The sequence below is a fragment of the Hymenobacter sp. 102 genome (assembly GCF_049949205.1).
Taxonomy (GTDB): domain Bacteria; phylum Bacteroidota; class Bacteroidia; order Cytophagales; family Hymenobacteraceae; genus Hymenobacter.
Window position 1 is genome coordinate 1,572,501 of the sequence record NZ_CP188172.1, and the last position, 115,343, is coordinate 1,687,843.

Sequence of the window (115,343 nt, forward strand, 5' to 3'; positions counted from 1 at the left end):
GTCGGGCAGGTGGTCAGTTTGCTCGCCGTTGGGAAGCTGATAGTGGGTACAAATCTGAATTTCGTCAAACTCATCTAGCACGTCGGCTTTCATGAGGTGGATTTCGGTGACGCCGTTTAGCATGATGCTGTAGCGCAGTGCAGGTAAGTCAATCCAGCCACAGCGGCGGGGGCGGCCGGTGGTAGAACCGAACTCCCGGCCAGCCTGGCGAATCTGCTCCCCTACCGCGTCGTGCAACTCGGTGGGGAACGGGCCGCTGCCGACGCGGGTGCAGTAGGCTTTGCTGATGCCGTACACCTTATCTATGTGGCGGGGCGCAATGCCGAGGCCGGTGCAGGCCCCAGCGACGATGGTGCTGGAGGACGTAACGTAGGGATAGGTACCAAAGTCAATATCCAGCATGGAGCCCTGGGCACCTTCGGCCAGCACGTTTTTTCCCTGACGCAGCAAATCGTTCAGCAGATACTCGGTATCAGTGAGCTTGAGGGTGCGCAGGAACTCGACGGCGGAAAAGAAATCGGCCTCGAATTCTTCAATTTCGAGGCCGCGGCCGTGGAATTCAGCGAGGGTGGTGTGACGGGATACAGCTTGCTGGTACCGTTCCTGAAAATCGGGAAGCAGGATATCGCCGACGCGGAGGCCGGTGCGGCCGATTTTATCCTGGTACGTGGGCCCAATGCCTTTCAGGGTAGAACCGATTTTGCTGCCGCCGCGAGCTTCTTCGTTGATCCGGTCGAGGGCGCGGTGCGAGGGCAGGATCAGCTGAGCCTTACGGGAAATGTAGAGGTTTTTGCCCCAATCAATGCCTCGGTCGGTGAGCTTCTGGAGTTCCTGGCGGAATACCACGGGGTCAAGAACCACCCCATTGCCGACTACATTGATGATGTGCGGGTGGAAGATGCCGGAGGGAACCTGGTGCAGCACATGCTTGGTGCCATCGAAAGTGAGGGTGTGGCCGGCATTCGGGCCGCCCTGGAAGCGGGCTACTACATCGTAGGTGGGGGCCAGCACATCGACGATCTTGCCTTTGCCTTCATCCCCCCACTGCAATCCTACTAGTACGTCAACGGGCATTAGTTTACAGCTTTCAATTGTTGAGCAGCCGACTGTTCATCGTCTGCGATGGAAAAAATGGCGTTCAGCTTGGTTAGTGCCAGCATTTTGCGGGGATGGTCGGCGGGATTGATGAGCAGTAGCTCACCGCCACGGCTGCGGAATTTGGTAAGCAGCGATACTAACACCCCAATGCCGGTGCTATTAATGTAGCGGATGCCGGACAGATCAACGGCACAATTGCGCACTTCTTCGCCCAGATGCTGATCGACGCTTTGCAGGAGCTGCTGGGTATCGGGGCTACCGATCAGGTCGCCGGAAAGGCGCACGAAGAGGATACCATCCTGGATGGTAGAATCAGTTTTCATTCGGCTTGAGAGCGGGCGGCTTTGGCGCGGCAGTCGCCGCACACGCCATAAAGGTTCAAAGAGTGATGCAAGATATGGAAGTTGAGTAACTCCCCGACCATCGTCTGGATGCCGTGGATGCGTGGGTCGCAGAACTCTACCACTTTGTGGCACTCAGTGCAGATAACATGGTCGTGCTGGCGGTACCCGTAGCTTTTCTCGTACTGCGCCAAGTTGCGGCCGAACTGGTGCTTGCTCACCAAGCCGTGCTCCACCAGCAAGTCGAGAGTGTTATATACAGTGGCGCGGCTCACCTGCAGGCCCTGCTCCTTCATACCGGCGTAGAGTTCCTCCACATCGAAGTGGCCGGTACGGGAGTAGATTTCCTCTAGGATGGCGTACCGCTCAGAGGTTTTGCGGAGGCCTTTGTTTTCAAGGTAGGCGGTGAAAATCTTCTTTACCTCCTCGTATTTTTCTTTATCAAGATGCTTCTCAGGAAGGGACATTAGCTGGTGCCTTATTATAAGGAGTGAAAACCGCAGAAATAGTAGAAGGTTAGCGTTGATCCGCCCATCCTGGAATGGCAGATCCGGAACTTCTTATACTCTTTTATACTGCGTCTTTCGAGGAAAACTTTTTAGGGCCAAATCAGGAGTCAAACCGCTCCACTTGGAGCACCCCGTTCACTTTCACGAGGCGCTGGATCAATTTATCCAAGTGGGCTGTATCGTTGACGAACACCATAATCTGGCCTTCGAACATACCGTCGTCGGAGTCGATGGTGATGGAGCGCATGTTTACCTTGAGGCTGTTGCTGATAATGCGCGTCACGTCGTTCACCAGCCCTACCCTATCGGACCCCTTGATGCGAATGCCGGCCAGGAATGCCAGCTCCGATTGATCCGTCCACTTGGCGCGCACGATGCGGTTGCCGAAGTTGGACATCATCTGCACGGCTTTGGGGCAGGACGTGCGGTGAATAACAATGCCCTGGTCGGTTTCAAAACCGAACACGTCGTCGCCGGGGATGGGGTTGCAGCAGGGGGCAATGGTGTAGTCGAACTTATCGGTCCGCTCCCCAATTACCAGCATGTTGGCATTCACGCCGCGCACTTTCTGCACCTCGTGGTCGAAGGCCTTGGGTTCCAGCATGGAGGGCAGCCGGGGCGCTTCCACGCTGGGGTCGAATAAATCCTTCTGGATTTCGCGGCCATCAATCTGTCCGATGGCAATGCGGTAAAAGAAATCGTGCGCGTTGCTGGTGTTGAAGTGAGCCAGCAGGCGGTTGAGGTTATCAGGGTTGTACTCTACACCTAACAGTTCCAACCGCTTCTCCACCAAGTAGCGACCATCCTCCGATTTACTGCGCTTATCGTCGCGGAGCCAGTCTTTGATGCGGGTGCGGGCCTTGGAGGTAGTTACGTACTGCAACCATTCTTCGGTGGGCTTCTGCTTCTGGGAAGTCAGGATTTCGACCTGGTCACCGTTGCGGAGCTGGTAGCTGAGCGGCTGCAGCTTCTGGTTGACTTTCGCGCCCAGGCACTGCAGGCCGATGTGCGAGTGAATCTCGAAGGCGAAATCCAGGGCTGTGGCCTTATCCGGCAGGATAATGAGCTTGCCTTTGGGCGTAAAGGCGTACACTTCTTTCACGAAGAGGTTCTGGCGGAACTCGTCCATGAATTCCAGGGCACTGGAGTTGTTGGACTCCAGCATCTCGCGCACCTTGTTGATCCAGGACTCCAGCGTGGACTCGGACTGCGCCGTGGCGGCATCCTTATACTTCCAGTGGGCGGCGTAGCCTTTTTCGGCAATGTCGTCCATGCGGCGGCTGCGGATCTGCACTTCTACCCATTGGCCGGTACGCGACATAACAGTGGTGTGCAGGCTCTCGTAGCCGTTGGCTTTAGGCGTACTCACCCAGTCGCGCAAACGGTCAGGGTTGGGCTGGTAGAAATCGGTAACCACGCTGTACACCTGCCAGCAGGCGGCTTTTTCCTGCTCCGGCGGCACGTCCAGGATGATGCGGATGGCAAACAGGTCATACACCTCATCGAAGGTGATATTCTGCTTGCGCATTTTGCGCAGGATGGAATAAATGCTTTTGGGCCGTCCTTTTACCTCGTAGTGGAAACCCTGGGCCTTGAGTTCTTCATCAATGGGCTGCACGAACTCCTTGATAAAGCGGTTACGGGCGGCTCGGCTCTGCCGCACCCGGTTCACCAGCTCCGTGTAGATTTCGGTGTCGGTATACTTCAGGTAGAGGTCCTCCAGCTCGGTTTTGATGCTGTAGAGGCCCAGGCGGTGGGCCAGCGGAGCGTAGAGGTAGATGGTTTCGGAGGCAATTTTGAGCTGCTTGTGCCGGGGCATCGAATCCAGCGTGCGCATGTTGTGCAGGCGGTCGGCCAGCTTGATGAGAATTACGCGCACGTCATCCGACAGGGTGAGCAGCATCTTGCGGAAGTTCTCGGCCTGCTCGGAGGTGCCGTAGTCGAACACGCCCGAAATCTTGGTAAGGCCATCCACAATGCGCGCCACTTTGGGCCCGAACTCCCGCTCCACGTCGGCCACTTCCCAGGGCGTATCCTCCACCACATCGTGCAGCAAGGCGGCAATGATGCTGGTAGTGCCGAGGCCGATTTCCTCCACCACAATCTGGGCTACGGCCAACGGGTGCAGAATATAGGGTTCCCCGGATTTGCGGCGCATTTCCTTATGCGCTTCCAGGGAGGTATTGAATGCCTTTTTGATCAGCTTGGCGTCGCCTTCTTTCAGGTAGGGTTTGGCGGTGCGAAGCAGGCGGCGGTAGTGGCGCAGAATTTCCTGGCGTTCTACCTCGGGGTCGATGACAATAGACATGGTACGCGGGCGGCACCGGGTGGCACCGGAATAAGGAATGGCTAAGGTACGGCTTACGCAGGAAGCACGCGTCAGGTATCGGGCAAGAATGCATCACTCCCCGTCTGTAAAACACGGGCATTGGCCGGATAGTGCAGAGTTACATGGTTTCAGCGAAAACCACGGCTACTTTCGGCCACGGGTGCTTCCGGCTCTGTAAGTGGGGCGCTTACGGGGGCGGAGTGACAGGAATAAACCAGCAGAGTTTGGGTAAGCATTTGTTTTTCCGACAGGCTTCCGTAGTTTTGCGCCCCCGAGGCAGTTGGCCCCGAGACGCGGATGTGGCGAAATTGGTAGACGTGCCAGACTTAGGATCTGGTGCCGTAAGGCGTGTGGGTTCGAGTCCCTCCATCCGCACTTTAGGTTTTTGTTGTAAAAACCGCATTTAAACCCTCAACCCACCCGTTGGGGGTTTCTTTTTACCCGGGTTTTGGCCCACTGTTTACCCCAACGTAGTACCCTTAACCGACCCTTAGTTTTGGACATTACCCTCAACAAGAAAGACGACCAGCTCCATGCCATCCTGACAGTGAATCTCACGGAGGCCGATTATGCTCCCGCCGTGGAGAGCAAGCTGAAGGAATACAGCAAACAGGCGCAGATCAAGGGTTTCCGCCCGGGCAAGGTGCCGGTTACGCTGGTGCGCAAAATGTACGGCAAAGGCATTCTGGTGGAGGAAATCAACCAGTTGCTGGGCAAATCGGTGGATGGCTACATCAAGGAGAACAACCTGAAAATCCTGGGTGAGCCCCTGCCCGTGGCTACCGATATCGACTTCGACAACCAGAAGGACTACTCCTTCCAGTTTGAGCTGGGCCTGCTGCCCGAGTTTGACCTGCCCGCCGATCAGGCCGTTAGCGTTGACCGTCATAAGGTTGACCTCGACGAGAACACCCTGAGCGAAACCTACGAGCAGCTGGGCCGCCAGTTCGGCGAAACCACCGAGCCCGAGACGTCGGAAGCCAACGACTTCATCTACGGCAAGCTCAAGAAAGCCGGTGAGGAAGGCGAAGGCCGCGTAGTATTGCTGCCCACCAACAAGCTGAAAGCCGATGCTGACAAGTTTGTAGGCGTGAAGAACGGCGACGAAATCTCCTTTGACCTGAAAAAAGCATTCGGCGACGACCTGCAGGCCATCCGTAACTTCACGGGTCTGAGCAAGGAAGAAGCAGAGAAAATTGAGGGCGAGTACACGCTGGCCGTGGAGAAAATCCAGCGCTCTACCCCCGCTGAGTTCAACCAGGAGCTGTTCGACAAAGTATTCGGCAAAGACGAAATCACCTCGAAAGAAGCTTTCGAGGAGAAAGTACGCTCGACGGTACAGGAGAACTACGACCGGGAGGCTGACAACCTGGTGAACCGCCAGATCATCGACAAGATGCTTGCCACCACCACCATCGAAGTTCCCAAGGAGTTCTTCAAGAAGTGGCTGGAGCGCGCCAACCAGGGCAAGCTGACGCCCGAGCAGATTGAGGAGCACTACGAAGACTACGAGAAGGAGCTGAAGTGGTCGATGATCCGCAACAAAGTGGTAGAAGCCAACGAGTTGAAGGTATCGAACGAAGAAATTGTGGACCGTACCATCCAGAAAATCCTGGGCCAATTCAACATGGAGCTGACGCCGGAGCTGGAAGAGTCGGTACGTGGCTTTGCTGACAACTACCTGCGCCAGGAGAACGGCAAAAACTACGTGGATGAGTACGAAGCCATTCTGGCAGAGAAAGTGCTGGAAAACCTGCGCGGCAAAGTTGTTGTTAATGACAACCCGATTACGGCCGAGGACTTCCGCAATCAAAATGCCGGCTAATTGCTGACATTTTCGGTTCTTGAACCAACAAAAAAGCCCTTACTTGCCGTGAGGGCTTTTTTGTTGCCGGCCCTCCAGAGTTTGAACTCGGCTACGCGGTTTGCCCGTATAGGCTGGCTTGAGGCTCTTACTTCTTACCTCTACATTCCAACTCCTTTTTCTTCCCATGCTGAATAAACAAGAGTTCCGCAAATTTGCCGTGAAAGGCCAAGGCCTGAGCGGTTTGGGCGTTGACCAATACATCCAGCACGTTGAGGGCCAGACCCGCAACGGCCTGATTATGCCTACCGGCATGACCCGCTCGGTAATTGAGGAACGCCCCACGCGCTTCGCCGAAATTGACGTGTTTTCGCGCCTGATCATGGACCGCATTGTGTTCCTGGGCACGGCCGTGGATGACTACATTGCCAACATCCTAACGGCGCAGATGCTGTTCCTGGAATCGGTTGATGCCAAGAAGGACATCCTGCTCTACATCAACTCGCCCGGTGGCTCGGTGTACGCCGGCTTGGGTATCTACGACACCATGCAGTACGTGAACCCCGATGTGGCCACCATCTGCACCGGCCTGGCGGCCTCGATGGGTGCCGTACTGCTGGCGGGTGGTGCCAAGGACAAACGTTCGGCTCTGCCCCACGCCCGTGTGATGATTCACCAGCCCTCGGGTGGTGCCCAAGGCCAGTCGACGGATATCGAAATTACGGCCCGCGAGATTCTGAAGCTCAAGAAAGAGCTGTATGACATTCTGGCGAAGCACACTGGCAAAACCTACCAGGAAATCTACGACAACTCGGAGCGTGACTACTGGATGCGCGCCGATGAGGCCAAAGAGTACGGCCTGATTGACGAGGTTCTGGAGAAAAAATCGGCCTAAGCCATTGTTCTCTGTCATTCCGAACGAAGTGAGAAATCTGGGTCAAAGCTCAGAACATCAACTCAGATTCCTCACTTCGCTCGGAATGACAAACAAAAAAGCCCGCTTTGGCGGGCTTTTTTGTTAAGTTAGAAGGCAACTGTGGGGGCACTTTTTCTCTCCTACAGGGCGTTGGCCTTTTCGTACCTTTGCGGTAGGCCGGCGCAGGCTGCCTACCTCCTCCCCTTTTTCAGCGAGTTACTTTAGCAATGGCGGATATTACGTGCTCCTTCTGCGGCAAGAGCAAAAAAGACGTTTCGGTGATGATTTCGGGCATCAACGCCCACATCTGCGAGCGGTGTGTGGGCCAGGCTCAGCAAATCCTGAACGAGGAGAATAAGATTCGGGCCAATTCCAAGGCGCCGAAGTTCAACCTCGTGAAACCCCGCGAGATGAAGGAGTACCTCGACCAGTACGTGGTGGGCCAAGACGAAGCCAAGAAGGTGATGTCGGTGGCCGTGTACAACCACTACAAGCGCCTAATGCAGAAACCGCAGAAGGACGACGTGGTGATTGAGAAGTCAAACATCATCATGGTGGGCGAAACCGGCACGGGCAAGACCTTCCTCACGCGCATGCTGGCCAACATCCTGCAGGTGCCCTTCTGCATTGCCGACGCTACCGTGCTGACGGAGGCCGGCTATGTGGGCGAGGACGTGGAAAGCATCCTGACGCGCCTGCTGCAGGCGGCCGACTACAACGTGGAAGCGGCAGAGCGCGGCATTGTGTACATCGACGAAATCGACAAGATTGCCCGCAAGAGCGACAATCCCAGCATCACGCGCGACGTGAGCGGCGAGGGCGTGCAGCAGGCCATGCTGAAGCTGCTGGAAGGCACCACTGTAAACGTGCCCCCGCACGGCGGCCGCAAGCACCCCGAGCAGAAGATGATTACGGTGAACACCGAGAACATCCTGTTCATCTGCGGCGGCGCGTTTGTGGGCATCGACCGGATTATCAAAAACCGTCTCAACACCAAGCCCATCGGCTTTGCCAAAACGCAGCTGGATGAGAAGGTAGATACCAACAACTTCTTGCGCTACGTCACGGCTCAGGACCTGAAGGCCTTCGGCCTGATTCCGGAGCTGATTGGCCGCCTGCCGGTGCTTACCCACCTCAACCCGCTGGACCACGCTACCCTGCGCAAAATCCTGACGGAGCCCAAGAACTCTATTGTGAAGCAGTACCAGCGCCTCTTCGATATGGAAGGCATTCAGCTGAGCTTCTCGGAAGGTGCCCTGGAGTACATTGTGCAGCGCGCCGACGAATACCGCCTCGGTGCCCGGGGCCTGCGCAGCATCTGCGAAGGCATTATGACCGATGCCATGTTCGATATGCCTTCCGAGGAAGGTGCTACCGAACTGGTAATCGATGAGGAATACGCCCGGAGCAAATTCGAGCAAACGGCTATGAAGCAGTTGCGCGCGGCGTAGTTGGAGTCAGTTATTACCTATCATAATAAAGGGGGCAGAATGTTATTCTGCCCCCTTTATTATTAGCTCTACAACGATGACCAACAAACTCTATCCGTATTTGAGTAGTAATGATGTGGTGCACATCCGCATACCTAATGAGTACTTCTTTCCAGCTTTCGTATTGACAGTAGAGGAATTGATGAAAAGCCCGATTTATCAGACTGCTCACACAATTCTACTTGACTTTACTGAGTGCTATTCTTTACACGGAATTGGGATTGGATTAGAGACACAGTTGTTTTACGAACAAGCCAAAACACATGAAAAATCTGTGTACTGGATTGGTCAACCAGCTATATACAGTATGGTAGCTAAGCTGAATGAAGGTATCAATACAGGTAGCGAGACTCTACCGTATAAGAAATTTTAGTGATGCTATATTCCGGCGTTCTTTCAACTATGCATCACGATTTTTACTCTGATTTTGAGCCTGAACCTGAATTAGTATTTAAAACGTCCGATGATACTTCGTCAATACGCATGTGGAGCGGGTATTTTGACAGCATTATTAGTAGTGATACCCCGGATGAACACGGGTGCTGGCAAGGGCTTGCCGTATTTTATCATACCGATACGGGCTGGTACACTAGCTCTCCTTTTCAGCTAACAGAACTCGGTCATATTGTGGAGCGGCTTAGGCATTGTAATGATCCAACTTGGGACAAAAATATCCGTCGGATTTATACAAGCCTACTATTCTTTTTTGAGCAGGCAGAGAGACAGCATAAGAAAGTGATAGTTGAATACTTCTAGTCTATCCCTTCAAATACTCTACCATCAGCTTCGCTGCTTTATTAGCCGCGCGCTGTTGGCCTAGCTTCTCGCGGATTTGGGCGTAGCCGGCTTTCTGTTGGGCAATGAACTGCTCGTCGGCAGTGACCTTCTTGAGCTCGGTGACGAGGTTGCGGGCGTTGAAGTCGCCCTGGATGAGCTCTTTTACCACCTCGCGGCCGGCAATAAGGTTGACCAGGGAAATGTGGGGCACTTTGATAACGGCCTTGCCAATGGCGTACGACACGGCGCTGGTGCGGTAGCACACTACCTGGGGCACATCGAACAGGGCGGTTTCGAGGGTAGCAGTGCCACTGGTGACGAGGGCGGCGGTGGCGTGGGCCAGCAGGTCGTAGGTCTGATCGAAGAGGATGCGGACGTTGTTGCGCTCGAAGTTGGCGTAGTAGTTCGGGTCGAGGTTGTCGACGCCGGCCACGATGAACTGGTAATCGAGGAAGGGCGGCAGGATGGCCACCATCTCGTAGAGCATTTCCTCGATTTCCTGCTTGCGGGAGCCGGGCAGCACGGCAATAATGGGCCGCTGGGGGTCCAGGTTGTTGCGCTCGTAGAAGTCGGTGGAAGGCTGGAACTCGGCTACGGCGTCGGCGGTGGGGTTGCCGATGTAGTCCACCTTGTAGTCGAAGCGCTGGTAGAATTCCTCCTCGAAAGGCAGAATCACGAACATCTTATCTACCAGCTGCTTCACTTGCTGCACGCGGCCCTGGTTCCAGGCCCAGATTTTGGGCGAAATGTAGTAGAACACCTTCAGGCCGGCGGCTTTGGCAAACTTGGCCACCCGCATGTTGAAGCCGGCGTAGTCCACCAGAATCACCACGTCGGGCTTGTAAGCCAGCAGGTCCTTCTGGCACTCGCGCAGGTAGCCCCGGAACTTGAGGATGCTGGTAGCCGCCTCCCAGAAGCCCATGATAGCCATTTCCTGGTAGTGGTGCACGAGGGTGCCGCCGGCTTCCTGCATCATGTCGCCGCCCCAGCAGCGGAACTCGGCTTCGGGGTCCTGCTCGCGCAAGCTGCGCATGAGGTTGGCCGCGTGAAAATCCCCGGACCGCTCGCCCGCTATCAGGTAATACTTCATGTTGTCAATTAGTAATTAACAATTAGTAATTAATAATTAAGAGTTCGTGTGAAAAGATGAATGCTCGGTGACGAGCAATTCCTCATTACTAATTCTTAATTACTAATTTGCCTCTATTCCTCGCCGAAATACTCCACGAAGTTGCGGGGCGTTTCGTAGAGCTTGATGCTGTGTAGCTTGGCGGAGGAAATTTGCTCGATTTCGGGCTGCAGAATGCGCCAGAAAGCAATTACCAGGTTTTCGGTGCTGGCGAGCTGGCCCTGCATGAAGGGCACGTCGATATTCAGATTCTTGTGGTCTACCTCATCCACGATGTGCGTGCGGATAACCGTGCTGAGCTGCTTGAGGTCGATGACAAAGCCGGTTTCGGGGTCGGGCTTGCCTTTGACGGTGACGATGAGGTCGTAGTTGTGGCCGTGCCAGTTGGCGTTGGCGCAGGGGCCGAAGACTTCCCGGTTCCGCTCCTCGCTCCAGCTGGGGTTGTAGAGCTTGTGGGCCGCGTTGAAGTGTTCCTGTCGGCTGATGTAAACCATTTGGTAAGGGACTTGGGTACTTGGGGACGCCGGGACTTGGCGGCCAGCGCGTGGCTGCAACCGGTACGTAACCCAGTGTGCGGTAACCAAGCGCCCGGGTTTCCAAATCCCTACGTTCCCTGTTTTCGCAGCAAATATACGAAGAACGGTACGCCGAACAGGGCCGTAACCAAGCCCACCGGCAAACCCGCCGGCGGATACAGTAGCCGGGCCAGCAGGTCGCAGAATACCATAAACGTGCCGCCCAGCAGCGCGCAGAACACCACGTTGCCGCGGCGCACCGTGCCCAGCAGCCAGCGCGTAATGTGCGGCACCACCAACCCCACAAACCCAATGGGCCCGCATAATGCCACCGCGCAGCCCGTGAGGCCGGAGGCAATGAGCAGCAGCAGCCAGCGGGTGCGCGCCACCGGCAGGCCCAAAGCCGAGGCCCGCTCCTCCCCTAACAGCAGCAAGTTCAAATCCTTCTGTAGCAGCCACAAGCCCACCAAGCCCAGCACCAGCGCAACAGCCGGATACGGAAGCACCGCCCAACTGGCCCGCTCAAACCCGCCCAGCGCCCAGAAGGTGATGGTCCGCAGCTTTTCCTCAGTGGCGGCCAGAAACGTGAGCAAACCGCCCAGCGCCGTGGTCAGGGAGCTGAGCGCCACCCCCGCCAGCAACAGCTGCGCCGGAATGATGCGCCCTCGGCGGCTTCCAATGACCACCACCAGCAGCGTAATGCCTAAGGCCCCTGCCAAAGCAGCCAGCGGTGGCAGGTATAAGCCCCCCACCAGCAGCGTCGGCAGAAACGCAAACGTGAGGCTAGCGCCCAATGCCCCGCCCGAAGCCGTGCCTAACAGATAAGGGTCGGCCAGGGGGTTATTCACCATCAGCTGCATGAGGTAGCCGCTCACGGCCAGGGCCGCCCCGGCCAGCAGGGCCAACAGCAGGCGGGGCAGACGCAATTCGATTAGTACCAGCTGGGCGGGGTCCTGGGGGTTGTAGTGCAGCAGGGTGCGGCCCAGCAGCGCAAAATCCGTTTCGTAGCTACCCACGCGCAGGCCCAGCACCAGCAGCCCCAGTAGCAGCAGCAGGCAGGCCAGTATCCAGGGCAGCGCGGAACGTGACATCAGCAGCAGACTATTTCTCCGACAGCAACTGCCGCAATTCCCGCACTGACTCCACCACCCGCGGGCTGGGGCGCGACATCAGGTCGTCGGTGGGGTCGTAGATGCGGCGGGTCTGGTAGGCCCGAATGCGCTTCAACTCGGGATAGAGCTTGAAGAAGGTGCTGTCCATCTTCCCGAAAGAGCCGCCCAGCAGTACCTCAGGGTTAAGCTTCAGGATATACTCGCGGGTCAGCGCCGGGTAGGGCTGCTTGAACTGCTCCACTACGGCATTCTGCCCACCGGCCAACCGGATTTTATCGGTAAACAGCGTGTTTTGACCATACACGTAGATAGGGTCCGACCAAGTAATGGCCAGCACGCGGGGCGGCGGCGTGGGCTTCGGCAACGCCGCAATGGTCTGCAACTGCTGGCGCAGAGAATCCACCACGCGGCGGGCGGGCTGTGGGCGGTTCAGCAACCGGCCCAGGTCGGTCAGGCCCCGGAAAATGTCCTCCACTTTCTCATACCGCTGATAGTACACCGGAATACCCAGCTCCTGCAGCCGCTGGGCATCGGCCAGGGAGGTGATGCCCTCGGTGGTAAACACCACGTCCGGTTTCAGGGCTACCAGCCGCTCGAAATCCAGTGGATAGCTGTTTACTACGGGCTTGCGCAGGGCCGCGGCGGGATAGTCGCACACCTGAGTGCGGGCCACAATCGTAGTCGTATCGGCTACGGCGTAGAGCATTTCCGTCATGGAGGCTGCCAGGGCCATTACCCGGCGTGGCTGCGTGGGCAGCGTTAGGGTGCGGCCCAGGTCGTCACGCACCTGGTGGGTAGCGGCGGTTTCCGTGGTAGCAGTGGAAGACGTATCGGGCTGGCAGGCGCTGACAACAGCCGACAGCAGAAGAGGCCCGAGGGCGCGGCGCAGAAAAGCCGGGGAGGCAAGGCGGAACATGAGCGCAAAGGTAAGGGCCGCCAGCAACCAGCCCACGGCCCCTTGGCAACCTCCGGCACCGGAAAGTGGTTATGCCAGATATTGTGGCTTTCCGTAGAAAAGAAAACCACGCTACCCGGCCAATCCGCCTAAACCCGCTTACTTTTGGCCCAAATTTCTGTCCTATGATTGTTGTAACCGGAGCCGCCGGCTTTATTGCCAGCTGTCTTGTCACCCGCCTCAATGCCGCCAACTTCAACGATATCGTGGTGGTGGATAACTTCACCAACGAGCGGAAGCTGGCCAACCTGAAGGGCAAGCACCTGCGAGAGTATGTGGACCGGGAGGAGTTTTTTGAGTGGCTGGAGCAGCACCAGGAGCAGGTAGAATTTATTTTCCACCTGGGAGCCCGCACCGACACCACCGAGCAGAACCGGGACGTGCTGACTACGCTGAACCTGGAATACTCGCAGAAAATGTGGCAGGCCTGCGTGCGGTACCAACTGCCGCTGGTGTATGCCTCCTCGGCTGCCACGTACGGCTCCGGCTCCCTGGGCTACTCCGATGACGACGCCCTGCTGCCCCTGCTCAAACCCCTGAATCCCTACGGCGACTCCAAAAACGACTTCGACAACTGGGCCATGCAGCAGCCCGAAAAGCCGTTCTTCTGGGCGGGCCTGAAGTTTTTCAACGTGTACGGCCCCAACGAGTACCACAAGGGCCGCATGGCCTCCGTGATTCTGCACGCCTTCCGCCAGATTCAGGAAACCGGCTCCATGACGCTGTTCCGCTCCCACAACCCCGATTTTGCCGACGGGGAGCAGCAGCGCGACTTCGTGTACGTGAAGGACGTAGTGGAAGTGTGCATGTTCCTGATGCAGACGCGCCAGCACTCCGGTATTTATAACCTGGGCACCGGTGAGGCCCGCACCTTTCTCGATCTGACGCTCAGCACCTTCGCCGCCCTTGGTCAAACGGCCGATATTCGCTTCCGCGACACGCCGGAGGACATCCGGGACACTTATCAATACTTCACGGAGGCCGACATGAGCAAGCTGCGCGCCATCGGCTATAACCGGCCGTTCACGAAGCTGGAAGAGGGTGTAACCGATTACGTGCGCAATTATCTGGTTCCAGGCCAGTATTACTAGCGCACTCGGAGGCCCTGCTGAGGCAGTATTTATCCTAGATAGTGTTACACGGGGTGTTCGGGAACTACTTAGCTCCCAAACACCCCGTTTATCTTGTCAGTCAATAGCTTATAGTCTGATCCGCTTACCAGGCTCAGCTTCAGGGCAGTTATTATTTTTCATTTATATAGCAAAAATTAATTTTTATATCATTTTTTCCAGAGTAATTTACTCGCCGGTACCTTTATACACTTGGTGGTGCAACGCAGAAGCATAACGATTATAGGCGGCGGATTTTCGGGGTCGATGCTGGCAGTACAACTAGCCCGCCTCTCCGGCGACCTGCCATACGCCTGTGACGTGCACCTGGTAGAACCCCGGCCGGTACCGGGGCCCGGCCTAGCCTATACAGCCCGGCGGCCCGAGTACCTGCTGAATGTACGAAGCCAGTTTCTGAGTGCCTTTCCCGATCAGCCTGACCACTTTCAGAATTGGCTCCGGCTCACGAGTCCCGAAACCTGCGAGCAGGGCTTCTGCTCCCGGCAAAGCTACGGCCGCTACCTGCAGCAACTGGTGAGCCAGGTGCTGGAGTGGCCTTCCACCAATGGCATCCGGTTTCAGTGGCACAACCAAGCGGCCCAAGCCGTAAAGCTGGCAGATAGCAATACACCGACCGTCGTTACGCTGGCTGATGGTACAGCCATTCCCAGCGACTTTGTAGTGCTGGCTCTCGGTAATTTTCCTCCGCCGCCACCCGTCCGGAATACTACCGGGTACCTGAGCCACCCACACTACCACGGCAACCCGTGGGCACAGGGAGCCTTGCGCAATATTGGCACCCACGATTCTGTGCTCTTGATTGGCACTGGATTAACGGCCGTGGATGTGCTGCTGGGCCTGCGGGCCGATGGGCACCAGGGGCCTATTACGACCGTTTCAAGGCACGGACGCTGGCCCGCAGCTCACCAATTCCAGTCCGTTGCCTACCCCGATTTTTACGCCACCGAACTGCGCGATGCGGATTCGGTGCTGCCGGTGCTGCAAACGGTGCGCCGCCACCTCCGGGAGGCGGAGGCCCAGGGCTTGGGCTGGCGCACAGTTCTGGACACGCTGCGGCCTCACCTGGGAGCCATCTGGATGCAGTGGCCGATAGCGGAACAGGCTCGCTTCCTGCGGCATCTTGCGGGCATCTGGTCATCGGTCCGGCACCGCAGCCCCCCTCAAAACATGGCACTGCTGGAGGAGCTGTTTCTATCCGGGCAAGTGCAGAAGGAAACGGGCCGCGTGAAGGACATCCGGCCGCTGTCCGATGAGCTGCAGGTGACCATACAGCGAGGCAGAGGGCCCGCCCGACAGCTTACCGCCCGCCACGTTATCACGTGTACCGGCCCTTTGCTCGATTACAGCCGTATTGAGGAGCCCGTGGTAGCAGGGCTGCGGGCCGATGGGCATTTGCAGCCCGATGCTTTGCGACTGGGAATCAGAACGGATGCACACGGCGCACTTCTGGGAGCAGCAGACCAACCTTCACATACGCTATTCACGCTGGGCCCCAGCCGACGGCCGGCCTTTTTTGAGTCGACGGCCGTGCCGGAGCTGCGGGAACAGGCCGTAGCGTTAGCCCAGGAGTTAGGTAGGCGGCTCCGCCTGGATTGATAACCTCTTTCGAATAGGTACGCAAACACAACTGATCCGGCCATGCTCTGGTAAGCACAGCCGGATCAGTTGTGTACAGCCAGTACTGCGTGCTAGGCAGCCAGCTCGTTAGGCGGATATAGCGGCAGCACGGGCGTTTCAGGCATACCTGACAGCGCAGGGTACTGCTGCCCGGTTCCACTCCGGCGCAGGGCCCGCATCAGCAGGTACTTATACTTCTCGGCATCGGCCAGCGCGGCTTCCACGGCTCTTACGGCATCATCATAAGCCACAACCGGTACCGATTCGGCTACTTCACCGGTAGGATATGTCAACTCAAAAACCGGGCAGGCTAGGTATTCAGCGGGCGTCTTCATAGGGGCAGCAAGTTAGCGTTCTATCGAGTAGTAAACTAACCTTATTAGCACAAATAAAATTCCTGTTTCAAGCAGAACTTTCACCATCAGATAGCCTGTAAACCGCGAAAATCTACTCCCGTATTTTTAGCACCAGCTTACCGAACTGCAACCCATCAGCCATCCGGCGCAGGGCTTGTTCACCGTCGGCTAATGGAAAGATTTCGTCGATAACCGGCTGAATGTGGTGCTGCTCGAACAAGGCCACCATTCCAGCAAAATCCTGGGGAGTGCCCATGGTAGAACCCAGCAGGGAAAGCTGCTTCCAGAACACCTTACGGGCCGCCAGCTCGGGAATGTCGCCGTGGGTGGCGCCGTAGAACACGATGCGCCCGCCGGGGTTGGCAGCATCTATCAGGTCGTTGAAGCCGGGGCCGGCGGCGCTGTCTATCACTACATCAAAGCCCCCGCCGATTTGCTTGGTAAGCGTGGCCGGCCACTTCTCCGTTTTGTAACTGATGCCGCCTTTGGCCCCCAGCTCCACAGCCCGGGCAATTTTCTCCTCCGAGCCGGACGTTACCCACACTTCCGCCCCTATGGCTACAGCCATTTGCAACGCCAACAGGGCTACGCCCCCGCCTACTCCGCTGATGAGTACCCGCTCGCCGGGTTGCAGGTTGGCCCGCGTGAACAGGGCCCGGTAGGCTGTGAGGCCGCCCAATGGCAGGCAGGCGGCTTCCTCGAAGCTCAGATACTCCGGCTTGGCGCGCACGTACTCGGCCGGCACGCACACGTATTCGGCAAACGTGCCGTCCTGGGGCAGCCCCAGAATCCGGAACTCGCAGCCCTGGGCGGCGGGGTTGGTGCCCCAGTTGTGGCTGGGGTTGATGATGACGGCCTGTTCGAGCAGGCTGGCATCTACGCCCGCGCCCAGGGCCGTTACTACGCCAGCTCCGTCAGAACCGAGAATGATGGGAAATTTCAGGCCGGCGTACTGGCCTTTTTGAATCCACACGTCGCGGTGGTTAAGGGCGGCGGCCTGGAGGAGCACCTGTACTTGGCCGGGGCCGGGCTGGGGCGTAGGGACTACCTGTAAAACGACGGGCTGCTCAATACCAGCCAGAACGAGAGCGTGCATAGTAAGGGGAAAGAGTGGGAGAAAAATGGAAAGCTATAGAAACCGGGCCCGGAGCTCAGGTGTGGGCATCCAGCAGGCTTCCTGCCGGCCAAACCACTGGTACCGGTGCCGGGCAATAAGCCGGTAAACGGCATCCCGCAACCGGCGCGGCACCAGCAGCCCCAACCCGGCCAACCACCGCCAGCCGCCAGTCAGCCCGCGCAGAATGCGCAGTGCCGCCGCGGAGTGCATATAGGCCCGGTCGCCCATCACCAGTACCACGGAATCGGGCTCGGTGGGCGTGGGCAGCCGGTGTTGCCGCAGTAGTGCCTGCCCGGCTTCCGACTGCAGGGCGGCAAACCGAAACCGGCCGGCCGCATCATGACGAATGACGAACTGCACAAACCCATTACAGAGGTTGCACACGCCGTCGAAGAGGATAATGGCCGACGCATCGGGCATAAGCGGGCGGGTTGGAGTTAGCATAGGGACTGCCAAACCGCCTTAAAGGTTTCAGGAAGCCGCTTCAGCCACGGGTAGCAGGTCGCAGTACCAGAAGCCGGCAGCAAAGGGGGCGGGCTTGGGTTCGGGGGCGTCATCAGGGTTGCACACGCTGCTGCTGGCGGCCGGGGCGGCGTAGGTCCGGCGCACAATGGCGCCCCGCTCAAACGGGATGGGGCTGCTGAAATAGGGCGCATCGTACACGAAGCTGTGGTACTCCCCGTTTTCGCCACAGCTGTCTACGCCGGGTGGCAGGTCGCGCAGAAACTCGGCATTCAGCTCCCGGCCGCAGAAGCTCCGGTCGAGGTATTTCTCATTCACGCACACCACCACGGCCCGAAAGCCCAGCTCCAGATACTCGTGCAGCAACTCGGCGTTAGGCCGTTGCCAGAGCGGAAACATGGCCGCCAGCCCTGCTTGGGCCAGTTGCTGCTCCCGGTACTGACGCAAATCCTCCAGATAAATATCCCCGAAGATGGCCCGCTGAATTCCTTTAGCCAGCAGCGGGGCTAACGTGGCCCGCATACGGGTTTCGTACTCCGTCATATCGGGCATTTCGGGTAGTTCCAGCTTGGTCAGGGGCAGCGCGATGCGGTGGGCCTGTGCTTCGAGCAGTTCTGTTCGCACGCCGTGCATAGATACACGGCCGTAATGCGCGTTTACGCTGGTGAGCAGGTCGGTGACGGCTAGGGCGGGGTTGCGCAGAGCATGATAAAGGGCCAGAGCGGAGTCTTTGCCCCCGCTCCAGTTCATAACGGCAGATGCAGGCATGGATTCAAAGGTAGCGGGAAACTGCCCGCATCGGCAGACAAGCGTAACCGCAAACCGGCCGGGCACGTTTGTGCCCCAAAGCCTTCTCACTCCTATTCTTTCCCTCATGAAACGTCTTCTCACCTTCGCACTGGCCGCAGTTCTGGCTTCGGCCTTCTCGGCCTGCGACTATAACAACACACCCGGCAAAGACCCGCAAGCCAGCCAGGACTTCACGGAGGCCCCTAAAGCCCGCTCCACCGAAACTAACCTCGACAGCATCAGCGACGAGCAGGTGGTGACGCAACCTCAGGGAACCGGCTCGGCCGCCGACCAGAAAACTTCTACGGATGCGGCCTTGGAAGGTGCTCCCAACAGCCCCAGCTCGCCAACCAGCACCATGCCCTCCAACTCTTCAGAGGGTAATGCCTCGGCCCGGGAGCAGTAGCACCAACTTACGCTGCGGCCCCCAGCAAACAGGCCCCGCTACTGTAGTAGCGGGGCCTGTTTGCTGGGGGCCGCAGCGTAAGCTTACAAAGCCCAGCGTCTGGATTCCGGCTCTCCGGCGTGGGAGCCTTTTGTGAGCAGCAGCCCGGAAGTCAACGTGAGAATGTCTTCGAAACCGCCCACCAGACCGCCCGGCAGCCCCGACTCCTGGGTAGCTTTTTTGCGCAGAAAGAAGCTCAGGTACGTGCCCGCAATGGCCGCTACTCCGCCCAGTAGAGCGCCCTGCCACTGGTTGTCGTGGTTGATTTTGTAGAGCGTGGCACCTACCAGCGCGCCGGCGGCGGCCCGGCCGGCCAAGGCGGTGGGCGAAATCCGGTCGGGCATTTGCGGGAGCTTATCGGCCGTCATTTCGCCGGCCGCCAGCAGCTTCAGACCGTGGGCAACCACCGGCATCTGCAGGTAGCGCAGGGGCGAATTGCGCAGCACGTGCGGGCGGTACGTTAGCAGGTTACTACTCAGCAGGGCCGGGGCCGTCATGCTCCGGAAGCCTGCCAGGGCACCCAGGCCCAGGGTTTGCCATTGATGTCTGGTCATGATAGATAGAAAGAAGAAAGGAAAAGCGGATTGCTCCTGCACATCTAACGCAATTCAGCCTTCCCCGGACACCTCCGCCCCCTATCAGGCCGCGCAACACGCTGATACAGACCCGGTATAATCCTATTTATCAACCAATAACAGCTCGTATGCTTTGCCTGCGAAAAGCCGGGGGCGCGGAATATACACATGCTCAACTGTGTATGGAACATGGCACGCGAAACTTACTATTAAATAAATTTCATATACTTGTTAAGTATCTTTTTATCAGCAAAATAACACCCTATATTTCTAAATAGTTACCAAATTGTTATGCAAGCATAATTCACAATTACTTCATCTACTTTTGCACCGAAATTCCAGGAACACGTCCTGGATAAATAAAAAAGCTCCTCTATGAAAAACAGATTTATACTGTTTTTGCTACTCGGCTTTGTGCTTTTCACGAGTAGAAATCCGGTGCTGGCGCAAGGCGTCACCACTTCCGCCATGAAGGGCCTGGTGCTCGACAGTAAAGGCGAGCCCCTGCCGGGGGCTACCGTAGTAGCCACCCACTTGCCCTCAGGAACCCAGTATGGCACTGCCACCCGCGACAATGGCCAGTACGACCTGCTGAACATGCGGGTAGGTGGCCCATATGAGTTAAAAGTGTCGTTTGTGGGGGCGCAAACGTACTCGGCTACCGGTATTCAGCTGGCACTGGGCAAAACGTTTGAGAGCCGCATCCAGCTTTCCGATGGCTCGCAGGCCCTGGGGGAAGTGGTAGTAAAAGGCAACCGTGACGGGCAGATAAACAAGGACCGCACCGGGGCTTCCACCAACGTGAACAACACGGCCATCCGCACGCTGCCCACCATTAGCCGCTCCCAGGAGGACTTCACCCGCCTCACGCCCCAAAGCAATGGCCTGAGCTTTGGGGGGCGCAACACGCTCTACAACAACTTCTCCCTCGATGGCTCCATCTTCAACAACTCGTTTGGGCTGGACTCCCCCACCCCGGGGGGCCAGACCAACTCCCAGCCGGTTTCGCTGGATGCCATTGAGCAGCTGGAAGTAAGCCTGGCTCCCTACGATGTGCGCCAGGGAGGCTTTACCGGGGCTGGCATTAATGCCGTGACCAAGAGTGGCACGAACTCCTTCAAAGGCTCGGTGTACACGTACCTGCGCAATGAGAAGCTCATTGGCGAGAAGGTGGGGGATGCTACCATCAGGAATCCTGACCTGAAGTTCAACCAGACCGGTTTTGCGCTGGGCGGCCCCATCATCCAGAACAAGCTGTTTTTCTTCACCAACGCCGAAATTACCCGCCGCGACGATCCGGCCCTCACGTTCCGGCCCGCGGCCAGCGCCGCCGAGGCCCAGGCCGCCCTCAACGGCCAGGCCCCAGGCGTGAGCCGGGTACTGGAAAGCGACCTGCTGGCCATCCGCCAGCGCCTACAGGACGTGTACGGCTACGACCCCGGCACCTACCGTGACTATACCTACCGCACCAGCAGCGACAAGTTTCTGGTGAAGCTGGACTGGAACATCAACCCCAAGAACACCTTCTCGCTGCGCTACAACTACCTGAGCAGCTTCCGCGAGCAGGCCCCCCACCCCATTGCCATTGCGCCGTCGTCGCGGGTACAGGGCGTGAACACGCTGCAGTACTCCAACTCGGGCTACACCATCAACAACAACCTGAACTCGGTGGTGGGCGAGCTGAACTCGCGCTTCGGGGAGAAATTCAGCAATAAGGCGCAGCTGAGCTTCTCGGCCTTCCGCGACTTCCGCGAGCTGCCCGACGCCAAGCTGTTCCCGCAGATTGACATCACCAAAAACGGCACTACCTACGTGAGCGTGGGCACGGAACAATTTTCGGCCGAAAACCGCCTCGACCAGAACATCACCCAGTTCACGGACAACCTAAGCTACTTTGCCGGGGCCCACGTGCTCACGGCCGGCCTCACCTACGAGCGGTTTGCCTTCGTGAACGACTTCAACCTGCAGCGCTACGGCTACCCCTTCTTCGGGGGGCTGGATGTGGACCGTTTTTTCCAGGTTACGGACCGCTCGAACCCGGCTTTCGTGGACCTGAACGCCATTGCCACGGCAGGCGCGGCCAAGCGCATCAAGTCGGTGGACGTGAACGTGGCCCAGCTGGGCCTGTACGCCCAGGATGAGTGGACGCTGACGCCGGCCTTCAAGCTGACGCTAGGCGTGCGCGCTGATATGCCCATCTACAATACCGAGGTGACTCAGAACGAGCAGATTGCCAACGCTTCATTCCGGGATGCCAGCGGCCAGCCGGTGAAGGTTGACGTGAAGAAGTTTCCCAGCAGCAAGCCGCTGTGGTCGCCGCGCCTGGGCTTCAACTACTCGGTAGATGGTAGCGAGTACACCACGCAGCTGCGCGGCGGCACCGGCATTTTCACCGGCCGTATCCCGTTTGTGTGGGTTAGCAACCAGGCCTCCAACTCACAGTTCGACCCCGGCTATACCTTCCAGATCAACGCCACGGCCCGCAACTTCAAGTTTCCGCAGGTGTGGCGCTCCAACCTGGCCGTGGACCAGCAGCTGCCCGGCGGCGTAACGGCTACCCTGGAGGCTATCTACTCCAAGGATATCAATGCCGCCATTCACCGCAACTACAACCTGGTAACGCCCACGGAGCGTGCCGCCGGGGCCGATAGCCGCGAATTGTACCCTGCCTCCGGTCCGCGCATTAACCCCGGCTTTACCGGCCCCGACGGCCAGTTCAGCTTCCTGGATGCGGGCGTAATTGTGCTTGAAAACACCAAGAAAGGCTACCAGTACTCGCTTACCGGCCAGTTGAAGAAAGACTTCGCCAACGGCCTGTACCTGACCACGGCATACACCTATTCGCGGGCTAAGGACGTCACCTCGAACCCCGGGGAAATTGCCGCCGATGCTTTCCAGCGCAACCCCGTGGTGGGCAACGCCAACAACCCCCAGCTGGCCTACAGCGACTTTGGCCTGCAGCACCGCATCATCGGGGCGGCCGGCAAGCGGTTCGCCTACGCCAACGACCGGCTGGCCACTACGCTGAGCTTCTTCTTCGAGGCGGCGCAGGGCAACCGCTTTACCTACACCTACGCCGGCGACATGAACCGGGACGGGATTCCCGGCAACGACCTGATCTTTGTACCCGCTTCCCAGGACCAGATCCGGCTGGTGGACATCACCAACGGCCAGGGCGCGGTGCTGGTATCGGCCGCGCAGCAGTGGCAGCAGCTGGACGCCTACATCCGCCAGGATGACTACCTGAATGAGCGCCGCGGCCAGTACGCCGAACGTAACGGCAACCTGAGCCCCTGGTACACCCAGCTCGATGCCAAGCTGCTGCAGGATTTCTCGGTGGCTCTGGGCAAAAACCAGAAGAAGCATACCTTCCAGCTTAGCCTGGACCTGCAGAACCTGGGCAACCTGATCAGCTCCGACTGGGGTGTACGCAAGCTGGTGGCCAACAACCGGCCCATTGAGTTCGTCGGCTACCAGCAGGGCACGACCAACGTGCCCACCTACCAATTCCGGGGCGGGAGCCAGACCTTCGTGAACAACACCGACCTGAACAGCCGCTGGCGCGCCCAGATTGGCCTGCGCTACATCCTCGACTAACCGGTTTTCTCCGGCTGCCCCACCCGCCGGATCTGCCCCAGTGGGTGGCATTACCCAACAAAAACGCCCGAAGCACTGCGCTTCGGGCGTTTTTGTTGATTTCTAACCAGAAGAGTTGCAGGGGGGCTACTTCTGGTTGGCGGCCCAGGTGTCCATTTTGCGCTCCAGTACGGCCAAGGGCATTACGCCATCCTTCAGCAGCTCATCGTGGAAGTCGCTGATGCGGAAATGGCTGCGGTTCTGGCCGGCGTATTTCTCGCGCAGCTTATCGGAGTGGGCACCCAGCTGCTGCTCGTATTTCTGACGCATCTCCCGGATTTTCAGGGCCCCGATTTTGTAGCTCAGGGCCTGGCCCGGAATGGCCATGTACCGCTCAATTTCGGCGGTGGCGCCCTCTTCGCTGATGGCCTCGTTATCGAGCATGTACTGAATGGCCTGCTCGCGGGTCATGTTTTTGGAGTGCATACCCACGTCCACCACCAAGCGCACGGCGCGGTGCATCTCGTCGCCCAGCGCGCCCATGTATTGGTAGGGGTCGGTGTAGAGGCCCAGCTCCTTACCCAGGCTCTCGGTGTAGAGGGCCCAGCCTTCACCCATAGCCCCGTACCAGGCAAAGCGCCGGAACTTGGGCAGCTCGGTGTTTTCCTGCTGCAGGGAAATCTGGTAGTGGTGGCCCGGAATGGCCTCGTGCAGAAACAACGACTCCATGCCCGACGTCACGTTGAACTTGGTGGCGTCCAGAATGGGAATATAGAAAATGCCGGGGCGGGAGCCGTCGGGGCTGCCCTGGTTGTACTCGGCCGAGGCCGAGGCCGCCCGGAAGGCTTCCGTCTGGCGAATCTCGAAGGGAGTTTTAGGCGTGCGCCCGAACATCTTTTTCAGGTTGGGCTGCATTTTGGCCTGAATGGCCCGGAACGCGCCCAGCACTTCTTCGGGCGTTTTGTAGGGCATCAGCTTGGGGTCGGTTTTCAGCGAAGCGAAGAAGGCCTTCAGGTCGCCCTTGAAGCCCACCTGCGCTTTCACTTTCTCCATTTCCTGCCGGATGCGGGCCACTTCCTTCTGGCCGGTCTGGTAGATTTCCTCCGGGGTCTTGTCGGTGGTCGTCCACGTTTTCACGTAGTACTTGTAGATGTCGGCCCCGCCGGGAATGGCGGCAATACCGGTGCTGGGGCGGGCTTTGGGCAGGTATTCCTTCTCCAGGAAGTCGCCGAGCTTTTTGTAGGTGGGCACCAGCTCCTCCAGAATGGCCTTCTGGTAGGCGGCCGTGATGCGCTGCTTCTCGGCGTCGCTCAGGCCCGCGGGCAGCTTGTTGATGGGGCCGTAGAACAGGCTCTTGGTGGCATCCTGGGTTTCCATGGCCCGCATCTGCGGAATCATTTTCACCACCAGCGCCTTGGGCAGCACCACGCCGGCCTTCATGCCCTGGCGGAAGTTACCGATGGCCGTATCGGCCCACACCGAGAAGCCTTTCACGCGGCCCAGCCAGTTGTCGTAGTCCTTGGCCGTTTTGAAGGGCTGCACGCCCTCACCCGAGCCATACTGGCCCATGCTGATGGGCAAACCCCAGAACTGCTGAAACGGAATCATCCAGGTGTTCAGCTTCAGGCCTTCCAGCTTGCTTTGCAGGTCGTACTCGAAGATGTCGTAGCTGATTTTATCGTTGGCCGTCAGCTCCTCCCGGTTGAACTTGTGCAGGCCGTCAAGGTAGCGCTGGTAGAAGCTTTGGAGCTTGTTGCGGAACTCCCGGGTGCCGTCGTTGGGCAGCTGGTCGTTGTAGCGGTTGTCGCCTTGGGTGGTGGCATCCAGCGGGAACAGCCGGGCGTTTTCTTCCCAGTAGGCGTCGAACAGGGTGGGCAGGTCTTTCACGTCGGCCAGGTTGGTTTCGGTGGCCGCGCCGGTTTCGGCGGTGTTTTTTTGCTGGTTGCAGCCGGCCAGCAGTGCCCCGGCCAGCAGACCGGTGAGGGCAAGTTTTTTCATGGGAAAAGGAGAAGTATATCCAGGGGGAGAAAGATAAGCAGGTTTTGCACGTGGCTGTCATTCCGACCGCAGGGAGGAATCTGAGTTTACTATCTGAATACGTTGACCCAGATTCCTCCCTGCGGTCGGAATGACGGCTCTAACCTTTCTCGGGAAATCCGGTTATACCCTCTCTCCTATTCAACTTACCCCAACTCATGGAAAATCTGACTGGCAAAACGGCCCTGGTAACGGGCGCCGGCAAAGGCATTGGCCGGGCCGTGGCCGTGGCTCTGGCCAAAGAAGGCGCGCGCGTAGCCCTGCTGGCCCGTACCGAAACGCAGCTGCAGGACGTAGCCCGCGAAATTGAAGCCCAGGGCGGCCAGGCCGTGGTGGTTACCGCCAACGTAGCCGACCGCGCCGCCGTGGAAGCCGCCGTGCAGCAGGCCCTCGGCCAGCTCGGCACCATCGATATTCTCATCAACAATGCCGGCATCGGCACCTTCGCCAAGGTGGTGGATATGGACCCCGAGGAGTGGGAAAACATCATCCGGGTAAACCTGCTGGGCGCGTACTACGTGACGCGCGCCGTGCTGCCCCAGATGATTGAGCGCCAGACCGGCGACATTATCAACGTAGCCAGCACCGCCGGCCAGCGCGGCGCCGCCACTACCAGCGCCTACAGCGCCTCCAAATTCGGCCTGCTGGGCTTCACCGAGTCCCTGATGCAGGAGGTGCGCAAGCAGAACATCCGCGTTTCGGCCCTCACGCCCAGCACCGTCGCCACCGAGCTGGCCGTGAGCAACAACCTCACCGACGGCAACCCCGACAAAGTGATGCAGCCCGAGGACATTGCCGAAATCATCATCAGCCAGCTCAAGCTCAACCGCCGCATCTTTATTAAAGAGGCTGGCATGTGGAGCACGAACCCGTAGTTGTCATTGCGAGCAGAGCGAAGCAATCTGTCCTTCACTAAGCTCCCGGCCCTAACCTACTCAAAAGCCCCTGGCGCCAGCACGGACGTCAGGGGCTTTCTATTACTTCTGGGTGTAGGGCAGGGTGAAGGAAGGATTGCTTCGTCGTGCCTCCTCGCAATGACGGTTACTGTTTCTTCACCCGCTCCAGCACCAGCTGGTTCATGGGGTTGGGGGTGAGGCCCTGCACGTTGTTCTGGGTGAGGCGCACTACTTCGTCGTAGTACACGGCAATGACCGGGCACTCCTCGGTTACCAGGCGGTCCATTTGCTGGTAGAGGGCGTAACGTTTGTCGGCGTCCTGCTCCAGCTTGGCCTGCTGATAGAGCTGGTCGTAGGCGGGGCGCTTGAAGTGGGTTTTGTTGGGGCCGGCCGGGGCGAAGTTGGGGCTGTAGAACAAGGCCAGATAGTTTTCGGCATCGGGGTAGTCGCCCAGCCAGCTGCGGGTGAAGAAGGCGGCGCGGCCGTTGTCAATCATTTCGCCGTGGGCCGCGCCCTGGTTCACGTCAATTTCCACCTGTACGCCCACTTCGGCCCACTTTTTCTGGTAGTACTCACAGAACTCCTTGCTCTCGGCCACCGTGTTCAGGCGCAGGCGCAGGGGTTTGCCGGGGCCGTAGCCGGCGGCCCGCAGCAGCTGCCGGGCCTTCTCGGGCTGGTAGGTGTAGCCGGGTACCTTTTCGGCGCTGAACGAAGGTAGTGAGGCCGGCACAAAGCCCGAGTTGCCGGGCTTGCCCACGTTGTTGAGGAAGTAGGCCAGAAACTCGGGCTTGTTGAGGGCGTAGTTCAAGGCTTGGCGCACCCGCTTATCCTGCAAAGCCCGGCCGGTCGTGAGGTTGTCGCCGCGCAGATTGGTGAGGTCCTGCTGCATGCCCAGGTACTCGGTGTTCAGGTAGGGCACCTTCTGCAGCCGGAACTTGCCTTTGAAATCCTCCCGCACGGTGCCATCAGGGTACATAATTAGGTCGCGGGAGCCCGAGCGGATGCCGCTCAGGAAATCCAGCTTACCCTGCATGAAGGTCAGGAACTCGGTTTTGCGGTCCTGGATGAAGCTGATCTGCACGGCATCCAGGTAGGGTAGCCGCCGGCCCTGGGCGTCCGTTTTCCAGTAGGTGGGGTTGCGGTGGTAGATGATGGCGTTGCCCTCGTCCCACTCCTTAAACCGGAATGGGCCCGTGCCCACCGGGTGTTCCCGGAAGTCCTTGCCCCACTTCTGCACCGCCTCCCGCGGCACCACGTAAGCGTAGGGCATCGTCAGAATCCCCAGGAACGGGATAAACGGCTCCTGCAGATGAATCCGCAGTGTGGAGTCATTCACCGCCACAAAGCAGGTATCCGAAGGCTCTCCGTCGGCCTTCTCCAGCACCTTGCCCCGGAAAATCCAGCCACCAGGGCTGGCCGTGGCCCCGTCCAGCAGCCGCCGAAACGAGTACACGAAGTCCTGGGCCGTTACGCGCCGCCCCTTGCCCCGGGGGAATACCTCCGAGTCGTGGAAGCGCACATCGGGCCGGAGCGTGAAGGTATAGCGGCGTCCGTCGGGGCTGATGTCGTAGCGCCGGGCCACCGAAGGGCCGGGCTTGAGGCTGTCATCCAGCTCCACCAGGCCGTTGTAGAGCTGGGTCACGGCCCAGGTGTTGGCTTGGTTGCGGGCAAAGGCCGGGTCCAGGGAAGTCAGGCTTTCGGGCTGGTTGTACCGGAATACCCGCCGGGCGTCGGTAGCCGGCTCCTGCTCAGCGCAGGCCGCCAGCAAACCAAGCAATAACGGAGCAAAACCAACAACACGGCGCGAAAACGGGAACATGGGAACGGCGAAACAATGTATATTTGCAAAGGTATCCCATCCGGGGTTTGCAGCCCACTGGCTGCCTGCTCCGCTCTGTTTTCTATGACGCTGACTTACTACGGCCACGCGTGCTTCCTGCTGGAAGCCGGCGGCAGCAAAGTGCTTTTCGACCCCTTCATCCGGCCTAACCCGATGGCAAAAGATGTTGATGTTGACGCCATTGCCGCCGACTATATCCTCCTCACCCACGGCCACGGCGACCATGTGGCCGACGCTGAAGAAATTGGCAAACGCACCGGCGCGCAGGTAGTAGCCATTGCCGAAATAGCCGGCTGGTTTGAGCAGAAAGGCCTGAAAACCGTGGGCATGAACCTGGGTGGCACTTTGCAGCTGCCTTTCGGTAGCGTAACCATGGTAGCCGCCGCCCATTCCAGCTCCCTGCCCGATGGCTCGTACGGCGGTGTAGCCGCTGGCTACATTGTGAAGGCTGAGGGTAAAACCTTCTACTTCGCCGGCGATACAGCCCTCACCTACGATATGAAACTCATCGGGGAGCGGTACAAGCTGGATCTGGCCATCCTGCCCATCGGCGACCATTACACCATGGGCATCGACGATGCGCTGGTAGCCGCCGACTGGACCGGAGCCAGCAAGGTTATCGGCATGCACTTCGATACCTTTCCCCCCATTGCCATCAACCACGACGAAGCCCGCGCCAAGGCCACGGCCGCCGGTAAAGAGCTGGTACTGCTCAGCGTAGGCGAAACGACTTCCATTTAAAAAATTATGAATTATGAATTATGAGAGCTGAATTGGACTGCCTAGGTACCCAATTTTCAACTCATCATTCATAACTCATCTTTCATAATTCCCTCAGAAACATGGGTAAAATCATTGCGGTAGCCAACCAAAAGGGTGGGGTCGGCAAAACCACCTCCTCGATTAACCTCGCGGCCTCCCTGGCGGCGCTGGAGTATCGGACCCTGCTCGTGGACGCCGATCCGCAGGCCAACGCCACCTCCGGCGTCGGCTTCGACCCCAAGGATATTCAGAACAGCATTTACGAGTGCATGGTGGATGGCATCAACGCCCAGGATATCATCCTGCAAACCACCCTGCTCCCCCACCTCGACCTGATGCCCTCCCACATCGATTTGGTAGGTGCCGAGGTGGAGATGATCAACCTGCCCAACCGGGAGGAGAAGATGAAGGACGCGCTCCGGCCCCTGGCCGACCAGTACGACTTCATCATCATCGACTGCTCGCCTTCTCTGGGTTTGATTACGGTGAATGCCCTCACGGCCGCGCACTCGGTTATTATTCCGGTGCAGTGCGAATATTTCGCCCTCGAAGGCTTGGGAAAGCTGCTTAATACCGTCAAAATCATCCAGAGCCGCCTGAATGAGGAGTTGGAAATTGAGGGCATCCTGCTCACGATGTATGACGTGCGCCTGCGCCTGAGCAACCAGGTGGTGGAAGAAGTGAAGCTGCACTTCCAGCAATTGGTATTCGATACCATCATCCCGCGCAACGTGAAGCTGTCGGAGTCGCCGAGCTTCGGTATTCCGGTTATTCTGCACGACGCCGAGAGCAAGGGAAGCCTGAGCTACCTCAACTTGGCCCGCGAGATTGTAGAAAAGAACATTGAGGCTGCCGGGGAGCCGGAAGAAGCTACTGAGGATACCGCAGCGTAAATCAGAGAAAGGCCGGCGAAATTCGCCGGCCTTTTTTATAGCGCGAAGCAGAGTTTCGCGCTACGGGCCTCTGCTCCGCACGTTCCACGATTTTTTATTTCCGTGGAACAAAATGTACCGGCATCCCGGGCGTTTGTGTATTTTTGAATCCGGCTCCCATCCTTTACGGTACTGATGCGAGCTGCTTGCAGGTATGTCTGAGAAAAACGAAGAGAAGAATATCCCGGCCGTTGGCCCGCTGGCAGCCAAGCGCAAAATCGGTGGCCTGGGCCGGGGACTGAATGCCCTTATTGAAGGCAGCTACGAGAAGAAGAGCGAGCGGCTGGGCCTGGTGCCCCACCCGGTAAACTCCGTAGGTCTGATTCCGGTAGGCCACATTCAGGCCAACCCCTACCAGCCCCGCACGCACTTCGACCAGGATGCGCTGCAGGAGCTGGCCGAAAGCATCAAGGTACAGGGCATCATTCAGCCTGTAACGGTGCGCCAGACCGGCACCAACTCCTACCAGCTCATCAGTGGGGAACGGCGTTTGCAGGCGTCCAAACTGGCGGGCCTGGAGTCCATTCCGGCCTACATCCGCAAGGCTGACGACCAGCAGATGCTGGAAATGGCCCTGATTGAGAATATCCAGCGCGAGAACCTCAACGCCATCGAAATTGCCCTCAGCTACCAGCGCCTGGTGAGTGAGTGTAATCTGAAACAGGAAGAGCTGGGCGACCGGGTGGGCAAAAACCGCTCGACGGTGACCAACTACCTGCGCCTGCTCAAGCTCCCGCCCGATATTCAGATTGGCCTGCGCGACAGCGTGATCAGCATGGGCCACGCCCGCGCCCTCATCAACATCGACAGCATGGACCAGCAGCTGGCTCTGTTCCGCCGCATCGTGGCCGAGGAGCTGTCGGTGCGGCGCGTGGAGCAGCTGGTGCGCAACGGCGCTACGGCCGAGGAGGAAAAGAAACCCGCCCAGCCGGCGGTGCCGGTGGTGCCCCCGGCCGAGCTGAAACGCGCCGAGCGGCACCTTTCGGAGCGGTTTGGCAGCCGGGTGATGGTAAAGCCCGGACCTCAGGGCAAAGGCGAAATCAAAATTGCCTTCGACTCGGTAGAAGACATGCAGCGCATCCTGCACATCCTGCAGCCAGCCTAGATACCACTAAAGGGCGGAACCTCGTTCCGCCTCTTTCTTTCTACCGCTATGGCATCTTCTCGCTTTTCTGCCGCTCTGTTACTTCTGGTACCGGCTCTACTGGCAGCAAACCGGCCCCTATATGCCCAAACCGTTACGGCTGGGCCCGACTCTTCGGCGGTAGCTGCCAACCCGGTGGCCGACTCGCTGCGGCGCACGGAAAAGCTGTTCGGGTGGCGCGTAACGCGGCCCAAGAAAGCCGCCCTGCTGGCCCTGGTGTTGCCCGGAGCCGGGCAGATTTACAACCGGCAGTACTGGAAGCTGCCGCTGGTGTACGGAGGCCTGGGGGCCACCGGCTATGGCCTCTACCACTACCAGAGCCGCTACAAAGAGTACATCAAGGGGCGCGACCTATACCTGGCCGCCAATGGCCGGACGCCCATTAACCAACTGCCGGGCGCGGGCGACCAGGTGAAAAAGGAAACCAGCGTGGATAACATCCAGCGCGGTATCGTTTTCTACCGCCGTAACCGGGACACGTTCATTGCCTACAATGCGCTGCTGTACGGCGTAACCATTCTGGATGCGCTGGTAGCCGCCCACCTGCGCGATTTTGACATTAGTGACGACCTTAGCCTCCGGCTGGAGCCGGCTTTGCTGCCTACGGCCACCACGGCCCCCACGGCCGGTCTGGCCCTTTCGCTTCACCTGAAATAACCTGCTTCGGGCCGGCCGCAACCTGCCAGCCCTCGATTACCCGAATTTCCGCCCTTATGAAACTCCTGTTGATTGGCTACGGCAAAATGGGCCGCGCCATCGAAGCCCAGGCCATTGCCCGCGGCCACCAGATTGCCGGCATCGTGGACCCATCCCGGCCCGGTACCCGCATTGCCGATTTCACGGCCGCGGAGGCCGATGCCGCCATCGAATTCACCCATCCTGATGCCGCCTTCCAGAACGTGACGGCCTGCCTGCAACAAGGTATTCCGGTGGTGTGCGGCTCCACGGGCTGGCTGCACCACTTTGCCGAGGCCCAGGCCCTGAGCCAGCAAACCGGCACGCCCCTGTTCTACGCCTCCAACTACAGCGTGGGCGTAAACCTGTTTTTCCACTTCAATGAGTACATAGCTGCCAAAATGCACCAGTTCGGTGGCTACGATGTGCAGGTGCGGGAAATTCACCATACCCAGAAGGTAGACCAGCCCAGCGGTACCGCCCTCACCGCTGCCGAAGGGATTCTGCGTCACTTTCCGGCCAAAACAACCTGGCGCAACGAGGCTACCTCTGCCGCTTCAGAGCTGGCCATTCTCTCGGAGCGGGAGGGCACGGTAGTGGGTACGCACATCGTTACCTACTCCTCCCCCGCCGATTCTATTGAGCTGAAGCACGAAGCTCACACCCGCGACGGGTTTGTGCAGGGCGCCCTGCTGGCGGCTGAGTGGCTGCCCGGCCGCCAAGGCGTATTCGGCATGAAGGACTTGCTGGGGCTGTAGGTGGGTAATTCATGATTAGATGATTAGTGGCGGTTTTGTTTTCAACACCACCCATCTAACCATAAACCACCTAACTACCCAATCAAACCAGCATTATTTCGCATCTTCCGGCGTTTATCCGGAACGAAACCGGTAGCCTCCGGTTTCCTCTACTTTCTGGCCTCTGACTTACTATGGCAGTACAATCCTGGGAGAAATACCTCGAAAAAAATCCGCCGGCCCCGGTAACGCCCGGCCAAGAGCCGAAAAAGCGCAAAAGCGTAGCCTGGGAGTGGGCCGATGCCATTCTGTTTGCGGTAGTGGCGGCCACGCTCATCCGCTGGGCCACCTTTGAGGCGTACACTATCCCAACGCCCTCCATGGAGCACTCCTTGCTGGTGGGCGACTACCTGTTCGTGAGCAAGCTACACTATGGCCCGCGCACCCCGCAAACGCCGTTGCAGGTGCCACTCACGCACCAGACCATCTGGGGTACCAATCTGAAAAGCTATTCCGACCTGATTCAGCTGCCTAGCTACCGGCTGCCGGGTTTTTCGGAGGTAAAGAACAACGATGTGGTGGTGTTCAACGTGCCTACCGAGCAGCAACACCCCGCCGACCTGCGTACCAACTACATCAAGCGGTGCATTGGTATAGCTGGCGACGTACTTAGCATTAAGGACGGGCAGGTATATATCAATGGCAAGCCCGCGAAAACCTACCCGGAGATGCAGAGCAGCTACTTCCTGGAAGTGCCCGAAAACAAGCTGAACGACGATTTGCCAGTAGCCTTCAAGCAGTTTGGAGTAATTAACTACGACTCGCCCGAGGGCATGCCTTTCTACGGCAATCATCCTGACTATGGCCCCGGCTTCACGGTAAGCATGACGCGGGCAGCCTACGACTATTTTAAGAAGCAGCCGTACGTGAAGGGCATCGTGGATCTGAAAACCAAGCCTGGGGTGCCCGAGCCCGTATTCCCAAACAACCCCGACCTTCCCCGTACTCAAGGCGTGGTAGCTGATCCGCCCTTCCCAGGCTGGAACAAGGATAACTACGGCCCCCTGCAGATTCCGAAGGCAGGCCAGACGGTGCAGCTGGACGCCAAAAACGTGCGCACCTACCAGAAGATTATTCAGTACTACGAGCACAACGAAGGCATTACCGTGGCTCCTGACGGCACCATTTCTCAGAACGGCAAGCCACTGACCAGCTACACGTTCAAGCAGAACTACTACTTCATGATGGGCGACAACCGCCACAACTCCGAGGACTCGCGCTTCTGGGGCTTTGTGCCCGAAGACCACATCGTGGGCAAGGCGGTGCTCATCTGGCTGTCGGTTGACCCCTACGGCTCGTTCATGAGCAAAATCCGCTGGAATCGGCTGTTCAATCTGGTCGACTAACACTGCGCATGCAGACGGGTCTTGTACCTACCATCCGCTACCAACAAAGACGGCTTGCCACTTGGCAAGCCGTCTTTGTTGGTAGCGGATAGCCCCTACCGAATTATCAGTTTACACAATTGTGCATAACCGAGAGCAGTATTACCATACAATGGGCTGCTCGCCGTGCTGCTCTAGGTAGGCGTTGGTCTGGCTGAAGGGGCGGCTGCCAAAGAAGCCCCGGTCGGCGGCGTAGGGCGAAGGGTGGGCGGCTTTCAGTACCAGGTGCTTTTTGGCGTCGATGATTTCACCCTTCTTCTGAGCATAGGCTCCCCACAGGATAAAAACGACGTGCTCCTTGCGGTCGGAAATCTGCTGAATAACGGCGTCGGTGAACTGCTCCCAGCCTTTCTTCTGGTGGCTGCCCGGGTCACTGGCCCGTACCGTGAGGGTGGCGTTGAGCAGTAGCACGCCCTGCTGGGCCCAGCGGTCCAGGTTGCCGTCGGGCGGGGCGGGCGTGCCGGGCAGGTCACTCTGCAGCTCTTTGAAAATATTGTGCAGGGAAGGTGGCGTGCGTACGCCGGGGGCCACCGAAAAGCTGAGGCCGTGCGCCTGCCCTTTGCCGTGGTAAGGATCCTGGCCCAGAATCACCACCTTCACTTTATTGAATGGGCAGGCTTCAAACGCGTGAAAAATCTGGGCACCGGCCGGGTACACCGTGGTGGTGGCGTACTCTCCTTTCACGAAGGCAATAAGATGCTGGAAATACGGTTTTTCAAATTCGGGGGCTAGTACCTTGCGCCAGCTTTCTTCTATCTTTACAGACATACGGGGGGAGGATTATTTTTCGGGTGGGTGAGCCATTGGGTACGCCGGCTGCGTAGATAAACCAAAATCCGCAAACGGCTGTTAGCATTTTTCTCTTTCGGAACTCCAGACGTTATGAATACGACCACCACCCAAGGCGTGACTGTAAGCGTTACGACGAACTACCTGCCCGACTATTCCAGTCCGGGTCAGGAGCATTACGTTTTCGCCTACAAAATTGATATCCGCAACAACAGCGAGTTTACCGTAAAGCTGCTGCGCCGTCATTGGTACATCTACGATGCCAACGGCGTGGTGCGCGAGGTGGAGGGTGAAGGCGTAGTGGGCCAGCAGCCCGTGCTGGAGCCCGGTGAGTCGCACCAGTACGTATCGGGCTGCAACCTCAAGTCGGGGCTGGGCAAGATGCGCGGCTCCTACCAGATGGAGCGGCAGATGGACGGCAGCGAGTTTGCCGTGGAGATTCCCGAGTTCACGCTGGTGGTACCCTACCGCCTCAACTAAACAGTCCTGTCTAGGCCTGGCCTAGCTCCTTGGCTTTCTCAAGTACAGAAGCCGCTCTGATTACATCGGGGCGGCTTTTGTATTGCTCGTATCTTCGGGCCGGTTTCCTGGCGTGCAGACCAGGGAGGCGGCCCCACTTCAGTTTAGCCCGTTTTGCTGTTTCAGATTTTCAGTTACTTCCGTTTTCTCGGGCGCTCCGGCAACGCGCATGGGCTCCATTCCCCGTTCGTATTCGGGCTGTACGCGCACGTGGTCAATCACAACGGCCATTTTGGGGCCTATGATACCGTAGAAAACCGCCGAACCGAGCTGCTGCATGACACCACCACTATTCAAATCCAGGATTTCGGAGCCGGCTCCCGCACGGGCGCGGGGCGGCAGCGCCAGCTCCGCGACATTGCCCGCACCGCTGCCAAGCCCCCGAAGCTCGGGCAGTTGCTGTTCCGGCTCGTTAATCATTTTCAGCCCCGCACCGTGGTGGAGCTGGGCACCTCGCTGGGCCTGACTACCAGCTACCTGGCTTTAGCCGATTCCCGGGCCCGGGTGCTCACATTTGAAGGTTGCCCCGCCACGGCCGCGGTGGCCCGCCAGACGTTTGCCGCCGTGGATGCTCACAACATCGAGCTGATTGAGGGCAACCTCGACGAAACCCTCGCCCCTACCCTGCAGGCTTTAGCTGCTCCCGTTGACTTTGCTTTCTTCGATGGCAACCACCGCTACGAGCCCACCCTGCGTTACTTCGAGCAGCTCAACCAGCACCGCACCGAGCACAGCGTATTCGTGCTGGATGATATTCACTGGTCGGAAGAAATGGAGCGGGCCTGGGAGGCCATCCGCCAGCATCCCGATGTAACCTTAACCATCGACCTATTCTATATCGGGCTCGTATTTTTCCGCCGCAACCAGCCCAGGCAGCATTTCACCCTGCGCTTCGATAACACGCTGGATAAGCTACTGGAGCGCACTAAAGTGTTGGCTCCCTAACTAACAGAAAAGGCCGCCATGCAATGCGTGGCGGCCTTTTTATTTGCTGTAGCTCATACGTTACGCCGACATGGGCGCAATACCGGCCGCGGCGTCCTCCCGAATGGCCTCACGTACCCGCGTGAGCTTGCGCAGCAGGGTTTCCAGCCCATCGAGGGCCAGCATGTTGGCCCCGTCCGATTTGGCCGTGGCGGGCGTGGGGTGCGTTTCAATGAACAGACCGTCGGCCCCCACCGCAATGGCGGCCTTGGCAATGGTTTCGATGAGTTGGGGCTTGCCGCCGGTTACGCCGCTGCTCTGGTTGGGCTGCTGCAGCGAGTGGGTCACGTCCATTACCACGGGCACGCCAAACTCGCGCATCACGGGCAGGTTGCGGTAGTCCACCACCAGATCAGAGTAGCCAAACGAGTTGCCCCGGTCCGTCAGAATCACGTGGGGGTTGCCCGACTGGCGGATTTTCTCCACGGCAAACTGCATGGACTCCCCGCTCAGGAACTGGCCTTTCTTCACGTTCACCACTTTGCCGGTTTTGGCAGCGGCCAGCAGCAAATCGGTCTGGCGGCACAGGAAGGCCGGAATCTGCAGCACGTCCACGTACTCGGCCGCCATGGCCGCCTCCTCCGATTCGTGAATGTCCGTCACGGTGGGCACGCCAATTTCCCGGCTCACCTTCTGCAGAATTTTCAGCGCCTTCTCGTCGCCAATGCCGGTGTAGGAATCCAGGCGGCTGCGGTTGGCCTTGCGGTAGGAGCCTTTGAAGATGTAGGGAATCTGGAGCCGGTCGGTGATGGTGCGCACCTGCTCGGCAATGCGCAGGGCCATGTCTTCGCCCTCAATCACGCAGGGCCCGGCCATCAGGAAGAACTGGCCGGAGTTGGTGTTGCGGAAATGCGGCAGGACGTTGGCGAGTTGATCAATCATGTAGCACACGCTTTAGCTTGCGTTGTGGCAATGCAAGCAGATGAAAAATGAGTTAGTGGGAACAAGCCCCGTTAGGCACACGCTACGGCATGTGCTGCTTTTTCTTCAGACAAATAAACAGCTCCCGCCCCTGCCGAGGCTTAAGCGAGTTGGTGGCCGTATTGAAATGCACAAACTCGAAATACGGCTCAAAATACGGACGGTACTCCTCGCGGGAGCCCCCGAAGGGTGGGCCGGGCTGGCTGAATTCGGTATCGAAGAGCAGCCCCATCAGCGTGCCGCCTGGCCGCAGCAGGTGGGCGCACTGCCGGGCGTAGGCCGGGCGCAGGGCCGGGTCGAGGGCACAGAAGAACGTCTGCTCCACGATGAGGTCGAACGGCGGTGTGGGCTCCATCTGAAAAAAGTCGGCCAGCAGCAGGTGCTCCGCCGGGAAGCCGGGCACGCGCTGCTGCAGGTCGTGCAGGGGGGCGGGGGCTACATCGGCCACAACTACGTTGGGCCAGCCGGCAGCGTGCAGGTACTCAGCCTCATAGGCCCGGCCGGCACCCGGAATCAGGATGCGCCGGGCATCGGGCGGGCCCAGTTGCGCAAAATATTCCTGCAAAGGCGGCGTTATCCGGCCCGCATCCCAGGCGGTTTGGCCGGTTGCGTAGCGCTGCTGCCAGTAGGCGGCATCGAGTGACGAATCCGAAAGCATATTGCGACAGGGTTGTATCTTCGGCACTTGCCTGGGTACGGAACTCCGTTATTTTTGCCCTAAAGGTACTACCTGCGCCCGGACTCTCCGGGCTTCACTTAACCCCTCCCGCAATGGAACAAGACCAGAGCCCCGAGCCAAAGAACAACAACCGCGTCCTGCTGATTGTGGCCCTGATTCTGGTGCTGCTGGGCATCAACGGCGTGCTGTTCTACATGAACCAGCAGAAGAGCAAGCAAAACGAGCAGCTGCAGGCCGATGTGGTGACCAAGGATGCCAAGCTGGAAGAGCAAATCAAGCAGTACGAAGCTCTAAAGGCCGATTTTGAACGCCAAAGCCAGGAAGTGCAGGGCATGGGCCTTTCCAACGACTCGCTGGTGGCCAAGCTGGCCCAGATCAACGCCGACCTGCTCAAGCTTCGCTCCTTCCGCGCGGGCAGTTTCAGTATTGCCGAGCAGCAGCGCTTCAAGCAGCGCGCCGCTAACTTTGAGACCCAACTGCGCAAGAAGGACGAGGAAATTGCCCAGCTGAAAGCCGATAACGAGGCCCTGTACACCGAAACTACAACGCTGAAAGAGCGTCAGAACCGCCTCACCGACACTATTTCCACGGTGGTGCGCTCCAACCAGGAGTTGAGTGAGAAAGTAGCCGTAGCCTCCCGCCTGCAGGCTGAAAACATCCGCATCGGCGTGGTGAACAGCCGCGAAAAGGAAAAGGCCGACGATGACAACGAGTTTAAGGCCCGCCGCGTCGAAAAAATCAAGATAACCTTCAACCTGGGCCGCAACGACGTATCACCGAAGGAAACCAAGCAGATCATGCTGCGCCTGATTGAGCCTGATGGAGCAGCCCTGTACAACCTGAGCACTGGCGGCGGCACCTTTATGATTGATGGCGCGGAGGCTTTCTACACGGCCAAACAGGACGTGGTATTCGATAATACTCGCCAGCCCGTGCAATTCCTGTATGCCAAAGGAGCACCCTACAAAACCGGCCTCCACACGGTAGAGCTGTACGAAGGTGGCGTAATGATCGGCAAAACTACTTTCACGCTGAAGTAGGTAGTTGCAGGCCGCTACCCCGCGTTTTCAAAAAGCGCCGGTCCACGGGCCGGCGCTTTTTGTTTGGTAGGCAGTACCCACGGTCGGCGCTTGGGAGCTTGCCGCCCGTGAAACTCAGTCCATCCCTGCAATCTGCTACGTTGCCCTATGCTGCCCTTCCCTCTACCGCCCACGCTGGAAACTGCCACTCTTCGTCTGTTGCCGTTGCAGGAAACAGATTTTGCCGAGCTGCATGCCGTTGCCGCCGACCCCAAGGTGTGGGAGCAGCACCCGAACAAGGACCGCTGGCAGGAACCCGTGTTCCGCAACTTCTTCGAGGGGGCTATCCAGAGTCAGGGGGCTTTTAAAATAGTGGAGAAGGCCACCAAGGCCACTCTGGGCAGCACCCGCCTGTACGACTACAACGCCTCCGACAACAGTATTCTCATCGGCTACACCTTCTACGGAACTCAGTCCTGGGGTAAGGGCATTAATCTGGCCGTTAAAAAGCTGCTCCTGGATTACGCGTTTCAATTTGTGGACACCGTTCGCTTCCATATTGGAGCCCAGAATGTACGCTCCCAGATTGCTATTCAGCGCCTGGGGGCCCGCAAAGTAGCCGAGCAGGAAGTAGCGTATTACGGCGAAGCATCCAAGCTCAACTTCGTATTTGAAATTAAGAAGCAGGATTGGGCAGCACATTAACAACGGTATTTGCCACGGTACGGCCCGCGCGCGTGTAGCCGCCGGGTTTCTTGGGCTCTGCTCCTACCCTATCCCTACAACGTAAAAAAGGAGCGCCGACCAGATGGCCGGCGCTCCTTTTTACCCTATAGCTGCATGAGCCGCAGAGGCTATTGCGCCAGTGAGGCCTCAAAGTCATCAAGCTTTTTCAGCGTGGCTTTGATGTTTTCCGTGAACATCACGATAACCGAGCCGGGCTTGGCCGTGGCCAATACGTGGTCAATGGCATCTATCTCGTTTTCGATGTAGGTAATGGGCAGCTCAGGCTTATCCAAGCGCAGGCCGCGCTCCATAATTTCCTTGAGCTGCTCAGCCGTTTTACCCCGCAGGTCCCGGTCTTGGCGCAGAATCACCTCGTCGAAGATGCTGCCAGCAATGCGGGAGAAACCCAGGGTATCCTCGTCGCGCCGGTCACCCAGGCCCGATACCACGCCCACTTTGTGCGTGGCCTCGGTGGCGTTCAGAAACTGGGCAAATTTCTCGATGCCGTGGGTGTTATGGGCGTAATCCACAATCACGTCAAACTGCGGAAACTTGTACACGTTCATGCGGCCCGGCGTTTTGGCCGCCGAGGGTACAAACGTGCGCAGGGCCAGCTTGATGTCGTCCTTATCGAAACCGTAGCAGTAGCATGCCAAGGCAGCTGCCAGCGAGTTTTCAATGTTGAATGTGGCCCGTCCCCCGAACGTAATCGGGAACTCGGCGGCCCGGTCAATGCGCAGCTTGTAGCTGTTTTTGTAGATGGTAATGTAGCCTTCCTCATATACGGCCGCCAGCCCGCCGTTCTCGGCATGCTCCCGAATGCGGGGGCTGTGCTCATCCATGCTGAATAAAGCCACCCGGCACTCCAGCTTCTCGCGCATGGCGTACACCAGGTCATCATCGGCGTTGAGCACGGCCCAGCCGTCCTTGCGCACGGTGCGCGGTAATACGCCCTTCACGGCGGCCATTTCCTCTACCGTGTAGATGTCGCGCATACCCAGGTGGTCGGCTGCCACGTTGGTTACCACGGCCACGTCGCAGGTATGGAAGCCCAGGCCCGAGCGGAGCATGCCCCCCCGGGCAGTTTCCAGCACCGCAAAGTTTACGGTGGGGTCTTTCAGTACAAATTCGGCGCTCTGGCCACCGGTACAGTCCCCGCTCTGCAGTTGCACTCCCTGAATGTAGATGCCGCTGGTGGTAGTGTAGCCTACTTTATAGCCCTTGCTGGCCACAATATGCGCCAGCAGTTGTGTAGTAGTGGTTTTGCCGTTGGTACCCGTTACGGCGAAAATCGGAATGCGGGCCGTACTGCCTTGCGGAAATAGCATATCGACCACCGGCGCGGCCACGTTGCGCGGCAGGCCTTCAGTGGGCGAAATATGCATGCGGAAACCCGGCGCGGCATTCACCTCGATTACGGCCCCGCGCGTCTCGTTCAACGGAATGGCAATGTCGGAGGTCAGCAGGTCGATGCCGCAGATATCCAAGCCCACAATACCTGCCACCCGCTCCGCCAGCAGCAGGTTGTAAGGGTGCACCAGGTCGGTTACGTCGGTGGCGGTACCGCCGGTACTGATGTTAGCCGTGCTTTTCAGGTACAGCGTCTGGCCAGCCGGCAGCACCGAGTCCAGCGTCAGGTCCTGTTTGGAGAGAATATCCAGCGTGTGTTGGTCGGCCTTGATGCTGGTGAGCACCTTTTCGTGGCCCACGCCCCGGCGCGGGTCTTTGTTTACCTCGTCAATCAGGTGTTGAATGGTGTGCTGCCCGTTGCCGGTAACGGCGGCCGGGGTGCGTTTGGCGGCGGCAATGAGCTTGCCGTTCACCACCAGCATGCGGTAGTCGTCGCCCTCAATGAACTGCTCCACAATAACGGCCCGGGAATACTTCTGGGCAGCTTTCAGCCCCTCCACAGCATCCTCCCAGTTAGTAATGCGGATGGTGGCACCTTTGCCGTGGTTGCCGTCGAGAGGCTTGGTTACGATGGGGAAGCCCAGCTCCTCCACCGCGTCGCGCAGGCCGTCTTCTGAGTACACGGTAGTGCCGTTGGGCACGGGCACGCCCGCATCCTTCAGCATAGCCTTGGTGCGGTTTTTATTGCCGGCTACCTCCACCCCGGCGTGCGAAGTATAGCTGGTGGTCGTGGCCCAGATGCGCTTCTGGTTGACGCCGTAGCCCAGCTGAATAATGCTGCTGTTCTTGAGCTGGATGTACGGGATGTTGCGCGAGGCCGCTTCGGCCACAATGCTGTAGGTGCTGGGTCCGAAGAACTCTTCTTCCCGGATTTCGTGCAACTCGTCGATAATCGGCTTTACACTTACGGCGCGGCCGTGACAGAGGTCATCTACCAGCTGCACGGCGGCCTCAGCGGCCATACGGCCGGCCCGCTCCTCCTGGTAACAGAACACCACAAACTCCACGCCTTCCTGGTGGGCCGGGTACGACTTGCCCCAGTACGTGGGCATACCAGCCGTGCGCTGCAACGCCAGCGCCACCTGCTGAATCACGTGGCCCAGCGGCTCCCCGTCCTGGAGCTGCTCCTCGGTCAGGGGTGGATTTTTGGAGCCGTGCTTCCCAGCTTCCTGGTGGGGCTGGGGCTCCAGTAGCTCGGGCAGCAGCCTGGGAAGCTGCTCCGCCAGCGCCGGCGCACTATTCGACCACGCATCGGCCAGGTCCTGCAAGTCCACTTTCATTACAATCAGCTTGTAATGTTTCACGGACCAGTAGCTGGGGCCGCGCATCGTGCGGAGGTCAAGTATTTTCATATGGGAGAGAGGGTGGAAATGTATGTCGCGTGCGCGCTTCTACGCGGAATTGAAATGTAGGGATTACGCCGCAAGAAACCTTTTATTCGGGTCACAGCCTACTTTTTCCCTAGAAGCATCATTCTCAGCCCTCCAGCTCGTCCGTATTTTTTTCACCGGAACGGCTTAAACGCAAAAAACCCCGGTTGGGGCTAATCAACCGGGGCACTAGGCATCTGAAAACAGGAAGTGTCAGAAGAGGTGACGAGCGGATTCGAACCGCTGTAGGAGGTTTTGCAGACCTCTACCTAGCCACTCGGTCACGTCACCAGGGCTTTGAGGATGCAAACATACGGCTTAATCCCGTGGTGGCAAAGCCGGCAAGCGGTTTTCATGCTTCCCCAACGGTAAGACGCTGGGAGTGTGCGAAAAAAAATCATTCCCGTTGCCTGTAGCGCGCAGCTCTGCTTCGCATACAAACGAAGCGAGTATCCCGGTGCTACACCATCCGCGTAGGAAGTCGCCTGCGGCTCGTGCGCGAAGCGGAGCTGCACGCTACAAAAAAAGGCCCCGGATTGCTCCGGGGCCTTCTTCAAGTGGCTAAAAGCCGAGGACTGATTACTCAGCGCCCTGCTCGTTGCCCAGCATTTTGTCGCGCAGAGCCGACAGAGCGTCCAGGTCGCCGAGGGTCGACTTTTCAGCTTTCTTCAGATCGGCAACTTTGCCTTCACCTTGGGGAGCGGCAGCACCAGCGGCCGGCTTCTTCTTGGTGAATTTCGAAGCGCGGCTGTCTTCTTCAGCCTGCTGGTTGTACACAGCAGAGTGCGACAGCACTACGCGACGGTCATCCTTCGAGAACTCCACCACGCGGAAGTCGAGGGTTTCGCCGTTTTCAGCCTGCGAACCATCTTCCTTGCCCAGCGACTTGGGATAGGCGAAGCCTTCGATGCCGTAGGGCAGCTCGAGCACCGCACCACGGTCGGTTTTCTCGGTGATGGTAGCCTTGTGCACCGAGCCGGGGGTGAATACCGTCTGGAACGTATCCCAGGGGTTTTCTTCCAGCTGCTTGTGGCCCAGGGCCAGACGACGGTTGGCAACGTCCAGTTCGAGAACTACCACGTCCAGACGGTCACCTACCTTCACCACTTCCGAAGGATGCTTGATCTTCTTGGTCCACGACAGGTCGGAAACGTGCACGAGGCCGTCTACACCTTCCTCCAGCTCCACGAACAGGCCGAAGTTGGTCAGGTTGCGCACCAGACCGTTGTGGTTGGTACCAACGGCGTACTTCGTAGCGAAGTCACCACGGGTCCACGGATCCTCGGTCAGTTGCTTGATGCCCAGGCTCATCTTGCGGTCTTCACGGTCGAGGGTCAGGATCTGAGCCTCTACCACGTCGCCCTGCTTGATGAAGTCCTGCGGGTTACGCAGGTGCTGGCTCCAGCTCATTTCTGAAACGTGGATCAGGCCTTCTACGCCGGGGATGATTTCCATGAACGCACCGTAGTCGGCAACATTCACGATACGGCCTTTCACCTTCGAGCCTACGCCCATATCAGCGGGCAGCGAATCCCATGGGTGGGGAGTCAGCTGCTTCAGACCGAGGCTGATACGCTTCTTGGCTTCGTCGAAGTCCAGCACTACGATGTTCAGCTTCTGATCCAGCTGCAGTACTTCGCTCGGGTGAGCGATACGGCCCCACGAGATGTCGGTGATGTGCAGCAGACCGTCTACGCCGCCGAGGTCGATGAACACACCGAAGTTGGTCATGTTCTTGATAACGCCCTCCAGGATCTGGCCTTTCTCCAGGTTGTTGAGGATGGCTTCGCGCTGCTTCTCGAGGTCTTTCTCGATGAGTACTTTGTGCGAAACTACCACGTTGTCGAAAGCGGCGTTGATTTTCACCACTTTCACTTCCATGCGACGACCCACGTAGATGTCGAAGTCACGGATGGGCTTCACGTCGATCTGCGAGCCGGGCAGGAAGGCTTCTACGCCGTCCAGGTCCATGATCAGACCGCCTTTGGTGCGACGCTTCACTACGCCTTCCAGAACGGTGTCGTTCTCCAGAGCGTCGTAAATCGACTTCCAGGCCTGCTTGATCTTGGCCTTCTTACGGGACAGGATCAGCTGACCGTTCTGGTCTTCCTGGTCCTCGATGAATACCTCTACCTCGTCGCCTACTTTCAGCTCGGGCAGGTCACGGAATTCGGAGAGGGGCACCAGACCATCGGATTTGAAGCCGATGTTCAGGATTACGTCACGGTCGGTGATACCAACCACGGTGCCTTTAATTACTTCTTCCTCCTGAACAGTGGTCAGCGTGCTGCTGTACATCTGCTCCATTTCGGCGCGCTGCTCAGCGGTGTAGTTACCACCGAAAGCGTTGGCTGAAACGTTGTCCCAGTCGAAGTTGTCTACTACTTCTGCCATGATATTAGCAATGGCCCTCGTGTACACGTCCGGCGCAGGGCCCGCCTCCGGAACGCGTTTTTGTTTGATACACAGCGCAGTTACGCCGGCCTCGCCACCCTGGCGGGGCCGCAAAGATACGGAGTTTGGGGCAGAGTAAGTACTACCGGTTCCGCAGGATTTAACATCACCGGAACAGTTGTTAACTCAAGCCTTAATGATTCGTCAATAGCACTATCTCATCAGGGTAAGCAGGATGATACTTCAAGACGCAACTATCCCCTTGAGAAAAAGCTGCTCCGGGATTAGAAACTACTTTGTTATAATTCAGCCCCCCAACTTTATAAGATACACGAGCATTGCTGCTATTACTACTTGTAATAAGGCCTCCTACTTGCTGACCATTCCTGATTATATAGTTGCGCCACTGATGTTTGGCGAATTCTAGTCCCGCAAAAAATAGTCCCGCACACATCAACAGCAATACCTCAGTCCTATATCGGTTGACTAGGGCGTGTTAACAGTCACGCAACCAGAGCACGGTTGCGGCGAGGTGAATAAAGGCCAGGAAATGAGCATCCAGCTTGTCGTAGCGCGTGGCCAGGCGGCGAAACTGCTTGAGGCGGCTGAACAGCCGTTCGACCGGGTGCCGTTGGGCGTAGCGCAGCGGGTCATAGGCCCGGGGATACCGACGCTTGCGCCGGGGCGGAATGACGGCTTGCGTGCCGCGGCGGGCCAGGTCGGCCACCAGCGGGTCTGAGTCGTAGCCCCGGTCGGCGATGAGCCAGGTCGGGGCGAACCCGTCGAGCAGCGGCAGGGCTTGCGGCGCGTCGTGGCGCTGGCCCGCTGTGAGCCGGTAGCGCCGCAGGCGGCCCCGAGCGTCGGCCGCCACGTGCAGCTTGGTGGTCAGTCCACCGCGGCTGCGCCCGAGGGCTTGCGGCCCGTTTTTTTGCGCGCCCCGCTCGCGTGCTGGTGCGCCCGTACGGTGGTGGAATCGACCAGCAGCGTATGCAGCGCCGCCTCGTCCTGCACGGCTTCGAACACGCGTTGCCACACGCCCGAGGCCGCCCAGCGCTGGAAACGCGTGTACGTCGTGTGCCAGTTGCCCCGCTCGGCGGGCAGGGCCCGCCACCGCGCCCCGTTACGCGCCAACCACAGCACGGCTTCCACGAACTGCCGGTTGTCCCGGCCCCGCCCACCGCTGGTGCCCGGCCGGCCCGGCAATAACGGCGCCAACCGCCCCCACTGTGCATCTGTCAACATCTGCTCCATAACGCAAGATAACCACTGTTAACACTTCCTAATTGTAAATTCTTCAAACCTCCTTTACTCCTATTTGCCATACTCATGATGGACAGTAATGCCATCTAAAGTTGATTGCTCTGCTATGATAAAAAAAGAAAAGCCTCACATTCCTGTAAGGCTTTTCACTTTGATGAAGTGTTGTTACGCCCGACCCAACTCGCGCAGGTGGGCTACGTGGGAGGCTACGGCGTAGCGCATCTTGGGGTATTCGTTGTACTCGATGTTGAACTCCTCACACATCTGGCGGATGATTTTGTTCAGGGCCGGATAGTGGACGTGGGAGATGTTGGGGAACAGGTGGTGCTCCACCTGGAAGTTGAGGCCGCCCACCAGCCAGCTGATGACTTTGTTATCGGTGGCGAAGTTGGCGGTGGTTTTGATCTGGTGAATGGCCCACTCGTCCTCAATCTTGCGGGTGGTTTCGTGGGGCACCACGAAGCTGGTATGCTCCACAGTGTGTGCCAGCTGGAACACGATGCTCAGGGTGAAGCCGGCCACGGCCATAAATGCGAGGAAACCCACCAGCCAGCCCAGGAAGCCCACGGTGTAGATGGGCAACGCCACGAACAAACCCAGGTGCAAAGCCTTGAATCCCCAGAACACGCCCTGGTCGGAGGCGGTCATCTTCTTGATGGGCATCTCCCCGATTTTGCCTTTGAAATACTTCTGGTAATCCATGAAGAAAATCCAGGCGATGAACAGCAGGGCGTAGAAAAACCAGAAATACAGGTGCTGGAAGCGGTGCAGCTTACGGCGGGGCTGCTCGGGGCTGAGGCGCAGCCAGGGCTGGGCGTCAAGGTCGTCGTCCACGCCTTCCACGTTGGTGTACATGTGGTGGATGAGGTTGTGCTTCATGTTCCACATGAAGGAGTTGCCGCCCATCACGTTGAGGGTGAAGGCCGCAAACTGGTTCATCCACTTCTTCTTGCTGAAGGAGCCGTGGGCGCCGTCGTGCATCACGTTGAAGCCGATGGCGGCCCCAATGAGGCCCAGCAATGCGCATTCGGCAATACCCACCCACACGCCGGGCGTCCAGAACACGAGGTGCAGGTACACGGCCACAAAAGCCCCGGTGAGCAGTACGGCTTTAAAAAACAGGGTTTTGCCGCCGGTGGTAGATTTGCCGGCTTCCTGAAAATAGGCGTTGGTGCGGCGCTTCAGCTCCTGGTGAAAGGAGCGCGAAGCCGCGAATTTGGGTGCGTGCATGCGGGGTGGTGCTTGGAAAAACTGCTGAAAGATACCGCTTCCCAACGGCAAGCCGGGCAACGTAACCGAAATGGCCGGATTTTGTACCAGCCGCCGACTCTGCATAGTAAAGCCCCCTTTCCGCCGACTAGTTCACGGAAAGGGGGCTTTACTGGAAATGAGTGCTGGCCTAGCGACTGGCTACGGTGCCGCCGCTGTTGGGCAAACCGGGCTTCAGCACCGGCTGCAGCGCCGAATACGGCACAAACACGCTGATTTCGCCCTGGGCATACGAGGCCACCTCGTACGGCAGATACACGAACACCGCGCCGCCGCTGGTCAGGTACACGTTGCGGGTAGCGGGCAGCGTATTCTGGAACAGCGCGCTTTTCAGCGGCTCCGAGTCTTTGAGACCCAAAGCCGGACGGGCATAGCGGCCCAGGATGCCTTCCAATTGCGGCTTGGTGCCGGGTTGGAAAATGTCATCGAAGCGGAGGGCGCGGCCGGTACGGGTATCGTAGCTGCGCACGTAGGTGCCGTAGAGGCCGTGGGCTCCGCCCGAATAGTCATAGCCGAAATAGCCAATGCTGAGCAGATTGCCTTCGTTCCAGAGCACGTAGCTGTTGGCTTCCTGCTCATAGGCCAGGGTAGCGCGGGGGCGGTAGTCGGAAGTGTCCTTGGCCATCGTGGCTGCCAGCGGGGCTACTTCCTTGCGATATTCCTTGGTGAAGTAGGCCAGCTGCTCCTTCCACAGCGCGTCCAGGGTTGGGGCCGGTTTAGTTTCAATCGTGTCGCCGCGCAGGCCGCGCACGATGCTGGCAGCGAGCTTCTCGTGGCTGGGGCCGGCGGTGGGCACCAGCGCGTACATGGAGAGGTGAGCGGCTATACTGTCTTCCGGATGGTCGGGACGGGGCAGCACGTCGGCGGAAAAGTTGCGGGCTGAAAACTGCACACCGGTGGGGCTGCTCACCAGCCGTAGCCGCAGGGGCTGGCCATTAAGTGTTCCCGCTAATGCTGTACCATTCTGCTTTAACAGCCATTCGGTGCCCTCAGAGCTACCAGTGGCCTGCTCCCGGCTGATGTCGCGCAGGATCAGACTATCAGTACCGGAGGGCTGGTCGCCGGCCAGTTGATACGGATGCCCATCGGGGGCGGTATAGAAGCCGACCAGGCGGCCCAGCGTAGTCTCGCCGGGCGTTTCGCCCAAGTGCTGCAGGTGCACGGTAATGCTGTCGGAGGAGCCGGGCAGCACCCCGCGGTACTGGTGGTACCAGGGGGGGGTATCGGCCACGGGAGCCGCGGCGGCGGCGGGAGTAGAGGCCGTGTCGGGGGTGGTAGTTTTACCGGCCGAGGAATCGGTGCCGGAATTACAGGCGGCCAGCAGCATACCGGCCGCCACGGGAGCCGACCATGCACGGAGCAGGCGGCCAGCGGGAACAGTGGAAAGGAAGCTCATTGACCAAAGAACGCAGAATTTGGCTAGGCGTTCAAACACGTGCAACATATTGGCATTCTCCTACCCCTACCCAAGCACGGGCGTATGTAGCCACATAGTTTCTTCCTCTCTACTTCTTCAGCCTCTTTCTTATGAGCTACATTAAAGCCGGCCAAGACGCTAACGGCACCGACGTAAAACTGCACTATATCGACCAGGGCAGCGGCAATAACACCATTGTACTGATTCATGGCTGGCCCGCCACCTATGAGATGTGGGAATACCAGCTGGCCGAGTTACCCAAGCATGGCAACCGCGTGGTAGCTTACACCCGCCGCGGCTTCGGTAATTCCAGCAAAACCTGGGATGGCAACGACTACGATACCTTCGCCGACGACCTGAACGCCGTGCTCACGGAACTCGACCTGCAGAACGTGACGCTGGTGGGTTTCTCGATGGGCGGCGGCGAAGTGGCCCGCTACATGAGCAAGTACAACGGAGCCCGCGTGAGCAAAGTAGCCTTTGTAGCGGCCGTAACGCCTTTCCTGCTGCAAACCGACGATAACCCCGACGGCGCGCCGAAGGAGAACTTCGATAAAATGGTGGAAGGTATCAATAAGGACCGGTTCGATTTCCTGGCCACCTTCGGCAAGCAGTTCTTTGGTGTGGGCGTAGTAAGTCACCCCGTCAGCCAGCCCACGCTGGATTGGATGCAGAGCATCTGCCAGCTGGCCTCGCCCCGCGCTACGGAGCAGTGCGTGTACGCCTTCGCCGCCACTGACTTCCGCCAGGACCTGGCCACCATTAAAGTACCCACGCTGGTTATCCACGGCGGCGACGATGCCACGGTGCCCGCCAAAGTAAGCGGCGAGCGGATGACGCAGTTCGTGCCCCACGCCCAGTACGTGGAGTACGCCGGAGCCCCACACGGCTTGTTTATCACCGAAAAAGACCGCCTCAACCGTGACCTGCTGGCCTTCGTGGGCGGCAGCACCGTAGAAGGCACCGCCGACCGATACTAGCAGTTCAGCTTATTGATTCACTGCTGAACTGCATCCTCACGTTACAGCACCGCCCGGCGGCACTTGAAGATCTGCTGACGATTTGCTGGAATCTCGGAACGAAAGAAAAAGCCCCCGCAATGACCGTTGCGGGGGCTTTTTCCGTTTTGCTTGGAGGGCTGACCTCAGGCATTAACTACTTTACCGCCGTTGGGGTGCAGCGTTTGGCCGGTGAAGTAGGAAGCGTCTTCCGAGGCCAGAAATACATAGGCCGGTGCTACTTCCGAAGGCTGTCCGGCCCGGCCCATCGGGGTGTCGCGGCCGAACATTGTGACCTTTAGCGCCCCGGCCGACGACGGAATAAACGGCGTCCAGATAGGGCCCGGGGCCACTGAATTCACCCGGATACCCTTGCCGGCCAGCTGCAGAGCCAGGGCGCGGGTGAAGGCTGTAATGGCTCCCTTCGTGGAGGTGTAATCAATAAGCTGCTCGTTGCCGGCATAGGCATTCACGGAGGAGGTATTGATAATGGAGTCACCTTCGTTCAGGTGCTCCAGCGCCGCCCGCGTTACCCGGAAAAAGGCCTTGATGTTCAGCTCAAAAATGCTGTCCAGCTCTTCATCCTTGATATCCTTGAGCGAGTCGTGCCAGTTCTGCTCGGCTGCATTGTTGACTAAGATATTCAAGCCGCCCAGTTCCTGCACGGTACGCCGCACCACGGTTTCACAAAAAGCCGGTTCCTTCAGGTCGCCAGCCAGCAGTACGCAGCGGCGGCCTTCGGCTTCTACCAGGCGCTGCACTTCTTCGGCGTCTTCCTGTTCGCGGGGCACGTACACGATGGCAACATTGGCACCCTCGCGGGCGAAATGCACCGCTACGGCCCGTCCGATGCCGGAGTCGCCGCCGGTAATGAGGGCTACTTTGCCTTGTAGCTTATTGGCCCCCTGATAACCAGCGCGAATGTATTCCGGCTGAGGGGTCATTTTAGATTCCAGACCAGGCTGCTCACTCTGGTGCTGGGGTGGAAACAAAGAAGGTTTGTCGGACATATTCCAAATAGTAGCAAGTTGAATATGTGCCAACGGAAAGGTATCTAAGCGAGTTATGGTTGCGCTTACCGGCAGCCGCATATACCTCTTGATTACCACGCTAGTTCGTTATCCACCAACTCGCTACAGCGCAACAGCCCAACAAAAAAACCGGTCAGCCACGGAGGCTGCCGGTTTTAGTGCAGATAAGGGTGCCAGTTTTGGTCGAGGGTGCCGGCGCTGAGCTTGAGGAACCCGGTAAGGGTGGGTTTTTTGGGCTGCTGCCGAATAGTGAGGCCGGCTTCCTGGGGGGTGCGGTGCCCTTTGGCATGATTGCACCGGGCGCAGGCCGTAAGCAGATTGGCCCAACTGGAGTCGCCACCCCTACTTCGGGGCAGTACGTGGTCGAGAGTCAGGTTCTTCGTGGAGCCGCAGTACTGGCACTCGAAATGGTCCCGCTTCATAATGTTGTGCCGGCTCAGGGCAATGCCCTTGTAGGGCACCCGCACGTAGCGCTGTAGCCGGATGATGCTGGGCTTGGGAAACGCCTTGCTCACCGTACGCAACACCCCGTTCTCCGATTTGGCAATCAACTCGGCCTTTTCCAGAAACAGAAGCACAAAGGCTTTCTGTACACTACACAGCGTAATGGCCGTGTAGTCACCGTTCAATACAAGAACTTTTTGGTCCATATAACGCTAAGAAAAATGAATCTGCTCTGCCAGAAAGCTAGATGATTCTTAGCGTATTAACAATAGCCAAAGGCTTTAGTTCGGCGGGCACTGAGTTGCCTGTGGCCCGTTGCTAGTTGTCAGTTGATGGTTCGTATTTGGTGACTGGAATCTGGCAACTGGCAACACGTAACCGGCAACACGTAACTCAATCCTCCGGCAGAATGCGCTTGATGAGGCGGAGCTTGTGGGAGTACTTCTGCCAGTCGCGGCGGAAAATGCCGTTATGGTCCAGAGGGTCGATGCGCACTTCCCCGCTGGCATGCAGAATCTGCTGATCTTCCAGCAGCAGGCCCACGTGAATGATGCGCCCCTCGGCATTGTCAAAAAACGCCAGGTCGCCGGGGCGGGTTTGGGCTACAAAGTGCACTGGCTGGCCTAGGTGAATCTGCTGGTGCGCATCGCGGGGGAGTTGCACCCCAATCAGGCCATAGAGCTGTTGCATCAGCCCCGAGCAGTCGATGCCGAACAGGGTTTTGCCGCCCCACAGGTAAGGTGCTTTCAGAAACGATTGGCCCATTTTCTGGAGCAGGCGCAGGCGCACGTCGGCGGGGCCGTGGGGGCCGTGGCCGTTGAGTGGGTTGGTGGCTGCCCCGTTGTAGAACAGCTGCCGCTCCCCCACCCGCAGCGTCATGCCATCAAAAAAAGGCAGGCGCGTACCCAGCGTTACGGGAATGCGCGTGGTTTCGTCGCTTACCATCTGCACCACATCGAGGGTGCGGGGATGATCCTGCTGCTGCCACTGCTGGAAGTACGCAGCCGACACGGGCAAATGCTGCTTCACATCAAACCAACCCTCGTAGCCATCAGCCGCCAGCCGGATCTGCCGCCACTGGTTCTGGGCCCGCAGCACAGAATAGCATTCCCCAAAGACGAGTTGCGTGACAATTTCGGCCTTATCAGAGGCCTCGGCCCGCACCGGCACGGCACTCAGGGCGCATATTCCGTATTCCAAGACGGTGAAATGGTGAAATGGTGAAATGGTGAAATGGTGAGTCTGACGTTCACCTTGCCTAAGTGGGCATAGCTTATTCAAGCACACCACTTAATATTTATGCGAAGCTCCCGCTTAAAATGTAACTCACCAAAAACCAACGTAAAAACTCACCATTTCACCACCTCTCTATTTCACCTAATAGTCCCGGGCGCGGTCCATTTCGCGTTTCTGGTCTTTAGCTTTCAGGTCGTCGCGCTTGTCATAGAGCTTTTTACCTTTGGCCAGTGCTATTTCCAGCTTGGCAAAACCCCGGTCGTTCACAAACATGCGCAGCGGAATGATGGTGAGGCCCTGCTCCTGGGCTTTACCAGCCAGCTGTTTTAGCTCCTTTTTATTGAGCAGCAGCTTGCGGGCCCGAGTGGGCTCGTGGTTGTTGTAGGTACCCTCAGTGTACTGGGCAATGGTGATGTTGTGAGCCCACAGGCTGCCATCCTGGTGGAACGAGCAGAAGCCATCCTGCAGCTGCACGCTGCCCTCCCGGATGCTCTTGATTTCGGTACCCTGCAGCATCAGGCCGGCATTGTACTGCACCAGAAACGCGTACTCGTGGCGGGCCCGGCGGTTCTGGATATTGATGTTCTTGGGTTTATCGTCTTTCTTACTCACGGTGTTGATGCTCGCAGTGGTGCGCGGTGGGTTTCGCAGTGGAGGGTGTACGCGACTCTTAAACGTAAAGCTGCCCTCTGGCCGAAAAATAACAGTTTTCGGCCGCCTAGCTCAGCTTCAGGCGCGGGTCGGAGCTGACGAGCTGATCGGCGAAGTCGCCGGCCTGGTACTGGAAGTGGGCCGTCATGGCTACCATGCCGGCATTATCGGTGCAGAACTGAAAGGCTGGAATGAATACCTGCCAGCCCTGAGCCTCGGCTTCGTCCTGCAGGGCCTGGCGCAGGCCGCTGTTGGCCGCCACCCCGCCGGCCAGCGCCACCTGGGTAAGCCCCTGGTCGTGGGCGGCGCGGCGCAGCTGGCGCAGCAGCGTCTGGATGATGGTATGCTGAATACTGGCGCAGAGGTCGGGCAGGTTTTCCTGGATGAAGTTGGGGTTCTGGGCCGTTTCCTTTTTCAGGAAGTAGAGCACCGCCGTTTTCAGCCCGCTGAACGAGAAGTCGTAGCCGGGCATGGTACCCACCGGCAGCGGAAAACGGGTGGGGTTGCCTTGGCGGGCCAGCTTATCGAGGTGGGGGCCGGCCGGGTACGGCAGGCCCAGCAGCTTACCGGTTTTGTCGAAGGCCTCGCCAGCCGCGTCGTCAGTTGTCTGCCCGATGATTTCCATGTCCATAGCGCTGCGCACCACCACCAGCTGGGTGTGGCCGCCGCTCACGGTCAGGCACAGAAATGGGAACTGCGGCCGGGGCTCCTCAATGAAGTGGGCCAGAATATGGGCCCGCATGTGGTTGACGGCAATAAGCGGCTTATCCAGGGCCAGGGCCAGCGTTTTGGCAAACATGCCGCCCACCAGCAACGAGCCCAGCAGCCCGGGCCCCTGCGTAAAGGCCACGGCATCAAGGTCGGATTTCGTTACACCGGCTTTCTGCAACGCAGCTTCCACTACCGGAATCAGGTGCTGCTGGTGGGCGCGGGAGGCCAATTCAGGCACCACGCCGCCGTACTGCTCGTGCACCTGCTGAGTGGCTACCACGTTGGAGCGGATTTCTCCGTCCACCATCACGGCAGCCGAAGTGTCGTCGCAGGAAGATTCGATGGCGAGAATGGTCATTTGGAATGTAGAATGATGAGGTATGAATTATGAATTGGGATAGGCGTTCTGCAACACCTTACCAGTTATGAAAGCAACAAACGGGCAACATGGCCAATTCATCATTCATACCTTATCATTCATAATTCTCCCCGCAAAGGTCGGGGCAAAATACCGGAATGCCGCGGCGGGGCGTTGCACGCTTAACCTTGACCCTGGCCTGTCCGTTTCTGGGCGCGGGCAGTTCTCCCAGGCAACGGTCGGGGCCAACTGCCTATCTTTGTGGTTGCCCCGCCTTACTCCTCTCCCGTGCCCCGGTTTCTGTCCGTCATCCTGAAGGTATTGCTTGCCCTGCTGCTGGTAGTAGTGCTGGCCGTGGTGGGGGCGCTGGTGGCCCTGCGGATTCCGAGCGTGCAAACCGACGTGGCCCAACGCGCCGCCCGCATCCTCACCAACAAGCTAGGCCAGCAGGTAATAGTGGGGCGGGTGGATATCCGCCCCTTCTCGCGGGTGGTGCTGGAAGGCGTGCGGGTGCTGGATAAGCGCGGACAGGAGCTCTTTAACATCGGGCGGGCCGATGCGGATATCCGGCTGTTTTCGGTATTCGACCCCAGCCATCTGCACGTGGGCAAGCTCACGCTGGAGGAGCCCCGCTTCAACCTGGTTACCTACAAAGACCAGCCCGACTCCACTACGCTTGACCAGTTCATCAGCTCCGTAAAGCGGCTGCTGGGGCCTTCTGACACGACCAAAGTCAGCAAGCCCTTCGATTTCAAGATTGAGGCCCTGGGGCTGCGCAACGGCCGGTTTGTGCTGGAGCGCCAGAATGTGCCGCGCATTCCGGAGTACGGCCGCACCATGGATTACGCCCACATGTACCTGGACAGCATCTACGCCGATGCCGACCAGTTGTGGTTTAAGGGCGACACCATCCACGCCAACATCACGGGCCTGCGCACCGTGGACCGGCCCTCGGGCACCCGCCTGCGCGAGCTGACCTCGAACATGACCTACGCGGGCAAGTTCTGGGAGTTTGACAAGCTGATGCTGCGCGTGCAGAACAGCCAGCTCAGCAACTACGTGCGCTTCGAGTACGACCACTTCCTGAACTTCACCGACTTCAACGACTCGGTGAAAGTCATTGCCCGGCTCCGGCCCAGCCGGGTGTACTCCGACGATATTGCCAAGTTTGCGCCCCAGCCCTTCATGCGCGAGCTGAAGGAAACCGTGCTGATTTCGGGGCAGGCCAAGGGCTACGTGCGCAACTTCACCACCAAAAACCTCGACATCACATACGGCCGCAATACCCGGGTGCGGGGCGACATCAACGTGGAAGGGCTGCCCAACCTGAAGGAAAGCTTCGTGGAGATGCGCCTGCAGCCCTCAGTAGTGGATGGGCGCGACATTCGCAAGTATATTCCGGCTTCGGGCTGGCCCTACGTGCAGCGCCTGGGCACGGTAAAGCTGAAAGGCCAGTTCCTAGGCTTCTACAACGACTTTGTGGCCAACGGCTCGTTTCAAACGGCGCTGGGCTCGGTGGTGAGCGACGTGAACCTGAAATTCAAGGACGACCCCAGCCGCAGCAGCTACGAGGGCACCGTGCGCACCACCGGTTTCCAGCTGGGCAAATTGCTGGGCGACGAAAGCACCGTGCGCGACGTGACCCTGAACGGCAAGGTGGCCGGCGTGGGCTTCGATTTGCGCTCGGCCCGCCTCACGGCCAACGCCACCGTGCAAAGCATCTGGCTCAACGGCTACCGGTACCGCAACATCACCACCAACGGGCAGTTCAGCCGGGAGTCATTCACGGGTAAACTGGCCGCCAACGACCCCAGCCTGCAGTTCGATGCTGATGGTAGCGTGGACCTGAACAAGCAGCGCCAGGCTTTCGACCTGCGGGCCCGCGTGCGCCGCGCCGATTTGCGCGCTCTGGGCCTGACCCGCCAGAGCGTGGTGGTAGCCACCACCGCCGACGTAAAGTTTAAAGGGCTAAAGCTGGACGAGCTGCTGGGCTACGTGCGCCTGCGCAACTCCCGCCTCAGCTACGCCGGCCGCACCGTGCCCATTGATACGCTGGACGTGGTGAGCCAGTACGGCGGGGGCCAGCGCCGCCTCACGGTGCGCTCGGAGGTGCTTAACCTGGCCCTGGCCGGCAACTTCACGCCCACCACCGTTATCCGCGACGTGACCACGCTGGTGGAGGAATACCGCCTCAACTTCGCCAGCAACGACGCGGCCATTGCCGCCTACTACCGCCGCAAGCGCCAGCGCCCCCTCCCCGACTACCAGATTGGCCTCGACCTGTATTTGAAGCGGCCCAACCCGGTGCTGCGCCTGTTCATGCCCCAGCTCAGCATTTCCGACTCCACGCGGATTGAGGGCTCGTTCCGCAACGGGCAGACCTCCATTTTCCAGCTGGGCGGGCGCGTGGCCGATTTCCGCTACGACAGCCTGCAGCTGCACAACAACGAGTTCGACCTGACCACTTCCAAACTACCCTACCAGCCCGAAGTGCTGGCCCAGGCCAGCGTGACCTCGGAGCGGCAGCGGGTGCCGGGACTGGGCGCTACCGAGAAGTTTTACGTGGAAGGCGTGTGGGACCAGGAGCGCATCAACTTCTCTACCTCCCTGGCCCAGACGGGCACCACTAACCGGGCTCAGATCAACGGGGCCTTGGCGTTCCTGGATGATGCGGTGAAGATTACCTTCCGGCAGTCGGGCGTGAATGTGCTGGGCAAGGAGTGGACCATTGCCCCGGATAACTCCCTGGTGATTTCGGGTGGGGGCCGGGAGTTTGACTTCCAGAACGTGACGCTCAGCAACGGCCGGCAGAGCATCAGCGCCCAGGGCTTTTTGTCGCAGAACCCCAACAAGCCCCTGGCCCTCACAGTGAAGGACTTTGAGCTGACCACCCTGAATGGCCTTACGGGCGGGCAGAAATTTGCCGGCCGCGTGAATGCGCTGGGCACCATCAGCGGCGTGTACGGCCCGCTGGTGATTAACTCTACGCTCAAGGTGGATTCGTTGCAGATGGACAACGTGCTGATTGGCGACGTGCAGGGCCGCGGCGACTGGAACAATGCCCTGAAACAACTAGCTGTGAACCTCGACGTGGCCCGGGACCAGCAGCAGGTGCTAACCGTAACCGGCTACATTGCCCCCGGCGACGAAAACCAGCAGCTGAACCTCACCGGCGTACTCGATAATGCCCCCATCAAGCTGGCCGAGCCGTTCCTGAACACGCTGTTCCGCGACCTGCAGGGCACGGGCGTGGGCACTCTGCGCCTGAACGGGCCCTTTAACGCCCCCCGCCTCACCGGCAATATCGACGTAACGGGCGGGCAGCTCACGTTCCTGTACCTGGGCACTACTTACACCTTCTCCGACCGAATCCGGTTTCTGGAAGACCGGATTGCGCTGCAGAACATTACCGTGCGCGACCCGCAGGGCAATACCGGGGTGGTAAACGGCAACATCTACGAGCAGGGCTTCCAGAACATGCGCCTCGACCTGAACGCCTCCTTCCGGAAGCTGCAGGTCCTCAACACCACCCGCAAAGACAACGAGCTGTACTTCGGGCAGGCCTACGCCACCGGCACGGCCGTGGTGCGTGGCCCCGCTGACAATCTGTTCATCAACGTAACGGCCCGCTCGGAAGCCGGCACGCGGGTGTCGTTGCCGTTCGATAATGCGGCCAAGGCCGAGCAGGCCAACTACATCCGCTTCGTGAACCGCAACCTGCCCGACACGGCCCGCACGGCCCCGGTAACGGCCAGCGGCACCACCGATTTGTCGGGCATCCGGCTGAACATGAACCTGGATATTACGCCCGATGCCTACGTGGAGCTGCTGCTCGATGAAAGCACCGGCGACATCATCCGGGGCGCGGCCACCGGGCAGCTGCGCCTGAACATTGACACCCGCGGCGACTTCAATATGTACGGGCAGGTGGAAATTGTGCGCGGGGCCTACAACTTCACGCTGCAAGGCTTGGTGAACAAGGAGTTTGTGGTGCGGCCGGGCGGTACCATCAGCTGGAACGGCGACCCGCTGGCCGGTGAGATGAACGTGACGGCCACCTACACCCAGCGCACCAGCCTGGCCCCCATCGTGTACAACACCAACAACACCAGCAATGGCAGTGCCGCCGTGGTGCCCGTAACGGCCGTGATGAACCTGACCGGCCCGCTGCTGCAACCCATCATCAAGCTGAACCTGGAGTTCAACGATATTCCCTCGTCGCTGGAGGGCGACCTAGCCCCGTTCTTCTCCGCCATTCGCAACGATGAGCAGGAGCTGAACCGGCAGGTATTCAGCCTGATTGTGTTCCGGCAGCTCACGCCCATTGGTTCCCTGGCCGTTACGCGCCTGCAGGGGGAAAACAACGCCATCGGCAACTCGCTGGGGCAGATTATTTCCACTCAACTGGGTCTGCTCACGTCGCAGATTGACCCCAACCTCGAAATCAGCTTCAACCTGAACGGGCTGACGGCCGAAGATTTGCAGGCCCTGCAGCTGCGCCTGAGCTACGCGTTCCTGAACGGCCGCCTGCGCATCACGCGGGAGGGCAGCATCAGCAGCAACACTACCGCCAACGTAGGTGGAACTACCCCTATTGCATCTTCGCAAACCTCTTTTATCGGGGATTTGAGCCTGGAGTATTACCTGCGCCCCGACGGCAAGTTTCGGGCGAAGCTGCGCTACGAAACCACCCCGCGCGACCTGACCAGCTTCACCCAGGGCGTCAACCAGGCCCGGGCCGGGGTGTCGCTCCTGCACACCGAGCAGTTTGATACCTTCCGGGAGCTGTTCTCGCGCAAGCGCCTGCGCCGCCGCGACCAAAACGCCCGCAAAGCCCGCGAACTACAAATCGACGACGACCCGCGTACCAGTATGTGAAATAGTGAGATGGTGAAATGGTGAGTTTAACGCCCTGCTGGCCTAATCTCCCATTACCCGCAAACAGCACCATCGAACAGCAAACTCACCATTTCACCAATTCACCATCTCACCTCCATGAACCGACCCACTCGCAAGAAGAAATTAGGCAGTTACCCGCACCTGATGGTGGTGTTCAGCATTACGCTGGCCCTGCTGGTGATTGGGCTGTTTGGGCTGCTGCTGATTCATGCGCACAAGGTTTCCACGCTGGTGAAGGAGAACCTGGAAATGCAGGTGTACCTGGAGCGGGGCCTACCCGAAACCCAGCTGCTGCAGCTGCAGCAGGATCTGGCCCGCAAGCCCTACGTGGCCCGGAAGGACGGCCAGCCCCAGGTACGGTTTCTCTCCAAAGAGGAAGGCGCCCGGCAGCTTATCGACCAGACTGGGGAAGACTTCCAACAGTTCCTCGGTGACAATCCGCTGCGCGACGCCTACCTGCTCAACATCAACGCCGACTACGCCGATGCCGCCCAGCTGGCCCGCATCAAACAGGAGCTGAAGCAGCAGCCGGGCGTGTTTGAGGTGGAGTACGTGGAAAGCCTGATTACCTCCGTGAACAAAAACCTGCGCAATGTGAGCCTGGTGCTGCTGGGCTTTGCGGCGGTGCTCACGTTTGTGGTGGTGGTGCTCATCAACAATACCATTAAGCTGGCCCTGTTCTCGCAGCGGTTCCTCATCCGCAGTATGCAGCTGGTGGGCGCCACGGCCGGCTTCATCCAGTGGCCGTTTATGCGCCGGGCCGTGTGGCAGGGTCTAGTGAGCGGGCTGCTGGCCGGGCTGCTGCTGCTGGCCCTACTACAATACGCCTACCTGCAGCTGGCCGAGCTGCGCCTGTTGCAGGACGTGCGCCTGTTCGGGGCCCTGGCCGTGGTACTGGTGCTGCTGGGCATGGGCATCGGCTTCCTCAGCTCCTGGCGCGCCGTGCGCAAGTACCTGAGCATGTCGCTGGATGACCTGTATTAGGTGGGTGGTTGGGTGGTTAAATTTGTTATCCTGAGCGGAGCGAAGGACCTTATCACGCTTGAACAGGCTGTTGCCAGGCTATAGGTTCTAGGGTGATAAGGTCCTTCGCTCCGCTCAGGATGACAGCCGCTCACAACTACCCAACCACCCAACCACCCATTCATTCCCCCAAATTCTGGTGTTGGTTGAATTCGCGCGGCATGTTCCCGCGTCCCCGCTACCTTTGCTTTCTATGGAACCGACTACTCCCCGCTTCGCCTTCGGGCCCCGCAACTACCGCCTGATGTTTGTTGGGCTGGCCGTGCTGGCCGCCGGCTTCATCACCATGACGCTTGACACCGAGGATTACGGTGAAGGGTTTCTGGGCATCACGCTCGGGCCTATTCTGCTGGCGGTGGGCTTTGTCATTGAGTTCTGGGCCATTATGGCCCGGCCCGGCGCTACCGCGCCGGTAGCTCAGGATGCGGCCACCGTCAACACGGTGCCTTCCCAGCCGGCTCCGGCCCAGCCGGTTATTACCACGCCTACCTACAAGCGCTAATTCTTTTCGAAGGGACTTGGGGGCCGAGGGACTTAGGCACTTGGTTGATGCTCGAATATTGGATTCGTGGCAGCGTCAACCAAGTGCTTGACTCCCTGGGCTTCCAGGTCCCTAACTACTTTCCCATGTCCTACTGGCACGCGCTGTTACTCGCCATTGTTGAAGGCCTCACCGAGTTTTTACCGGTTTCCAGCACCGGGCACATGATTATCGTAGCCAATTTGCTGGGTATTGGCCAAGCCCCCTTCACCGATACGTTTATTACCTCCATTCAATTCGGAGCCATTCTATCGGTGGTGGTCCTGTACTGGCGGCGGTTTCTGCAGAGCTTCGATTTCTATTTGAAGCTGGCGGCGGCTTTTATTCCGTTCGGGATTCTGGGTTTTCTGCTCAAGGATGTCATCGAAGCCCTGCTCAAAAACGTGGCGGTGGTGGCCTGGTCGCTCATGATTGGCGGAGTCGTGCTTGTATTTATCGACAACCTGTTCACCTCTGAGCGTAAGCAGGTGACCACGCCCAGCTTTGCGCAAGCCATTAAAATCGGGTTGTTTCAGTGCATTGCCCTGATTCCAGGCGTTTCCCGCTCGGCCGCTACCATTGTGGGCGGTCTGGCCCAGGGTTTCGACCGTCGCTCGGCCGCCGACTTCTCCTTTCTGCTGGCCGTGCCCACCATGGCTGTTATTACGGCTTACCAGCTCTACAAGACCTTCAAAGTAGCCGCTCCCGGCACCGCCGACATCAAGCTGCTGCTGTTCGGCAACGTGGTGGCGTTTGTGGTGGCGTTGCTGGCAGTGAAGTCGTTCGTTGATTTCGTGTCGCGCTTCGGGTTCCGGGCGTTCGGGCTCTACCGCATCGTGGTGGGTCTGGTTATTCTGATTATGCTGGCCCTGGGCATTCCGCTGCAGATTATTTAGCCCCCCACCGCTTTGGCTGGGCTGCTCTGGAACGCGCTTCGGCGCGTTCTTTTGCTATAACGGCCAGTTAAAGCACGCAACCCCGTATTTTTGCCACCGCCCGACGCCCCGCCGCCGGCCCCGTTACCTATGGAACAACCCGAAATACCCCAGACTCCGGCCGCCGCTGATTTCGATTTTGAAGCCGGCGAAGTATTGCTGGTAGATAAACCCCTCACCTGGTCGTCGTTCGATGTGGTGCGCAAAGTAAAAAACACGCTGCGCATCAAGAAAATCGGCCACGCCGGCACTCTCGACCCGTTGGCCACCGGCCTGCTGATTTTGTGCACCGGCAAGAAAACCAAGCAGATCGACCAGATTCAGGCCCAGGAAAAGGAATATACCGGCACATTCCGTCTCGGCCAGACCACGCCCAGCTTCGACCTGGAAACGCCCGTGGATGCTGAGCAGCCCTGGCAGCACCTCACCGCGGCCGACCTTCAGACCGCGCTGGTGCAGTTTATCGGCCCCATTGAGCAAACTCCGCCGCTGTTTTCGGCCGTGAAAGTGAACGGAGAGCGGGCGTATGAGGTGGCCCGCCGCGGCGGGGAGGCGGAAATCAAGAGTAAGCAGGTAACTATCCGGGAGTTTGAGCTTACGCGCGTTGAACTGCCCGAAGTGGACTTCCGCGTGACCTGCACGAAAGGCACCTACATCCGCAGCCTGGCCCGCGACTTCGGCGCGGCCCTGGGCTGCGGGGCTCACCTCACCAAGCTGGTACGCACCCGCATTGGCGAGTACCGCCTGGCCGATGCCCTGACGATGGACGCACTGGAAGCTCTGCGCCCACTCCGCCCCGAAGGCGAAGCGGAGCGGCCCCGCCGCCCCCGCCGGGAACGGCAGCCCGAGCGCCGGGCGGGCCTGGAGTATTTCAACGCCACCCAGGCCGGTGCGGCACCCCCCATGCCCGCACCTGAAGCGTAAAGCCCCGATAACCCCGGCGCGCTGCCGTGGTTATCACCGGCCTACGGAACCCCTGCCCAAACCCTGGCCGGCGGCGGCCGTTTTGCTTTCGAAGAAACCTGTTCAGCTACGCACGCACCTGCGCCAATCTGCCCCCTATGCACGTCATTCACGACCCCGCCCAGTTTCCTCACCTTGGTAATGCGGTGGTTACCAGCGGCACGTTTGACGGCGTACACGTGGGACACCAGCAGATTCTGCGGCGACTGCGCGAAACGGCCCGCCAGAGCGGCGGGCCCAGCGTGGTCATTACCTACTGGCCCCACCCTCGCCTGGTGCTGGGCCCGCCGCCCTCCCATGATGAATTGCTGGAATTGCGCCTGCTCAACACCCTGGAGGAGCGCGCCGCCCGGCTGGCTTCTTTCGGGGTCGACTATCTGCTGGTGGTACCTTTCACCCGCGAGTTTGCGGCGTGGTCGTCGGAGGAGTTTATCCAGCAGATTCTGCTCCGGACGGTGGGTACCCGCCAGCTCGTTATTGGCTATGACCACCGGTTTGGCCGCAACCGGGAGGGCGGGTTCGAATACCTGAGCCAGCACGCTCACCGCTACCACCTGAGCGTGGAGGAAATTCCGCGCGAAGACGTGGACGCGGTGGGTGTGAGCAGCACCCGCATTCGCCGGGCCTTGGAAACCGGCGACGTGGTCACCGCCAACCGCTACCTGGGTTACGCCTACCCGCTCACGGGTACGGTGGTACAGGGCCGGCAGCTGGGCCGCACTATTGGCTGGCCCACGGCCAACGTGGTGTGTCCCGAGCCTCTGAAACTGGTGCCTGCCCGGGGCGTGTACGCCGTGCGGGCCACCACCGCCACCGGCGAAACCTGGCCCGCCATGCTCAACATCGGCGTGCGGCCCACCGTGGGCGGCAACCTGGCCCAAACCACAGAAGCCCACCTCCTGGGCTTTGAAGGCGACCTGTACGACCAGCCACTAACGGTGGAGTTTGTGGCCCGTTTGCGCGACGAGCAGAAATTTGACGGCCTGGATGCTCTTAAAGCCCAGCTGGCCCACGACGCCGAAGCCGCGCGGAGCGCGTTGCAGTAACGTTTCGTTAATTCTTTTCATAAATACGTTAAAATCTTAGCTTTACTCCACTGCTTCCAGCTAGCAGTAGTTATTTATTTAACTCACTCCTATGAAGCAGTTATTACTACGTGTGAGCTTTAGCCTGACGCTCTTATTGGCTAGCCAAGTTGTTGTTGCTCAGTCTCCCTGGTCTTGGGAGTACCGTTATGGGGAATTAAACGTGCAGAGCTGTCAGCAAGTATTGCCACTCAAGGCCGGCGGCTATCTGCTGATGGGAAAGATTAACTCGACCAGCAGCATCTCGGCTAACCTATACCTTGTCCGAACGGATGCAGCCGGACAACCGCTCTGGATTCAGACACACACTATTCCGGACTGCAACAACTTATACATTCTGCCGGCCTGCGAAAATGCGGCGGGCCAGGTCCTGATTACGCTTCGGGCAGCAACTGAGAATATTCGAGAAGCGGAGCCGACGGTAGCGGGTCAGTTGTTGCTGTTGCAGCCAGATGGCACTACTGCCTGGCAGAAGCGCACTGCCACGTATCCGCTCCGGCCTGCTGTGACTGGTAGTGTACCGGTTCCCTACAGTCGGGCCGTATTGGATGCCGCTGGCAATTTTCTGCTGGCCCAGAACACGCCCGCAGCAACCACCCTGCTGCGGCTGGATGCCACCGGCCAGCAGCTTCAGCAAATAGCCTTTCCAATGCCAGCAGGTATGCAGTCGCTACCTGCCTTCATTTATGAGTTATTGCCCCTGTCCGGCAGGCTTTATGCGTATCTATCCTCTACCGCTGGCTCACGGCTGGTTGAGCTTTCTGCGCAAGGCATACAAGGGCGGGTTGCCACAGTACCTACCGGGGCTACCGATTTTCTGGCCCTTTCTAACGACGACATACTGATAGTCACTCCCAATGGACTGACACGGATGTCACTTCAATCTAACACAACTACCTGGACCAAAGACACCTATACTCTGCAAATAACACCACAACGGGCCGTGCAATTGCCCGATGGGAAACTGTTGGTTTTTGGTACAGTTTATCAAACCCATTTTTACGGATTGAGGCTGCGCGTATTCGATGAGAATGGCCAAGTCGTTTTAGGTGGCCCTCCTCACCCGATAACGGGTTTAGTTGGGGCCTTGCAGTACTCGTTTGGCTCGGGACCTAAAATCTCCGCCAGTGGCCTGTTCCTCAATTCTACTACCCGGGAATTGGTGGTAGGTGGCAGTCTTCAGGATACTCCCACTCAGGAGCAAGCATTTTTGCTTCGTTCTGCCCCGCTTGCTGCCGTGTTCCCGAGTGTCATAACTGCCACTTCTCCCAGCCTGCCGGCATCCACAGCAGCTTGGCCTAACCCAGTTGGTCAGCACGACCAGCTAACTATTTCGACTGATTTTGCGCAAAATAACCCGCTGGAACTATATGACCTTCAGGGCCGACTCGTGCGTAGCTGGTCACAACCTGCCCAGGCGAGTGAACGGCGGCTTTCCCTTCAGAATCTACCAGCCGGCCTGTACCTGCTTCGTAGCGCAAGTACGAAGGGTGCCTCCGCCACGCTGCGCATTGTAAAAGAGTAATTGAGTACGGCCTTACACTCTACCCCTGCCCGAACTTCTGATTCCCCCAGGTTCCGAGTGGTTTTAGCTGTTCCTTGTTTTCATCCTATAAACTATTCCTCTGATGCACACCTACCTTCTACGCGCTACTGTTATTCTGCTGGGGCTGCTGCTTAGCCTGACAACCCGTGCCCAATCAACCTGGCAACGCCTCTACGGCGGCGAGCGGCACGAAACCTGCAACCGCATTGTGCCCGTGCCGGGCGGGGGCTATGTACTGGCCGGCAGCAGCGAAACCAGCCGTACTCACACCACGAACCTGTACCTGATTCGCACGGACGAGCAGGGCCGGCAACTGTGGACGCGGGAGTACGCCTTTGCCGACGCGGAGCAGCTATCCGTGGTAGCGGCCGATATGAATGCGGCCGGCCAATTGCTGCTGGCCGCGCAAACGCGCAAAAACGTGGAAAACGTTTTCACAGAGTCCACGGGCATTCTGGTCCTGATCAACCCGAATGGCCGCGTGGCGTGGCAGCAGCGTACCCAGCCTACTCGTAGCTGGGTCCCGGCTTTCAGCGGCATCCAACCCGATTCGGCCGGCAATTTCTGGGTAGCCACCAACGATGCCAGCGGCGCGGCCTTGCGGCTGCTGAGCCCTACCAGTGAGGAGCTGCGCACCTTGCCTTTGCCTCAGCCGGGTTCCGTTCAAGGTCTGTTCTCGGTTCCTTCGGGGCTGATGGCTTACGTAGTGCGCCAGAATGTAGAGGCTACACTCGTGCCGGTGTCGGCGGCGGGCAATTGGGGTCCGGCTACTACGCTGCCCATCTTGGCGTACGGCAACTCCGTGAACATGTACGTTCAGAACGTGGTGCCGCTGAGTGCCGACGAGGTGCTGGTAGTATCCAGCGGCCAGCTTGATAAAGTGCAGTTGGGCACGGGAGCCGTGCGCTGGTCGCGGGCGTACTCCAAGAGTAACTTGCTGCTTAACCCCACACACGTGGCACCGCTCGCCAACGGCCACTTTGTGGTGATGGGCACACGCGGGGGAAGCCACGTGTTCAGCCTGGAAGTGTGTGAACTGGCCGCCGATGGCAGCTACTTCACCCGCGAAGTTACCTCGCCCTACAGCCCCCCTTACCTGGAGCCGGTAGTTTACCAGCTGGGCAAAGGCCTGAGCCTTTCGGCAGGCGGCGTACTGGTGCACCCCGTTACCGGGCAAATTGTGGTGGGCGGCAGCCTCCGGAACGACGCTAAAAGCGACGCTAAAGAAGAGGTGTTCCTTAGCGCCGGCAACCTGTTGGGCCTGCAGGTGGCTACGTTGCCCCCGCTCACGGCCTGGCCCAACCCGGCCGTAGCCGGCCAAACCCTCACTGTGCCCGTAGCCTTTGCCCAGAACGGGCAACTGGAGCTGTACTCGATGCAGGGCAACGTGGTGCGCCGCTGGCCGGAGCCGGTGGATGGGGAGGCCACCCTGTCGCTGCACAACGTTCCGGCGGGCCTGTATATTCTGAGTGGGGTGCAGGCCAACGGAGCCCGCTCCTTCCTGCGCGTAGTGGTGCAATAAGTTGGCGGCTTTTGGCGGGCCGGCGGGCCAGGGGTAGCAACGTAATACGGCGCTACTCCTTACCTTTCCACCCCCAAACCCACCCACTCATTCTATGATCAATAAAGTAGTAGCCGGCCCCGAGGCGGCGCTGGAAGGCCTCACCGACGGTATGACGCTCATGCTGGGCGGCTTCGGGCTGTGCGGCATTCCGGAAAACTCCATTCAGGAAATTCTGCGCCGGGGTGTAAAACACCTCACCTGCATCAGCAACAACGCCGGCGTCGATGATTTCGGCATTGGCCTGCTGCTCCAGACCAAGCAGGTGCGCAAGATGATTTCCAGCTACGTGGGCGAAAATGCCGAGTTTGAGCGGCAGCTGCTCTCGGGCGAGCTGGAAGTGGAGCTGATTCCGCAGGGCACACTGGCCGAGCGGTGCCGGGCCGGTGGGGCCGGTATTCCGGCTTTTTACACTCCGGCCGGCTACGGCACCGAGGTAGGCGAAGGCAAGGAAGCCCGCGAGTTCAACGGCAAAATGTACCTGCTGGAAACCGCCCTGCAAGCCGATTTTGCCTTCGTGAAAGCCTGGAAAGGCGACACGGCCGGCAACCTCATCTACAAAGGCACGGCCCGCAACTTCAACCCCATGATGGCTACGGCCGGCAAAATTACGGTGGCCGAAGTAGAAGAGCTGGTGCCCGCCGGCGAGCTGGACCCCAACCAGATTCACACGCCCGGCATCTTCGTGCAGCGCATTTTCGAAGGCAAGAACTACGAGAAGCGCATTGAGCAGCGCACGGTGCGGCCGAACTGATTTTCACGCAGTGGGTTGCAGTGGGCGGCGCAGTGTCTCGCAGTGCCGTTCAACAATCCACTGCGAAACACTGCGGTTTTCCACCGCGAGACACTGCGTGAAATAACTTTATGGCACTTGATAAACACGGCATTGCGAAGCGCATTGCCCAGGAAGTACAGAACAACTCCTACGTCAACCTCGGCATCGGCATTCCCACGCTGGTGGCCAACTACATCCCCGAAGGCATCAACGTAGAGCTGCAGAGCGAAAACGGCCTGCTGGGCATGGGCCCCTTCCCCACCGATGCCGAAGTAGACCCCGACCTCATCAACGCCGGCAAGCAGACAGTAACCACTTTGCCCGGCTCCAGCATTTTCAGCTCCGCCGATTCATTCGGCATGATTCGGGGTGAGCACGTGGACCTCACCATTCTGGGGGCCATGGAAGTATCCGAAACCGGCGACATTGCCAACTGGAAGATTCCGGGCAAGATGGTGAAGGGCATGGGCGGCGCCATGGACTTGGTGGCCTCGGCCAAAAACATCATCGTGGCCATGCAGCACGTGGCCCGCGACGGCAGCAGCAAACTACTGCCGGCCTGCACCCTGCCCATCACCGGCCTGCGCTGCGTGAAGAAGATTGTAACGGAGCTGGCCGTGCTCGACGTAACGCCCGACGGCTTCGTGCTGCGCGAGCGGGCCCCCGGCGTTTCGGTGGAGCAGATTCAGGCTGCCACCGCCGGCAAGCTCATCGTACGCGGCGAAATTCCCGAAATGCAGGGAGTGTAAGGTAGAGTAAAGACAAGAACGCCCGTCTTTCCGAGCGAAAACGGGGAGTCTCGCGTGCTGACGTAAGAGTTGATACCTCACCATCAGCACGCGAAACTCCCCGGTTTCGCTCGGAATGGCGTTTTACAACACCTTTTATTTCCACGTCTTCACCACTTCAGGAATGCCGTAGCCAGAATGTGCTGGGCGGCTTCGAGCGTGAAGTGGGAAAAGCAGCGGCGGAACTGAGCCAAGGCTTCGGGCGGGGGCAGGGTACCGGCCCGCACAGCTTCTACTAAATGCCGCGCCAGCAGCTCGGGGTCGGCGGTGAGGGCTGGAAATTCGGCCTCCTGCTTGTAGCGCCGCAGGGTTTCTACCCGCAGCTCGGGCGTGGCCCCGGGCACCTGCCGCAGCAGGCGCGCCATGAGCAACTGCACCTCATCCAGAAACAGCGTGCGGACGAGGCCCGGTGGGGCCGGTACTGCCTGCCCCGCGGCCGCCGTAAGCACTACGGCGGCGGAGCTGCGAGGCTCCCAACCGGCCACGTTAGGCGGGGCGCACAGCCAGGCCGTGGCCGGAAACTGCTCCGGCATTTGCAGCACAGCGGCCAGGGTTTGCATACGTTGTTCGGGTAAAGCCACGCGGCAAGGTACGCAGGAACTCGGGCAGTCGGCTGGCACGGACCACACGGCTGCTGGTGGCATCTGGCCCGGCGGCAGTGTATCTTTAGAGGCGGATTGCCGTAATTCCCGCCCGTTCGGCTACGTTTGTCAACGCATTTCGCCGCTCCGCTGCCCACTAGCTGGCGAAGCAGGAATGATGGTTTCTGGCTTCCCGAACACGCTCTTTCACCTTTTATCCTGCCCCGCGTATGCCTTACCGTTACTGTGCGTTTTTTAGCGGCCTGCTGATCAGTCTCGGAGCCGCGGCGCAAAGCTCCCCCAGCATCACCCGCGCCGATATGCCGGTGCCTACCGACACGCTGCGCCAGAGCACGGCATCGATAGTATTGCCGGCCAGTGCTCCCCCACTCAGCCAACGGGGTGCCAACCAGACCTGGAACTACGGCGGGCTGGTAGCCACGGCCCAGCAGGTGGCCCGCTTCACGGTGGTACCCAATCAGCCGCTGTACACCATCACGTTCAACTCTCTGCTGAGCGGCAGCAACCGGGCCACGGTGGCGGCCCCGCAGGCGGTGCCGGTGCCGCCCGGTCTCACGCTGCCCATCACTGAGCCCTACCAGTTTTTCAGCGCCTCCGCGGCTGATTTTCGCTCGGTGGGCTACGGGGGTACGCTGGCGGGCACGGCCGTACCGGTTACCTACGCGTCGGCCGCCGAGCAGGACGTTATTTACCGCTTTCCGCTGAGCTACGCCAGTCCGGCCGATTCCAGCCGCTCGTTTTTCAGCATTAGCATTCCGGGCAGCGGCTACCTGAGCCAGCGCCGCAAGCGGGTAAACCGGCCCGATGCCTGGGGTACGCTCACCACACCTTACGGTACCTTCCCGACGGTGCGGGTTGTAACGCGCATTGAAGACCACGACAGCCTCTCGGCCGGGGGTATCAACCAAGGCTTCGATTTGCCGGTGACGCGTGAGTATAAGTGGCTGACTCCGGGCCAGCATGTACCGCTGCTCACCATTACTACTACGCAGGCAGGTGGGCGGGAAGTAGTATCGGGCGTGGAGTACCGGGACGTGTACCGCCGCATTGCCGGGCCGCTGGCCGCTGCCCGCCCGCTGCCCGAACCGGCCGGGACCGTGTACCCCAACCCGGTACCCGCCGGCCAGGGGCTACGGGTGCTGCTGCCAGGACCGGCCACCGTAACGGCTACCGACGTAACGGGCCGGCTGCTGTTTCAGCAGCGGCTGACGCCTCGCAATGGTTTGGCCGAAATTCCGGCCGAAGCGCTGGGTGAGTTCCGGGGTCTGCTGTTGCTGCGGGTGCAAACCGGCGCGGGCGTGGCGGTGCGCCGGGTAGTACGGGAGTAGCCTAGCGCCCCAGGCGGAGTAGCTGTTGGTAGGCTTCTATCTGCGCTGCAACCGCCGGGCTACCCAGCCTGATTTCCACGGCAGCAGTTCCATCGGGGGCGGAGATTATGCTGGTAAAGTAAGTACCCAGCCCAAATACTCCCCGTTTCTCCTCAACCGGCCCCACCGCCGCCCAGGGAATGAGCAGTGGCGGATGCCCCACGCGAAATAGAAACAGCACCGAAAGCCCGAGGCCGGCCGGACCGCAGCTGATACGCAGTACGCCCCGGTAGTTGGCTCCCGGGCCGACAGTTCCCGGCTCCCGCAGCGAGGCCGCCTGCAGCCAGAATGTTTCAGCCGGCGCAGGCGGCGTAGCGGGGGCCCGGTAGTACTGCCCCAGCCGCTGCCAGCCGTTCCGGGAAATCAGCCAGCAGACAAACGCCCAGAACGCCGCAAACCCGAGCGGAAACAACGGAAGGTACAACGCGTTGGGTGCTGCCATGCGTAAGCTGGATGGTTTGAATCTGGCTCAATGTAACTGGTTTCCTAGCTTCAACTCGACACTTTTTACCCCCGAAGTTGTTGTGCAGCCGTACTACCGGGCGGCAAACTGCCAGCGGTGGTACCTTTACCCTGCATTCTTCCGCTACTCCTGATTACCTGATATGGCCAATTCTCATGCAAAAGTAGGCGGTGGCTCCGCCAAGAAGAACAACCTGCCCGGTATGCCCACCGCGCCGGAGCTGCTCACGCCCACCGCCATTCCGGCCCACAAGCTGGTACTGCGCACCCTCAAGCGCACCGATTTCAAGGCCGTGAAGGACATCATGGACAAAGTGTACTCTAACATGGAGGGTGCCTGGGCCCAGGATGAGTACAACAACCTGCTCAAGAAATTCCCGGAAGGGCAGATCTGCATCGAGGACAACGGGCAGGTGGTAGCGGCGGCGCTGGCCATCATCGTGCAGTACTCGGATTTTGGCGACAAGCACACCTACGGCAAAATCACGGGCAACGGCAAGTTCAACACCCACAACCCCGACGGCGACACGCTCTACGGCGTGGATGTATTTGTGCACCCCGAGTACCGCAGCCTGCGCCTGGGCCGCCGCCTCTACGACGCCCGCAAGGAGCTCTGCGAAAACCTGAATCTGCGCGCCATGGTAGCCGGGGGCCGTATTCCGGGCTACGCGGCTTACGCCAACGAGATGACGCCGGCCAAGTACGTGGAAATGGTGCGCAACAAGGAGCTGACGGACCCCATTCTCACTTTCCAGCTGGCCAACGACTTCTACGTGCGCAAGCTTATCCGCGGGTATCTGCCTTACGACTCCGAGAGCAAGGCCTACGCCACGCTGCTGGAGTGGATTAACGTGTACTACGACGAGGAAACCGACAAGCTCATTGGCAACCAGAAAAGCAACGTGCGCATCGGCATTGTGCAGTGGCAGATGCGGGCCACCAAAAACCTAGAGGATTTCTTCCAGCAGATGGAGTTTTTCGTGGATACCGTATCGGGCTATAAGGCCGACTGCGTGCTGTTTCCGGAGTTTTTCAATGCGCCTATGATGGCCCTCACCAACGAGGAGTCACCCTCAGTGGCTATTCGCTCCATGGCCGCTTTTACCGAGCCCATCAAAACCAAGATGATGGAGCTGGCCGTGAGCTACAACATCAACGTCATTGCCGGCTCCATGCCACTCTACGATGAGGGCAAGCTCTACAACGTGAGCTACCTCTGCCGCCGCGACGGCACCGTGGATGAGCAGTACAAGCTGCACGTAACGCCCGATGAGGCCAGCTACTGGGGTATGCGCGGGGGCGACAAGCTTAAGTGCTTCGATACGGACTTTGGTAAAATCGGCATCCTGATCTGCTACGATGCCGAGTTTCCGGAGCTGGCCCGCATGCTGAGCGACGAAGGCATGAAAATCCTGTTCGTACCGTTCTGGACTGACACCAAGAATGCCTACCAGCGCGTGCGCCTCTGTGCCCAGGCCCGGGCCATTGAGAACGAGTGCTACGTGGCCATTACCGGTTCGGTGGGCAACCTGCCCCGCGTGGAGAACATGGATATCCAGTACTCGCAGAGCGCCGTGTTCAGCCCCTCCGACTTCGCCTTCCCCCACGACGCCATTGTGGCCGAAGCCACGCCCAACACCGAAATGACCCTGATTGCCGACCTCGACCTGGACCTGCTGAAGGACCTGAATACCAGCGGGGCGGTGCGCAACCTCCGCGACCGGCGCAAGGACCTCTACTCGGTAAGCTGGGTAAAGAAGACGGAGCGCGACGACGAGCTGCTGGCCCAGGGTGAGGAGCGGGTGCCCAAAACGGGTAGCCGCCGCAAAGCTGTTTCGGCCGGCTAAAGGCCCTACCTCTCCTACTGTGCTTCACCAGAACGACCCGCCAACGCATGTTGGCGGGTCGTTTTTGCGTGTAATGTCGGTACACGTTTTTGGCATTTCTTCTTCGAAAAGGCCCCTCTGAGCATAGCAGCATTAAAATATAATTAAATATCTACCTATTGCAAGCCAGATATAGGGCCGGGCTCGTATCTGAAATGCCCGCTATGGGCACCGTACTACATTCTTCATCCATTCCTCAATTCTACCACTTCCTTCATGTCAACATTCTCTACTCGCCGCAAGGCTCTGCAACGGGGCGGCCTGCTGCTGGGCGCGCTGGGCTTGCTCGGTATTTCGTCGGCCTCGGCCCAAACGGTATATGGCCTCTCAGTTACCGCTACATTCGTACCCAGCCTGGTATCATTTGATGCCGCTACCCCGGGCACGCTATTGTCAACGGTTCCCATCACCGGGGTGGCCTCGGGCCAAACCATCGTCGGTCTTGATTTCCGGCCGAACACGGGTGAACTATTTGCGTTGGGCTACAACACTACCGGTACGCAGGCCCAGTTGTACACGGTGAACCGCACTACCGGAGCTGTTACGGCCATCGGCTCGGCCCTTACGCTGGATTTAGGGTCTAACCTTACCCGCATCGGGTTTGACTTCAACCCCACCGTGGACCGGATTCGGGTGACGGCCGGTAACCGGGCCAACTTCCGCCTGAACCCCAACAACGGAGCCTTGGCGGCTACCGACGGGCAGCTGACGTACGCCACCGGTGACGCCAACGCCGCTCAGACCCCGGGCGTAGGTGCTTCGGCCTACACCAACAGCTACATTGGAGCCACCGGCACCACGCTCTACAACATTGATGAGGCCAACAACCGTCTGGTAAGCCAGATTCCGCCCAACGATGGCACACTCAACAGCCTGGGTACGCTGGGCGTGAGCGTAAACGGAGCCCTCCAGGCATCTGACCTCGACGTGTACTCCAATCCCACTACCGGTGCCAATACGGCCTATCTGACGGTGGCTTCTCCCTCCAGCCTGACGGCCTCTACCACCACGCTGTACACCCTCAACCTCACCAACGGCACTACCACGCAGGTAGGCAACATCGGCGGCGGAGCGTTTGTAGCCGTCACGGACATTGCCGTGCAGATTACGCGTCCGGCTACGCTGCCAGCCGTTACGGGCCAGCTGGCCTACGCACTGGCCGGCACCAACCTGCTTACTTTCGACACCGCCCAGCCCGGCCTGATCCGGACTTCGGTAGGCCTCACGGGAATACCCGCCAACCAGACGGTTGTGGGCATGGATGTGCGCCCGCTCAACAATGCGCTGTACGCGCTGGGCTATAACGCCACTGACCAGACCGGCCAGCTCCACACCATCAACGCCACGACCGGGGTAGTCACGCCCGTGGGTAATGTGCTGTCGATGCCGCTGGGCACGGGTAGCATCGGCTTCGACTTCAACCCCACCGTGGACCGCATCCGGATTGTGGGCGTGAACCGGGGCAACTTCCGCATCAATCCCAATGACGGTACGGCCGCGCCCATCGTGGATGGCACCATTACCTACGCCACCGGCGACGCTAACGCCAGCGCCACCCCGGCCCTGGGCTCAGTGGCTTATACCAACAGCTACGGCGGCCCCGCCGACGCCACCCGCACCACTACGCTCTACGGCTACGATGAAGCCCTGAACCTGCTGGTAACGCAAAACCCACCGAACAACGGAACCCTCAATACCGTGGGCGCTTCCGGCGTAACAGTAACGCCCGGTGCCAACGTGGACGTGGATATCTACAGCCCCGCCGCCGGCACCAACACCGCCTATCTGGTGGCCACGTCCGGTACCTCCGCCAGCTCCAGCCTGTATATGCTGAATCTGACGACGGGGGCGGCTACAATGCCCATGATGATTGGCAGCGGCATTACGGTGCGCGACATTGCTTTGGCTGGCACGGCCGGCGTAACTACGGGCACGCGGCAGCCCGCCGTGGCTACGGGCTTCAGCCTGTTCCCGAACCCGGTGGCCGACCAGGCCCAGCTCACCTTCCGCCTGCCCCAGGCCGGCCAGGCCGAACTGACGCTGACCGACGCGCTGGGCCGCACCGTGGAGCAGCAGCCGCTGGGTAGCCTGCCCGCTGGCAACCACGCCCGCACCTGGCAGCCGGCCAAGCACCGCGCCGGCGTGTACTTCCTGCGCCTGACCGTGGAGGGTCAGTCGGCCGGTACGCAACGGATTATGCTGCAGTAGCCGAGAGAATAGTTAAGTAAAAGCAAAAGCCGCTCCCGGTATCCGGGAGCGGCTTTTGCTTTTGATAAGGGGTATGTTTTTAGGCGTAGGGACTTTCCTGGGCGGCTAAGTGGGCGTGGTCGCGCAGGACGGTGCGCAGGAAAGGTTCGTCAGGCAAATCGGTGCGGATGCCGGTGAGGTCTTTCACTTTCATGGCCAGCTCGTTGAGCAGCACGTAATTGTCGGCGGCGGCAGCTTTTTGCAGCAGCTGCCGGATGGTGGCCACGTCGTGGTCGGCGAGGCGGGCGGCTTCGGGAAACACCACCACGTAGCCGGGCTCGGTGAAAGCCGGGGCCAGTACGCCGGCCGCCTGCCGGGGCCGCACCCGCACCACCGATGTGCCCGCCGCAATATCTCCAATCCGCTGCCCCCGGCCATTAGTTACTACCACCACGACGGCTACCAACCCGCTGAACAGCGTCATATCCACGATGCGCAGCAGCCACCGGATCAGGTAGTCGCCGAAGCGGGGCGGCGTGCCGTCGAGGCGCACAACTTTGATGTCGCGGGCCTTTTTGCCGATGCTTTGGCCATTGAGCAGCACCTCGCTCAGCAAGTCATAGAACACGTAGGGAATCCCGCACAGTAATCCGATGGTAATGCCCAGCGTCACGCCATTAAGTCCTCCGGCCTGCACGGCTATGATGGCCACCAGCGTCGACCAGGCCCACAGCACCACGTAATCGATGATAGTGGCCAGGATTCGGTCACCAACGGTGGCTACCTCGTATTCCAGGCTGACGTTTTGGGTAGTTTGAATGCGGATGGTACTCATACGGATAGCGGCGCGGGGAAAACCAGGCGAGAGAAATAGGGAAAGATGCGGGCCGGAACCGAAATTTTGTCAATCTTCGCAGGGCCGGTCCGCTGTGCAAATTACAGGCTGACCGGCAAACCCGCGAATTCGCTGCTCCCCAATTTTTATCCGGCTGCCAGCAGCCCACCTATCCGAAGTACTTAATCGATGCGCGAAGCCGTTTTTCTGCGTCAGAATGAAGCCCGCTGGAAAGCCTACGAGCAGCGCGCCACCGGCCCTGAGGAACTGGCCGCCCGTTTCATTGCCCTCACCGACGACCTAGCCTACGCCCAGACGTTCTATCCCGGCTCCCCCACCACCCAATACCTCAACGACCTGACCGCCCGCCAGCACCAGGCCCTCTACAAAAACAAGTCCGAATCAACGGGCCGGTTTGGGGAGTTCTGGCTGCGGGAGCTGCCGCTGCTGGTGGCCCGCCACCACCGCACGCTGGGAGTTGCCCTGTTGATTTTCGCGCTGTTCACGGCTATTGGGGCGCTGTCGGCGGCCTACGATGAGTCGTTTGTGCGGGTGGTGCTGGGCGACTCCTACGTGAACCAGACCCTGGAAAACATCGACAAAGGCGACCCAATGGCCGTGTACAAGAGCCACAACGAAACGCTGATGTTCCTGGGCATTACGGCCAATAATATCTACGTGGCCCTGTACACGTTTGCGCTGGGAGCCACGGCCGGGCTGGGCACCGTGTGGGCACTGTTTCGCAACGGCATCATGCTGGGCTCCTTTCAGTATTTCTTCTACCAGAAAGGCGTGCTGCTCCAGTCTTTGCTCACCATCTGGATTCACGGCACCCTGGAAATATCAGCTATTGTGCTGGCGGGCGGGGCCGGGCTGGTCATGGCCCGGGGCCTGCTGTTTCCGGGCACCTACACCCGCGCCCACGCCTTCCGGCAGGCCGCCCGCGACGGGCTGAAGCTGGCCATCGGGCTGGTACCCATTTTTGTGGTAGCCGGGTTTCTGGAGGGCTTCGTAACCCGCCACACCGAAATGCCCATGTGGCTAAGTCTGCTCATTATTGGCGGGTCGGCGGCCTTTATTCTCGGGTATTTTGTGGTGTACCCGCGCCGGCTGGCGGCGCGGCTGGCGTAACTTCTCGCGTTTTCTTTTCTCAACTATATGCAACAGAGATTTACCCAGGAAGCCGATTTTCGGCAGGAGCGGGATTTTGGTCAGAAAATCGGGGCTACGTTTGAGTTTATTGGGGCCCACGCAAAGCCGCTGGGAAAATGCCTGCTGTACTTTGTCGTGCCGTTTGCGCTACTGGCCGGCATCGGGCTCGGTATTACGCAGCGGGAGGTCCTCAGCAGCATCAATAGCGGTACGTTACGCACGGTCAATACCTTTGATATGCTGACACCTATCTATCTGCTGGCTATTGGTGCTTCATCACTAAGCTACGTATTACTAGCCGCCACAGTATACGGCTACATAAGGCTCCGCATAGACACGGATGCTCAGCAGGAAATCACGCCGACTATGGTACGGCACTATCTTTTCCGGTACTGGCTCCCTCTGGTTTTGAGCGGTGTGTGCTCAGTTATTCTTTCTATGACCGGCATGCTCCTGTTTGTCATCCCGGGCATTTATCTGGGCGTTGCTCTAAGCCTAGTGTGGGTGGTGCAGATTTTGGAAGAAGGCGGTATTGGCTACAGCCTGAAACGGAGTGAAGGACTGGTGCGGGGCAAATGGTGGTCTACTTTCGGCCTCTCGCTGGTAATTGGCATCATCATCGGAATACTAGGAATGATTTTCCAGATTCCGCAACTCATTGGCTACGCGGGCAAGGCGCTGCACTGGGACTTCTTCACCTCCGACATAATTGTGATTACGGCAGGTATTATCAACTCGGTGGGTCATACCCTACTCTATGCCCCGCTGATGGTGGCGCTGGCTTTTCAATATTTCAACTTAGTAGAACGCAAGGAAGGCTTTGGCCTGCGCATGCAGGTGATGTCGCTGGGCCAGACGCCCGCGCCCACCGAGGCCAACCACCACCTGCGCCCCGACGACGAGGGCGAGTACTAGCCGAGCCGTTTTCGCATAGTCTATCGTTTACCGTCCAGCCGCGTGCCTGCATCCTGTTCCTTTCACTTGTTACGCCGATACGCCTGTGCGGCCCTGCTCTGGTTGGGCGCCGCGTCCGCCACGCACGGCCAAGCGCCGGTTCCGGCAGCCCCGGTTGTGGCCCCGGCTGCGCCCCGGCCGCTGCCCCCCGATGTGGCCCCGCCTCCCCGGCTGCGCCGGCCCTCAGAGGCGCACCTGCGTGACCTGCGCGGGCAGCGGGACTTCCGGTACGTGGATGTGAAGGCCAAAAGCGCCCCGAATAGCTTCTGGTCGTTTCTGGATCCGTTCTGGCGCTGGCTGTCGGATATGCTGGATACGCCGAGCCATTACATTCCCTGGAAGTACATCTTTTACGGTTTGATGGTGGGGGCGCTGGTGTATGCCGTGCTGCAGCTGCTGCAGGTAGACCTGACCCGCGCCTTTGGGCGGGCACCCCGCGCGGCAGCCCTCAGCTACGATACCGAAACCGAAGACCTCAACACCCTGGATATTGACAAGCTACTGGCTCAGGCCGAAGGTGAGAACAACTACCGCCTGGCCGTGCGCCTGGGCTACCTGCAGGTACTGCGGCAGCTGTCCGACCGGGGCCTCATCCGGTGGCAGCCCGATAAAACCAACCACGACTACCTCTACGAGCTGCCCGCCGGCCCACTGCCGGAGGCTTTCCGGGAGCTGACGCGGCAGTTTGAGTACGTGTGGTACGGGGAACAGGACGACCTCTCGGCCGCCGACTACGAGCGGGCCCGTACCACCCGGCAGGCGTTCCAGCGCCGTGTTACTTCCACCCGGCAGGCCGCCTAACTTAGTTTCAGCATGACGACATTTCGGTGGTATCTGGTGGGACTGGCCGTGCTGTTGGGGGCGTACGTGGCGGTGGAGTACTATCGCCCCAAGCCCCTCGACTGGCGGCCCACGCTGCAGAACAACGACAAGATTCCGTACGGCACCTACGTGCTGTTTCAGGAGCTGCCCGGGCTGCTGGGTACTTCCCGCGCCCAGGTGCAGGCCGTGCGCGTACCCATCTACAGCCAGATTGAAGGCGTAGATGAGGACGCCGAGCCCACGGATGTTTCGCGTCTGAGCGAGGAAATAACGGTGGATACCGCCGTGGTAGCCAACCCGGAAGCAGCAGCGCCGGCGTGGGAAGATACCGTTGCGGCCCAGGCCGGGACTACACCAACTCCTGCCACCAAGCCCGCCACCGACACTGAGGATGATGCCGATTACGCGGCGGGGCTGGAAGCCGGCGACTTCACGCCCGCAACCTATCTGTTCGTAGCCCCCGAATTTCAACTCAGCCGCCTCGACTGCCGCTCCCTGCTGCGCCACGTGGCCCGCGGCAACGACGTGCTGGTGGCCGCTACCGACTTCGACAATTTCTTTGCCGATACGCTGGGTTTCGCTACCCGGCCCATCATTCCCCGCCTCAAAACCAACCCCGATGGCTCCCGCAGCCTGTTGCAGGACTCCGTACGGCTGCGGCTGAACAACCCTGGGCTGGCACGGCAGGCGGGCGCCTCCTTTCGGTTGCCCACCCAGGCCGTGGCTACCCGCCTCCTGGGCCGCCCCAATCTGCCCAACCAGGCCGCCTCCCTGGCTACCGATGAACGGGGCCGCACGGTGATGCTGCGCATACCCCACGGGCGCGGCCATGTATATATCTGCACGGTGCCGCTGGCGTTCAGCAACTACTTTGTGCTTAAGCCCCACACGGGCAACTTTGCTTTTGCGGCCCTCTCCTACCTGCCCACCGGCCGGCGCGTGTGGTGGGATGAATACCAAAAGCAGGGCCGGCGCGGCGAGCAGTCGTTGCTGCGGGTGCTAATGGAGCACGAGGCCCTGCGCTACGCCACCTACCTCGCCTTGGCCGCGGCAGTACTGTTCGTGGCCTTCGAGGCCCGGCGGCGGCAGCGCGTTATTCCGGTGCTGAAGCCGTTGCCCAACACCACCCTGCTGTTCACGCGCACGGTGGCCAGCCTCTACCGCCAAGGCGGTAATCACCAGCTCATTGCTGAGAAGAAAATCGGGCTGTTTCTGGAGCACCTGCGCACCCGCTACCACGAGCCCGGCCTCGACCTCACCGACGAGGCCACCCGGGAGCGGCTGGCCCAGAAAACTGGTGTGCCGCGCGCCGACGTGGATGCTCTCAACCGCCGCATGAACTTCATCCTCACCGCTCGTCAGATTTCCGATGCCGAGCTGCTGGATCTGAATAAAGCCATCAATACCTTCCGCCAGGCAGCCGCTTGAAATTGACTTATTCCACCAATAGCAATTTATCCAGTTTGCACTATTCATATACAGCTATTTTAAACAATATATAGGTTTTATCAGACTACATATATAATCACGAATGTAATTATACTAACCGTCCCTCAGCACTTACTTCCTCGCTTTTCTATGGATTCCTCGTTCGACTCTACCCCAGCTGACGCAACCACCGGGCAACCGGCTGCCCCGGCCCCGGCCTTTGCACCCCGTACCGATTTAAGCCACCTCAGCCGCCACGCCGATGCCATCCGGCAGGAGCTGGGCAAGGTGATTGTGGGCCAGCAGGCCTTGGCCGAGCTGCTGCTGGTGGCCCTGCTGGCCGACGGCCACGTGCTGCTGGAAGGCGTACCGGGCGTGGCCAAAACTCTCACGGCGAAACTGCTGGCCCGCACCCTGAGCGTGCCGTTTAGCCGCCTGCAGTTCACCCCCGACCTGATGCCCTCCGACGTGCTGGGCACCTCCGTATTCCGGCCCCAGCAGGGCGAGTTTGAGTTCCGGCCCGGCCCCATTTTCGCTAGCGTGGTGCTGATTGACGAAATCAACCGGGCCCCGGCCAAAACGCAGTCGGCGCTGTTTGAGGTGATGGAGGAGCGGCAGATTACCCAGGACGGTACCCGCTACCCCATGCCCGCCCCCTTCGTGGTGCTGGCTACCCAGAACCCCGTGGAGCAGGAAGGCACCTACCGCCTGCCCGAAGCCCAGCTCGACCGGTTTCTGTTCAAGCTGAACGTGGGCTACCCGTCGGTTGAGGAAGAAGTAGCCATTCTGCAGGGCCACCACGCTGGCTTTGGCGGCACGCCACTGGAGGCGGTGCGCGCCGTAGTATCAGCCGAGGACCTGCGGCAGCTGCGCGAGCAGGTGCGCCGCCAGCACGTGGAGCCCAAGCTGCTGGAGTACATTGCCCGCCTGGTGGGCCAGACGCGCGCCCACAAGGGCCTGTACCTGGGTGCTTCGCCCCGGGCCTCGCTGGCGTTGCTCAACGGGGCCAAAGCCCTGGCCGCCCTGCGCGGCCGCGACTTTGTGACGCCCGAAGACGTGCAGTACCTAGCCCCCATGGTGCTGCGCCACCGCATCCAGCTCACCCCGGAGCGCGAAATGGAAGGTGGCACCGCGGATGATGTGGTAAAGCAGATTCTGCAGCAGATTGAAGTGCCGCGCTAACAATTTTCGCGCAGGGTTACGCAGTGGAATACGCGGGGGCACGCAGTGGTTTGCCGCCGGAACGACCCTGCGAAACCCTGCGCTTACCACGGCGAGACCCTGCGCGAAATCCACTACCTGATGAAATCCTTTTTTCTCACTTCCCGCTTTTTCCTGCTCGTTACGGCTCTGATTGCGGGGCTGGTGGTGGCGTTTTTTCTGCCGGGCTGGCTCACGCCGCTGCTGCTGGCGCTGGGGCTGCTGCTGGGCCTTGCGGTGGTGGATGCGGGGCTGCTGTACGCGGGCGGGGGCAGCCTGTTCGGGCGGCGGGTGATGGGCGACAAGCTGGCCAACGGCTCCGACAACGACATTGCCATCTACCTCGAAAACCAGTACCGCTTTCCGGTGCAGACCGAAACCATCGACGAGGTACCTCACCAGTTTCAGCGGCGCGACGTGCTGTTCAAAACCAGCATCAAGCCCGGCGAAACCGGCATTATCCGCTACCAGCTGCGGCCCACCAAGCGCGGCGAGTACGAGTTTGGGGCGGTGAACGTGTACGTGGCTTCCCCACTGGGACTGGTGCGGCGGCGCTTCCGGTTCGACGACAGCCGGGTGGTACCCGTGTACCCGTCGTTTCTGCAGATGCGCCAGTACGAGCTGCTGGCCATTCATAACCGCCTCACCGAAGTGGGCGTGAAGCGCATCCGGCGGGTGGGCCAGAGCATGGAATTTGAGCAGATTCGCCCCTACGTAACCGGCGACGACCCGCGCAACATCAACTGGAAAGCCACCGCCCGCCGGGCCGGCACCCCGGGCGCTTCCGATACGCTGGTGGTAAACCACTACCAGGACGAGCGGGCCCAGCAGGTGTACTGCCTCATTGATAAAGGCCGGGTGATGCGCATGCCGTTTGAGGGCCTGAGCCTGCTGGATTACGCCATCAACGCCACGCTGGTGGTCAGCAACATTGCCCTGCTGAAGCACGACAAGGCCGGTTTGCTCACGTTCTCGCACCAGCCCGGGGCAATGCTGCCCGCTGACCGCCGCAGCGGCCACCTGCGCAAGCTGATTGAGGTACTCTACCGCCAGAAAACCAAGTACCTCGAAACTGACTACGAGCGGCTCTACATTTCGGTACGCAGCCACATCCGCCAGCGCAGCCTGCTAATTCTATTCACCAACTTCGAAACCCTGCACGGCATGCAGCGGCAGCTACCCTACCTGCGTCGCATGGCCAAGGACCATTTGCTGCTGGTGGTATTCTTCGAAAACACCGAGCTGCGCACTTTCCTGGAGGCTCCCACCGCTACTACCGAGGAGGTGTACAACCAGACGGTAGCCGAGAAATTTGCGCAGGAGAAGCGTCAGATTGTGCGGGAGCTGAACCGCTACGGCATCCACGCCCTGCTCACCGCCCCCCAGAACCTCACGGTCAACACCATCAACAAATACCTCGAGTTCAAAGCCCGCGGGCTGATTTAAGGCCGTCGTTGTAGGCAGAACCGTCATCGTAGGCAACCCCGTCATTGCGAGCGAAGCGAAGCAATCCTTCCTTCTCAAAGCTCTCAGCCCTGACCTGTTCAGAAGCCCACACTTGGCACTTCCTTAATTCCCCAACTCCTTCCTATTCAAAAGCCCTTGTACCCACGCTGGTAGCAAGGGCTTTTCGTTTAGCAGGGCTTGGTAGAGGGCTCAGGAAGGATTGCTTCGCTCCGCTCGCAATGACGGGTCGTTTCTACGCCGTGCGGCTTCTGGCCCGGGGCTTGCTACCTTCGCCGTATTGCCCGCACTGCCTTTCCTGCCCATGCGTTACGTTTTGTTTCTGATTGCCCTGTTAGCGGCGGCCCCAGCGTTTGCCCAACCCGCCCCGCCCGAAGCCCGGATGCTGCTGCCGGTGCCAACCCAGGCCAACTGGGGCCGCAGCCGCTTCACGGTGAAACCCGATTTTACCTGGCAGGTATTCACGCCCGCCCAAACCGCCGCCACGCCGGCCGCCGATTCGGCGGTGGCGGAGGCCGTGGAGCGGCTGGTGCTGCCGGTGCTGCTGCCGGGCCGCCCCCAGGCTAACCGGCGGCGGGCCTCGCCCCTGCCCACGGCGGCGCTGGTGCTGCAATACGGCCGCCCCGGCAGCCTGCTCACCGTGGGCGAGGACGAGTCGTACACGCTGCGCGTAACGCCCATGGGCGTGGCCCTGAATGCGCCTACTCACCTGGGTATCCTGCGCGGCCTGGCTACGCTGCGGGAGCTGGCATCACCTACCAAGTCGGGAGGCTCTACCCTACCCGAGGTGGACGTGGTGGATGCGCCGCGCTTCCCGTGGCGGGGGCTGCTGATTGATGCGGCCCGCCACTTTATGCCCGTATCGGTAGTGAAGCGCAACCTGGATGGCATGTGGGCCACCAAGCTCAACGTGCTGCACTGGCACCTCTCCGATGACCAGGGCTTCCGGGTGGAGAGCAAGCTGTTTCCGCGCCTGCATCAGGTGGGCGGGCAGGGCCAGTACTACACCCAGCGGCAGATTCGGGAAATAGTGCGCTACGCCGGGCGGCGCGGCATTCGGGTGGTGCCCGAGCTGGACATGCCCGGCCACGCCACGGCCTGGCTGGCCGCCTACCCGCGCCTGGCCTCCAACGACTCCACCTACGGCGTGGCCCCGCGCTGGGGCGTGCTCAACATCGCCATGGACCCCACCCGCGAAACCACCTACAGCTTCATCGATTCGGTGCTGAGCGAGGTGACGCCGCTGTTTCCCGACCCGTACTTCCACATTGGGGGCGACGAAAACGATGGGCGGCAGTGGCGGCGTAACCCGCGCATTGTGGCCTACATGAAGCAGCAGGGCTACGTAACGGAGAAAGGCCTGCCCGACAAGCACGCCCTCCAAACGGCCTTCAACCGGCGGGTGCTGGCGCTGGTGGAGAAGTACCAGAAGCGCATGGTGGGCTGGGACGAAATTCTGGGCCCGGGCCTGCCGGCCAGCGCCGTTATCCAGAGCTGGCGCGGCAAGAAGGGCCTCTACGACGCGGCCAAGGCCGGCCACCAGGCCATCCTGTCCAACGGCTACTACGTCGACCTGAACCTCACGGCCGCCTCCCACTACGCCCCAGACCCGCTACCCCAGGATGCGCCCCTCACGCCCGAGCAGCAAAAGCTGATTCTGGGTGGTGAGGCTACCATGTGGGCCGAATTTGCCGATTCCGTCATCGTGGATGCCCGCATCTGGCCCCGCACGGCGGCCGTGGCCGAGCGCCTCTGGAGCCCCGCCCAGGTGCGCGACGTACCCGATATGTACCGCCGCCTGGCCCTGCTCAGCCCCCAGCTGGAAACCTTGGGCCTGCAGCACCGCAAAGCCCCCAGCCAGCTGCTGCTGCAGCTGGCCGGCAGCCCCGCCGCCGTGTTGCCGCTGCGTACCCTGGCCCAGGTGCTGGAGCCGGTGAAAGAGTACAAGCGCCATTTCCAGGGCTTCAAGTACACCACCCAAACGCCCCTCAACCGCCTCGTGGATGCCGCCCCTGCCGAATCGGACGTGGCCCGGGAATTTGGCGCGGCCGTGGATAAGCTGCTGGACTACGCCCGCTCTGCCCCCGCCGCCACCCGCTTCCGCGACGCCAATGGCAGGCAGCAACTCACCAGCCTGCGGGAACAGCTGCTGCAGTGGCAAACCAACGACGCGCTGGTGCAGCCCATCTTGCAGCAAAACTCGTTACTGCAAGAGTACGCCCCGCTGTCTGTCAACCTGAAAACCGCCGCGGCCCTGGCCCTGGAACGCTTGGCTCTACTGGAAAAAGGCCAGGCCCCCACGGCCGCCTGGCAAACCGCCGCCCTCAAGCAACTGGACGCCCTGAAAGCCCCCGCCGGCCAGACGGAGCTGGCCGTGTTGCCGCATCTGCGCCGGTTGGTAGAGACGAAATAGGCGCTGTCAAATAGACCCGTCATTGCGAGGACGAAGGACGAAGCAATCCTTCCTTTTCAATGCTCCCAGCGCTGATGAATTCAAAAGCCCCTGACGCCAGCACGGACGTCAGGGGCTTTCTGCTTATCAAGGATTGGCACCCTGTGAAGGAAGGATTGCTTCGGCTCCGCCTCGCAATGACGTGCTTCCTCAATTTAGAACAGTACCGCTACCTGCATGCGGCCGGTGTGCACGGCATTGAGGCCGTTGGCTTTGCGGCCGTCGTAGGCCAGCGTGACGTTGAGGCCGTTGCTGAGACGCTGCTCCAGGTTCAGGTTCCAGGTGAAGTTGCTGCCGGGGCGCAGGGCATTCAGAATTTCCAGACCGACGAGGCTGGCTTGGCTGCCCTGGAAGCCCACCCGCACAAAGCGCGTGGTTGCCGACAGCGTGCGTTTGCCCACCTGGCTGACCCGGGTTTCGAGGCCCACATCATCAAACGTACCGTTGGTGTCGCCATCGGGGCCGGCGGTGTTTTGCTTGGTGGTGCGCAGGTAGCTGGTGGTCAGGCGCAGCACCTGGTTGGGCTGGTAGCTGAGCTCCGGGGCCAGCTCGTACTGCAGCACCCGGAAGTTGCGGTTACTATTCGGAATAGTCGACAGGTTTTCGCGGATGTTGCGCGCCGCGGTGAAGCGGGCAGTGAACGTCTGGGCCAGCGTGCGGCGCAGCAACACGCTCTGGGTAGCCAGGTTGCGCGTATCGGAGCCCTGGGTCAGGAGCACCTTTTGCTGGGTTTGCTGCACCGTGAATTCGGCCCCGAAGATGGGGTTGGAGCGGTTGAAGTAAAGTGTGTTGCGCAGCAGCTTATTCAGGCTCAACAGCAAGGAGTCAGCCGTTTGGAAGGCAAACGGGTTCAGGCGCGACGACAACGAGTTATCGGTGCTGCGGCGGTCCAGCGTGACGGTGGTAAGGGTGGAGAACCGCCCGGCCAGGCCCCGCCAACCCGGCTGCTCGCGCCAGCTGCGCGGGGCGGTGGTAGTGAGGCGGTAGCTGAAGCGGTTGGAGTAAGCCGGCACGTACACGTCGGTGGGCAGAAACAGCTTGATGTAGGTGCGGTACTGGGCATCGGGCGTCTGGGCTTCGAAGAATTCATTACGCTCCTGCTGCCCGTTCCGGTTCAGATCGTCCCAGTAGTGGGTGCCCTGGCCGGCCGGCACGCTCAGAAACGTGTAGTCGCGGCGGGCTTCGCGGCCGGTGGCCACGGCGTAGCTCAGCTCCGAGCGGAACACGTTCTGCAGGAAGCTGGCGTTGTAATCGAGCTTGCCCAGCACAGTGCGCTGCCGGGCCGAGTCGCGCACGGCCAGGTCGCGGTAGGTGGCCAGGATGTTCAGGTCCTGGGTGGGGCTGATACGGGAAGCCAGCGTGCCCTGCCAGGTCTGGGCCCGACCCCGCTCGCGCAAAGCGGTTTGCTCGGGGTTGGGCGTTTGGTCGCGGCGGTAGCTGTAATCCAGCCGGAAGCGGGTGCGGGCCGAGTCGCGGCTCTGCACGAACAGGGCGTGCTCATCGTAGTAGTTGGCTGAGGTGAGCGAGTCACCGGCGGCCTTGGCTACCCGGTTTTTATCGAAGCGGTACACGTAGCCCGGCACCACCGGCCCGGCCACGTAGCGGGCGGCCGCCTCGCCCCTCGCCCACCGGGACTCACGCCGACCGGCCTCCGAGTTTAGCAGAAACAGGTTGCCCCGCAGCTGCACCGGGCCCAGCTGCCGGGCCACGTCCAGCCAGTGCTGCACCCCGTTCACCTCCCCGGCCCGGTAGCGCCGGCTCAGGCGGTAGCCAATGGCGTTGTCGGCATCCTTCACCAGGCCCACGGCGGCGTTCAGGATATTCTCTTCCCGGGGCCGCTGGTTGTTGGTGATGAGCGTATTGGCGGTGCTCCAGTTCCGGTCAAACTCAATGTCCCGGTACCGGTCAATGGGCGCAAACTGGTGGCTGGTGTACTCATAATCCAGGGCGCTGCGCAGCTTGTAGCCCGTGAGGCCCGGCAGGCGCACCGGCCGGTCCTGCACGGCGTAGCCCACCCGCATGGCCCGTCCCTGCGCCGACTCGGGCGAAAACCGGTTCAGATCCAGGTCGGAAGCAGCCAGATCCACAAACACGGTGGCCGTGGAATCAACCTGGTAGCTGGTGCCCACGGTTATCAGCTGCTTCTGCAGGGGCGTAGGCAGCAGGCGCAGGGGGGCGTAGTCGCCGCGGCCCTCGCCCACGAACTCATACACCCGCCCGTTGGCCGTGCCGTTGGTGGTGCTGATGCGGTAGTTGCCCTGGCCTGCGCCCACGTTGGTAAACCGCACCAGGTACGCGCCCTGCAGCGTATCGCGCAGCGGAAACACAAACACCGGCACCCGCTGGCCCGTTACGGGGTCCAGCTGCGTCACCCGGCTGTATTGCAGTTGGGTCCGGTCGTACTTCACTGAGTCGGCCCCGGGCAGGCGGGCTACGCTTTCGTTGCCGCGCAGGCGGCGCAGGCGGGCTTTAGTGGAGTCGTCGAGGGTGAGGTTGGGCGAGTTGTCGGGGTTGTCGGCTTCGCGGTAAAAGTTGGCGTGCACCTGCAGGCGGCCCAGCTGCTGGTAGTGGCTGGCCTGCAGCAAAGAGCGGGTGTAGTTGAAATCGGAGTACTCGAAATCAACCTTGATGCGGGAGTTGCGGGTAATCAGGTGGCGGGGCGAAAACGTCAGCTCGGCCTGGTTGTAGTCGATAACGTAGTCGAAATCGAAGCCCCGCACCATCAGCCGCCCATCCAGGTACACCCTTTCGGAGTTGGCCAGGATGATGATGAACTGCTCGCCGTTGGGTCCGCGCAGGCGGTACGGGCCCTGCACGTTTTCCAGCGGAGCAATATCCAGGCTGGCAAACTTGCCCTTGGCCACGCCCGCCGCCACCGAGGTAGTGGCAAACGCCTCCCCGGTTTTGGTGGACAGCAGCGGCCCGTTGCGCCGCCCGGCGCGCGTGGTGACGGTCTGGCTCAGCCCATTCGGCCCTACCCCGTTGGGCGTGGCGCTGGCCGGCGCGGCGGCCGTGCCGTTCTGCACCTGCCCCGAGCCGGCCGGCACCGGCACCGTGGGCGGAGCGGTTACAAAAGTGCCCGTGCTGGTGCCCGCCGCATTGGGGTACTGAAACAGCTGGGGCGTGGTAGCGCCCGGCCCAATGCCGCCGCCGAACCCGCCCACCGGCAGCTGCCCAAAATTGGTTTCCAGCGCCCCACCCTGAATGTTCTTGTAATAGCGCAAAAAGTAATCGGGCTTGTTGCGCAGCACCACGTCGCCGGCCGTCAGGTTCCAGCGCGGGTGCGTGAGGGTGATATAAATCCGGTCGAACTCCTGCAGCTGCTGGGTGTTGCCCTCGGGCTGAAAGGGCACATTCTGGTCGCTGATGGCGGCCGTGAGGTTGATCTGGTCGGTGAGTTTCCCTTCCAGCTGCAGGTTCAGGGAGGAATTCACAAACACGTTCTGGGCGTTGCCAAACGACACGCCCCGCGACAGATTCCCGGTTTTGTTGATGCCCGGCGTGCTCAGAATCTGCTCCTTGACGGCAAAATCCTCGGCCCCAAACGTGGGCCGGCGGAAGAAATCCAGGCTGTCCATCAGCCGACGGGGCCGCAGGTACCGCGCAGCCGAGAGCTGCAGCGGCAGCACCCGGTAGCACACCAGCACCGAATCGGGCCCGCCGGGCAGCACCACGTCGGGGCGACCGGGCTCGGGGCTGGGCACCCGCCGCCCCGGCAGCACCAGCCGGTACCGGTCCAGCCGCGCATCATAACTCACCGAGCGGCCCTCCACGCTCACCGACGAGGGCACAACGGTCAGCGTATCACGTAGGCTAAATTCGGTGGTATCCCGCCCGGGCAGCAGCCGCACCCACGCGCACCGCCGGGTACTGGGCGGCGCATCGGGCCGCTGCTGGGCCTTCGCCCCGCCAATTAGCAGCCAGAAAAACGCCAGCAGCCCCCAAAAGCGCAGGAAAGAAGGCGTAGAGCTGCGGGTCATCCAGTAAAATTACGATGCAAAGACGCTGGGCCCGCTATAACGCCGGAAGCACCGCTTTTGGTTTACCTCACGGGTGAGCTCCTACCCCGCCAGCGGCAGCTCAATGAAGAACCGGGTGCCCTGGCCTTCCTCGGTTTCAAACCAGATGTGGCCGCCGGCGCTTTCGATGCCGCGGCGGGCTACGGCCAGGCCAATGCCGGAGCCTTTCTCCTTAGTGGTGAAGTTGGGTACGAATACCTTACTCTGCACGTCCTCCGGAATACCGGTGCCGTTATCCTGAATCCCGATGCGCACCCGGTCGGCGCCCACGGCTTCCAGGGTGGCGGTTATTTCGGCGGTGCGGTCAGCGGGCACGGCCTGCAGGGCGTTGATGAGCAGGTTGTTGAAGGTGCGCACCAGCAGACTTTCGTCGGCAAATACCACGTAGCGGCCGGTTTCGGCATCGGCGGGCAGCAGCAGCTCAATGCGGCCCCCGTTGGCTCCGCCCTGGTGCAGGCCCACGCAACGGCGCAGAATGGGGGCTACGTCGAGGCGCTCGGGGCGCATGGCGGGCAGGTTGGTGAAGTTGCTGAACGAGGTGGCAATGTCCGTGAGCACGTCAATCTGGGTGATGAGCGTCTGCGACACCTTGTTCATCAGTTCATCCAGGTTGGGGCGCTGTTCCTGGATGGCGCGCTGCAGAAACTGCAGGCTCAGCTTCATGGGCGTGAGCGGGTTCTTGATTTCGTGGGCCACCTGCCGGGCCATTTCGCGCCAGGCGGCCTCTTTTTCCTGGGTGGCCAGTTCCTGCTTGCTTTCCTCCAGCTTCAGCAGCATGTGGTTGTACTCGCGCACCAGCAGCCCAATCTCGTCCTCCGATTCGTAGGCCAGCATTTCGTTCTGGCCGGTGAGGGTAGTCTGCTTAAGCTTCTCGGTAATGAGCTTGAGCGGCTCGGTGAGGATGCGCGACGCCACGAATGCCAGCACCAGAAACAGGATGAACATCAAGGTAAAGACGTTCAGAATAGTACTCAGCAGCTCGGTAAGCTTGTTGTCGAGGTCTTTTTCGGAGTCGAAGAACGGAATGCCCACGTAGCCCACCACCGGCCCCGGCCGGCCCTGGCGCACGGCACTGGTCCGCAGCGGCAGGTAGAGCGTGTTGAACGACAACGAGCCGGCCCGCTCCGTGAGCAGCACCCGGGGCTGCCCATCCTCGGCCAGCGCCGCCACCGCCTGTGGGTTCATGAGGGTGCTCAGGATGTTGGCCTCGAAGATGAGCGGCTGACTGCTCACCAGCAGCTCGCCGCGCGCGTCGTACAGATTCAGGTCCGTTTCGGTGAGGGCGGCCACGTTTTCGGCCAGCTCCACTAGGTCGGCGCGGTTGGCCGATTCGCCGAGCAGGGCCCGGTTCTGCAGCAGGTTTTCCTGCACGGCCTGACCCCGGCGCTGGTAAATCCGGCGCAGGTCGCGCTTGTAGGAGCTGGTTACCTGGCTGGCTACGGCCACGCTCACCACAATCAAAGGCACCAGCACCCCAAAGTTCAGGAACAGCTGAATCTTGGTACTGAAGTTGGTGCGCAGCAGAGTGCGGTAGCGGCCCTGTACTAGCAGCACCGCCGCCATCAGCAGCAGGCAGCAGAAACTGTAGAGCAGGAACAGGAAGGAAAAATTCGCCAGCCAGTCAGAGAAGGAGTACGTGGCCGTGGTTACCACCACCATCCGCCCCGATTTATCGGTGCTGCGCACGGCTAGGTGGTGAAAACCATTCAGGGCCAAGCCCGTGCGGTACAGGCGCGCATCCCGGAATAGGCTGGCCGGCAGCCGGTTCACGTAGTCAAAATCCCCCTCACTATACACCAGCTGGCCGTTTTCGTAGCCAGCGTAACTAAGCTCGGTGCCCAGGCGGGGCTGAAAGAACTGCTGGTCGATGAGCAGTTCGGGCACTACGCTGTTGGTCGTGAGCTTTTTCAGGGCCAGCTCCAGCACAATGGTGCTGGAGCCATCCGCCGTCTCCGGCGCAGGCACCGAAATAAACGCCACGTAGCGCCGCGAGCTGAAGGCCGTACCATTGTCGCGCACCAGAAAGATGTTGGGGTGGTCGGTGGGCCGGGCGTTCCGCAGCAGAAATTCGCGCGTAGTGCCCAACGTGCCCCCAATGGCCACGCCCTGACCTTCGGGATTGAACAGCATCACCCGCACCTCGTACTTGTCAAAGTAGTTGCGCAGGTAAAACTTCACCACCTTCTGCCGGATCAAATCCAGGTTCACGAAGGGGCTGGCCAGCATAGTCCGCAGCACGGGGTCTTTCGCCATTTCCTCCCCGCGCTCCACCAGCAAGTACTCGCCCTGCAGGTCATTATCGGTGAGCAGGTTGCCGGCCAGGTTTTGCTTGTTGAGCTGCAGCTGCCGGTTGAAGTGCTCGTACAGGGCCAGTGCCCCCACCGCCGAGCTAATGCCCAGCATCAAGAAGATGAACAGGTACACCTGGTACGGCAGCACCGCCCCGGCCGATTTCAGCCCCGTCAGGCGCAGCACCAGAAAGAACAGCAGCGTAATACCCAGCAGCGTGGCGTGCACCTGGTTCAGCAGCAGCCCCACCAGCAGAAACACCACCCCGCTCAATAGCAGTAGCAGGATACCTATCCGCCGGGTACTTACCCGAACGATGTGGCTGAACACCTGCGCCAGCATGTAAAACCCCATCAGAAAGCTCCCGGTGTGCAGCACAATGGCCAGGCCCAACACCAGCTTAAAAGGGCTTACCTGAATATCCTGGGTGATGTCCAGAATAATCTGGGAGTTGCTGAAGCTGCTGGTGTAAAAGTCGAAGAGCAGTACCAGCAGCCCGTAGAAAGCCAAAACGGCCGCCGCGCCCAGCAGTACCCGGCGGCGCACGGCGTGCTCCCGCTGTACCAGCCGCAGCAGGCCGTAGCGCCGAAACAGCAGCAATGCGTACCAGGCAATAACGGCCAGCAGCAGGGCATTCAGCAGCAAATCTCCTAACGAAGGCGACAACCAAGAAGCCGCGTACACCCGGGGGTCGAACAGACGTACCTCCAAGAAGGAAAACGGCAGGCCCAGCACCAGAATCAGCAGCCGGAACAGCACCAGCGGCACCAGCACCAACGCCACGCCGCGCAGGGTCTGGCCTTGGGCAAACTGTCGGCGCGCCAGCACTACCCAACCGCCTATGTAGGCCACCACGCCCAGCAGCAGCAGCAGCAGCGGCAGGTATTTGCCGGTAATGGGGTCGGCCTGCAGGCTGGCTATGGAAAACAGGTAGTTGCCCTCGTTGGAAACCAACCGGGGCAAACCGGTGTCTTGCCCTGACTTCTCTACTACCAGCCGAACATTCTGCCCCTGGAAGATACCCTGCCCGTTACCATCGCGCAGGTACCGGTTGCTGATGCCGTAGGTGATTTCCAGCGGAATATACGTGAGCACCACGTACGGCTCCTCCACGTGGCGCAGCACCAGAAACTTCCCAAAGCGGGTTTCCAGCAGCCGTTCGTGGTAGCGCTGCAGGGCCTGCTCCACATCGGGCCGCACCGTGTGGTCGGACCAGTACACGGGCTGCTCACCCCGGAAGATAAACGTGGGGTAGGTAGTGTGGCTGGTGAGGCTGCGGAAGCTCACGCGGCCCGTGGCCAGCCGTTGCAGCAAATCCGTCGACTCCCGCTCCCCGGTCAACTCGGCCTCCATCAACGCATCCTGCAGTCGCGTGGCCGAGGCCTGCAATACCAGCTCCGGATTCTGGCTGTAGCGGTTGCTCACGTACGCGCCAGCAAAGCACAATAGCGCCAGCAACAATAGCCAAACCGGAAGTAAACGCAGAAATTTCAACAGGAAAACGGCTGGTGAGCCCGAGATACTACAACCTTGATACCAAACAAAAATGCCGCCCGAAGGCGGCATTTCCTAACGAAAAGCTAGTGGCCAGCAAATCAGCGCCGTGCGGCCCGGCGGGCATCATAGCGCACCCCACCAAATAAATACAGCATAAGAGTGCGGGAGTAACGCAGACTCAGGGGCGTCAGTATCAGAGCCACCACGGCCACTGCCGTAATGTACACCCAGGTATCAGGGTCGTTCAGCAGGTAGTACACCGCAAAGCCCACCACCAGCATAATGGCCGTGGAGAATGCAAAGCTGATGTACATAGCTCCCCAGTAGAAGCCCGGCTCCGGCTCATAGGCCTGCCCGCACACTGGGCAGGCTTCGGGCATTTCGGTGAAATGCGCCAGGTTAAGAGCCGAGTGCGTAAACAGTGGCCCCTGGTGGCACCGGGGGCAACGTTGCTGCAAAATGCTGACGACCGTAGAATCCATTGATTAGGCGTGGGCAGCTTTTTTCTTCTGCTGCTGGCTGTGCCGGTACCAGAAGAAGCCCACCGTACCAATGAGTACGTACGGAATGGTCATCAGGTACAGAATTCCTTTATTCAAACCGGTGGTGTCGTAGCCGTCTTTTTCCTGACGGGAGGCCTCCACCTGGGTTTTGCACATGGTGCACTGGGCCTGGGTGCTCAACGGCAGCACGCTCAGCAGCAGGGCCACCACCAGCGTGAACAACCCGGCATTTACTACTTTTTTCATGATGTTTCTGACAGAAAGTGTACGGCTATAACCCTCAGCCAGCCCCGCAGGTTCGCGGAAGAAGGCCTTGAAAATTATCACCGATTACGTGTAGTACGGCGCAATCATGAAGTACACAATCACACCGGTTACCGATACGTACAGCCAGATGGGGTACGTCCAGCGGGCAATGCGGCGGTGCTTGGCAAATTGCTCGGTGAGGGCAAAGTACAGCGTAAACAGCACCAGCCCCACCGTAATGGCGGCCAGCAGAATGTGCGTGAGCAGGATGAAGTAGTAGACGCCCCGAATCAGGCCCTCGCCCCCAAACTTGGTGCTGGGCACCTGCGAGTGGTACGCCACGTACGACACCAGAAACAACGAGCCCAGCAGAAACGCCAGCCCCATCATGGCCCGGTGCGCGGCCACGTTGCCGCGCCGGATAAACGTGTAGCCGATTACCAGGAACACGGCCGTGAGCGAGTTGAGCACGGCATTCACGGCCGGCAGCATCTTCACATTCAATCCCGGAATCACAAATACGCCGGGGAAGAAGTACAGGATAGCCACGGCTACCGGAATGATAGCCCCCAAGGCAACTGCTAGAACTTTAAACTTGGTGGAACCAGCCGAGGCTGTAGGATCAGGGGTGTTCATAAGTGTAGAGCAGAACTTGAATTTCGGTAATAAGCCGGTTGACGTCTTTTTCGTCAGTGCCCTCGTAGCGGCCGCGTACCTGGCCGTTCCGGTCCACCAGAAATACCGTCTGACTGTGCACCAGCGCGGGACCACTACCGGTAGGGGCCGGCAACCGGAATTCCTGGGTGGCCACCCGCTGCACAGTTGCGGCGTCGCCGGTCAGGAAAAACCATTTACCAGCAATGGCCCCGTATTGTTCAGCGTACCGGGCCAACGTGGCCACCGAATCAGTAGCAGGGTCCACGGTGAAGGAAGCTAACCGCACCCGCGGGTCGTTACGAAACTTCTCCTGCACCCGCACCAGTTGGCTGTTCATGCGGGGGCAGGCTCCGGGACAGGTTGAAAAGAAAAAGCTGGCTACGTACAGGCCTTCACTGCGTAGTGCCTGATCCGTCATTTTCCGCCCCGACTGGGACGTTAACTGAAACTCACCAATCTGGTGAAAAACAGTATCGCGCTGCCACTTCCCGCCTACCTGCGTGGAGTCCACACGGTCGGGCAGGTAAGTTGGCAGCGCGTAACGGTTGGTTCCGAAGCTTTTCAGAAACAGAAAAGCCAGTACCGGCACTAGCAGAATGAGGCCCAACAGCAGAACTTGTTGGGGCTTCATGCCTTAGAAAATGGCGTTGTGGATAGCGTTGCCTTCGGTGATAAGAGCCACCAGCAGCCACACCAGCAACGACATCGGGATCAGAATCGTCCAGATCAGGCCTTTCGTTTCATGCTTCAGGTGCATGAACTCCGCTACAATGAAGAAGGCTTTGCAGATGGTCAGGATGATAAAGATGCTGTTGCGCAGCGTGCTGGCGGGCATCACGAAGGCAATGGCAAATTCGAGGGCGGTAATGGCGGTAATTACCCAGAAAGTTTTCCAGATCCAGGAAGTGTTCGGCTTCGGGATTTCGCCAATGTGAGTGGGCTGCTGCGGCGCGTGATGAGCCATGAGTTCTAGTCGTAACAGAGTTAGAAAGCAGAAACGCAGGCAGCTGAACAACCGTCAGGGTCACTCAGCTGCACAGGTACGCCAGTAAATTAAACCAGGTAGAAGAAGGTGAAAACAAACACCCACACCAAGTCTACAAAGTGCCAGTACAGGCCAATCTTCTCCACCATCTCGTAGTGGCCGCGCTTCTCAAAAGTACCGTTGGTGGTAGCAATGAAGCAGTAAATCAGCAGGCAGATACCCGAGAATACGTGCGTACCGTGGAAACCGGTGATGAAGAAGAACAGATCGGCGAACAGCACCGGACCGTATTGGTTCACGGCCAGGTTAGCTCCGAAAAACCGGGTACCGTCGTTCATCAGCGTACCCGACTCGGTACCCGTGATAAAGTGCGTCCATTCCCAAGCTTGGCAGCTCACGAAGATGGAGCCGAACAGAATTGTCCACAACAGCCATTTCTGCACGTCTTTCTTATCGAAGCGGTGGCCGGCCTCTACGGCCAATACCATCGTCACCGACGAGAAAATCAGAATCATCGTCATTAAGGCCACAAACGCCAGCGGCAGGTCTACACCGTGCAGGCCGGGGAAGGCGTTGAACACCTTTTCCGGGATGGGCCAGTAGTTGGTGGAGAACGTGAAGGCCTCGGGCGTGCCTTCATAGGCCATGTGGCGGTGACGGATCAGGCCGTAAGTGGTCAGGAAGGCGGCGAACGTAAAGGCGTCCGACAACAGGAAGAACCACATCATCAGCTTGCCGTAGCTCGCGTTGAAGGGCTCGTTCCCGCCGTCCCAGGTGCCGGTGCGCGGCTTATCCAGGGCGGAATCAGAAATGGCCTGCGTCGTGGAAATGGTGGACATAGCGTGCGGGGTTGACGAAATTCTAGTGGTTCAAAAGTAGGAACAAATACAGGTACAACCAAAGCGCGCCGAGGAAGTGCCAGTAGATGGTGACGTTACCGATGGACAGCATTTGCCGGGAATGCACCTGATACTGAAAGCTTTTACGCAGAACCACCAGCAAAAAGATGAGGCCCGTAATCAGGTGAAAACCGTGTACGCCGGTTAATACATACAGAAATGAGCCGGAAGGGTTGGCATCAACGCCCGCAAAAAAGATGCGCTGATCCACCAGCTGGCCCCACATCACCCATTGCCCAATCAAAAAGGCTACGCCCAGCGCCAGCGTGATGGACAGCGCCAGCCGCACCTGGGCCAGATTGTCCTTGCGGGCCGCCAGCCACGCCCACTGCATGGTACCGGAACTCAGCGCAATAATAAAAGTGGTAATCAGGAAACCGGCGGGCAGGCTGAATTCCAGCCAGTTGCCCTCGTTACGACGCACAATATACGCGCTGGTATACGCGGCAAAAATCATGAACACACTGACCATCATCAGCATGAGTAGGAAACGGGCCGGGTGCAGGCCAGTGGCGGGCTGCTTGGTATTCAGGGCTTCAGAAGGATGCATATCGTTCGAAGAAGTGAGAAGTAGAACAAGAGAAGTGAGTTGCTGCTTAAACACGCCGGGGAATACTTTTGTCTCACTCGCGGCAGCTTACTTCTCACTTCCGGGAATCGAATTATACTTTGTCCAGCACCAGGGCAATCTGCACGATGGGCAGGTACAGGAACGAGCCGAACATAATGCTCATCGCCGCTTTCTTGCTCACGGTGCGCATCAGGTAAAACGTCTGCATCAGGAACAGCACCCCGCACACGGCCGCTACCATCGGGTACACGGTGCCCGTCATGCGGAAGTAGAACGGCAGCAGGCTCAGCGGAATCAGCACCAGCGTGTAGGTCATGATCTGAAAAGCCGTGCGTAGGTCCTTCTTGCCGGGAGTAGGCAGCATTTTGAAGCCGGCCTTCTTGTAGTCGTCGTCCAGCACCCAGGCAATGGCCCAGAAGTGCGGAAACTGCCACATAAACTGAATCCCGAACAGAATCCACCCTTCAATGCCCAGATACCCCGTAGCGGCCACCCAGCCAATCAGCGGCGGCAATCCGCCCGGAATGGCCCCTACCGCCACGCAGATGGGCGAAATGGTTTTCAGCGGCGTGTACACAAACCCATACAGAATCAGTGAAACCAACGACAGGGCCGCCGCCAAGGGATTGAAGAAGTACGTGAGCAGCCCCAGGCCTAGTATGCCCAGCACCACCACAAACACCCACGCCTCCTGGGCGCTGATGATACCTTGCGGCAGGGGACGCTTGGCGGTGCGCTTCATTTGCCGGTCCAGGTCAATTTCAAAAATCTGGTTGATGGTGTTGGCTGAACCGGTTACGGCCAGCCCGCCCAGCATCACCAGCAGTGCCTTGCCCCAGTCCAGCTCGTGGGCACCCAGCAGGTAGCCGATGGCACTTGAGAAGGCCACGGTGAGAGCCAGCCGGAATTTTAGTAACTGGAAAAAAGCCCTAGCCTTGCTCATCAACTACCGGTAAACAGGTTGCGCGGCGAAAAAGTCCGCCAAACGGGGCCGCAAAGTTACGCAACAACGGCCGGAGTAGCCACCTGCCGCCGCAACTTAGTGGCCCGATGGTAGGCCACCACAGCCAGAAACTGCGCCCCGAACAGCAACGTAGCCAGTGTGAGGTGTACAGGCTGCACAGCCGCCGGGAAGGAGAAGTAGGCCAGCACTACTCCAGCCAGTATCTCCCCTCCTATCAGCCCCAGAATAGCTGTAGCCAGCCGGTGCAGCTGCCGCGAAGGCAGTGTGTACAGCTGGTACGCCAAATACACGTTCAGCAGCAGCAAAACGGCCGAGAACGTACGGTGGAAACGGAAGGTCCCGCCCAACTGCGCTACCCACTCGGCCCGGTTGAGGTAGTTAGCTGCGGCGGCAATCAAATCAATCTGCTCCCGCACCTGCGTGCCCAGCACAATCTGTCCGAAAGTGAGCAGCACGGCACTCCACAACACCAGCGCAAGGCTCGGTAAAGCCCGTACCGGTTCCGCTGCTGCTTCCGTATCTCGCTGCGACCGGTCAACGGCGTACAGCAGCATGGCTACAATCAGCAGCGCCAGCCCCATGTGAATGGTTACCATGATGGGCAGCAGATTGGTTGACACCACCAAAGAGCCGAGCCAGCCCTGCACGCCCGTAAGCAAAAAGGAGGCGAAGGCCAACCAGAACACCACCGGGTCGCGGCGCCAGTATGGCAGGGCAAATACTACCGTTCCGAACACGAACACGCCAATCAGTGCCCCTACCAGCCGATTTACGTACTCAATCCAAGTTTTTACCGCATTGAAGTCGGTTTCAATGTACTGGGTCGGATGTGCGAAAATGTCGCCAGCAACCTGATGAAAGCCCATGCGCTCCAGCCGGGCCGCCAGCTTCTGGTTTTTCGCCACCCGCTGGGCCGTGTAGATTTCCTTGTAGTTGGCAGGCAACTGGCTGATGTGTGTGGGCGGCACCCAACTACCAAAGCATTTGGGCCAATCGGGGCAGCCCATGCCGGAGCCGGTGCTCCGTACAATGCCCCCTACCAGAATCAGTACGTACACGGCCACTACCGTCAGGATTCCCCAAAACCGAAAGCGGCGCACAAAAGAAGGTGTTGCCATAAGTAACGTTGGCCTGAAACAGGCGGCTGGGCCGCCAGAAACAAAAAGGGAAACCACGCCCGGCGCTGCCGAACCGGTTTCCCCTAGTAAACAAAAACGGGCCGCCGTTGATACAGCGGCCCGTTTAAAAAGGCTAATGCGCGGGGCGCTTATTCCATTTCCTTCTCATACGGCAGGTTCGACGACTGCGTCTGCGAGTAGGGTACGTGCTGCGGAATGAAATCCTCAGCGGCACCCGGCTTGCTGTAGTCGTAGGGCCAGCGGTGTACGGCGGGGATTTCGCCGGGCCAGTTGCCGTGGCCAAGCTCTACCGGCGTCGTCCACTCCAGCGTCGTCGAGTTCCAAGGGTTCTCGGTAGCACGACGGCCGCGGAAGATGCTGTAGAAGAAGTTGAAGATGAAGATGAACTGACCAATGAAGGCCACGATAGCTGCTACCGAGATGAACTTGTTCAGGTCAGCAAACTGGCTGAAGGTGTCAAAGCCCGTCCAGGCGTAGTAACGACGGGGGAAACCGGCAATACCCACGTAGTGCATCGGCAGGAACACCAAGTACACCCCGATGAACGTCAGCCAGAAGTGGATGTATCCCAGTTTCTCGTCCATCATGCGGCCGAACATCTTGGGGAACCAGTGGTACACACCAGCCCACAGGCCGAAGAAGGCCGACGAACCCATTACCAAGTGGAAGTGAGCTACCACGAAGTACGTGTTGTGCATCTGGATGTCCAGCGCAGCGTTGCCGAGTACGATACCCGTCAGACCACCGGCAATGAACAGCGACACGAAGCCGATGGAGAACAGCATGGCCGTAGTGAAGCGGATGTTACCGCGCCACAGAGTAGCCAGCCAGTTGAACGTTTTCACGGCCGAGGGTACGGCAATGATCAGCGTCAGGAACATGAACACCGAACCCAAGAAGGGGTTCATGCCGGTTACGAACATGTGGTGAGCCCACACGATGAACGACAGCAGCGAGATACCCAGTAGCGAGCCAATCATAGCGCGGTAGCCGAAGATAGGCTTACGGGCGTTGGTGGCCAGAATTTCCGACACCATGCCCATGGCAGGCATGATTACGATGTACACCTCGGGGTGACCCAGGAACCAGAACAGGTGCTGGAACAGGATGGGCGAACCACCGGTGTTCGACAACGCCTTACCAGCAATGTAAATGTCCGACAGGAAGAACGAAGTACCGAACGAACGGTCAAAGATCAGCAGCAGAGCAGCCGAGAACAGTACGGGGAACGAAAGCAGACCCAGGATAGCCGTCAGGAAGAACGCCCAGATAGTCAGGGGCAGCTTGCTCATGCTCATGCCCTGGGTACGCAGGTTGATTACCGTCGTGATGTAGTTCACACCACCCAGCAACTGCGACACAATAAATAGTGCCATCGATACCAGCCACAGCGTCTGACCAGCACCTGAACCAGCAATGGCCTGGGGCAGCGCCGACAGCGGCGGATAAATTGTCCAGCCAGCAGCAGCCGGACCAGTTTCAATGAACAGCGAAGTGAACATTACTACGCTCGACAGGAAGAAGAACCAGTACGAGAGCATGTTCATGAAGCCCGAAGCCATATCACGGGCACCGATCTGCAGCGGAATCAGGAAGTTCGAGAACGTACCCGACAGACCAGCCGTCAGCACGAAGAATACCATGATGGTACCGTGCATCGTTACCAGCGCGAGGTAGAATTCAGGGTTCAGTTTGCCCCCTTCAATCCACTTGCCCAACAGCGGCTGCAGCCACTCCAGCGTTGCCTCGGGCCAGCCCAGCTGTAAACGGAACAGGCTCGACAGCGTACCACCAATAATCGCCCAGAAGATACCCGTAATCAGGAACTGCTTGGCAATAACCTTGTGGTCGGTGCTGAAGACGTACTTCTGCAGGAAATTCTGCTCGTGGTGCTCGTCGTGGTGCAGGTGCTCATCGTGCGAAATGCCTGGCTCGGTTGCCCCGATGCCGCCTTGCACTTGAGTAGGAAAGTTAGCAGCCATAAGTGAAGCGTGCAGTTAAATAGTTTAGAGCGAAGCTTTGGCAGCGGCAGGAACTACAGCGGCAGCTTCCTTCATAACCGGTTTCTCCGATTTCTGTTTGAAGCTGGCCAGAACGTCGGGGTTCTGCTCCGAGAAAGATTTCTGCGCAGCAAACCAGTTCACGTAATCCTCCGGATCATCCACCACAATGTTCAGCTTCATGGCGAAGTGGCCCCGACCGCAGATTTGGTTGCAGGCCAACTCGTAGTTGAACTTAGGGTTGCCCAACTGGGCGCGCATTTCGTCAGTCGTCTTGGTTGGGGTGAACCAGAACTTGGTGGGCATACCGGGTACAGCATACATCTGCACGCGGAAGTGAGGCATGTACACGGCGTGCAGTACGTCGCGTGAGCGAATCTTCAGCAACACCGGATGACCTTTAGGAACGTGGATTTCAGGTGCGACGAAGTCGTCAATACCGTTCTGGTCACTCAAGTCGAAGCCGAACTCGTTCGTAGCGTCAATCAGACGGTAGTTCACGAGGCCTAGTTTCTGGTCGCGGCCGGGGTAACGAACAAGCCAGTTGAACTGCTTACCCATTACTTCCAGTACGATGGCATCCTTGGGGGCGGGACCGGTAATGCGGGTCCACTCTTTCCAGCCAGCGAATACCAGACCAGCCATTACGATGGCCGGAATCAGCGTCCAGATAACCTCAATTTTGTTGTTGTGGGGGAAAAAGAAAGCCCGACGGCCTTCTTTGTGCTGGTACTTGTAGGAGTACACGAACAGCAGCACTTGAGTCAGCGTAAATACGATGCCCAGAATTACCATCGTAGTCCAGAACATCCGCTCAGTAGCATGGCCGTGAACAGAAGCAATGGGCGGGTTCATCTTGTCGTAGTTATCAACGAAGGACCACGCAAAGGCGGCGCCCCCCACTACGAGGAAGATGATGCACAGAATGGCATTTACACGGTTGCTGACGCCAACTTCACGGGTAGAACTGCCCGAGAAGATAGAGGTCAGAATCTGGAGGCGGAACAGCAGGCCAAACACGACCAGCAGTAACACCAGCACCAGAAGAATACCAAGAGTAGTCATTTGGAAAGAAGTTAGAAGCTAGGAGCCAGGAGTCAGGAGCCAGGGAGAGATTCTTCTCACTCCCAGCTACCAACTCTTAGCTTCTCTCAAATTTAGGTGGTATGGTGGACGCTTTCATCCAGGAACGGATGATGAACCGGAATCAGGGAAGCCTGCGCCAACCGATTAGTCATCAGCGTTAGGAAAGCACCAAGGAATACCAAGGCCACCCCAATCTCAATGATAAACCCATTATTGGCTTGCATCGTTCCGGGCATAATAGCCAAATAGAAGTCAAACCAGTGACCCACCAGAATGGCAATAGTCACAATCTTGAGCATGATCATCTGACGCTTGGCATCGCGGGTCATCAGCACCAAGAAGGGGAAAACAAAGTTGATGATGAGGTTGAAAAAGAACAACCACGTGTACTGTCCATCAAAGCCACCCAGACGCTGGTTGAAATACACTGATTCTTCGGGCAGGTTTGCATACCAAATCAGCATGAACTGAGAGAACCATACGTAAGTCCAGAAGATGCTGAACCCGAACATGAACTTACCAAGGTCGTGCAGGTGACCTTCCTTCACCCAACGCAGGTAGCCGGCTTGCTTCAGGATAATCGTGCAGAGCGTAATAGCCGCCAAGCCCGACACCCACCAAGAGGCGAATATGTACCAGCCGAACATGGTCGAGAACCAGTGCGTGTCAATGGACATAACCCAGTCCCAGGCAGCAATAGGCGACGACACGGCGAAAATTACCAGAAACAGGGCCGATACGTTGATGCTCTTGTGGAAGTATTCGGTACCGCCGTTCAGATCCTCAGCCAGTGACAGGTCGCGCAGCTTCTTGGTGAAGAAAGCCCACAGTCCCAGGAAAATCACCATGCGAGCAATGTAAAAGGGCAGGTTGAGGAAGCCCGACTTACCCGCAATGATGGCATCATAGTTTTCCGATTTCGGATCCATAATACCAGGCGTCGTCCAGTGGAAGATATCGTGCGTGAAATAGCTGATGCCAAACACTACTACCATGATTACCAGACCGGGAATCAGCCACGCGCTCAGGGCCTCGGCCACGCGCTTAATGAGTACTGACCAGCCGGCATAAGCCACATACTGGATAGCTACGAACACCGTACCAATGGCAGCAACACCCGTGAAAAACACGTTGCTGTGCCACAGGCTTACAATCAGGCGCTTGAGCCACGGTGCGCTGCCGTGGTGCTCAGCCGCGCCGTGAGCAGCTCCGTGGGCTGCTGCTGCCCCCTCGTGGTGAGCGGCACCAATGCCCATCATGGACATGATAATGCCTACTATCAGCAGGACAACGCCCGCTGCAATAATGAGCATGAAGTTTTTACGGGTACCCGGCGTAACCTCCAGGTGTTCAGCCGTAACGCTTTCGTGATGCGTCAGAGTTGCCATAGAAGTCAATTAAATAGCCGTTCCGTTTTGAGCTTTGTCTCCCTGACCCGGGGTTTCCGACGCTTTATCGGAACCGGCCTTCGTGGGATTCTCTTTCATCTGTCCCGAGGTAGTGGTTGAGTCAGCCGTGGGTACGTTGGCGTTAGCGCCGCCGGCTTTCACCATGTCGGCCAAGCCATCCGGGCCTTTACCCAGCTGCAAAGCCCGTACGTACATAGCAATCTTCCAACGCTCTTCAGGATTCACCTGCGAGCCATGTGGCATCATGCGGTTACGTCCCCACTGAATTACGTGGTAGATGTGCCCATCATTCATGGTTTTATAAGTACCCGTCGAGTAGTTGGGTACACCTTTGAACTTGGCACCTACGGGGCCGTCCCCGGCTCCACTCTCACCGTGGCAATGCTGGCAGTTGCGCGAGTACAGCACTTTGCCTTCTTCCAAGTTTGCCTTCGTGTAAGGAAACGGGTTGCGCAACGTGGTTTCGGCGGTAGCCACATCGTCTTTGGCAATGTGGGTGTAGTAGTCAGCCTTGCCGCGGGGCACGGTGCCTACTGCCGGGGTGCGCTCGTTAATGCCCATCGGGTTTACCGTGTTGGCATTGATCTGGCGCAGCGGGTCGTACGGAATCGATTCGTACATCTCCGGAGCGTACTCCAGGCCGGGGTCATCGGCGCGGTTGCAGGCGGTGGTGAACACCGATGCCAGCAGAACCGCCGACGCTTGCAGAGTTAGTTTCAGCGAATGCGTCATTAGAACTTAGACATTTCTTTTTGGTTCACCTCCGAAGCACCGTTCTCACGCAGCAGCTGGGTCAGCTTGGTCATATCGGTGTTTTCGTTCACTTCGATGGCCACGACAAACTTGTCGTCGGTGGAACGGACATCCAGCACCGGCGTTTTCCAACGTGGGTACAGTTTGCTGATGGTGTAAAAGGTAATCACCATCCCGTGGCAGCAGAAGAACACGGTCAACTCGAACGATACCGGAATGAAAGCGGGCAGCGCAATATGCGGCTTGCCACCAATAATCATCGGCCAGTCGAAGCCCAGCGTGTAAATCTGGAGCCACAGCGCGAAGCATAGCCCGGTCAGACCGTAGAAGAAAGCCGCAATGGGCAGACGGGACCGTTCAATGCCAAGGGCATCATCCATGCCGTGAATCGGGAACGGCGTGAATACTTCGTAGATCTTCACGCCCGCCTCGCGGACGTTTTCAACGGCGTGCAGCAGCACGTCTTCGTCTTCGAAGACACCGAGGGCGAAGCGCTTAGTCATGCTTATCGTAGTTTACAGAGGCCGAGGCCGGAACTCCGTGGGTGGTGGTAGACTGATGAGCGTGGTGCGGATCGTGGCCAGTGTAGGTCGGGCCATTGTCCACCGTGTATTTCAGTACCGATTTCACTTCCGCCATGTTGATAACGGGGAAGAACTTGGCGAACAGCAGGAACAGGGTGAAGAACAGACCCAGGGTACCCACGTAGATACCAATATCAATCCAGCTCGGCGAGAACATAGCCCAGCTTGAGGGCAGGTAGTCGCGGTGCAGCGAGGTTACGATAATCACGAAACGCTCAAACCACATCCCGATGTTCACAATGATGGAGAGGATGAACGTGAGTGGAATGCTATAGCGTACCCGACGAATCCACACCAGCTGCGGAGTGATTACGTTGCAGGTCATCATCGACCAGTAAGCCCACCAGTAAGGACCGGTAGCCCGGTTGATGAAGGCGTACTGCTCAAACTCCACCTGCGAGTACCAGGCAATGAAGAACTCCGTGATGTATGCTACCCCTACAATCGAGCCCGTAATCATCATGATTTTGTTCATGAGGGCAATGTGCTCAATGGTGATGTAGTCTTCCAGCTTAAACACCACGCGGGTAATGAGCATCAGCGTCAGTACCATGGCGAAGCCGGAGAAGATAGCACCCGCTACGAAGTAGGGCGGGAAGATGGTGGTGTGCCAGCCCGGTACTACCGAGGTAGCAAAGTCCATCGATACGATGGTGTGTACCGAGAGTACCAGTGGGGTAGATACACCGGCCAGGATCAGCGAAACCGTTTCGTAGCGGCTCCAGTGCTTGGCCGAACCTTTCCAGCCCATGCTCAGCAACGAATACGCTACTTTGGCAATAGGACCTTTAGCCCGGTCACGGATAGTAGCGAAGTCAGGTACCAGACCCGTGTACCAGAATACCAGCGACACGGTGAAGTAGGTCGAAATGGCAAACACGTCCCACAGCAGCGGTGAGTTGAAGTTCACCCACAGCGAGCCGAAGGTATTCTGCAGCGGGAACACCCAGTAAGCCAGCCACGGACGGCCCATGTGCAGCACCGGGAACATGGCGGCGCAGATTACGGCAAAGATGGTCATTGCCTCAGCTGCGCGGTTGATGGACGTCCGCCACTTCTGACGGAACAGCAGCAGAACTGCAGAGATAAGGGTACCGGCGTGACCGATACCTACCCACCACACGAAGTTGGTGATGTCCCAGGCCCAGCCGACGGTTTTGTTTAGTCCCCATTCCCCGATACCGTACCACAGAGTGCGGTACACGGAGTAAAAGAATACGCCAAGGAAGATCAGAGCCACGGTCAGGGCGGCCATCCACCGGACGTTAGGGGCGGCTTCTACCTGGCGGCACACGTCTTGGGTGACGTCGTGGTACGTTTTCCCCCCGGTAACGAGCGGCTCCCGTACAGGCGATACGTGCTGCATAGTTTTTGGACTTAAAGGAGTAAAGAGGGAGAACAGTAGTGCGGTAGGCGCTTCGGCCCTCCCCCGGCTCAGTTTCTAGGCGTTGAACTCCGAAGTTTCGGTGTTGCGGATTTTAGTCAGGTACGTGATGTTGGGCTGCACGTTGATGGCATCGAGCACGTGGAAAGCCCGCTCTCCGTCTTCGCGACGCAGCAGCTTCGAAATCCGCGACTCGGGGTCCCGCATATCACCGAACACGATGGCCTGCGTGGGGCACGACTGAGCGCAAGCCGAAACAATGTCCCCATCCTGCGGACGGCGCTTTTGCTTTTTGGCTTCCAGCTTGCCAAGTTGGATACGCTGCACGCAGAGCGAGCATTTCTCCATCACGCCACGGGCCCGAACCGTTACGTCGGGGTTCAGTACCATGCGGCCCAGGTCGGTGAACATGTGGCCGTTTACGGTTTCGAACTTCTCGTTGGTGTAGTAGGAGAACCAGTTGAAGCGACGAACCTTGTACGGGCAGTTGTTGGCGCAGTAGCGCGTACCTACGCAACGGTTGTAGGTCATCTGGTTCAGACCTTCCGAGCTGTGGGTAGTAGCCAGTACGGGGCACACCGTCTCGCAAGGGGCGTGGTTGCAGTGCTGGCACATCATCGGCTGGAAGATAACCGAGGGATTCTCGGAGGGGTCTTCCATAGCCGCGTAGGTATCCAGCTTGCCTTTGGTTTCGAAGTCCGACTTGTGGGCATCGGAGCTGTAATACCGGTCGATGCGCATCCAGTGCATCTCACGACGGTTGATTACTTCCTGCTTGCCTACTACGGCCACGTTGTTCTCAGCCTGGCACCCAACTACGCACGAGCCGCAGCCGATGCAGGAGTTGAGGTCGATGGCCATACCCCAATGGTGGTTCTTGTACTCATAGTCCTGCCACAGCGAAACCTTGTTGGGCTTCTGCGGGCCGTCGGGAGTCGAAATCGTTTCGTATTCCGTTACCTCTTTGGGGTCTTTGATGTACTGGGCCAGCGTAGCCTCCTGCACCACCGGCTTGCGGTCCATGATGGTGTGGTGGGTCTGCGTCTGCGCAATGGGCTCCTGCGTACCGGTAGCCGCCAGTGTTACCGAAGCAACATAGCTGATGGCGTCGTTGCGCATGGCCAGCAGCGGCAGCACGTTCTGCCCGAGGTCATTGGCTACTTTGCCTGCTTTGGTGCGGCCATAGCCAAGTGCAATACCGATGGTACCGGCAGCCTGGCCCGGCTGAATAAGTACGGGCAACTCTACCGACTTACCGTTGGCGGTTACTTTCACCACGTCGCCCTGCTCCCATTTCTGGTCTTTGGCGTAGGCACGCGGCACCGTTACATAGTTGCCCCAGGTTGCTTTCGTTACCGGATCGGGCAGTTCCTGCAACCAGGGGTTGTTGGCATCTGCCCCGCTGCCTACGCCCACTTTTTCGTATACCATCAGCTCGATGCCCGAAGGCTTCTGGGCCGACTTGATAGCCGAAATAGCAGCATTTACGTCCAGCGCAGCGGCGGCCGGAGCCGGAGCAGCGGGAGCAGCTGAGCCCATGGCTACGCCATCGTGCACGGCTTTGTCCCAAGCCTTATTGAAGTCGCCGCCTAATACGCCTTTCCACTGCGTGCGGAGGTAGTTGTAGTAGGTGGTTGGGTTGCCGGCCCAGGTCAGCAGCGAATCCTGCGCCTGACGGGTAGCAAACAGCGGTGTGATTACGGGCTGGGCAAGGCTCAGGTAGCCACGCTTCGGCTCATAGTCATTCCATGACTCCAGAAAATGGTGGTCGGGAGCCGCGTACGTGCACAGTTCGCCGGTTTCATCCAGCCGGTCGTTCAACGAAATTGTCGTGCGAACTTTACCGGCTTTCAGCGCAGCGGCCAGATCCGCACCCATTGGGTGGTCGAATACCGGGTTGGCATTATAGAAGATAACGGCCCCTACCTGACCAGCACTGATGGCTTTCAGCAGGCTGCTCATTTTGGCATCGTCGCCCTGACGGATCAGCGAAGGGTTGGCAACATCAACGCCGGCCGAAGCCAGCTTCTGGTTGATGGCCGTAACCAAAGCCTGAACGGCCGGGTCGTTGGAACCAGAAACTACCATACCGCGCGAACCGGCTTTGGCCAGTTCGGTAGCAGCCTTCTGCAGGCGCTTATCGGTGTAGGAAGAAGCACTGCCACCACCCACAACCGTGTTGTATACGGCCAGCACGGCCTCACCCATTTCCGAAGGCTTCAGCGGCACGCGCACGTCGGCGTTGGAGCCGGTCAGCGACATGTTGCTTTCGAACTGATAGTGGCGCGACATGCTGCGCTTCTCGCTCGAAACTTTCCGGTTGGTTACATACTGCCGGGCAAATTCCACCGGCGACAGCCAGGTACCGAGGAAATCGGCACCGAAGCTCACAATCACGTCGGCTTTGCTGAAGTCGTAGGCGGGCAGTACGCCCCCATTGGCCCGTAGCAGCGCCGAAGCTGAGTTCACGTCGTACATCACGTGCTCGGTGCCCGCAAAGCGTCCGGCAAACTCCGCAATTACCTTCTTGGTAGAGGGGCTGATGATGGTATGCGACACGATGGCTACGCGGCCGGCACTGGCCAGTGCATTGCGCACCTCCTGATCCAGCTGGTCCTTATCGATTTTAGCACCCTTTTTGGCGAAGTGCTGCAGACGAGCACCGTCGTAGAGGCTCAGTACCGAGGCCTGGGCCCGGGCCGACAGACCACCGCGCGTGATGGGCGACTCGGGGTTACCTTCCAGCTTGATCGGGCGACCCTCGCGGGTTTTTACCAGTACGCTGTTGTAATCCTGACCGTTGAAGAACGTGGAGGCGTAAAAGTTGGCAATACCCGGATCAACTTCCTCAGGCTTGTTGAGGTAGGGAATAGCCTTTTTAATGGGGGTCTCGCAGCTGGCGAGGGTGGCCGCGGCAATGCCGAAGCCCATGAGCTTGAGGAAGTCGCGGCGCGGGGCCACCGTGGCATCCGAGGTGCCGTGGGATTCCTTCACCGGCAGGAAGTCAGCAAACTCAGTGAGTGCATTCTTCACGAACTCCGGTGAGTTCTCCAGTTCCTCAATTCCCTTCCAGTACTTAGGCGACTCTTGCATCGTGTTGTTGGAACTTAGGGTCTTAGAGACTTAGGGACTCGGCTTTTCACAAGCCCAATAAGTCGCTAAGTAGGCTGTTTTTAAAGGTAGGTGGGGCCTTGGGCAGCCCGCGTGCGGCACGTGGCCAGCAGTGCAGGCGCCCAAGGCCCGGTCATACTAGTAGTGGCACTTCGAGCACTCGGTACCGCCGTTCGACGAAACAGTGAACGGTACGGCCCCATTCTCGCTGTCGTGCAGCTTCACGAGGTTGTCGTAGTAGCTGTTGCCCTTCGTGTTGAGGGGCGTTTCGCGGTGACAGTTGATGCACCAGCCCATGGTGAGGGGCGAATACTGGTACACCACTTCCATGTTCTGGATGGGACCGTGGCAGGTCTGGCACTCAATGCCTCCTACCTGCGTGTGCTGGGAGTGATTGAAGTAAGCCAGGTCGGGCAGGTTGTGGATGCGCACCCACTGAATAGGCTGCTTCCGCTCGATGGCGCGGTAGATTTTCTTGATTTCCGGCGACTCCGTTTTGATCTGCGAGTGGCAGTTCATACAGATGTTCGGCGAGGGAATGTTGGCCGACTTGCTCTTGTACACCGAGGTGTGGCAGTAGGCGCAGTTGATCTGGTGCTCACCAGCGTGCAGTTTGTGTGAGAAGGCAATGGGCTGCGTGGGCTGGTAGCCCTGCTGCAGGCCTACGCCCATAGCACCCTGAATGCTTTCGTACAGCACAGCCAGCACGAATACGACACCCACAATGGCGCGTACCGCCGTCGATTTGTAGATTTTCGAGAAGTCGAAGCGCTGATCAATTACTTCCACGTCGCGGCCGTCGAGGTCCTTACGGCCCCGCAGCACATCCTTCATGATGTTGGCAATGATAACCAGCGTAACCACCAGCACAATCAGCACTACTACCAGCACGATGAGCAGTACGTTCATGTACTTACCAGCACCAGCTTCGTCGCCAGCAGCAGCGGCGGTGCCGTCAACAGCAGCTTGATCACCACTTTTGGCATTAAGCCCAGTACCTGCCGTTGCGGTTTTACCTTCTTCAGCAGTTACATACGCAATGATGGAGGTAATTTCAGCATCCGACAGCTGAAAGCTGGGCATCTGCTGTTTCTGGTACTGGTTGAAGATTTTCACGGCGTACTCATCGCCGCTGGCCACCAGTTTGCTGGAGTTTTTGATCCATGGAATAATCCAGGACATGGGGCGGCGCTTGGTGATGCCGGCCAGAGCCGGACCAACTACCACTTCATTTACGGCGTGGCACTGGGCACAATTGCCTTTGAACAGGGCGTCGCCGGCGGCAATGGCGGCAGCGTCACCGGTAGGAGCGCCGGCAGCGGCGGCGGGGGCAGCGGCCGCCGTAGCGCCGGGTGCCACGCCTGCTTTGCTCGGGTCGGCCGCGGTGCCTTGCGCGAAGGAGGAGCCTACGCTGACAAAGAACAGAGACAGAGCGAGAAAGAGGCGGGAAAGGGGTCGTAGTCGGATGCTATCCATAGCACAATTTGACTGGAAAAAAGAAACGCGGGGGTGCTTCAAGGCCACAAATGTAGGTCGGGAAACCCAGAGAACAAACCGCTCCGGGCTAATTTTCGCCCTATTCCAGTAGCTTAGAATCATTCTAAAAACCGACAGTTGACCGGAAAGAATACCACTTACGGTTGTCTCAGCGGCCAGTACATTGTCCTCTTCCACCTCCCCTATCTATAATAAGGAATGTGCCTTCGCCTTCCTTATTGCTATAGTGATGACAGCTCAGGCCCCATTTAGTTTTAGGTTTGACAGTCAATTTCTTACCGATTACGGTTTTCTACAAAAAGACTGTTGAGGCAGTAGTACGTGCAGTAAATTCCGTTATCTTTGCCCCTCATTTAGTTTTTCACACAATTTTCACCCCGTCGTAATGGCAGTAAGAAATTACGAGACGGTCTTCATTCTGACTCCCGTGCTGAACGAGAGCCAAGTGCAAGAGACGGTCGAGAAGTTCTCGCAGGTGCTTAAGGAAAATAGCGCCGACATCATCAACACTGAAGCTTGGGGCCTCAAGAAACTGGCTTACCCGATTCAGAAGAAAAACACTGGCTACTACTTCCTGGTAGAGTTCACCGGTGAAGGTAACGTGGTTGACACGCTGGAGCTGGCTTTCCGCCGCGACGAGCGGGTTATCCGTTTCCTCACCACGGTGCTGGACAAGCACGCCGTAGCTTACGGTGCGCGTCGTCGTAAAGGCGAGATGAACCAGCAGAAAGTAAAACAATCGGAAGCCGTAGCCCAGTAAGACCATGAGCCTCGCCAACGAAAAGATCCACAAGCAGGATACCCGCAAGAAGTACTGCCGCTTCCAGAAGAACGGCATCAAGTACGTTGATTACAAAGACCCGAACTTCCTGCTGAAGTTTGTGAACGAGCAGGGCCGCATTCTGCCCCGCCGCATCACTGGCACCAGCCTGAAGTTTCAGCGCAAAGTGGCTCAGGCTGTAGCGAAAGCTCGTCACCTGGCCCTGATGCCCTACGTAACCGACTCGTTGAAATAGAAATTAGTATTGGGTAGTTGGTATTGAGTAGTGAGACAGTCAGGACAAAGCTCCTGCCGTTCTTACTCAATACTTACTACTCACTACTCAATACTAAAGAAAGACATGGAAGTAATTCTGAAAGACGACGTTAAAGGTCTGGGTTACAAGAACGACATCGTTGCTGTAAAGCCAGGCTACGGCCGTAACTATCTGCTCCCGCAGGGTCTGGCCGTACTGGCCGATAAGACCAACAAGAAAATCGTAGCCGAAAACGTACGCCAGGCAGCCCACAAAGCTGACAAAATCAAAGGTGACGCGCAGGCTATTGCCAACCAGATTGGTGACATGGTGCTGGAAATTCCGGCTAAAGTAGGTGAGAGCGGCAAAATCTTCGGCCGCGTAACCACGCTGCAGCTGGCGGATGCCCTGAAAGCCAAAGGCGTAGAAGTTGACCGCAAGCGTCTGTCGTTTGACTCGGAGCCCGGCTCCGTGGGCGAATACACGGCTACGGCTGACCTGCACCGCGAGGTGAAGCACAAAGTGCGCTTCAACGTAGTAGCTGAGTAAGCTTCTGCCGCTTAGTTTATCAGAAACGCCCGGTTGCGCAAGCGGCCGGGCGTTTTGTTTCTGCTAGTTGCCGTTGCTGCGCAAGAAGCTGCCGACTATTCGTGACCTTTGCCCGTACAATCAACTGCCAGAGTCTGGCACGCTGAACCGCTATTTTCTTACGAGGCCCCTGCTCCGCGTCTGTCAGGCGCGCGTCCGCACCACTCGCCAGTGTTTGGCTGAACGCGGGATGTTAAGTAGGTTGCTCATCCGTTGGCCCGGTCCGGGCCGTACTATTTCCAATGTTTCGTACTGAACTTCCGCTTACGCCTCTCCCCCAGCAGCTGCCACCTTCGGCCCGGGTGCTGACCATAGGATCCTGCTTTTCGGACTCTATTGGCACGCGCCTGGCCGATTTTAAGGTGGCAACGATGGTGAATCCGTTTGGCACCGTTTTCAACCCTATTTCCTTGTGCCGGCTGTTGCGGGCCGCAGCCGGGGAAGACATGGATTGGCAGCAACACGTGGTAGAAGCCCGGGGCCGCTGGCAGAGCCACGATTTGCATGCCGAAGTAGGGGCCGATACGCCGGTAGAGCTACTGCAGCACATCCAGACGCTAACCCGCGAAGTTGGTGTGTTTCTGGCCACGGCCGATGCCGTGGTACTTACGCTGGGCTCGGCGTTTGCCTACCGCCTGCGTGAAACCGGCGAGATTGTGAGTAACTGCCACAAACTCCCGGCCGATAAGTTTGATAAGGAGCTGCTAACGGCCGATGATATCATTGCGGCCGTTGCCGAGACGCACGCGTATCTGCGGCGCATCAATCCCCGCCTGCAGTTTATCCTGACGGTAAGCCCGGTACGGCATATTAAGGATACGCTGGTCCTGAACTCTACCAGCAAATCGATGCTGCGTGTGGCCTGTCATTACCTGAGTGAGCTGCTGCCCGATGTAACTTACTTTCCGGCGTATGAGCTGCTACTGGACGATTTACGGGACTACCGGTTTTACGCGGCCGATATGCTGCATCCTTCCGATGTAGCCGAAAACTACATTTGGGAGCGGTTTACGCGTACCTATTTTGATGCCGCCTTCGGGCGGTTCAAGAAAGAATGGGAAAGTCTGCGGCAGGCTTTGGGCCACCGCCCATTGCACGCGGCGGCCCCGGAGCATCGGCAGTTCTTGGAAAGTACTCTGGAACGGCTGCGCAGGCTCAGTACTCAGGTAGATGTGCGGATGGAACTGTTGCACTTGGAACGGGAGTTGGCTGCGCTGCCCCGGATACCCGACCCCGTGGTACCCGACCCAGTGGATGAGGATGACGACGAGGAGCGCATCGACATTGGGGAATTTGCGGAGGAAGGCTTGTCGCAGGCGGCTCTGGTTGGCCACGGCCGGGGTGTGCTGGTTGAGCCGGATAGCCAAAACGAGGCCGAAGATGATGAAACGGAACCCGGTGAAACCGCTGAGGCAGCTTACGAGCACGCTTACTCCGCTGAGGCAGCGGCCGAAGAGCCGGAAGATGTGTTGGAAGAAACCCTGGAGGCTGAAACCAGCGGGGAGCCGGCCCGGCGCCGGAAACGCCGTTCCCGCGGGGGAGCCAAACGAACCAAGCGCAAACACGCCCGTCTGGCGGCAGAAGCCGCCGCGGCTGAAGCGCCTGAGCAGATTTCCGTAACCGAGCCCACGCCCGCGCCGACCGTTGCAGAAGTCATTGCGGATACTGCCACGGTAGCTACCGAGCCAGCTCCGTCTGCCGCTAGCGTACCGGAAGCAGCCGGGAATGACTCGGCGGAGGAGCCGCGCCGTACCCGTAATAACCGCCGTAACCGCCGCGACCGGCCAGCCCGCTCCGAGGGTCGTACGAACCGGGCCCCGCTGTACGCTACCGAGCTGAGCAGCGAAACAGGAGGAACATCCGTGGATAATACGGGTTCGGAACCCGTTGACGCCCCAGCAGTGCCGCAGGTGCCCAGTCTCCCGGTTGCACCAGCACCGGAGCCAGTGCAGCCCCCGGTAGCGGAAGAGGCTACGCCTAGCCCAGCCCCTGCTCGACCCAAGCGCCCGGCAGCCAGCCGCAGCCGGAAAAAGTCCGCTGCCGTGCCGCAGCCCGATACCCCGGCCACGCCCGTTCCCGCAGAACCTGCTCTTCCGGCGGCGGAAGCTCCAGCGCAGCCTGCTCCGGCACACCCAGCGGCCACTCCTGATGTGCCAGCACCCAAACCCCGCGCCCGGCGCAAAGCAGCGCCGGTAGAGGCCACAGTAACGGCTCCGGCAGAACCTGCTGCGGTGGAAGCGGTGGATACGGCCGTGGAACCCCTATCCACTACAAAACCGACGGCAAAGAAGCCCACAGCTCCGCGCAAGCGGGCCCCGCGAAAAGCCGCTACGCCGGTGGCAGAATCCGGCCCGGAAACGGTACCGCCCCCCTTACCCGCCGCTGAACAGGTACCAACAGCCCCCAAACGCACGCCCCGCCCCTCCCGGCGCAAGGCAACGCCGGACACGCCGGCTCCCGAAAATAGCTAACCTGAAAACCCGGCCCCTACCAGCCGGGTTTTCTTTTGGAGTACCCGCTCGGCATGCCGGGAAAGCCCGACCTGGCCGTATCTTTACCAACTGGCAGACAACTGGGCGGGGCCTCCAACCCGCCAATGAGCTTCTCCCGCACTGCTGCCTTCCAACCGCATTTTACCAACGAAAAAGCCGCTGCTTTTTCCCCCTGCCTTTGAGCCTGACGTTTGACTTTGTGCAGCCCCAGCCTGAACCCGCCGCTGACCGCGTAACGCTGTTTGCCGACGTAATTTTGCCGTTGCCGCTGCCCAAACTATATACTTACCGCGTCCCCTTTGAACTGAACGACCATGTGGTAGTGGGCGGACGCGTGATTGTGCAGTTTGGGGCCAAGAAAACCCTGAGCTGCATTGTAGCCGCCGTACACGAAAATCCGCCCAAGGAATATCAGGCTAAGTATATTCTGGAGTTCATTGACGATGCACCGGTGGTGACCCAGCCCCAACTGAAGCTGTTCCGCTGGATGGCCGATTACTACCTCTGCACGCTGGGCGAAGTCATCAATGCGGCGTTGCCCTCGGCTCTTAAGCTCAGCTCGGAGAGCCGGGTACAGCTGCATCCCTCCTTTGAGGCCGAGACGAACCCCTACCCGCTCAGTGAGCAGGAGCAGAAAGTGGTGGATGCGCTGAGCACCGGGGAGGAAGGTAAATCCATGACATTCACGGAAGTGGGCGAGCTGCTGGGCATTGCGTCCTTCCACAAGTACATCAAGTTCCTGATGCAGAAGGACGTGGTGTTCCTGTTTGAGCATCTGCAGGATAAGTATTCGCCCAAGGTGGTGAAGAAAGTGCGGCTGGCCCACCGGTTTATTGTTGAAGCAGGTTTAGAGCAGTTATTCGCGCAGCTGACTAGCAAGCCCAAGCAGCTGGATGTGCTGATGCGCTACCTGCAGAAAGTACCCGTGTATCAGAACGAGCACGCCAACCAGCGGGGCCTCGAAAAAGCATACCTCACCTCGGCTCCCCATCTCTCCCCTTCCGCCGTCAATACGCTCATCAAAAACGGCGTGCTGGAGCAGTTTGATCAGA

96 protein-coding genes and 2 tRNA genes (2 of these 98 cut by a window edge) are annotated in these 115,343 nt (G+C 59.3%); 47 read left to right on the plus strand and 51 right to left on the minus strand.

What is annotated here, in order from left to right:
• The 4 genes from ACN19L_RS06795 to ACN19L_RS06810 form a co-directional block, all read right to left on the minus strand.
• Positions 1–1,074, minus strand: the 5' portion of a protein-coding gene (locus tag ACN19L_RS06795) for an adenylosuccinate synthase (RefSeq protein ID WP_426492773.1). 198 nt of this gene lie to the left of the window's left edge; only the first 1,074 of its 1,272 coding nucleotides appear in the window; its start codon is at positions 1,072–1,074; the stop codon falls past the left edge of the window.
• Entirely contained in the window at positions 1,074–1,421 is a 348-nt protein-coding gene (locus ACN19L_RS06800; protein ID WP_426492774.1) for an STAS domain-containing protein, read from the minus strand. The genes ACN19L_RS06795 and ACN19L_RS06800 overlap by 1 nt, the downstream gene beginning before the upstream one ends.
• A complete protein-coding gene (locus tag ACN19L_RS06805; RefSeq protein WP_426492775.1) occupies positions 1,418–1,906 on the minus strand; it encodes a Fur family transcriptional regulator in 489 nt (162 codons plus the stop codon). The genes ACN19L_RS06800 and ACN19L_RS06805 overlap by 4 nt, the downstream gene beginning before the upstream one ends.
• A 142-nt stretch (positions 1,907–2,048) precedes the next feature.
• The gene (locus ACN19L_RS06810) at positions 2,049–4,256 is read right to left on the minus strand and encodes a RelA/SpoT family protein (protein ID WP_426492776.1); all 2,208 of its coding nucleotides are present in this window, start codon (positions 4,254–4,256) and stop codon (positions 2,049–2,051) included.
• 314 nt (positions 4,257–4,570) lie between these two features.
• Here ACN19L_RS06810 and ACN19L_RS06815 point away from each other — a divergent pair.
• From ACN19L_RS06815 to ACN19L_RS06840, 6 genes are all read left to right on the plus strand, one after another.
• Positions 4,571–4,652: transfer RNA gene (locus ACN19L_RS06815), tRNA-Leu, on the plus strand.
• A gap of 121 nt (positions 4,653–4,773) precedes the next feature.
• Complete coding sequence (gene tig, locus ACN19L_RS06820) at positions 4,774–6,102, plus strand: trigger factor (RefSeq protein WP_426492777.1); 1,329 nt, start codon at positions 4,774–4,776, stop codon at positions 6,100–6,102.
• Between the two features lie 166 nt (positions 6,103–6,268).
• Positions 6,269–6,976 carry a ClpP family protease gene (locus tag ACN19L_RS06825; protein ID WP_125421224.1) on the plus strand — a complete coding sequence of 236 codons (708 nt, stop codon included), beginning with the start codon at positions 6,269–6,271 and terminating at the stop codon, positions 6,974–6,976.
• Between the two features lie 248 nt (positions 6,977–7,224).
• Positions 7,225–8,448: an ATP-dependent Clp protease ATP-binding subunit ClpX gene (gene clpX, locus ACN19L_RS06830; RefSeq protein ID WP_426492778.1), complete on the plus strand. Its 1,224-nt coding sequence runs from the start codon at positions 7,225–7,227 to the stop codon at positions 8,446–8,448.
• Positions 8,449–8,524: 76 nt separating this feature from the next.
• The gene (locus tag ACN19L_RS06835) at positions 8,525–8,860 is read left to right on the plus strand and encodes a hypothetical protein (RefSeq protein WP_226269706.1); all 336 of its coding nucleotides are present in this window, start codon (positions 8,525–8,527) and stop codon (positions 8,858–8,860) included.
• 29 nt (positions 8,861–8,889) lie between these two features.
• The gene (locus ACN19L_RS06840; protein ID WP_226269707.1) at positions 8,890–9,243 is read left to right on the plus strand and encodes a hypothetical protein; all 354 of its coding nucleotides are present in this window, start codon (positions 8,890–8,892) and stop codon (positions 9,241–9,243) included.
• A gap of 1 nt (position 9,244) precedes the next feature.
• Here the strand turns inward: ACN19L_RS06840 and lpxB are convergent, their stop codons facing one another.
• The 4 genes from lpxB to ACN19L_RS06860 form a co-directional block, all read right to left on the minus strand.
• Entirely contained in the window at positions 9,245–10,354 is a 1,110-nt protein-coding gene (gene lpxB, locus ACN19L_RS06845) for a lipid-A-disaccharide synthase (RefSeq protein ID WP_426492779.1), read from the minus strand.
• Positions 10,355–10,467: 113 nt separating this feature from the next.
• Entirely contained in the window at positions 10,468–10,887 is a 420-nt protein-coding gene (locus ACN19L_RS06850; RefSeq protein ID WP_426492780.1) for a 6-pyruvoyl trahydropterin synthase family protein, read from the minus strand.
• A gap of 110 nt (positions 10,888–10,997) precedes the next feature.
• The gene (locus ACN19L_RS06855) at positions 10,998–11,999 is read right to left on the minus strand and encodes a FecCD family ABC transporter permease (protein ID WP_426492781.1); all 1,002 of its coding nucleotides are present in this window, start codon (positions 11,997–11,999) and stop codon (positions 10,998–11,000) included.
• A gap of 10 nt (positions 12,000–12,009) precedes the next feature.
• A complete protein-coding gene (locus ACN19L_RS06860; RefSeq protein WP_426492782.1) occupies positions 12,010–12,936 on the minus strand; it encodes an ABC transporter substrate-binding protein in 927 nt (308 codons plus the stop codon).
• A 164-nt stretch (positions 12,937–13,100) separates the two neighbouring features.
• Between ACN19L_RS06860 and rfaD the strand changes: the two genes are divergently transcribed.
• Positions 13,101–14,066 (plus strand): ADP-glyceromanno-heptose 6-epimerase, encoded by a 966-nt coding sequence (rfaD, locus tag ACN19L_RS06865; protein WP_426492783.1) that lies wholly within the window; start codon positions 13,101–13,103, stop codon positions 14,064–14,066.
• 237 nt (positions 14,067–14,303) lie between these two features.
• A complete protein-coding gene (locus ACN19L_RS06870; protein WP_426492784.1) occupies positions 14,304–15,701 on the plus strand; it encodes an FAD/NAD(P)-binding protein in 1,398 nt (465 codons plus the stop codon).
• 92 nt (positions 15,702–15,793) lie between these two features.
• On the opposite strand, the gene ACN19L_RS06875 is transcribed toward ACN19L_RS06870, so the two are convergent.
• The 4 genes from ACN19L_RS06875 to ACN19L_RS06890 all read right to left on the minus strand — a co-directional run bounded on the left by ACN19L_RS06875 (position 15,794) and on the right by ACN19L_RS06890 (position 18,425).
• Complete coding sequence (locus tag ACN19L_RS06875) at positions 15,794–16,057, minus strand: hypothetical protein (protein ID WP_426492785.1); 264 nt, start codon at positions 16,055–16,057, stop codon at positions 15,794–15,796.
• A 112-nt stretch (positions 16,058–16,169) separates the two neighbouring features.
• Complete coding sequence (locus tag ACN19L_RS06880) at positions 16,170–17,174, minus strand: zinc-binding dehydrogenase (protein ID WP_426492786.1); 1,005 nt, start codon at positions 17,172–17,174, stop codon at positions 16,170–16,172.
• Positions 17,175–17,207: 33 nt separating this feature from the next.
• A complete protein-coding gene (locus tag ACN19L_RS06885; protein ID WP_426492787.1) occupies positions 17,208–17,615 on the minus strand; it encodes a thiol-disulfide oxidoreductase DCC family protein in 408 nt (135 codons plus the stop codon).
• Between the two features lie 51 nt (positions 17,616–17,666).
• Positions 17,667–18,425 (minus strand): ATP-binding protein, encoded by a 759-nt coding sequence (locus tag ACN19L_RS06890; protein ID WP_426492788.1) that lies wholly within the window; start codon positions 18,423–18,425, stop codon positions 17,667–17,669.
• 106 nt (positions 18,426–18,531) lie between these two features.
• On the opposite strand from ACN19L_RS06890, the gene ACN19L_RS06895 reads away from it, so the two are divergent.
• Positions 18,532–18,852 (plus strand): hypothetical protein, encoded by a 321-nt coding sequence (locus ACN19L_RS06895; RefSeq protein WP_426492789.1) that lies wholly within the window; start codon positions 18,532–18,534, stop codon positions 18,850–18,852.
• Between the two features lie 83 nt (positions 18,853–18,935).
• Here the strand turns inward: ACN19L_RS06895 and ACN19L_RS06900 are convergent, their stop codons facing one another.
• Positions 18,936–19,445 (minus strand): DUF4126 family protein, encoded by a 510-nt coding sequence (locus ACN19L_RS06900; protein WP_426492790.1) that lies wholly within the window; start codon positions 19,443–19,445, stop codon positions 18,936–18,938.
• A 396-nt stretch (positions 19,446–19,841) separates the two neighbouring features.
• On the opposite strand from ACN19L_RS06900, the gene ACN19L_RS06905 reads away from it, so the two are divergent.
• Positions 19,842–23,063 (plus strand): TonB-dependent receptor, encoded by a 3,222-nt coding sequence (locus ACN19L_RS06905; RefSeq protein ID WP_426492791.1) that lies wholly within the window; start codon positions 19,842–19,844, stop codon positions 23,061–23,063.
• Positions 23,064–23,189: 126 nt separating this feature from the next.
• On the opposite strand, the gene ACN19L_RS06910 is transcribed toward ACN19L_RS06905, so the two are convergent.
• Entirely contained in the window at positions 23,190–25,040 is a 1,851-nt protein-coding gene (locus tag ACN19L_RS06910; protein WP_426492792.1) for a DUF885 domain-containing protein, read from the minus strand.
• Positions 25,041–25,237: 197 nt separating this feature from the next.
• Between ACN19L_RS06910 and ACN19L_RS06915 the strand changes: the two genes are divergently transcribed.
• The gene (locus ACN19L_RS06915; protein WP_426492793.1) at positions 25,238–25,954 is read left to right on the plus strand and encodes a 3-ketoacyl-ACP reductase; all 717 of its coding nucleotides are present in this window, start codon (positions 25,238–25,240) and stop codon (positions 25,952–25,954) included.
• A gap of 166 nt (positions 25,955–26,120) precedes the next feature.
• On the opposite strand, the gene ACN19L_RS06920 is transcribed toward ACN19L_RS06915, so the two are convergent.
• Positions 26,121–27,794, minus strand: coding sequence for an ABC transporter substrate-binding protein (locus tag ACN19L_RS06920; protein WP_426492794.1), 1,674 nt, complete (start codon positions 27,792–27,794; stop codon positions 26,121–26,123).
• A gap of 84 nt (positions 27,795–27,878) precedes the next feature.
• Here ACN19L_RS06920 and ACN19L_RS06925 point away from each other — a divergent pair, with 84 nt between their 5' ends.
• From ACN19L_RS06925 to lepB, 6 genes are all read left to right on the plus strand, one after another.
• Positions 27,879–28,556 carry a metal-dependent hydrolase gene (locus ACN19L_RS06925; protein ID WP_426492795.1) on the plus strand — a complete coding sequence of 226 codons (678 nt, stop codon included), beginning with the start codon at positions 27,879–27,881 and terminating at the stop codon, positions 28,554–28,556.
• A gap of 101 nt (positions 28,557–28,657) precedes the next feature.
• Positions 28,658–29,470 carry a ParA family protein gene (locus ACN19L_RS06930; RefSeq protein ID WP_125421175.1) on the plus strand — a complete coding sequence of 271 codons (813 nt, stop codon included), beginning with the start codon at positions 28,658–28,660 and terminating at the stop codon, positions 29,468–29,470.
• A gap of 193 nt (positions 29,471–29,663) precedes the next feature.
• Positions 29,664–30,614, plus strand: a complete 951-nt coding sequence (locus ACN19L_RS06935) for a ParB/RepB/Spo0J family partition protein (RefSeq protein ID WP_125421172.1) — start codon at positions 29,664–29,666, stop codon at positions 30,612–30,614.
• Between the two features lie 48 nt (positions 30,615–30,662).
• Positions 30,663–31,310, plus strand: coding sequence for a DUF5683 domain-containing protein (locus tag ACN19L_RS06940; protein ID WP_426492796.1), 648 nt, complete (start codon positions 30,663–30,665; stop codon positions 31,308–31,310).
• Positions 31,311–31,366: 56 nt separating this feature from the next.
• The gene (dapB, locus tag ACN19L_RS06945) at positions 31,367–32,086 is read left to right on the plus strand and encodes a 4-hydroxy-tetrahydrodipicolinate reductase (protein ID WP_426492797.1); all 720 of its coding nucleotides are present in this window, start codon (positions 31,367–31,369) and stop codon (positions 32,084–32,086) included.
• Positions 32,087–32,259: 173 nt separating this feature from the next.
• Positions 32,260–33,471 carry a signal peptidase I gene (gene lepB / locus ACN19L_RS06950; protein WP_426492798.1) on the plus strand — a complete coding sequence of 404 codons (1,212 nt, stop codon included), beginning with the start codon at positions 32,260–32,262 and terminating at the stop codon, positions 33,469–33,471.
• Between the two features lie 141 nt (positions 33,472–33,612).
• Here the strand turns inward: lepB and ACN19L_RS06955 are convergent, their stop codons facing one another.
• Positions 33,613–34,278: a uracil-DNA glycosylase gene (locus ACN19L_RS06955; RefSeq protein WP_426492799.1), complete on the minus strand. Its 666-nt coding sequence runs from the start codon at positions 34,276–34,278 to the stop codon at positions 33,613–33,615.
• 114 nt (positions 34,279–34,392) lie between these two features.
• Between ACN19L_RS06955 and apaG the strand changes: the two genes are divergently transcribed.
• Positions 34,393–34,779: a Co2+/Mg2+ efflux protein ApaG gene (apaG, locus tag ACN19L_RS06960; protein WP_125433728.1), complete on the plus strand. Its 387-nt coding sequence runs from the start codon at positions 34,393–34,395 to the stop codon at positions 34,777–34,779.
• A 153-nt stretch (positions 34,780–34,932) separates the two neighbouring features.
• The gene (locus ACN19L_RS06965; protein ID WP_426492800.1) at positions 34,933–35,763 is read left to right on the plus strand and encodes an O-methyltransferase; all 831 of its coding nucleotides are present in this window, start codon (positions 34,933–34,935) and stop codon (positions 35,761–35,763) included.
• Positions 35,764–35,823: 60 nt separating this feature from the next.
• On the opposite strand, the gene kdsA is transcribed toward ACN19L_RS06965, so the two are convergent.
• Positions 35,824–36,684: a 3-deoxy-8-phosphooctulonate synthase gene (gene kdsA / locus ACN19L_RS06970; RefSeq protein WP_426492801.1), complete on the minus strand. Its 861-nt coding sequence runs from the start codon at positions 36,682–36,684 to the stop codon at positions 35,824–35,826.
• A gap of 82 nt (positions 36,685–36,766) precedes the next feature.
• Positions 36,767–37,381, minus strand: a complete 615-nt coding sequence (locus ACN19L_RS06975; RefSeq protein WP_426492802.1) for a methyltransferase domain-containing protein — start codon at positions 37,379–37,381, stop codon at positions 36,767–36,769.
• A gap of 113 nt (positions 37,382–37,494) precedes the next feature.
• Between ACN19L_RS06975 and ACN19L_RS06980 the strand changes: the two genes are divergently transcribed.
• Positions 37,495–38,442 carry a hypothetical protein gene (locus ACN19L_RS06980; RefSeq protein WP_426492803.1) on the plus strand — a complete coding sequence of 316 codons (948 nt, stop codon included), beginning with the start codon at positions 37,495–37,497 and terminating at the stop codon, positions 38,440–38,442.
• A gap of 147 nt (positions 38,443–38,589) precedes the next feature.
• Complete coding sequence (locus tag ACN19L_RS06985) at positions 38,590–39,126, plus strand: GNAT family N-acetyltransferase (RefSeq protein ID WP_426492804.1); 537 nt, start codon at positions 38,590–38,592, stop codon at positions 39,124–39,126.
• A gap of 149 nt (positions 39,127–39,275) precedes the next feature.
• Here the strand turns inward: ACN19L_RS06985 and cphA are convergent, their stop codons facing one another.
• The 6 genes from cphA to ACN19L_RS07015 form a co-directional block, all read right to left on the minus strand.
• Positions 39,276–41,909 carry a cyanophycin synthetase gene (gene cphA / locus ACN19L_RS06990; protein WP_426492805.1) on the minus strand — a complete coding sequence of 878 codons (2,634 nt, stop codon included), beginning with the start codon at positions 41,907–41,909 and terminating at the stop codon, positions 39,276–39,278.
• Positions 41,910–42,147: 238 nt separating this feature from the next.
• Positions 42,148–42,218 (minus strand) — tRNA-Cys (locus ACN19L_RS06995).
• A gap of 288 nt (positions 42,219–42,506) precedes the next feature.
• The gene (gene rpsA, locus ACN19L_RS07000) at positions 42,507–44,321 is read right to left on the minus strand and encodes a 30S ribosomal protein S1 (RefSeq protein WP_125421136.1); all 1,815 of its coding nucleotides are present in this window, start codon (positions 44,319–44,321) and stop codon (positions 42,507–42,509) included.
• Between the two features lie 496 nt (positions 44,322–44,817).
• A protein-coding gene (locus ACN19L_RS07005) for an IS5 family transposase (RefSeq protein ID WP_426492806.1) occupies positions 44,818–45,572 on the minus strand; the annotation gives its coding sequence in 2 pieces (ribosomal slippage) (positions 44,818–45,242 and positions 45,242–45,572; 756 coding nt in all).
• 174 nt (positions 45,573–45,746) lie between these two features.
• The gene (locus tag ACN19L_RS07010) at positions 45,747–46,811 is read right to left on the minus strand and encodes a fatty acid desaturase family protein (RefSeq protein ID WP_426492807.1); all 1,065 of its coding nucleotides are present in this window, start codon (positions 46,809–46,811) and stop codon (positions 45,747–45,749) included.
• Positions 46,812–46,980: 169 nt separating this feature from the next.
• Positions 46,981–48,246, minus strand: coding sequence for a DUF3298 domain-containing protein (locus ACN19L_RS07015; RefSeq protein ID WP_426492808.1), 1,266 nt, complete (start codon positions 48,244–48,246; stop codon positions 46,981–46,983).
• Positions 48,247–48,377: 131 nt separating this feature from the next.
• On the opposite strand from ACN19L_RS07015, the gene ACN19L_RS07020 reads away from it, so the two are divergent.
• A complete protein-coding gene (locus ACN19L_RS07020) occupies positions 48,378–49,247 on the plus strand; it encodes an alpha/beta fold hydrolase (protein ID WP_426492809.1) in 870 nt (289 codons plus the stop codon).
• Positions 49,248–49,411: 164 nt separating this feature from the next.
• On the opposite strand, the gene ACN19L_RS07025 is transcribed toward ACN19L_RS07020, so the two are convergent.
• From ACN19L_RS07025 to tsaD, 5 genes are all read right to left on the minus strand, one after another.
• Entirely contained in the window at positions 49,412–50,275 is an 864-nt protein-coding gene (locus ACN19L_RS07025) for an SDR family oxidoreductase (RefSeq protein ID WP_426492810.1), read from the minus strand.
• A gap of 176 nt (positions 50,276–50,451) precedes the next feature.
• Entirely contained in the window at positions 50,452–50,946 is a 495-nt protein-coding gene (locus ACN19L_RS07030; RefSeq protein ID WP_125433479.1) for an HNH endonuclease, read from the minus strand.
• A 187-nt stretch (positions 50,947–51,133) separates the two neighbouring features.
• The gene (locus ACN19L_RS07035; RefSeq protein WP_426492811.1) at positions 51,134–51,940 is read right to left on the minus strand and encodes an NlpC/P60 family protein; all 807 of its coding nucleotides are present in this window, start codon (positions 51,938–51,940) and stop codon (positions 51,134–51,136) included.
• Positions 51,941–52,117: 177 nt separating this feature from the next.
• Positions 52,118–52,597 carry an SsrA-binding protein SmpB gene (smpB, locus tag ACN19L_RS07040; RefSeq protein ID WP_394370407.1) on the minus strand — a complete coding sequence of 160 codons (480 nt, stop codon included), beginning with the start codon at positions 52,595–52,597 and terminating at the stop codon, positions 52,118–52,120.
• 97 nt (positions 52,598–52,694) lie between these two features.
• Positions 52,695–53,696, minus strand: coding sequence for a tRNA (adenosine(37)-N6)-threonylcarbamoyltransferase complex transferase subunit TsaD (gene tsaD / locus ACN19L_RS07045; RefSeq protein ID WP_426492812.1), 1,002 nt, complete (start codon positions 53,694–53,696; stop codon positions 52,695–52,697).
• 288 nt (positions 53,697–53,984) lie between these two features.
• On the opposite strand from tsaD, the gene ACN19L_RS07050 reads away from it, so the two are divergent.
• From ACN19L_RS07050 to ACN19L_RS07095, 10 genes are all read left to right on the plus strand, one after another.
• Complete coding sequence (locus ACN19L_RS07050) at positions 53,985–58,574, plus strand: translocation/assembly module TamB domain-containing protein (protein WP_426492813.1); 4,590 nt, start codon at positions 53,985–53,987, stop codon at positions 58,572–58,574.
• Positions 58,575–58,691: 117 nt separating this feature from the next.
• Complete coding sequence (locus tag ACN19L_RS07055; protein WP_426492814.1) at positions 58,692–59,579, plus strand: cell division protein FtsX; 888 nt, start codon at positions 58,692–58,694, stop codon at positions 59,577–59,579.
• 232 nt (positions 59,580–59,811) lie between these two features.
• The gene (locus ACN19L_RS07060) at positions 59,812–60,120 is read left to right on the plus strand and encodes a DUF3098 domain-containing protein (RefSeq protein ID WP_426492815.1); all 309 of its coding nucleotides are present in this window, start codon (positions 59,812–59,814) and stop codon (positions 60,118–60,120) included.
• 125 nt (positions 60,121–60,245) lie between these two features.
• Positions 60,246–61,034 (plus strand): undecaprenyl-diphosphate phosphatase, encoded by a 789-nt coding sequence (locus tag ACN19L_RS07065; RefSeq protein ID WP_426492816.1) that lies wholly within the window; start codon positions 60,246–60,248, stop codon positions 61,032–61,034.
• 129 nt (positions 61,035–61,163) lie between these two features.
• Positions 61,164–61,997, plus strand: a complete 834-nt coding sequence (truB, locus tag ACN19L_RS07070; RefSeq protein ID WP_426492817.1) for a tRNA pseudouridine(55) synthase TruB — start codon at positions 61,164–61,166, stop codon at positions 61,995–61,997.
• Positions 61,998–62,134: 137 nt separating this feature from the next.
• On the plus strand, positions 62,135–63,082 hold the full coding sequence (locus ACN19L_RS07075; protein WP_426492818.1) for a bifunctional riboflavin kinase/FAD synthetase: 948 nt from the start codon (positions 62,135–62,137) through the stop codon (positions 63,080–63,082).
• 91 nt (positions 63,083–63,173) lie between these two features.
• Complete coding sequence (locus tag ACN19L_RS07080; protein ID WP_426492819.1) at positions 63,174–64,646, plus strand: T9SS type A sorting domain-containing protein; 1,473 nt, start codon at positions 63,174–63,176, stop codon at positions 64,644–64,646.
• A 103-nt stretch (positions 64,647–64,749) separates the two neighbouring features.
• On the plus strand, positions 64,750–66,189 hold the full coding sequence (locus ACN19L_RS07085; RefSeq protein ID WP_426492820.1) for a T9SS type A sorting domain-containing protein: 1,440 nt from the start codon (positions 64,750–64,752) through the stop codon (positions 66,187–66,189).
• Between the two features lie 94 nt (positions 66,190–66,283).
• Entirely contained in the window at positions 66,284–66,982 is a 699-nt protein-coding gene (locus ACN19L_RS07090) for a CoA transferase subunit A (protein WP_426492821.1), read from the plus strand.
• Positions 66,983–67,092: 110 nt separating this feature from the next.
• Positions 67,093–67,752 (plus strand): CoA transferase subunit B, encoded by a 660-nt coding sequence (locus tag ACN19L_RS07095; RefSeq protein WP_426492822.1) that lies wholly within the window; start codon positions 67,093–67,095, stop codon positions 67,750–67,752.
• Positions 67,753–67,901: 149 nt separating this feature from the next.
• Here ACN19L_RS07095 and ACN19L_RS07100 read toward each other — a convergent pair whose 3' ends face one another.
• Positions 67,902–68,372, minus strand: coding sequence for a hypothetical protein (locus ACN19L_RS07100; protein WP_426492823.1), 471 nt, complete (start codon positions 68,370–68,372; stop codon positions 67,902–67,904).
• A gap of 230 nt (positions 68,373–68,602) precedes the next feature.
• Here ACN19L_RS07100 and ACN19L_RS07105 point away from each other — a divergent pair, with 230 nt between their 5' ends.
• On the plus strand, positions 68,603–69,721 hold the full coding sequence (locus tag ACN19L_RS07105) for a T9SS type A sorting domain-containing protein (RefSeq protein ID WP_426492824.1): 1,119 nt from the start codon (positions 68,603–68,605) through the stop codon (positions 69,719–69,721).
• A 1-nt stretch (position 69,722) separates the two neighbouring features.
• Here the strand turns inward: ACN19L_RS07105 and ACN19L_RS07110 are convergent, their stop codons facing one another.
• Positions 69,723–70,202 (minus strand): hypothetical protein, encoded by a 480-nt coding sequence (locus ACN19L_RS07110; protein WP_426492825.1) that lies wholly within the window; start codon positions 70,200–70,202, stop codon positions 69,723–69,725.
• A 223-nt stretch (positions 70,203–70,425) separates the two neighbouring features.
• Here ACN19L_RS07110 and ACN19L_RS07115 point away from each other — a divergent pair, with 223 nt between their 5' ends.
• Together ACN19L_RS07115 and ACN19L_RS07120 are read left to right on the plus strand one after the other, a co-directional pair.
• Positions 70,426–72,069: a GNAT family N-acetyltransferase gene (locus ACN19L_RS07115; protein WP_426493568.1), complete on the plus strand. Its 1,644-nt coding sequence runs from the start codon at positions 70,426–70,428 to the stop codon at positions 72,067–72,069.
• Positions 72,070–72,324: 255 nt separating this feature from the next.
• Entirely contained in the window at positions 72,325–74,316 is a 1,992-nt protein-coding gene (locus ACN19L_RS07120; protein WP_426492826.1) for a DUF4394 domain-containing protein, read from the plus strand.
• A 79-nt stretch (positions 74,317–74,395) separates the two neighbouring features.
• On the opposite strand, the gene ACN19L_RS07125 is transcribed toward ACN19L_RS07120, so the two are convergent.
• Entirely contained in the window at positions 74,396–75,130 is a 735-nt protein-coding gene (locus tag ACN19L_RS07125) for an RDD family protein (protein WP_426492827.1), read from the minus strand.
• A gap of 189 nt (positions 75,131–75,319) precedes the next feature.
• Here ACN19L_RS07125 and ACN19L_RS07130 point away from each other — a divergent pair, with 189 nt between their 5' ends.
• The 7 genes from ACN19L_RS07130 to ACN19L_RS07160 all read left to right on the plus strand — a co-directional run bounded on the left by ACN19L_RS07130 (position 75,320) and on the right by ACN19L_RS07160 (position 84,563).
• Positions 75,320–76,261 carry a stage II sporulation protein M gene (locus ACN19L_RS07130; RefSeq protein WP_426492828.1) on the plus strand — a complete coding sequence of 314 codons (942 nt, stop codon included), beginning with the start codon at positions 75,320–75,322 and terminating at the stop codon, positions 76,259–76,261.
• 27 nt (positions 76,262–76,288) lie between these two features.
• A complete protein-coding gene (locus ACN19L_RS07135) occupies positions 76,289–77,197 on the plus strand; it encodes a hypothetical protein (protein ID WP_426492829.1) in 909 nt (302 codons plus the stop codon).
• A 66-nt stretch (positions 77,198–77,263) separates the two neighbouring features.
• Complete coding sequence (locus ACN19L_RS07140; protein ID WP_426492830.1) at positions 77,264–78,037, plus strand: DUF4129 domain-containing protein; 774 nt, start codon at positions 77,264–77,266, stop codon at positions 78,035–78,037.
• Between the two features lie 12 nt (positions 78,038–78,049).
• Entirely contained in the window at positions 78,050–79,486 is a 1,437-nt protein-coding gene (locus tag ACN19L_RS07145; protein ID WP_426492831.1) for a DUF4350 domain-containing protein, read from the plus strand.
• 288 nt (positions 79,487–79,774) lie between these two features.
• A complete protein-coding gene (locus tag ACN19L_RS07150; protein ID WP_426493569.1) occupies positions 79,775–80,668 on the plus strand; it encodes an AAA family ATPase in 894 nt (297 codons plus the stop codon).
• A gap of 120 nt (positions 80,669–80,788) precedes the next feature.
• Entirely contained in the window at positions 80,789–82,132 is a 1,344-nt protein-coding gene (locus tag ACN19L_RS07155) for a DUF58 domain-containing protein (RefSeq protein WP_426492832.1), read from the plus strand.
• Positions 82,133–82,454: 322 nt separating this feature from the next.
• Complete coding sequence (locus tag ACN19L_RS07160; RefSeq protein ID WP_426492833.1) at positions 82,455–84,563, plus strand: beta-N-acetylhexosaminidase; 2,109 nt, start codon at positions 82,455–82,457, stop codon at positions 84,561–84,563.
• 194 nt (positions 84,564–84,757) lie between these two features.
• Here ACN19L_RS07160 and ACN19L_RS07165 read toward each other — a convergent pair whose 3' ends face one another.
• The 19 genes from ACN19L_RS07165 to ACN19L_RS07255 all read right to left on the minus strand — a co-directional run bounded on the left by ACN19L_RS07165 (position 84,758) and on the right by ACN19L_RS07255 (position 110,174).
• Positions 84,758–88,582, minus strand: coding sequence for a hypothetical protein (locus tag ACN19L_RS07165; RefSeq protein WP_426492834.1), 3,825 nt, complete (start codon positions 88,580–88,582; stop codon positions 84,758–84,760).
• 81 nt (positions 88,583–88,663) lie between these two features.
• The gene (locus ACN19L_RS07170) at positions 88,664–92,335 is read right to left on the minus strand and encodes an ATP-binding protein (RefSeq protein ID WP_426492835.1); all 3,672 of its coding nucleotides are present in this window, start codon (positions 92,333–92,335) and stop codon (positions 88,664–88,666) included.
• Between the two features lie 170 nt (positions 92,336–92,505).
• Positions 92,506–92,889 carry a DUF983 domain-containing protein gene (locus tag ACN19L_RS07175; protein WP_226269768.1) on the minus strand — a complete coding sequence of 128 codons (384 nt, stop codon included), beginning with the start codon at positions 92,887–92,889 and terminating at the stop codon, positions 92,506–92,508.
• Positions 92,890–92,892: 3 nt separating this feature from the next.
• Positions 92,893–93,156: a hypothetical protein gene (locus ACN19L_RS07180; protein WP_426492836.1), complete on the minus strand. Its 264-nt coding sequence runs from the start codon at positions 93,154–93,156 to the stop codon at positions 92,893–92,895.
• Between the two features lie 84 nt (positions 93,157–93,240).
• Positions 93,241–93,792 (minus strand): DUF420 domain-containing protein, encoded by a 552-nt coding sequence (locus tag ACN19L_RS07185; protein WP_426492837.1) that lies wholly within the window; start codon positions 93,790–93,792, stop codon positions 93,241–93,243.
• Positions 93,779–94,444 (minus strand): SCO family protein, encoded by a 666-nt coding sequence (locus tag ACN19L_RS07190; RefSeq protein WP_426492838.1) that lies wholly within the window; start codon positions 94,442–94,444, stop codon positions 93,779–93,781. Before ACN19L_RS07190 ends, ACN19L_RS07185 begins: the two co-directional genes overlap by 14 nt.
• Before the next feature lie 3 nt (positions 94,445–94,447).
• Positions 94,448–94,777: a cytochrome C oxidase subunit IV family protein gene (locus ACN19L_RS07195; RefSeq protein ID WP_426492839.1), complete on the minus strand. Its 330-nt coding sequence runs from the start codon at positions 94,775–94,777 to the stop codon at positions 94,448–94,450.
• Between the two features lie 89 nt (positions 94,778–94,866).
• The gene (locus ACN19L_RS07200; protein ID WP_426492840.1) at positions 94,867–95,637 is read right to left on the minus strand and encodes a cytochrome c oxidase subunit 3; all 771 of its coding nucleotides are present in this window, start codon (positions 95,635–95,637) and stop codon (positions 94,867–94,869) included.
• Positions 95,638–95,659: 22 nt separating this feature from the next.
• Positions 95,660–96,247 carry a cytochrome c oxidase subunit 3 gene (locus ACN19L_RS07205; protein WP_426492841.1) on the minus strand — a complete coding sequence of 196 codons (588 nt, stop codon included), beginning with the start codon at positions 96,245–96,247 and terminating at the stop codon, positions 95,660–95,662.
• 112 nt (positions 96,248–96,359) lie between these two features.
• On the minus strand, positions 96,360–97,211 hold the full coding sequence (cyoE, locus tag ACN19L_RS07210; protein ID WP_426492842.1) for a heme o synthase: 852 nt from the start codon (positions 97,209–97,211) through the stop codon (positions 96,360–96,362).
• 56 nt (positions 97,212–97,267) lie between these two features.
• On the minus strand, positions 97,268–98,350 hold the full coding sequence (locus ACN19L_RS07215) for a COX15/CtaA family protein (protein WP_426492843.1): 1,083 nt from the start codon (positions 98,348–98,350) through the stop codon (positions 97,268–97,270).
• Between the two features lie 149 nt (positions 98,351–98,499).
• On the minus strand, positions 98,500–100,353 hold the full coding sequence (locus ACN19L_RS07220; protein WP_426492844.1) for a cytochrome c oxidase subunit I: 1,854 nt from the start codon (positions 100,351–100,353) through the stop codon (positions 98,500–98,502).
• Between the two features lie 24 nt (positions 100,354–100,377).
• On the minus strand, positions 100,378–101,436 hold the full coding sequence (locus tag ACN19L_RS07225; RefSeq protein ID WP_426492845.1) for a cytochrome c oxidase subunit II: 1,059 nt from the start codon (positions 101,434–101,436) through the stop codon (positions 100,378–100,380).
• 92 nt (positions 101,437–101,528) lie between these two features.
• Positions 101,529–102,845 carry a quinol:cytochrome C oxidoreductase gene (locus tag ACN19L_RS07230; protein ID WP_426492846.1) on the minus strand — a complete coding sequence of 439 codons (1,317 nt, stop codon included), beginning with the start codon at positions 102,843–102,845 and terminating at the stop codon, positions 101,529–101,531.
• A gap of 9 nt (positions 102,846–102,854) precedes the next feature.
• Positions 102,855–103,598, minus strand: coding sequence for a c-type cytochrome (locus ACN19L_RS07235; RefSeq protein WP_426492847.1), 744 nt, complete (start codon positions 103,596–103,598; stop codon positions 102,855–102,857).
• Complete coding sequence (locus ACN19L_RS07240; RefSeq protein ID WP_426492848.1) at positions 103,598–104,122, minus strand: DUF3341 domain-containing protein; 525 nt, start codon at positions 104,120–104,122, stop codon at positions 103,598–103,600. Before ACN19L_RS07240 ends, ACN19L_RS07235 begins: the two co-directional genes overlap by 1 nt.
• On the minus strand, positions 104,115–105,569 hold the full coding sequence (nrfD, locus tag ACN19L_RS07245) for an NrfD/PsrC family molybdoenzyme membrane anchor subunit (RefSeq protein WP_426492849.1): 1,455 nt from the start codon (positions 105,567–105,569) through the stop codon (positions 104,115–104,117). The genes ACN19L_RS07240 and nrfD overlap by 8 nt, the downstream gene beginning before the upstream one ends.
• A 75-nt stretch (positions 105,570–105,644) precedes the next feature.
• Positions 105,645–108,680, minus strand: coding sequence for a TAT-variant-translocated molybdopterin oxidoreductase (locus ACN19L_RS07250; protein ID WP_426492850.1), 3,036 nt, complete (start codon positions 108,678–108,680; stop codon positions 105,645–105,647).
• Positions 108,681–108,836: 156 nt separating this feature from the next.
• The gene (locus ACN19L_RS07255; protein ID WP_426492851.1) at positions 108,837–110,174 is read right to left on the minus strand and encodes a c-type cytochrome; all 1,338 of its coding nucleotides are present in this window, start codon (positions 110,172–110,174) and stop codon (positions 108,837–108,839) included.
• Positions 110,175–110,580: 406 nt separating this feature from the next.
• Between ACN19L_RS07255 and rpsF the strand changes: the two genes are divergently transcribed.
• The 5 genes from rpsF to priA form a co-directional block, all read left to right on the plus strand.
• Positions 110,581–110,955, plus strand: coding sequence for a 30S ribosomal protein S6 (gene rpsF, locus ACN19L_RS07260; RefSeq protein ID WP_125421248.1), 375 nt, complete (start codon positions 110,581–110,583; stop codon positions 110,953–110,955).
• 4 nt (positions 110,956–110,959) lie between these two features.
• Complete coding sequence (rpsR, locus tag ACN19L_RS07265) at positions 110,960–111,211, plus strand: 30S ribosomal protein S18 (protein WP_044002832.1); 252 nt, start codon at positions 110,960–110,962, stop codon at positions 111,209–111,211.
• Between the two features lie 105 nt (positions 111,212–111,316).
• Positions 111,317–111,760, plus strand: coding sequence for a 50S ribosomal protein L9 (gene rplI, locus ACN19L_RS07270; protein WP_426492852.1), 444 nt, complete (start codon positions 111,317–111,319; stop codon positions 111,758–111,760).
• 281 nt (positions 111,761–112,041) lie between these two features.
• Positions 112,042–114,270, plus strand: a complete 2,229-nt coding sequence (locus ACN19L_RS07275; protein WP_426492853.1) for a GSCFA domain-containing protein — start codon at positions 112,042–112,044, stop codon at positions 114,268–114,270.
• Between the two features lie 199 nt (positions 114,271–114,469).
• Positions 114,470–115,343: the beginning of a replication restart helicase PriA gene (priA, locus tag ACN19L_RS07280; RefSeq protein WP_426492854.1), read on the plus strand. 1,673 nt of this gene lie beyond the right edge of the window; the window shows 874 of its 2,547 coding nt (coding positions 1–874); its start codon is at positions 114,470–114,472; its stop codon lies beyond the right edge, outside the window.

Excerpts from the sequence above, each read along its gene's own strand:
- ACN19L_RS06800 (WP_426492774.1), bottom strand. The coding sequence starts at position 1,421 with ATGAAAACTGATTCTACCATCCAGGATGGTATCCTCTTCGTGCGCCTT.
- ACN19L_RS06805 (WP_426492775.1), bottom strand. The coding sequence starts at position 1,906 with ATGTCCCTTCCTGAGAAGCATCTTGATAAAGAAAAATACGAGGAGGTA.
- ACN19L_RS06810 (WP_426492776.1), bottom strand. The coding sequence starts at position 4,256 with ATGTCTATTGTCATCGACCCCGAGGTAGAACGCCAGGAAATTCTGCGC.
- ACN19L_RS06825 (WP_125421224.1), top strand. The coding sequence starts at position 6,269 with ATGCTGAATAAACAAGAGTTCCGCAAATTTGCCGTGAAAGGCCAAGGC.
- clpX (WP_426492778.1), top strand. The coding sequence starts at position 7,225 with ATGGCGGATATTACGTGCTCCTTCTGCGGCAAGAGCAAAAAAGACGTT.
- ACN19L_RS06835 (WP_226269706.1), top strand. The coding sequence starts at position 8,525 with ATGACCAACAAACTCTATCCGTATTTGAGTAGTAATGATGTGGTGCAC.
- ACN19L_RS06840 (WP_226269707.1), top strand. The coding sequence starts at position 8,890 with ATGCATCACGATTTTTACTCTGATTTTGAGCCTGAACCTGAATTAGTA.
- lpxB (WP_426492779.1), bottom strand. The coding sequence starts at position 10,354 with ATGAAGTATTACCTGATAGCGGGCGAGCGGTCCGGGGATTTTCACGCG.
- ACN19L_RS06850 (WP_426492780.1), bottom strand. The coding sequence starts at position 10,887 with ATGGTTTACATCAGCCGACAGGAACACTTCAACGCGGCCCACAAGCTC.
- ACN19L_RS06855 (WP_426492781.1), bottom strand. The coding sequence starts at position 11,999 with ATGTCACGTTCCGCGCTGCCCTGGATACTGGCCTGCCTGCTGCTGCTA.
- ACN19L_RS06860 (WP_426492782.1), bottom strand. The coding sequence starts at position 12,936 with ATGTTCCGCCTTGCCTCCCCGGCTTTTCTGCGCCGCGCCCTCGGGCCT.
- rfaD (WP_426492783.1), top strand. The coding sequence starts at position 13,101 with ATGATTGTTGTAACCGGAGCCGCCGGCTTTATTGCCAGCTGTCTTGTC.
- ACN19L_RS06875 (WP_426492785.1), bottom strand. The coding sequence starts at position 16,057 with ATGAAGACGCCCGCTGAATACCTAGCCTGCCCGGTTTTTGAGTTGACA.
- ACN19L_RS06880 (WP_426492786.1), bottom strand. The coding sequence starts at position 17,174 with ATGCACGCTCTCGTTCTGGCTGGTATTGAGCAGCCCGTCGTTTTACAG.
- ACN19L_RS06885 (WP_426492787.1), bottom strand. The coding sequence starts at position 17,615 with ATGCCCGATGCGTCGGCCATTATCCTCTTCGACGGCGTGTGCAACCTC.
- ACN19L_RS06890 (WP_426492788.1), bottom strand. The coding sequence starts at position 18,425 with ATGCCTGCATCTGCCGTTATGAACTGGAGCGGGGGCAAAGACTCCGCT.
- ACN19L_RS06895 (WP_426492789.1), top strand. The coding sequence starts at position 18,532 with ATGAAACGTCTTCTCACCTTCGCACTGGCCGCAGTTCTGGCTTCGGCC.
- ACN19L_RS06900 (WP_426492790.1), bottom strand. The coding sequence starts at position 19,445 with ATGACCAGACATCAATGGCAAACCCTGGGCCTGGGTGCCCTGGCAGGC.
- ACN19L_RS06905 (WP_426492791.1), top strand. The coding sequence starts at position 19,842 with ATGAAAAACAGATTTATACTGTTTTTGCTACTCGGCTTTGTGCTTTTC.
- ACN19L_RS06910 (WP_426492792.1), bottom strand. The coding sequence starts at position 25,040 with ATGAAAAAACTTGCCCTCACCGGTCTGCTGGCCGGGGCACTGCTGGCC.
- ACN19L_RS06915 (WP_426492793.1), top strand. The coding sequence starts at position 25,238 with ATGGAAAATCTGACTGGCAAAACGGCCCTGGTAACGGGCGCCGGCAAA.
- ACN19L_RS06920 (WP_426492794.1), bottom strand. The coding sequence starts at position 27,794 with ATGTTCCCGTTTTCGCGCCGTGTTGTTGGTTTTGCTCCGTTATTGCTT.
- ACN19L_RS06925 (WP_426492795.1), top strand. The coding sequence starts at position 27,879 with ATGACGCTGACTTACTACGGCCACGCGTGCTTCCTGCTGGAAGCCGGC.
- ACN19L_RS06930 (WP_125421175.1), top strand. The coding sequence starts at position 28,658 with ATGGGTAAAATCATTGCGGTAGCCAACCAAAAGGGTGGGGTCGGCAAA.
- ACN19L_RS06935 (WP_125421172.1), top strand. The coding sequence starts at position 29,664 with ATGTCTGAGAAAAACGAAGAGAAGAATATCCCGGCCGTTGGCCCGCTG.
- ACN19L_RS06940 (WP_426492796.1), top strand. The coding sequence starts at position 30,663 with ATGGCATCTTCTCGCTTTTCTGCCGCTCTGTTACTTCTGGTACCGGCT.
- dapB (WP_426492797.1), top strand. The coding sequence starts at position 31,367 with ATGAAACTCCTGTTGATTGGCTACGGCAAAATGGGCCGCGCCATCGAA.
- lepB (WP_426492798.1), top strand. The coding sequence starts at position 32,260 with ATGGCAGTACAATCCTGGGAGAAATACCTCGAAAAAAATCCGCCGGCC.
- ACN19L_RS06955 (WP_426492799.1), bottom strand. The coding sequence starts at position 34,278 with ATGTCTGTAAAGATAGAAGAAAGCTGGCGCAAGGTACTAGCCCCCGAA.
- apaG (WP_125433728.1), top strand. The coding sequence starts at position 34,393 with ATGAATACGACCACCACCCAAGGCGTGACTGTAAGCGTTACGACGAAC.
- kdsA (WP_426492801.1), bottom strand. The coding sequence starts at position 36,684 with ATGATTGATCAACTCGCCAACGTCCTGCCGCATTTCCGCAACACCAAC.
- ACN19L_RS06975 (WP_426492802.1), bottom strand. The coding sequence starts at position 37,381 with ATGCTTTCGGATTCGTCACTCGATGCCGCCTACTGGCAGCAGCGCTAC.
- ACN19L_RS06980 (WP_426492803.1), top strand. The coding sequence starts at position 37,495 with ATGGAACAAGACCAGAGCCCCGAGCCAAAGAACAACAACCGCGTCCTG.
- ACN19L_RS06985 (WP_426492804.1), top strand. The coding sequence starts at position 38,590 with ATGCTGCCCTTCCCTCTACCGCCCACGCTGGAAACTGCCACTCTTCGT.
- cphA (WP_426492805.1), bottom strand. The coding sequence starts at position 41,909 with ATGAAAATACTTGACCTCCGCACGATGCGCGGCCCCAGCTACTGGTCC.
- rpsA (WP_125421136.1), bottom strand. The coding sequence starts at position 44,321 with ATGGCAGAAGTAGTAGACAACTTCGACTGGGACAACGTTTCAGCCAAC.
- ACN19L_RS07010 (WP_426492807.1), bottom strand. The coding sequence starts at position 46,811 with ATGCACGCACCCAAATTCGCGGCTTCGCGCTCCTTTCACCAGGAGCTG.
- ACN19L_RS07015 (WP_426492808.1), bottom strand. The coding sequence starts at position 48,246 with ATGAGCTTCCTTTCCACTGTTCCCGCTGGCCGCCTGCTCCGTGCATGG.
- ACN19L_RS07020 (WP_426492809.1), top strand. The coding sequence starts at position 48,378 with ATGAGCTACATTAAAGCCGGCCAAGACGCTAACGGCACCGACGTAAAA.
- ACN19L_RS07025 (WP_426492810.1), bottom strand. The coding sequence starts at position 50,275 with ATGTCCGACAAACCTTCTTTGTTTCCACCCCAGCACCAGAGTGAGCAG.
- ACN19L_RS07030 (WP_125433479.1), bottom strand. The coding sequence starts at position 50,946 with ATGGACCAAAAAGTTCTTGTATTGAACGGTGACTACACGGCCATTACG.
- tsaD (WP_426492812.1), bottom strand. The coding sequence starts at position 53,696 with ATGACCATTCTCGCCATCGAATCTTCCTGCGACGACACTTCGGCTGCC.
- ACN19L_RS07055 (WP_426492814.1), top strand. The coding sequence starts at position 58,692 with ATGAACCGACCCACTCGCAAGAAGAAATTAGGCAGTTACCCGCACCTG.
- ACN19L_RS07060 (WP_426492815.1), top strand. The coding sequence starts at position 59,812 with ATGGAACCGACTACTCCCCGCTTCGCCTTCGGGCCCCGCAACTACCGC.
- ACN19L_RS07065 (WP_426492816.1), top strand. The coding sequence starts at position 60,246 with ATGTCCTACTGGCACGCGCTGTTACTCGCCATTGTTGAAGGCCTCACC.
- truB (WP_426492817.1), top strand. The coding sequence starts at position 61,164 with ATGGAACAACCCGAAATACCCCAGACTCCGGCCGCCGCTGATTTCGAT.
- ACN19L_RS07075 (WP_426492818.1), top strand. The coding sequence starts at position 62,135 with ATGCACGTCATTCACGACCCCGCCCAGTTTCCTCACCTTGGTAATGCG.
- ACN19L_RS07080 (WP_426492819.1), top strand. The coding sequence starts at position 63,174 with ATGAAGCAGTTATTACTACGTGTGAGCTTTAGCCTGACGCTCTTATTG.
- ACN19L_RS07085 (WP_426492820.1), top strand. The coding sequence starts at position 64,750 with ATGCACACCTACCTTCTACGCGCTACTGTTATTCTGCTGGGGCTGCTG.
- ACN19L_RS07090 (WP_426492821.1), top strand. The coding sequence starts at position 66,284 with ATGATCAATAAAGTAGTAGCCGGCCCCGAGGCGGCGCTGGAAGGCCTC.
- ACN19L_RS07095 (WP_426492822.1), top strand. The coding sequence starts at position 67,093 with ATGGCACTTGATAAACACGGCATTGCGAAGCGCATTGCCCAGGAAGTA.
- ACN19L_RS07105 (WP_426492824.1), top strand. The coding sequence starts at position 68,603 with ATGCCTTACCGTTACTGTGCGTTTTTTAGCGGCCTGCTGATCAGTCTC.
- ACN19L_RS07110 (WP_426492825.1), bottom strand. The coding sequence starts at position 70,202 with ATGGCAGCACCCAACGCGTTGTACCTTCCGTTGTTTCCGCTCGGGTTT.
- ACN19L_RS07115 (WP_426493568.1), top strand. The coding sequence starts at position 70,426 with ATGCCCACCGCGCCGGAGCTGCTCACGCCCACCGCCATTCCGGCCCAC.
- ACN19L_RS07120 (WP_426492826.1), top strand. The coding sequence starts at position 72,325 with ATGTCAACATTCTCTACTCGCCGCAAGGCTCTGCAACGGGGCGGCCTG.
- ACN19L_RS07125 (WP_426492827.1), bottom strand. The coding sequence starts at position 75,130 with ATGAGTACCATCCGCATTCAAACTACCCAAAACGTCAGCCTGGAATAC.
- ACN19L_RS07130 (WP_426492828.1), top strand. The coding sequence starts at position 75,320 with ATGCGCGAAGCCGTTTTTCTGCGTCAGAATGAAGCCCGCTGGAAAGCC.
- ACN19L_RS07135 (WP_426492829.1), top strand. The coding sequence starts at position 76,289 with ATGCAACAGAGATTTACCCAGGAAGCCGATTTTCGGCAGGAGCGGGAT.
- ACN19L_RS07145 (WP_426492831.1), top strand. The coding sequence starts at position 78,050 with ATGACGACATTTCGGTGGTATCTGGTGGGACTGGCCGTGCTGTTGGGG.
- ACN19L_RS07155 (WP_426492832.1), top strand. The coding sequence starts at position 80,789 with ATGAAATCCTTTTTTCTCACTTCCCGCTTTTTCCTGCTCGTTACGGCT.
- ACN19L_RS07160 (WP_426492833.1), top strand. The coding sequence starts at position 82,455 with ATGCGTTACGTTTTGTTTCTGATTGCCCTGTTAGCGGCGGCCCCAGCG.
- ACN19L_RS07165 (WP_426492834.1), bottom strand. The coding sequence starts at position 88,582 with ATGACCCGCAGCTCTACGCCTTCTTTCCTGCGCTTTTGGGGGCTGCTG.
- ACN19L_RS07175 (WP_226269768.1), bottom strand. The coding sequence starts at position 92,889 with ATGGATTCTACGGTCGTCAGCATTTTGCAGCAACGTTGCCCCCGGTGC.
- ACN19L_RS07180 (WP_426492836.1), bottom strand. The coding sequence starts at position 93,156 with ATGAAAAAAGTAGTAAATGCCGGGTTGTTCACGCTGGTGGTGGCCCTG.
- ACN19L_RS07185 (WP_426492837.1), bottom strand. The coding sequence starts at position 93,792 with ATGAACACCCCTGATCCTACAGCCTCGGCTGGTTCCACCAAGTTTAAA.
- ACN19L_RS07190 (WP_426492838.1), bottom strand. The coding sequence starts at position 94,444 with ATGAAGCCCCAACAAGTTCTGCTGTTGGGCCTCATTCTGCTAGTGCCG.
- ACN19L_RS07195 (WP_426492839.1), bottom strand. The coding sequence starts at position 94,777 with ATGGCTCATCACGCGCCGCAGCAGCCCACTCACATTGGCGAAATCCCG.
- ACN19L_RS07200 (WP_426492840.1), bottom strand. The coding sequence starts at position 95,637 with ATGTCCACCATTTCCACGACGCAGGCCATTTCTGATTCCGCCCTGGAT.
- ACN19L_RS07205 (WP_426492841.1), bottom strand. The coding sequence starts at position 96,247 with ATGCATCCTTCTGAAGCCCTGAATACCAAGCAGCCCGCCACTGGCCTG.
- cyoE (WP_426492842.1), bottom strand. The coding sequence starts at position 97,211 with ATGAGCAAGGCTAGGGCTTTTTTCCAGTTACTAAAATTCCGGCTGGCT.
- ACN19L_RS07215 (WP_426492843.1), bottom strand. The coding sequence starts at position 98,350 with ATGGCAACACCTTCTTTTGTGCGCCGCTTTCGGTTTTGGGGAATCCTG.
- ACN19L_RS07220 (WP_426492844.1), bottom strand. The coding sequence starts at position 100,353 with ATGGCTGCTAACTTTCCTACTCAAGTGCAAGGCGGCATCGGGGCAACC.
- ACN19L_RS07225 (WP_426492845.1), bottom strand. The coding sequence starts at position 101,436 with ATGACTACTCTTGGTATTCTTCTGGTGCTGGTGTTACTGCTGGTCGTG.
- ACN19L_RS07230 (WP_426492846.1), bottom strand. The coding sequence starts at position 102,845 with ATGGCAACTCTGACGCATCACGAAAGCGTTACGGCTGAACACCTGGAG.
- ACN19L_RS07235 (WP_426492847.1), bottom strand. The coding sequence starts at position 103,598 with ATGACGCATTCGCTGAAACTAACTCTGCAAGCGTCGGCGGTTCTGCTG.
- ACN19L_RS07240 (WP_426492848.1), bottom strand. The coding sequence starts at position 104,122 with ATGACTAAGCGCTTCGCCCTCGGTGTCTTCGAAGACGAAGACGTGCTG.
- nrfD (WP_426492849.1), bottom strand. The coding sequence starts at position 105,569 with ATGCAGCACGTATCGCCTGTACGGGAGCCGCTCGTTACCGGGGGGAAA.
- ACN19L_RS07250 (WP_426492850.1), bottom strand. The coding sequence starts at position 108,680 with ATGCAAGAGTCGCCTAAGTACTGGAAGGGAATTGAGGAACTGGAGAAC.
- ACN19L_RS07255 (WP_426492851.1), bottom strand. The coding sequence starts at position 110,174 with ATGGATAGCATCCGACTACGACCCCTTTCCCGCCTCTTTCTCGCTCTG.
- rpsF (WP_125421248.1), top strand. The coding sequence starts at position 110,581 with ATGGCAGTAAGAAATTACGAGACGGTCTTCATTCTGACTCCCGTGCTG.
- rpsR (WP_044002832.1), top strand. The coding sequence starts at position 110,960 with ATGAGCCTCGCCAACGAAAAGATCCACAAGCAGGATACCCGCAAGAAG.
- rplI (WP_426492852.1), top strand. The coding sequence starts at position 111,317 with ATGGAAGTAATTCTGAAAGACGACGTTAAAGGTCTGGGTTACAAGAAC.
- ACN19L_RS07275 (WP_426492853.1), top strand. The coding sequence starts at position 112,042 with ATGTTTCGTACTGAACTTCCGCTTACGCCTCTCCCCCAGCAGCTGCCA.